Below are 115,343 nucleotides of genomic sequence, written 5' to 3'. Positions count from 1 at the left end.
CGCGGATCTGCTGAGGGGTGAGTCCGGGCGGCGGGTCGAGGATGGCCACCCGGTCGCCCATCAGCTCGCAGTGGGTGATCAGCCCCTGCTGGACGGCGATGACCGACTCCAGGTCGAGCAGCCCGCGTTCGTACGCGCTCATCAGGTCGGGCACGGCGATCATCGTGACCTCGTCGACCGCTTCCAGGCCGCCCAGCCCCGTACGGCGGTCGGCGTCCCCGACGTACACCTCGGGGGCCATCGCACCGGAGCTGCCGGCGGCGGGGGCGGCCGGGGCGAGGACCACCGTCTGCGGCGCGGGCGGTGCGGGGGCTGCGCCGCGCCCGGACTCCCGTACCTCGATCAGCTCGGACTTGGCGTTGACGCGGGTGGCGACGTTGTCCTTGCTGCGCTTGGTGGTGACGGCGGGGTACGTCTCCACGACCTGGCCGTCACGCTTCACCAGGAACCGGAAGACGTCGGCGGGCGGGTCGTCGCCCTCCACCGGGGCGACCTCCACGCTGATCTCCCCGCTCACGCCGGGCCGGGGCCGTACGGCGTAGGGCCCGACCGGGACCTCGGCGCCGACAGGCAGTTCGCCGGCCGCCCCGGTGTCGCGCTCTTCGGCCTCGACGTGAGCCGCTGTCGTGCCGTCGTCGACGCGCACGACGTAACAGACGCCGCCACCGTTGGCGAAGAAGCCGTAGACGGCGGACGCGAGGTAGGTGCCGTCGACGAAGTCGCCGAACGTGGCGACGAACTGGCTCCAGTTGGTGATCAGCGTCGCCTCGTCGAACGGCCCCTTCTGCGCGAAGCCGACGAAGGCGGCGACCGAGGTGCCCACCCCTTCGATCGGCCGGGATCCGGACTCGACCTCTTCGACGTAGACGCCGGGGGACAGGTACGACGGCATAAGGCCTCTCCTCGACACACTCCTGGACGCACTGCTCGACCGTGGGACGCGGGCCATTCTCGCCACTGCGGCGATCACCGGGAACGGACGGTCGGCCGCCCCGCCGCGCATCAAGGGCTGCCCGATGAGGCAACGCCACCGCGCCACCAGTGCCGCCCCGCCCTGCCCCGTACGCGGTCCGCGCGCGCTGCGTACGTCCCCGGATTCCCCGGCACGGTGGCGACCACCACGCATGCCCCCCATCCGGGCCGTCCGGGCCATCCGGGCGGCCTCCTGGCCGGCGGGGGCGGGAGGGGCGGGAGGGCGGATGAAGGCGGTTCCGGAGAAGCCTTCCGCGACGCCACCGCGTCAGGACGCCGTGCACACCCCGAACCTCGACGCCGTACACGCCCCGGACCACGACGCCGTACACGCCCCGGACCACTGGACGGCACACACTCCGGCCCTCGACTCCTCCTCCTCCTCATCCTCATCCTCGGTCCCCCCAGCCCTCGAACTCTCCCGCTCGGAAGCGCCGCGCACGGAGCGGGCGGCCACGGCCATGCCCCCCGACCGCCGCCCCGACCGCCGCTCGATCCAACGGCTCCAGCGGATGGCGGGGAACGGGGCGGTGTCGCGGCTGGTCGCCCAGCGGTACACGGCGCCGATGAAGCCGTCCCCGGCGCAGGCGGCGGGGTTCCGCAGGGTGAAGGCCGATGTGGCGGGGAAGAAGACCCGGCTCGCCGCACACGCCCCGGCGGCCAGTGAATCGAAGGCCTCGCAGGACGCGGCGGTGGCCCCGCCGGACGACAAGGAGGCCCAGGGCAAGGCGGCGAACGCCGAGAAGATGAACGCGGCGAAGCCCGGGGAGTTCGACAAGAAGGCGTTCATCGACGCGGTGAACAAGGCGATCGACTCCCAGGCCCCCAAGAACCTCGACGAGGCCGACAAGTTCGCCAAGTCCGGCAAGGCGGACCAGGTCAAGGCGGAGGTCGACGGCAAGGTCACCGACGGCAAGGATTCGTCCGCCAAGGACATCGACACGGCGACGAAGGCCCCGCCCGACACCTCGGCCGCCAAGGACAAGCAGGTCACCCCGCTCTCCCCCGACCAGGCTCCCGGCAACCCGGGCGCACCGTCCGCCACGGACGCGGTCCCCGAGAAGCAGCCGGCGGCCGTCACGGACTTCTCCGAGGGGCCGGCCGAGAACGACAAGGCGATGGCGGACGCCGAGGTCACCGAGGAACAGCTGGCCAAGGGCAACGAACCGGAGTTCAACGAGGCGCTGTCGGCGAAGAAAACCTCCGAGGCGGACGCGGCGAAGGCCCCCGCGAAGGGAAAGGCGGCGGAGGACCAGCAGCTCTCCACCGCGAAACAGAACGCGGCGGCCTCCGGAGCCCAGGCGATGGCGGGCCTCACCTCCACCCGGGCCACCGCCGGCAAACAGGTGGACGGCGGCAAGAACGACACGAAGTCGAAGGACGAGAAGAAGCGCGCCGAGGTCACGGCAAAACTCCAGAAGGTCTACGACGGCACGAAGAAGGACGTCGAGGACACCCTGTCCGGCCTGGACAAGAAGGTGGACACGGCGTTCACGTCGGGCGAGAAGTCAGCGCGGGACGCGTTCACGGCCGACCACAAGAGCCGGATGAAGAAGTACAAGGACAAGCGGTACTCGGGCATACGGGGCAAGGTCCGCTGGGTCAAGGACAAGTTCGCCGGCCTGCCGAAGGCAGCGAACGACCTCTACCAGGAGTCCCGCAAGCTCTACGTCTCCCGCATGCAGACGGTCATCTCCTCGGTAGCCGACATCATCGGCGCCGAACTCGGCAAGGCGAAGGCCCGCATAGCCAAGGGCCGCACGGAGCTGAAGGCCGAGGTCGACAGACTCCCGGCCGACCTGAAGCAGTTCGGCGAGGAGGCGGCGAAGGACTTCGCGGGCAAGTTCGACGACCTGGAAGCCACGGTCAACGAGAAGTCGGAACAGCTGGTCCAGGACCTGGCCCAGAAGTACACCGCCGCCCTCAACAAGATCGACGAGGAGATCAAAAAGCTCCAGGAGGCCAACAAGGGCCTCATCGACAAGGCGAAGGACGCCATCGTCGGCGCCATCAAAACGATCAACGAGCTGAAGAACCTGCTCCTGGGCATCCTCGCCAAGGCCGCCTCCGCGATCATGAAGATCATCAAGGACCCGATCGGGTTCCTGGGCAACCTGGTGAAAGCGGTCGGCGCGGGCCTGAACCTCTTCATCACGAACATCGCCGACCACCTGAAGACCGGCGTCGTCTCCTGGCTGCTGGGCACCGCGGTAAAGGCGGGCCTGGACCTCCCGGCCAAGTTCGACCTCAAGGGAATCATCCAGCTCATCGGCTCGATGCTCGGCCTGACCTGGGACAACATCCGCACCCGCGTCACCCGCAAGGGCGTCCCCGACGAGGCGATGAGCGCGGTCGAAACCTCGGTCCCGGTGGCGAAGAATCTCGCCGCCGAAGGCCCGGCCGGCGCGGTCAAGGAGATCCAGGCAGAGGCGGGCGACCTCAAAGCCACCATCCTCGGCAAGCTGACGACCTACCTGATCCCCACGGTCCTCATCGCGGGCATCACCTGGATCATCTCCCTGCTCAACCCCGCCTCCGCGTTCGTCCGCGCGGTCAAGGGGATCATCGACATCGTCACGTTCATCGTGACGCAGGGCGCCCAGATCGCGGACTTCGTCAACGCGGTCCTGGACGCGGTCATCGCCATCGCCAACGGCGGCCAGGCAGGCGTCCCCAAACTCATCGAAGCCGCCCTCGCCTCCAGCGTCCCCCTCCTGATCGGCTTCCTGGCCGCCCTACTGGGCATCGGCGGCCTCGCCAACAAGGTCAAGTCGGTCTTCCAGTCGGTGTCACGACCGGTGACCCGGGCCATCGACAAGATCGTCGACTTCATCGCCAGGAAGGGGAAGGCGCTGGCGAAAAACCTTAAAGCCAAGGCGCGTGGCGGAGACGACACACCGCAGGGAAAACGCCAGCGCCTCGACAAAGCAATGTCCGTCGCAGTGAAGGTGGCGAATAGATTCAGCGGCCGCCTCGTGGGCAGGGAAACCCTCAGTAGGGCACTGTCAGCAATTCGCCGCCGCTACGGACTCGAATCGCTGACACCGAAGAAGGACGGCGAGTATTGGACGATTCACGGCCGAATAAACCCGGCCGCAAGCGAGCGCTCCATGGCCCAAGTGGTCGGAAAGATGAAGTGGTACAAGAACAAAAATTCGCAGAATAATTTTGACGCTTCCGAGACGGCAGAGTTGGACCAGCTCATACTGGATTCAGAGGCAGGGGAGTTCACGGAGGCGGCGGCATACGAAAAGTACAAGAACCTTGTCAGCAAATCGAAGGCGCGCAGAGAGAAATACGTCGAGGCCACCAGGGGGGCCGAAGAGCCGCACACAGTGAAAGATCACTCCGGAGAGTCGATGGATAAGATTGAAAAAGAACGCGAGAAGCTCCGCAAAGAACGTCAGGAGATCAACAAGGAAAGGAAGCGCCTAGCAAAAGCGCTAGGAATGAACGATCCCGATAAAATCAACGCGAAACATCTGGAGGAACAGCGACTCATGGGTCGCGGCAAAGAAGTTGGCGATTTCCTGGCCCAGGATGACAAGTATAAGGAACGAGGAAAAGCCCTCAACAAGGAATCAGAGAAGTTGGGCATGATTGCCGCTCGCGACTTTGGAGCATCCAGGGGGGCTGTACCCATGTACGAAGGCCCTCCAGGAGCCCCAGGCACTTTTGATCTAGCCATGCTCAAGCCTGGACCACCACCCAGCCTATTCATCATGGAAGCGAAGGGAGGGGGCAGCCAACTCGGAACCAGGTCGATCGAAGGAACCGCCTACCAACAGGGCCACTCCGCGTACTTGAATTGGACGCTGAAGAACGACAAGGAATTCCGCCAGGAAGCCGCCGCAAGAGGATTGATTGCGAGCATAGAGGACGGAACAATTAAAATTGAGTACCATTTAGTTATGGCCCCTGGGGGGCGCAAGGTCACCGTACAGGAGTTCATCGTTTAACGAGACACGCTCTCCACAAATCAGGAGTAATAAATGATTCGCCGACTCACCGGGGAACAGGTAGTGGATCTTGCGCTGCGACTCGAAGAGATTAGTTGGAATTGGACCTCCAGCGAGATCGCCGAGGTTCTTCGAACGGCTCAACTCACCCCTCTGGACTCACTCGATATCTCATCGATCCCCATCGAACACCCAGACCTGAGGGGCGTTCGCGGGTTCGTTGTGAATCTGAACGAAAGGTCAGTCGTTCTCGAAATCAACGTTACCTTGACTGAGGTTTCACCACGTAACGACATCCACGCACAGGACCAAATGGATGTAGCTTTTCAGGAATATTTGACTGCCCTGATCTCGACGTTCGGAGACCCCGACGACTACCCGGAAGAATCCGTCATCGCCTGGGATCGCGGAGAAGAGAGGCTGAATCTCCGGCGGCTCGGCATCGCAGTAGACCTATCATGGCAAGGCGATGAAGGAATTCACTTCTACGACAACGACTGAGGTGTAGCAGGTTTCACGAGGTACGGGCATGCGGGAAAGCCCGGCGACGCAAGGCCGACGTCACACTCCGACAACCAGGTCAGCAGCCCCCAAATTGAGCCAAAGGTGCCTCACATTCTACTAGTAGATCTATTAGAATGGGCTCATGAGCGACGAAGTCACCTACAGACCAGGTGAAGGCCCCACCGCCAACGTCTCCGTCAGCCTGCACTCCGGCAACATCGCCGCCGTCCGCGCCCGCGTCGGGAAGCGCGGGTTCTCCGCCTACGTGGACGCCGCCGTGCAGCGACAGATCGAGCGGGACAACCTCGCCGAGCTGACCGCCGCGCACGAAGCGGAGCACGGTGGGTTCAGCTCATCGGAGATCGATGCCGCCCGTGCCCTGCTGCGCGGGGACGCCGGCGGTGACGTGGGGAGCGCGGCTTGATGAACCGGCCGGGCACCCTCGTCCTGGACAGCGAAGGGCTGTCGAAGGTCGTCGCCGATGACCGCCAGGTCATGGCCCTGGTACGCGGGGCCGAGCAGGAGGACATGCGGGTCGTGACCAGCATCCTCACGCTCATCGAGGCGCACCACGCGCGGGTGAACTCAGCCCGCTTCAACTGGGCCGTGTCCCGGCTGAACGTGGAGCCGGTCACCGACGAGATCGGGCGCACGGCGATGGCCCTGCTCGTTGACGCGGGCCTTCATGGGCACAAGTACGCCATCGACTCCGTGGTCGCCGCCACCGCGCTCCACGCTCCCAAGCCGGCCGTGGTCCTGACCTCCGATCCCGAGGACCTGACCATGCTCTGCGGCGACCGCGTCCGCATCGTCAAAGTCTGATCCCCGCCCTCAAGGCCGCCCCACTTACTGGTCCCCGGCTCTCAGGTCACCAGCCCCAAATACGGCCCGAACTCCGAAGCCAGCGTCAGCCGCCCCAGCTTCTGGTACTCCCGCTGGATCGCGTGGATCACCGTCTCCATCGTCACCGCGCCCCCCGCCTCCGCCGCCAGGTACGCCGAAGTCACCGCGATCGAGCGGATGTTGCCGCCCGCCAGCTCGAAGTTCTCGGCGCAGAACGGCAGGTCCAGGTCCGTGCCGCGCGGGAGGGTCGGGCCCAGGCAGCGGTCCCAGAGGAGGAGGCGTTGTTCGGGGTCCGGGACCGGGAAGTCGATGACCAGGTCCAGGCGGCGGGTGAAGGCGTCGTCCAGGTTGGCGCGGAGGTTGGTGGCGAGGATGGCCAGGCCGTCGAAGGACTCCATGCGTTGCAGGAGATACGCGCTCTCCACGTTGGCGTAGCGGTCGTGCGCGTCCTTCACGTCCGAGCGCTTGCCGAAGATCGCGTCCGCCTCGTCGAAGAGGAGCACGCCGTTCACGCCCGCCGCCTCCGTGAAGATCCGCTCCAGGTTCTTCTCCGTCTCGCCCACGTACTTGTCGATCACCGTCGCCAGGTCGACCGTGTACAGGTCCAGCCCCAGGTCCGCGGCGATCACCTCCGCCGACATCGTCTTGCCCGTGCCGGAGTCGCCGGCGAACAGCGCCGACACCCCCCGGCCCCGGCCCCCGCCCGGCCGCATCCCCCACTCACCCAGCACCCGGTCACGGTGCCGGGCGCGGGCCGTGAGTTCGCGGAGCTGGGTGTGGGTGTCGGGCGGGAGGACCAGGTCGTCCCAGGTCACCGTGGGTTCGATGCGGCGGGCCAGCCGGTCCAAGCCTGCCGCGTTCTGGGCGCGGGCCCCCCGCCGTACGTGGTCCGCGGTGAGATCGCCGCCCGCCAGCCGGGCCGCCTGGGCGGCTGAGCGGGCGGCCCCGGTGATCTGTTCCGGGGTGAGGAGGAACGGGGCCAGCAGCAGGTCCGGGGCGATGGAGGCCGGAAGCGGCGCGTCCTCCCGGAGCCGGTACGCGTCCCGCCACAGCGCCCCCCTCGCCGACGGCTCCACCCGGGGCGCGTGCAGCAGCAGGGGCGGGGCGACCGACCAGGACGCGTCCCAGGGCGCCCGGCCCACCAGGACGGTGGGGACCGGGGTGGCCGTGAGGAGCCTCAGCAGCCCCGGGCGCTCCCTGGACACCGCGTCCAGCGGCGCGCAGACCAGGCCCGCCCCCGTCAGGCGCGCCTCCCGGGCCAGGGCGTTCACCGCCTCGGCGGGCGACGGGTCCTCCGCCAGCCGGGCCAGGTCCAGGCCCAGGACCCCCCGGCCCGCCCGTGTCAGCGCCGACGCGGCGAGCGCCGTGCCCGCGCCGCCCTGGTCCTCGCTCAGGTAGGCAAGCCGGACGCCGTCGGCGAGGACTCCGGCGAGCGGGGCCGGGTCGCCCACCCCGGGCACGGCCCGCCACGGGGCCAGCAGGTCCGCCAGTCGCGGGTCCGGGGTGTCGTCGCCCAGCAGGTGCGCGGCCACCCGGTCCGGCACCCGCAGCGCCCGGCTCAGGAACGGGCGGTGCAGGTCCTCCGCCAGGAGCAGACCGCCGGCCCGGAGCGGTGCCCCCGCCGCCAGCCGGGCCCGGGCCGCGGGATCGGAGAGGGCCGCGCCGCACAGGCCCAGGGCCAGCCCGATGGACGGGCGGCGCCGGGAAACGTCGTCGTTCAGATAGCCGTAGAACGCCTCGAAGCGGTCGTCCAGATCCGGTACGAGCGCGATGAGCAGGATCTCCGTGTCCAGAAGGGTGAGGCCGAACTCCCGCGCGAGCGCCGCCAGTCGGGAATCCTCTTCCGTCCCGGCGGCCCCTTCCCCGGCCGGCGAACCCTCGGCCGGGGAACCGTTCAGCGCTGGAAACCCCCTCGCACCCTCCTCGTCCAGCAGCCGCACGATGCTGTCATCCGTGAGATACAGGCCCCGGAAGTCGTCGTCCGGGTCCGGATCGGTGCTCCGCCGCAGCTCCACCGCGTGCCGGATGCGCCGCTCCACGGCCGCCGCCCGGGCGAGCAGATGGCGGAGGTCCGGGTCGACGGCGTCCCGCGCCGTCATACGTCCCCTTCCTCGGATGGCGTACCCCGTCTCCCGGGTTGCGTGCCCCCGGGTGGCGTGCCCCGCCCCTCAGGTGGCGTCCCCCGCCGCTCCGTGATCCGCAGTGACACCGCCCGTCCGTGCGCCCCGCCCGAGGGCCCGGAGGAAGGCTCCCGGACCGGCCGCCCGGGACGCGACCCGTACACCGGCAGCCCCGGCCGGCCCGGTTGCGCCTCCGTCGTACCCGCCCCCGCACGCTCCCCGGGAACCGGCGCGGGTACATCCCCGAACTGCGCCCGCAGCCCCTCGTCGCCCACCGGCGGACCCGCCTCGTAGACCGGCGAGGCCGTCACCGGAACGCTGATCACCAGGTCCAGCGAGGGCTTCAGCTCGCCGCCGAGCGCGCTCCACACATCGGCGAACGACCGGTCCTCCGGCGGCGGCAGCGCGATCGACATCGGGACGGCGGCCCCGACCTCGGCCAACGAGCCCGCCAGCCGCTCCGGGGGCAGCGCCTCGTACCGCAGCAGACAGGCCAGCAGCGAGGAGAGCAGCCGGTGTTCGTCCTCGGGGCGCTTCGTCCACGCCGTGATCAGGTACGACAGCTTGAAGAAGCGCGGCGGGCGGCGCCGGGCGACGATCGCCCCGCGCTCGTCGTACTCGTTGTGCAGGCCGCGCTCCCGCCGCCGCATGTCCTCGCGGATGTCGTAGAGGTAGAGGTTGACCATCGGGGCGTTGACCTTGGCCGCCCACTCCCGGGTCGGGGCGTCGAAGACCACCGCGATCTGGCGGCCCTCCAGCACCTCGGCCCGGATCAGGGCCCGCAGGACGTCGTCCACCTCATGGATCATCCGGTGACCGCCTCCGACGCGAAGAGTGAACTCATGAGCGACCCGCGAAGTCCGGTGGTTGCAGGTTGTGTTGCACGACCAGCACCGGTTTCCGCAGGCGCGGCAGATCGCGGGCCTCCGCCCGCAGGACCCGCGGGCCCAGCGTGTCCTTGCGCAGGACCAGCACCTGCACCTCGAAGGTGCCGTCCCGAGCGACCCGTACGCCGGACCGGTCCGCGGTGATGCCGATGTTCCACGTGAAACGTACGGTCTCGCCCGGCGGGTAGTCCTTGCCCCGGGCCAGTACCGGCTGCCCCGGTTTCGCCACCTGCGGGGTGACCGTCAGCGAGGGCTTGAGGACCCTCAGCCGGTCCACGTCCCGGTTGTTCGCCGCCCGTCCGTCGGGCAGGGTGCCGCGCACGGTGGCCCGTACATCACCGGTGACCGCCGCCCGGTAGGTCGCCGTCTGCGTCACCACGACCCGCTCCCCGGCGGCGATCGTGCAGGGCCGCGCCGCCGTGCACCGGCTCAGGCCGGGCAGGCTCCGGTCCTTCGACTCGTCCGTCCTCGGCCACGTCGCTCCGAGGACGACACCGGTCGCCGTATCCGGGCCCGCGTTGGTGATCGTGAACCGGGCGGTGGCGGGCCGCCCCACGTACGTACGGTCCGGGCTGACATCGGCCCGTACCGCGAGGTCGGAGGCCGGAGGCGGGGGCGGCGGCGGGGGCGGCGGAGGAGCGGGCGGGTCCGGCGGGTCCGGCGGCACCACGGGTTCCAGCACCTCGAACCGGGCCGTGTCCGCCCCCGTGTTGCCCGCCGCGTCCGTCGCGGAACAGGTGACCGTCGTCGTTCCGACCGGGAAGAGCGATCCGGACGGCGGGGCGCAGGTCACCGGCAGTGCCCCGTCCTGCGGGTCCGTCGCCGTGGCCGTGTAGTCGATGCGGACGCCGTCGTCGTCGGGCGCCCTGGCCGTACGGTCGTCCACGGTGACGACCGGGTCGTTGATGTCGTTCACGGCGATGCTGATCTTCTGCTGGAAGTCGGGGTCGGGTACGGCGGCGGGGCCGAGCGCGTCCGTCCCCGGCACCTGTGTGCCGAGCAGGAACTGCACGGTGCAGGTCAGCGTCGTGCCCTGGGGGGCATCGGCCGACACGTCGACCGTCTCCGTGAACTGCGCGGTTCCGCCGCTGGTCAGCCGTCTCGTCGGCGGGTCCAGGGCGACGCTGAGATGCGGGTCGCAGTCGACGAGTTCATGGCCGACGGAGGTGGGCAGGTTGTCGAAGCCGTTCATGATCGCTTCGGCCGTCTCGGCCGGCTGGATACCTTCGAGCAGTTGGCCACCGGTCGCTTCGATGATCCGGGTGGCCTGACCGGTTTCGGTCGGCGGAATCTCGATCTGACCCGGGAAGTCCGGGTTGTTGGCGTTCCCGTTGCCGTTCAGGCCGTCCCCGCGGTCACTCTCCACTTCGATGCCGATCACCCGGACTCCGTTGTCCTGAAGGCCGGCGATCGTGTCGTCGATGGTGTGACCGTTGCTCGGCGCGTGGCTGGAGGCGTCGCTGACCAGGACGACGACCGGGCTGGCGCCCTCACGGAACACCGTCTTGCCGTCCGCGCCGTCGGCGATCTCCCACAGCCCGTTGATCCAGTCCTCCGACGGGCCCATGCTGAACCCGCCGAGGTCCGTGCGCAGCCCGTTGACACCCGTCTGGACCAGGCTGATGTCGTCCGTCAGCTCTTGGAGGACCCAGAACCCCGCGTTCGGCCTGTCGACCTGCTGGTCGCCGAAAGTGGCGACCGCGAACCGCGAATCAGGCTCCTCGGCCCGGATCTTGCCGACGATGTCGGGCAGATTCTCCTGAACGCTCGTGATCGGAACCTCCATGCTCCCCGTACCGTCCACCAGCAGGACCACATCCGGCCGAGGCGGGATCGCCGGGGTCCGCACCCGCTTGTCCACGCCCGTCGAACCGCCCGGGTCGAGCGCCTCCTCCAGCGTCGCCGGGGTGACCCACGGCTCCGGCGGCACGGGCACGGCGGACGCCACACCGCTCACACCCGATGCGGGCGCGAGGCCGGCGGCCAGCAGCAGGAGAACGAGCCCGGCCGCTCGCCTCCGCGGTCCCGTTCCTGGCTGAAACCACCGCACAGCGTTCCCCTCCCCGCGCCACGCCCGATACCCGGAGGCCACCGTCGCGCACCGGCCGGCCGCGTGCGGAGAGAGACGAGCCACTTCCGCGGGAAGGCCGAACTGCCCGATGGTGCAGAGGTGTTCGTGATGGAGGCCTGAGCCGCCAGGTCGTCAGATAAGCCCCTGACGCATCGCGTACGCCACCGCGTGGGAGCGATTACGCAGTTGCAGACGGGTCATCACCGAGTGCAGCACGTTCTTGATCGTGCGCTCGGAGTACGCCAGCTTCGTCGCGATGTCCGCGGTGTCGTACCCCTCGGCCACCAGCCGCAGCACGTCCACCTCACGCGCGGCCAGGCCGGTGAAGTGCAGACCGCGCGGACCGAGCACCTGACCCTGGAGCCTGCCCACCTCTTCGAGGAGGCGTCCGAGCAGGTCGGAGGGGAGATGCCCCTCGCCCCGCGCCACCGTGCCGATGACCTGCACCAGATGGTCCGGCGTCGAGTCGGACCGCCTGACGACCCCCGCGACCCCGCACTCCGCCGCGCTCACCAGCTTCTGTTCGTCGATGTCCTTGGTCACCAGCACCGTGCGGCAGGTGCTGGTGCGCTGGATGTTGCGCAGGACGCGCAGGACCTCGTCGTCCACGGTGTCCACCACCATGACCACGACCTGGGGCGCCGGCTCCCCGTCGTCCCGGTCGACGACAGCGACCTCGGGGCGGGCCCGCAACTGGCTGGCCACTCCGGCCTGGGAAATCGGGTCCTGCGCGCGTAAAACGACAGTGATGCGCTCCATGCGAATGCTCCCCCTGGGCACCAGCCGGAAGCATCACACTGCAGGCACAAGCTCCACAGCTGTACTCGTCCGCCCCAGCCGTTGTGAGGCGGTCTAGAGATTCCCGTTCTTACCCGTGAGGAAACTAAAAGGTTACCTCGGGCATCACATCTGCCCGAAAGTGTTCCTCCGTGACCGGTGCCCACCCTCCGGCCCGGTCCTACGGTCCGCGTATGAGTCTTACCGCAAGCCTCGACGCGTCGTCCGTCACCGTCGTACCGGGCGAGGAGACGACCCTCCCCCTACAGATCCTCAACTCCGGCCGGACCGTCGAGGAGTACCATTTCGAGGTGGTCGGGACGTGTGCCGCCTGGTCGGCGATCGAGCCCGCGGTCCTCTCCCTGTACCCCGGCGACTCCGGAACCGTCTCCCTGGTCATGCGGCCGCCGCGCGAAGCGACGGTCCTCGCGGGCGAGAACACGTTCGGGATCCGGGTGATGCCGACCGGCGACCGGAGCGACACCGTGGTGCCCGAGGCCCGGGTGACCGTCCTGCCGTTCACCGAGACGACCGCCGAGCTGGTCCCGCGCGGCTCGAACGGGTCGCGCGGCGGGCGGCACCAGTTCGCCGTCGACAACCGCGGAAACACCCCGGTGACCGTACGGCTCGGGGCCCAGCCCGGTACGGAACAGGCGCGGGTCGTGTTCGCCGCCTCCGAGCTGCGGATCGAGCCGGGGCACGCGGAGTTCGCGAAGCTGCGGGTCCGCCCGGCGAAGCGGATGTGGCGCGGTACGCCGGTGACGCACGCCTTCCAGGTGTTCGCCGCCCCGCAGCCGCCCGAGGGCGAGGAGGCGCCGGCCCCGGTGCTGGTGGACGGCTCCTACCAGCAGGACCCGATCCTGCCGCGCTGGCTGCCCCGGGCCCTGCTCACCGCCGCTCTGCTGCTCCTCGTCCTGGTGGGACTCTGGTACGCGCTGCTGCGCCCGGCGGTGAAGTCCGCGGCCCGGGAGGCGGTCACTCCCGAGGCGGTACGGTCGGCCGCCGCGGCCGACAAGAGCAAGGCCCCGGAAGAGGGCGAGCAGGGCGGCGCGGGCTCCGGCGGCGGCGACTCCGCCGGGGCGGGCACGGGCGGCGGTGCGGCAAGCCCCACCCCGTCACCGGGCTCGTCCGCCTCGGGCGGCAACGGCAGCGGCGGGGGCGGCGGTGACGCGGCGGCGGGCGCCCCGACCAGCGCGCAGGTCCGGGTGCGGGACGGGGTGGGCGGCGGCCCGAACACCGGCACGGCCCTGGAGGTGCCCGCCGGTCACACCTTCCAGCTCACCGACATCGTGGTGCAGAACCCGCAGGGCGACGCGGGCACGGTCACCGTCACGGCCGGCGAGGACACCCGCGTCCTGAGCCTCGGTCTGGAGAACTTCCGCGACTCCGACTACCACTTCGTGACCCCGATCCTGGTGCCCGCGGGCGGCAAGGTCACGATGACGATCGACTGCAGGCGGATCGGGAAGCCGGTGGGCGCCCCGGCCCCCTCGCGGTGCTCGTCCTCGATGTTCCTGGGCGGGACGATGCGCCCGGACACGCCGACGGGCTGAAGCCCGCAGCGGAACCGGCCGACCCACCGACCCACCGACCCACCAGCCGACTGAAGCGGGCTCCTCTCAGGCCGGGGGCTTCTCCTCCTCTTCCTCCTCCCCCGGCTTCTTCTCCTCCGCACGCTGCACGAACAACCCCTGTACGTCGGCGGGTTGCTCGTCCTCGTCCTCCGTGGCCACCCGCTGCACGGCGGAGGCGGAGGCGGAGGCGGAGGCGGAGGCGGAGGCGGAGGCGGAGGCGGCAGCGGGTGCGGGCGCAGGGGCGGACATGGGGGCGGCCGGGGCCGGTGCGGCCTCCGGCGCGGGGTCGGACAGCACTCGGTCCGCGTTCGCGACGGCTTCGCGCTCGAACCGGTCCGAAGGGTCGCTGACCCGGATGCCGCCCGGGGCCTCCGTTCCCTCCACCGGGCCGTTGCGCTGCTGGATCACATGGGTCAGCTCATGGGCCAGCGTGGTGCGGCCCTGCGGGGATCCGGGGTCGTAGGCGTCGCGCTGGAACACCACGTTGTTGCCCACGGTGTACGCGTGCGCCCCGACGCCCTTCGCCGACTCGTGCGCGGCGGAGTCGTGGTGGACGCGCACGTCGGAGAAGTCCGCGCCCATCCGGCTCTCCATGTCCGTACGGGTGTCGGTGTCCAAGGGCGAACCGCCGGAGGAGACCACGTCGTGCACCGGCGACCGCTGTCCCTCGGGCTGCCCCGTCTGCGCCGTCTGCGCCGTCTGCTCGGCCTGCTCGGCGGTGGATTCGGCGGCCCCGGACCGGGAACGCTGGACCATCGCCCCGATCGCCCCGTTGCCGGCCGTCCGCTGGAGCAGCCCCATCCCGGCCGCTCCGACCACATCGGCCCGACCCGTGGCAGCGGCCCGGAAGACGTGGTGGGCCTGCTCGCCGGATGCCTCCGCGGCGGTTTCGCCGCGCTGCTCATCGCGCTCGTGGGCCTGTTCCCGCCCACCGTGTCCCTGGTGTCCACCGTGCTCGTGGTGCTCGTGGTGCTCGTGGCGTTCCTGCTCGATGTCGTGCGCGTCCATGCTCATCTCTCCCCTGACCGCGCTGTCCTCGGCATTCCACGATTACGGTGCGGCCCCCGGCCCGTCCAGCCCGCGCCCCGGCCCGGCCGGGGCATCCGGAGCTGCCTCATCGGGCAGCGCGGCGACACGGACGGACGCGCACACCACGACCTCCACGCGCCTGCCTACTCCCTTCGGCCGACAGGGAGAGGCCATCGGCGCAGTACCGGTCGCCGTCGTCCGCCGTGCTCGCGATGATCGGCAGCATGACCACGAGCGACAGCGGCAAGGACATCACCCTGCGGATCGCCCAGAATCCGGAGGCCGACGAGCTTCTCGGCCGCAGCCCGCTGGCCGCTCTGGTCGGCATGCTGCTGGACCAACAGGTTCCGATGGAGTGGGCGTTCACGGGCCCGTACACCCTCGCGGAGCGCCTGGGCTCCGATGACCTGGACGCGGGGCGGATCGCCGCCTACGACCCGGACGCCTTCACCGAACTGTTCACCACGAAACCGGCTCTGCACCGCTACCCCGGCTCCATGGCTCAGCGGGTGCAGCAGTTGTGCCGCTACCTGGTGGCGGAGTACGACGGCGACGCGAGCGCCGTGTGGCGGGACGCGGCGACCGGCGACGAGCTGCTGAAACGCCTCAACGCACTGCCCGGCTTCGGCGAACAGAAGGCGCGGATCTTCCTGGCGCTGCTCGGCAAGCAGTTCGGCGTACGGCCGGCGGGGTGGCGGGAGGCGGCGGGCCCGTACGGGGAGGCCGGATCGCGCCGGTCGGTCGCCGACATCACGGGCCCGGAGTCGCTCGTCGAGGTGCGCGCGTACAAGCAGGAGGCCAAGGCGGCGGCCAAAGCGACGAAGAAGGCGACCGGAACGGCGAAGAAGACGAGCGGGCCCTCGCCCAGAAAGTCGGGCGGCTCACCGAACGAGAAGTCGGGCAGGTAGTCGGCCTGATCCGGCGCTCGACGGAGAGGTGACGTGGTCGAGCGAGTGACGTGGTCGAGCGCCGGATCAGGCCGACACCCCCCTCTCACCGATCGAATCCGGCCACATCTGTTCACAGGCGCCACCCCACTCGCTAGCTTTCGCAGCACATTTGTTCAGCCGTTCAGGTACTGAGCCGCTCGGAGCACCGGCGGTCGGTTCAGGTACTGAGCCGCCCAGAGCACCAGCCGTTCAGACCGGAAGGGCTCCTGTGCACGCAACACGTCGCAGAGCCATCGCTGTCGTGGCCGCCACCGCCCTGGCCACACCGCTCCTCCTGGCCGCGTCCCCGCACCCCGGACGCCCCGCGCCGCACGACCCCGGTAAGGAAGCGGCCAAGCTGTCGAAGGAGTTGGTCCGGAAGGCTTCCGCACGCGACGCCTACCGCCACCTCCAGCAGTTCCAGGCGATAGCCGACTCGACCGACGGCCACCGCGCCGCCGGCTCGCTGGGCCACGACGCCTCGGCGGCGTACGTCTACCGCCAGCTCCAGCGGGCCGGGTACAAGGTCTCGTACGAGAACTTCCGCTTCACCTACACGGAGACGCTGGCCGAGAAGCTCGCCGTGGTGACGCCGACGCCCCGCGACGTCACGATCAAGGCCATGACGTACACCCCGTCGACCGAGGTGGGCGGCCTGACGTCGGCGCTCGTCGCGGTGCCCGTCGACGGGACGACGGGCTGCGAGGCCACCGACTACGCGTCCACGACGTTCACCGGCAAGATCGCGCTGATCAAGCGCGGCGGCTGCTCCTTCGCCGAGAAGCAGGCGGCCGCCGCCGACGCGGGCGCGGCCGGGGCGGTCATCTACAACAACGTCGAGGGCGCCCTGTCCGGCACGCTCGGCGAAGTCGCGGCGGGCAGGATCCCGACCGGGGGCCTCACCCAGGCGGAGGGCGAGAAGCTGGCCGCCGACGTCGCGGGCGGCGAGGTCACGGTCTCCTTCGAGATCCGCGAGCTCCAGGAGGACCGTCCCACCCGCAACGTCATCGCCGAGACGCCGGGCGGCAGCACGGCCCGGACGGTGATGCTCGGCGCCCACCTCGACTCGGTGACCGAGGGCCCCGGCATCAACGACAACGGTTCCGGCTCCGCCGGCCTGCTCGAAGTCGCCCTGGACCTGGCGAAGTCGAAGAGCAAGCCCGCCAACAAGGTGCGGTTCGCCTGGTGGTCGGCCGAGGAGAACGGCCTGATCGGCTCGGAGAAGTACGTCGCGGCGCTCTCCGAGAAGCAGCGCGAGCGGATCGCGCTCTATCTGAACTTCGACATGATCGCCTCGCCGAACGGCGTCCAGTTCGTCTTCGACGGCGACAACTCCGACGATGTGGGCGAGGGCCCGGGCCCGGAGGGCTCGGCCCAACTGGAGCGTGACATCAACGAGTTCCTCGACGGGAAGGGCGAGCCGCACGAGGGCACGGACTTCACCGGCCGCTCGGACTACGGACCGTTCATCGAGGTCGGCATCCCGTCCGGCGGTACGGACACCGGGGCGGAGGGCATCAAGACGGCGGCCCAGGCCGAGGTGTTCGGCGGCGAGGCGGGGATCGCGTACGACCCCTGCTACCACGCGGCCTGTGACGACCTGGACAACATCGACATGGGTCACTTCGACACCAACATCGACGTGATCGCCAACGCGGTCGGAACGTACGCCCACGACCTGCGCTCCCTGACCCGCCCGGTCACCCCCGACACCGGCACGGGCACGCCCGGCAGCGGTGGCAGCGGCGGCGGCCTGCGCGAGGGTCACGGCCGGGTCGCGGAGTAGGAGCGGCAGCCCGAAACGGCCCCGTCCCACAAGCCGTCCCACAAGCCGTCTCGCAGGCAGTTCCGAAGGCAGTCCCGTAGGCGACGGAACGCGAGCGAGCCCGCACGACGGACCACCAGCGGGCCCGGTGCGGAATCCCCACGGATTCCGCACCGGGCCCACTACCGCGACCTTCCACACCCCGCCGACCTCCAGCGACCCCCACGTCACCTGCCCGGTTATCGAGCCCAATACGGCGCTATACACCCTTTGCGCCGTCATCGCGGTGAGCTTCCCTGGCTGCGCCCGGTGGCCCTTGCCCGGTAGGCTTTCCGTGTGATCTTCAAGCGCATCGGAAATGGGAAGCCATACCCCGACCACGGCCGGGAAAGCACCCGACAGTGGGCGGATGTCGCGCCGCGTCCGGTTCGCCTGGACCAGCTCGTGACCACCAAGGGCCAGCTGGACCTGGAGACCCTCCTCGCCGAGGACTCCACGTTCTACGGCGACCTGTTCGCCCACGTCGTGAAGTGGCAGGGCGACCTCTACCTGGAGGACGGCCTGCACCGGGCGGTCCGGGCCGCGCTCCAGCAGCGCCAGGTGCTGCACGCCCGCGTCCTCGACCTGGGCTGACGCCACCCCCGGCTACCGCTGACGCCACCCCCGGCTACCTGAGCGCACCTCCGCGAGCAACCTCGGCGAGCAACCTCCGCGAGGGCGCCCGCACACCCCACCCGGGTTCCGCACCCACTGATACCCAATCCGGGCCTTTCGGGTGGTTTCACGCTCATCCGGGTGTCATACGTTGATCATCTTGTACGCATGGACACAGGGTCGCATTACGCTGCCTCCATGAGCATGCTCACTCCCCCCGGCATGGGCGGAAAGTACCGCATCACGGGTGACGCCTATCCCCGTATGCGCCGCCCCCGGCACCGCCGCAGGCTGGTCCTCGCGGGCATCGGAGCCGTCGTCGCCCTCAGCCTGGCCGGCTGGGGCACGCTGCAGCTCATCGACGTCTTCACCGGCGGCGACAAGAGCGCCAGCGCGGCCGACCACAAGCGGGACTGCCCCACCCCGAAGCCGTCGGCGGCCTCCGCCAAGGCGCTTCCGAAGCCGGCCTCCATCAAGGTCAACGTCTACAACGCGACGACGCGCAGCGGGCTGGCCAAATCCGCCGCCGAGGAGCTCAAGAAACGCGGTTTCACCATCGGCGAGGTAGGAAACGCGACGAAGGCGTACGACAAGAAGGTGCCCGGCACGGGCGTGCTTGTCGGCGCACCGACCGCGACGAACGGCAGCTTCACGGTGCTCGGCACCCAGCTGGCGGGCACGGTGCAGAAGACCGACACCCGCAGGACGGGCGAGGTCGACCTGATCCTCGGGACGAAGTTCAAGGCGTTCAGCACCCCGCAGGAGGCCACCGCCGCGATGGCGGCCCTGACGAAGCCGGCCCCGGCCCCGTCCTCCTCCTGCTGAACCCCGCACACGCGCGCTCCTGTCTGAGCCCGCACACGATTTCGCGCCCCGTGCCGGCGTCGTACGGATCCGTACGGTGCCGGCACGGGGCGCGAATTCATGGACCGGGGGACGGGGAACGGGGAGCGGCCCTGTCCGAACCATTGCCGTCCGAGCTGTTCGGCGTCCGAACAGGCTCGGCGGCGTCCATACCCATGCGGCCGTGGCCTATTCGGCCGTGCCGTACATCCGGTCGCCCGCGTCCCCGAGGCCCGGCACGATGTAGCCGTTCTCGTTGAGCCGCTCGTCGATGGAGGCGGTGACGACGGTGACCGGGGTCCCGGCCAGCTCGCGCTCCATCACCTCGACGCCCTCGGGCGCCGCGAGGAGGACGACGGCGGTGACGTCGTCGGCCCCGCGCTTGATCAGCTCGCGGATGGCCGCGACGAGGGTGCCGCCGGTGGCCAGCATCGGGTCCAGGACGTAGACCTGGCGACCGGAGAGGTCCTCGGGCATCCGGGTCGCGTACGTCTCCGCCTGGAGCGTCTCCTCGTTGCGGATCATGCCGAGGAAGCCCACTTCGGCGGTCGGCAGCAGCCGCACCATGCCGTCCAGCATGCCCAGACCGGCCCGCAGGATCGGGACGACCAGGGGCCGGGGGTGCGAGAGCTTCACCCCGGTCGTGGGCGTCACCGGGGTCTCGATGTCGACCAGCTCGGTGCGCACATCCCTGGTGGCCTCGTAGGCGAGAAGGGTGACCAGCTCGTCGGCGAGCCGCCGGAAGGTCGGGGAGTCGGTGCGCTTGTCGCGCAGCGTGGTGAGTTTGTGCGCCACCAGCGGGTGGTCGACGACGTGGATCCGCATGTGTCAACAGTAACCGCGCCCGCCCGGCACTCTGCGCTGGCATCAACCACCTGTTCGGGGGGAAGGTGGGGGCATACGGACCCAGCACTGGGGTGGTGTGTCGATGGCTGACGGGGAACTGCGGCGCGACCCGGCCTCGCGCGGGCCGCGCGACGGGCGCGACGCGGAGGGCGCGGCGAGTGACGTCGAGGACGCGCAGGAGAGTGACGCCGCCCGCCGACGTCGACGCGCCCAGTTCCTCCGTGAGCTCCACGAGGCCAAGCAGCTGCGCGACCGCGTGCAGCCGCGCCGGGCCCGTGCGGCCCGTATGCGGCAACAGATGCGGATGCGCACGTTCCGTTGGTGATCCTCCTCGTACCACTCCCCGTTCCACCGGCGCACTCCCCCCGCCGATCGCCTCGTCAGGGAGACGGCCGACCAGGCACTCCTGGAACTGATGGCCGACGCAACGGCCGAAGAGGTCTCGTACAGCGCTTGTTTCTGCCACGATGCCGGTTGGGCGGGGCGCAGGACGGACGGATCACCGTTCGCCCTCCCGCCGGACCGATTCGCCTATGACCAGTGGGAGAGTCACGGTGTACTTCGCCGCACTGCTCGCGCGCACCGAAGACGGGTGGGAAGCGAGCGATACAGAGCTCGACGATGTGGAGACCCTGTCCGATCTGACAGATCTGGCCCGGGAGGTCTCGGTGGACGAGGACACGGTCCTGGTCTACATCGAGCAGGAGGACGCCTGGTTCGGCGTCGTCCGGGTGGACGGTGAGGAGGACCCCCGAATCTACGTCTCGGACGCGTCCGCCGCCGCCCGCTCCTCGTACGGGGAGATCCTGCTCACCGACGAAGTGCTCGGCCGCGAACCAGGGGCCGAGGACGAGATCGCCGCCCTGGAGGAGCTCGTCGACCTCGACGGCACCGAGGACGGCGAACCGGAACGGCCCGCCCCCGCGGCCGTCGACCCGGACGAGGACGGCCCCGACCCGGACGCCGTGCCGGCGGGACCGATCGGCGAGCTCGGGATCCTCGCCGACCTCGGGCTGTCCGAGAAGGAGCTGCTCACCCTGCAGACCGACGCACTCTCCGAGATCGCGGAGGCCGTGGGAGCGGCGGAGGTCCTGGAGTCGGTCCGCTAGCCCGGCCCGTACACCCGCCCCTCCCTCACCCCCTGTCCCGTGCCCCGTCCGTACCGTCCCGTCCGTTAGGGTCCGCGGGTGACCGCACGACCGCCGGACCCCTCACCCGAGCCCGCCCCGGATCCCGTACGCGTACCCGAGCCCGACCCCGTACGCGACCCCTGGCAGGCACCGATGCGCCGCGCCCTGGCCGAGGCCGGGCGGGCGGCGTCGGCCGGCGATGTGCCGGTCGGCGCCGTCGTCCTCGGCCCCGACGGCACCGAGCTGGCCGCCGCCCACAACGAACGCGAGGCCACGGGCGACCCGACCGCGCACGCCGAGATCCTGGCCCTGCGCCGGGCGGCCGAGGCCCACGGCGAGTGGCGCCTGACCGGCTGCACGCTGGTGGTCACCCTGGAGCCCTGCACGATGTGCGCGGGCGCCCTGGTCCAGTCCCGCGTCACCCGGGTCGTCTACGGAGCCCGCGACGAGAAGGCGGGCGCGGCCGGCTCCCTCTGGGACGTCGTCCGCGACCGCCGCCTCAACCACCGCCCGGAGGTGATCGGCGGCGTACTGGAGGCCACGTGCGCCGAACAGCTGACGGCCTTCTTCCGCACGCTCTGACCGGCACGCCCCGGCCCCCCTGACCAGGTACGCCCCGCTGCCCGACCAGGCAAGGCCCCGCTCCAGAGAACCGATTTCTGTCCACGCCCCGGGATGGTCTAAGCTCTCTCTCGGTAGCGTGTCCGAGCGGCCGAAGGAGCTCGCCTCGAAAGCGAGTGTGGCGTAACCCGTCACCGTGGGTTCAAATCCCACCGCTACCGCTTTTGACGCCCCCTTGGTTTGCGAACTGGCAGCCAAGGGGGCGTTCTGCGTTTGACGATCAAGGCACTCTGTGAGTACCCGTCCAACCAGCGAGGCCATCCGATCGGCGCGATGCAGCCATCGCAAACATGCCGACTGAGCTGAGGACGGCAGACGACGGAGGTCGCGGTCAGTCTGACGGGCCGCCGCCCCTTGCAAATGTGGTTCAGTAGTTCCCACGCGCTAAGGGAAGCACCTGGTCTCGCAACCCGAACCTCCTGATCTCATCCCTTGGTCCCCGCCCACGCGGGGGTGCGCCCTAGGGTGAGCAGCGTCGCGCATGGTCCCCGCGCATGCGGGGTTTTCCCGCTGTTACTCGGCATGCTCCACCAAGTCGGCCTGGAGTTCCACATGCACACCGAGCAGTAGTGAAAAAACTAGGGAGAGCAACGATCGAGCTCTTGTGTTGCTCGCTGGAACGCGCTTTCACCGGAACAAGGCATCGTTACCTCTATGGCCACCCGTCGTTACACCCATCACCAGCCGGTGGCCATCGCCCTCTACAGAGGACGCACCCCGCCCCGGTGCAGTCTCATCCGGACCAGAGGAGCTTGAAGTGACGACCAGGAATCCAGGCGATCAGCCCAGCAGGAACATGCGAACCGTTGTCTTCGCACTGCCTTCAGCTGGCCTGATCGTGCCGTCGACGCTCACCCCCTCCGCCTGGATCACTACGGTGATCGTCTTGGTCGTGGTGCTCGTCCTCGGAACGGCGGACGCCTGGTTGCGACGCCCGTGGGCCTGCCAGCACTAGCTCGCCTGTCCACTCCTGTCAGCTATGCAGCTTGCCGACAGATCTGCGCAACACACTTGCTCGACAAGCAGAGTGGCTCCGGCCCAGAGATCGTTGTGGGGCCACTCTGCCTGCTTATCGCCTCGCGCCGAGCGCTCTTCATTGATCAGCCCTGTACGCAGAAGTGGGACCCGCGCACTCGGGCTGAGCCCTCTGCGGCGGGGGCTCCGACTACCAGTTAGCTTTGGTGCTCGCGCGAGGCTGAGCCCCAGACCAGGCACCGCCTACCAGGCCAGATGACTTCAGGTGGTTCGCGGAGCCATACCTGCTGGCCCCGGTCGGTCACGGTCAGCCCGAACTGCCCGGCGTCGGGTCGCCCCACCGACTCGTACTCCCACCAGACCTGCTCGATCTCCTCCCACAGGAACCCGGGCCCGTACTGCCACACCTCCTCACCCGAGGCAGTCGTGGCAGCGCCTCCGTCCTCCCGGGTCACCCACACCCGGGCCCCGTCGGCGGTGCTCTGGTGGATGAGCCGCACACCTGGCAGCCGCGCCCCCGCAAACAACGCGAACCCGAGGTCGAGGAGCCGAGCCGGATCGAGCCCCGCCGCACGGGCCCGCCCCTTGCCCCGCACCTCGTGGAGGTCGGGCACACGATGGGACCGCATCGGCATGTACGTGGCCCCGCCGCAGAACGGGCCCGTCGCGGTGCCGTCGTCCTGAACGCGAAGCTGGACCAGCGCACCCGACCAGAACTCCCGGGCGAGCGGGGCCACCACGACCCCGCCAGGGCGAACCTGCCGGAGCAGCGCGTACGGGACGTACCGCAGGGCGCAGGTGGAGACCAGCCGGTCGACCAGTCCCAAACCGGGCCAGGGCTGTTCGCCGTCGCCGACGCGAAGGTGTGGCCGGTAACCGGCCTGCGCGAGGGCGTCGGCAGCCTGCCGGGCCACGACCGAGTCCAGCTCCACACTGTGGACCAGATCGTCGCCGAGCCGTTCGCAGAGCAGCGCGGCGACATACCCGGTGCCGGTGCCGATCTCCATCACCCGCTGCCCGTCGACGACTTCGAGGAGCGTGAGCATCCGGGCGACCATCGAGGGCATCGAGTTCGACGACGTCGCGACACCGGGCCCGCCCTCGCCCCCGTCGTCGAGCTGCGTGACGACCGGTTCGTCCGAGTTCACCAACGCCAGCCACGCATCCGCCCCCACCACCGCCTCACACCGGTCGGGCAACTGCCGCCACACATTCTCCGGAACGAACCGGCTACGCGGAACAGCCTCGAACACCCGCCGCCACCGACCGGTCAGCAGCCCACGATCGGCCAGCTCCTGCACCAGCTCAGGGTAGGTGGGTGCTTGGTGTGCGGTGCTCACCACTGAGGGAAGCACTGAGGGCGACTCCCGTCCGGAGACGGCTTCGGCTCCGAGGGCGGCGTCCACGGTTTGTCCGACGGCTGCCCGCCATGCTTGCCGGCATCCGCCCGTACGGGGTTAATCGTCATCATTCATCTCCTCTGTTCGGTGCAACAGTTCGATTGGCTACACGGTGCAGCCGGTAGACCCCGTACGGCGGAAAGACATCGACCCGGCGCGGCCAGCCCCCCTCGGCACACGCCCGGCACAGCAGATCGCGGCCGCCCTCGGTACGCCGTATGGCGGTGACCGGTGCGCGCCAACACGCTTCGCACGTGCGGACATCCGCTGCTGAGAAGTTGATGCTCATCCGGCTTCCCGAAGTACGGTGGCCGACGCGTGACACGGGCAGACACAGTCCGGCCGCAGGCAGAGGGCGTGCACGTCGGCCAGACCCGTTACCAAGGCGCTGCGGCAGACAACTCCGTACGGGCCGTCCGCCCCCGCCGACAACCCGTCCAGGCCCGCGCCCGTACCTCCGGTCGCATCGGCGGCGGTGATCGGGGCACCACGCCAGAGCAGCGTCACCTCATGCTCCGGACAGTAAGCGCCCGACTCGTTCTCGCTCGGGAAGTCATGCACGCCGCCTTCCGCGAAGCACCTCATCCGCGCGCCTCCCGCCAGGCACGGCCGAGCTTGGCAGCCGTCGGACAGGAGGCTCCGGTGCGGCAGGTCGGGCAGTGCTGAGTGTGCCCGAGCCAAGTCTTGTAGGCGATATCGCCCGAGGCGGCGGTCTTCACGCTGCGCCCTCGGCGCACGTGGGGCACTCACAGGCGGGGAAGTCGTGCGACGCCTCCGGCTTTTCGAACGGGGTCACCTCGGTCTCTTCCCGCAGGACACGGACGGTGCCTGTGCGGTTCACCTCATACACCTTCAGCGTCATCGGCACGGCCGTCTCCTTGACCACATCGCCGGGCTCTCAGCCATTCCGCTGCATGGCCCGCTGTCACACCCTGATGATGTGCGTGCACGCTATGTAGGAGATAGGTCGTTGGATGGCCACGCGTGGCCATCCGGCGGCCACGGTCGGGAGCGCGAACGATGACACTCCACACTGAACGCATGGGCCGTAATGACGCGCTACGAGCCGCCCGCCTGCACAGGGGGTGGCGGACCATCGACGTCGCTGCTGGGGCACTTACCCGACATGGTCAGCAGCTCTTGGACGACCGCCAGTTCACCGTCTCCGCAAGGACATGGCGTCGCTGGGAAGGTGAGCGCTCGGGGTGGCCGGCCGAAGAGACCGCGATCGTTCTTCACGACGCCCTTGGTCGATGGCCTGAAGATCTGGGCTTCACGACCCCGCCGGGCTGGATCCGGCCCGAACATCATCAGGAGGAACAGGTGAACCGCCGAGCCTTCACCTCCGTCACTGCCGCTGCGCTTGTCACCGGCCCGATGGCCCCCCAGCACGTCGACCCTGCTCTGGTCGACTACTTCCAGCAACAACTGGAGGGGCACTATCGAGCCGACATGTTCCTGGGACCTCACGATCTGATCGGCACGGTTTCCGCGCAGTATCAGCTCATCGACAAGCTGGTGCGGTCCGCGAAGGGCGAGACGCGGCGCGGGCTTCTGCGTGCGGGCGCGGCGTACGCGGCGCTCGTCGGCTGGCTGTATCAGGATGCCGGTGACATCGACGGGGCTGCGTTCTGGAGAGGCGTGACGCAGGAGATCGCGGTGCGGTCCCGTGATGTGCACCTCATCGGGTACTCGCTGGTGAACCAGGCGCAGGTGCGCACAGACCTGGGGGACGGGCACGCGGTTGTCGAGTTGTGCGAGGCCGTCCTTGAGAGCACCGACCGACTCGTACCGAAGGTGCGGATCATGGCGATGCAGCAGCAGGCGCACGGTGCCAGCCTTACCGGCGAACGCCGCGAAGTCGATCAGCTCCTGGACCAAGCCGATCGCCTTCTGCCGAGCGTCGATGACGACCTGCCGTGGGGCAACGCGTGTCGCCGGACGCCTGGATACCTGGAGGTGCAGCGAGCCACCTGCTACGGGCGGCTCGGCCTCGGTGTCGAAGCGGGCTCCCTGTGGACACAGGTATTGGCAGGGGTACCGGAGACGGCCCGCCGAGACCGTGGGGTGTACATGGCCCGGCAGGCGACCGCCGCCGCAGCAGCACGGGAGCCGGACCAAGCTGTGGAGCTCGCCCGGACCGTGGCCGCCATCGCCATCGAGACCCGTTCCGCCCGCATGCGCAGGGAACTTGACACTCTGGAACGGACGATGCGCCCGTGGCACGATGCCCCGGTCGGCCGGGAGCTTACGGAGATCCTGGCACCGGTGACCGAAGGGAACTGACGATGGGCAAGGATCCACTGCCGGACGAGGAGATCGCCCTGAGGCTGGCCGAGCTACCGGGTTGGGTGCGCGAAGGGGACCTGATCACCCGCACGTTCGGGATTCGCTACCACGGCGGTGTGGCTCTGATCGTGAACGTCGCGGACGCCGAACGGCTCGTCGGGCATCACGCTGACATCGACCTGCGATGGGACCATGTGCGATTCGCCATCACGACACACGACGCCGGGCACCGCCTCACCGCAGCCGACTTCGACCTGGCCGCACGGATCGACCGGATCGCGGCGGCGCACCAGGCGCAGCCTCACAACTCCTGACCAGGGCACGCAGATCCGCCTCGCCGAGGCATGAAAGGAGAGGATCATGAGTGACGACCTGTCCGCGGTGGGCCGCTTCCTGTCCGAGGTGGGCACGCTCCAGCAGACGCGGCGCACCGGGTGGTGGATGACCGGGAGGTTCGTGATCCCGAGAGCGTTGCCGAGCACTCGTGGCGTACGTCGCTGATCGCCACGACCGTCGCGAACCTGGAGGGCACGGACACCGCGCGTGCCGCCTATCTCACCGTCTGGCACGACACGCAGAAGACCCGGACCGGCGACGTGAGCCACCCCAGGAAGAAGTACGCGCCCGCTGGCGATCCTCAGAAAGTCACTGCCAACCAGACGGCCGGCATGCCCGGCATCCTCGCCTCGGCGGTCCGCGAACTGGTCACGGAGTACGAGGCGAAGGAGTCGCCGGAGACGGTCTGCGCCCGGGACGCGGACAGCTGGAGTGTATGCTCCAGGGGATCGAATACAAGGCCCAGGGCTACGGGAACCGCCCAGCGCTGGATCGACAACATCCGCATCCGACTCGTCACCGCGACCGCCAACCGCCTGGCCGACGAGCTGCTGGCGCAGCGGAGCCTTGGGCGAGGGCAAGAAGTAGCCCTCCTCGTAGCCTGGGTCCCGAGCCCTGAGCTTCGGGCTTCGGGACGGCCGGGTCACTCTTCCGGGGGTACGTGGATAAGGCCCCGGCCCGAAGCTCGGGTGCCAAGATTCGGGCGTCGGGTTGCGGGCCCCGGGCTTCAGGTCACGACTGTGGTCCCCGCGCGTGCGGGGATGGTCCGCATCGGCCCGGTGCCGGGACGCGGTGCCGGAGGTGGTCCCCGCGCGTGCGGGGGTGGTCCCCCAGGGGGGTGAACCCCGTAGATCCCGTACGGCGGGAAGAGGTCGACCCGGCGCGGCCAGCCCCCCTCGGCACACGCCCGGCACAGCAGATCCCGGCCACCCACAGTGCGCCGTACGGCGGTGACCGGAGCGCGCCAACACGCCTCGCGTGTGAAGATCCCTGGAGAAGTTCATGCTCATACCTCTTCCCGGAGAGCAGTGGCCACCGCATGGCACGGGCAGGCGCAGTCCGGACGCAGGCGGTAGGAATGCACGTCGGCCAGACCCGTCACCAAGGCGCTGCGGCAGACAACTCCGTACGGGCCGTCCGGCCCCGCCCGCAGCCCGCCCAGGTCGGCCACCGCGTCCTCGGCCACATCAGCGGAGGTTATCGGCTCACCACGCCACAACAGCGTCGCCTCATGCCCCGGACAGTACGCACCGGTGTCGTCCTCGACCGGCAACTCGTGCGCGTCCCCCTCTGCGTAGCACCTCATCCGCTTCGGACCTCCCGCCAGACACGACCAAGGTGGACAGCGGTCGGACAGGAGACTCCGACACGGCAGGTGGGGCAGCTCTGGGTGTGGCCGAGCCAGGTCCGGTACGCCCTTTCGCCGCTCCGTTGCCGTCGCTTCTCCTTCAGCCCTGTCACAACGCCCCCGCTGTGATGGGACTCGAAACGGCGAGCAGGCGCGATACGGTCGGCGCAATCCTCCTCGCGTCCCCGTTCGCCGATCCCGTAGAAGAGGCTTGTGACGTAGCGTCCTCCCTCGGCGACAATCTCCTCGGTGAGGAAGCCGTGCTGAGGGTGTGTGGCGTGCAGTCGAAGTTCGGCTTCCAGGGCGACAACCCTCAATCCGTGATTGCGTAGGTGCCCCACCAGTCTTTGCAGGTCAGTGGCGTTCATGGCTCGAGGGTCTCAACTGCGTCTAGCCCTGAGGATATGACAACCTATGACACGGAGTGGATCATGAGGTTGGTGACGATCACGGGGACTCGTGAGACGGCCCACAAGCCCCTCGCCGAATATGCCGACCTGTTCGAGCAGTACCTCGAACCCTTCGTTCCGGGCGCCCACTTCTACCTCGGCGGGGCCGTGGGCATCGACACGCTCGCCCTTCTCTGGCTCGCCGACCAGACCACGGCGGCCATCACGGTCGTCGCGCCGGGCACCCTGAGCCAGCAGCCGGCCGAGGCGCGTGAGGCCGTCGCTCGTACGAGGGGCCGCATCACAGAGATCGTGGAGCTCGCAGCGGCCAAACTCCGGTCCCCGGCCTACCACGCACGGAACCGGTGGATGGTCGACCGCACGTCGATGACCATCGGGTTCCCTCACGCCACGGCGCCGTCGACCGGCACGTGGCAGACGATCAACTACACAGCAGAGCAGAGAAAGCCGCGACTGATCGTGCCAGTCTGACAACACACCGTCTCGGGCTGCGTCACTATGGCCGTATGGGCAACCGGGTCGCGGGGGCGGCAACGCTGAAACGCTTACGGCACAGCCGCAGCCTCTCCCTGGCCGGTACCGCACGGGCGCTCTCCCAGACCACCATGGCCCTGCACCACCCGCGCCTGCCCGCCGTGGCGAGTGTCCAGCGAACCGTTGCCCGCTGGGAGTCGGCAGCGCCGACGCTGCCCGACGAGCGGTATCAGCTTCTCCTCGCTCACCTCTACGCCCGCACCCCCGCCGGACAGATGTCCGTAGGTCCCGAGTCCGACCTGGCTGAGCTGCTCGGGGCGCTACTCGATCTCGGCGAGATCGAGCGAATGCGAGAACCGGGCGGGCAACACCCGCACCGCTCTTCACCTCATCGGCCACGGGGAAGACGTGCTCGCAGCGGGCAACGAGCACCCCGTGCCCGAATGGTTCGACTGGTTCAGCGCTCCGCGTCTGGCCGCGTTCAAAGGCAACACGCAGTTACGGGCGGGGCACCTGCCGCAGGCCCGGGCCACGTCGTCCACTGCCCTCGACCAACTCCCCGAGGCGGAGGAGAAGCAGCGGTCGGTCGTACTGGGCGATCTGGCTGCCGTCGAGGCCGCAGCGGGCGACATCGATGCGGCGTGCCAGTACGCTGTGCGCGCGCTCGATCAGTTGAAGCGCACCTGGTACGCGACCGGCATGGACCGGGTGCGCGATGTTCGCCAAGCCCTGGTCGCCCACCAACACGAACAGTGCGTGCGAGATCTGGACGAGCGGCTCTACGACTGGTCGACGACCGTCAGTGCTCTCGCGCGTTGAACTGTGAAATTAGCGCAGGTAGTTCAGCGAGGCTCTCAACTCGGAAGGTGGGGAGCCTCCTGGCTTCATCCGACTCCCACTGAATCGTGCCCCACGGCCCGCGGTGCACAAGCGCGGTACGCATGCCCGCCGAAACGGCCGGCCGCAGGTCGTTGTCGACGCGGTCACCGACGTACAGGATCTCGTCGGGTTCGGCCGGGACGATTTCGGCGACGCGTACGAAGAACTCGGGGTCAGGTTTCGACGCACCCCAGTCGTCAGAGGTACCGATCAGGTCGATGTCCTGAGCGAACAGACCCCGCAGGATGCCACCCGCCCGGACCGTCTGGTTACCGGCGATACCGAGCCACAGGCCGTCGGCACGCAAGGCCGCGAGGGAGTCGCGTACGTCGGGGTACAGATCCGACTCGTCGAAGTGCTCAGGCTGCCCGGCTGCTGCCCGGGCCTCCCGCTCGGCGTAGAGGTCGAACCCGGGACGGAAGACCTGAAACGTCTCGCGGTAGTCGCTGCCCTGAGCAATCACGGCTCCGAACTGCGCGGCAAAGGTGTGACGAGGAACCCCGAGCCAGTCAGCCCAAGTGCCGTACTCACGGGTCTCGTCGACCAGACACTCACCGACATCGAACACGACTGCACGAATCATGCTGCGATCGTAGGCGGCAGCCGGATGATCGTGAGCTGGAAGGCCCTTGTACCCGCAGGCCGCCCCGCCCTTCCTCGAAGCTCAAATCCCGAGCCCTGAGCTTCGGGCCTCGGGCTTCGGCGGGGTCTGGTCACTCTTCCGGGGGTACGTGAATGAGGCCCCGGCCCGAAGCTCGGGTGCCGGGACTCGGGCGTCGGGATGCGGGACCCGGGATTCGAGCGCCTTCTTTTAACCGGTAGGCAGAAGAAGGGGGGTTGGGGAAACCTCCCTACCTCCCCACCCCGTAACGGTCAGCAAGTATGACTAATCGTGACAGCTTGCGGCGCAGCGTGACGACTGCTTACGGTGCGAGAACCAAACGACCCCGACACGGTGTTGTAAGCACCAGGCCGGGGTCTCACCGCACGATCGAGAGAAAGTCGATCCCGTGGCTACCCAGCACACTAGCCCTGCCCTGCCCGCCCCCGCACTCTCCGCCGCGTACCCGATGGCCAAGCCCGGCTACGGCAAACGCTCCGCACCGGATCAGCAGGCCCGCACGCGCGACGATTTCGCACTCCTGCCGACCCGCGAGCGTTACGTCGCAGGATTCGTCGACCACCTCCCCGAGGGCGCGGCGATGAGCGTGAAGACGCTGGCGAAGCAGCTCCCGCTCTACGGCCAGCAGGCCATCTCCACCGCGCTGACCGCCTTGTCCGTCGCCGGGCATCTGCGGCGCGTCCGGTGCGCGGCCGTCGGTGCGGGGGACGAGACGCGCTGGGTCTTCCGCACGTTCTGGTCGCGTACCGCGCGCGACAACGAGTGGTGGAACGCCTACCTCGCCACCGAGAAGGCCGCGCTGGCCGCCGCCCCCACGCCGTCGCCGTCGTCCGTGCCCGACACGGCACCACCCGCACCGTGGGCCCCGCCCGAGGAACCGCCGCCGCTGCCCGCCCCGGAGAGGCACGGTACGGAACCGGCCACCGAGCCCACCGCCGTACCGCACCAACGCACCCCGACCCAGACCCCGGACACCGATCCCGCGCTACCCCCACCGCCCGCCCCGGGCGCGGTGCCCGCGACGCCCCGAGCCCCCGGAGCCGGCCGGTCTCCCGCCTACCTCGCCCTGGCCCGCCTCGGCCGCGACGACCACCGCCTGGCCCTCTCCGCCGACGACTGCGCAATCTTGGAACCACAGGCAACGGAATGGCTCGCCAGAGGCGTGAGCATCGACTACCTAACCAGTGCACTGACCGCAGGGCTCCCCGCCCAGGTCGACAGCCCTCTCGGCTTCGTCCGCCGCCGCCTCACCGACAAGATCCCACCCCAACTCCCCACCGAAAACGCACGACCCGCTGCCCCCGCCGCAACCCGCCGCATCCTCATGGAATGCACCGACTGCGGACGCCCCGGCCAGCCAGAAGCCCTCCCCGACGGCCTCTGCCGCCCCTGCCGCACCGCCCACACTCCGACAGACCAGACCCCGCCCCACCCTGCCGAGATCGCCGACGTCAAGGCCCACATGAGCAACCTCCGCGACCTGCTCAAACCCGTCTGAACACGAGCGCCACAATCAACTCGCACCCCCGACCGACACAAGCCACAGGCACAGCGCACGACAGATCACCGAACCTCCCGCACGGCAGCCATCCACCTCCGCAAGATCCCGAACACGACGACGAACGCCCTCCCTCTTGCAGAGACGAGATACCGCACGCGACCGGCAAAGGGCAGAATCACCACTGTGCATGCCCAACTCCAGGGCAGGACGGTTTACCACATCGAGGAGATATGTCCGTCTCTCAAGAAGTGGGCAAAAACAGCCCCACGGGCACATAAACCCGCAGGTCACGAACTATGGTCCCCGCGCACGCGGGGGTGGTCCCGATGGCGCGTGACCGGTGGGACGAGCTCCGCGATGGTCCCCGCGCACGCGGGGGTGGTCCCTCGGCCGGGCTCGGGTTCCGCGTCGTCCAGATATGGTCCCCGCGCACGCGGGGGTGGTCCCGTCGGGCTCCGAAAGGTCCGGAGCCGGCGAGGATGGTCCCCGCGCACGCGGGGGTGGTCCCAGCACGCCGAGCTGGCGGTGGAGACCGCCTGTATGGTCCCCGCGCACGCGGGGGTGGTCCCGTGCCGGTGAGTTCGTACCGGGTCGACTGAGTCGTGGTCCCCGCGCACGCGGGGGTGGTCCCGTCGTGCCGCCGGAATGGCGGAAGCCGGGCAAGTGGTCCCCGCGCACGCGGGGGTGGTCCCGCCGGAATGTGCAGGATGGAGTTACGGCCAAGGTGGTCCCCGCGCACGCGGGGGTGGTCCCCATCAGGGCTGTCGAACGTACCGGTCTCTGTCGTGGTCCCCGCGCCCGCGGGGGTGGTCCCTTCCCCTCGGACATCTCGATGTTCTGGGACAGGTGGTCCCCGCGCACGCGGGGGTGGCCCCCCCGTCGTCGGGTACGGGCATTCCTACTGGGGGTGGTCCCCGCGCACGCGGGGGTGGTCCCGACATGACGGCCGCAGCAACCGCCGAGGAGCCGTGGTCCCCGCGCACGCGGGGGTGGTCCCGGGAGCTACCACGGGTGGCACGATGCCGTGGCGTGGTCCCCGCGCACGCGGGGGTGGTCCCGGGCGGGGCCGCCGGGCGTGGGGCGGGGCCGAGTGGTCCCTGCGCACGCGGGGGTGGTCCCAGGGCGTACCAGGCGTCACCGTCCGTGGAGTTGTGGTCCCCGCGCACGCGGGGGTGGTCCCGTACCGGCACTGGGCCTCCGGGGACGGCGGCAGTGGTCCCCGCGCCCGCGGGGTTGGTCCCTGCAGATCGACGTGTACGGCGAAGTGGTCGACGTGGTCCCCGCGCACGCGGGGTGGTCCCTGCTCACCGCGCAGGTCCGACGTGCTGAGGCTGTGGTCCCCGTGCATGCGGGGGTGGTCCCGTCGCCCTGGTCGAGGTCGTCCAGGGCGAACCGGTGGTCCCCGCACATGCGGGGATGGTCCCTGGATTACGGCCTTGCCGATGTCGAGGCTGCAGTGGTCCCCGCGCGTGCGGGGGTGGTTCCTCGTTCCGCTCGTCGCGGGTGCTTCCGCCGGCGTGGTCCCCGTGCATGCGGGGTGGCCTCTCCGAATCGTCGCTGGTTCCCGGCCTCCTCCAGTAGCCCCGCGCGCGAGGGTGGCCCCAGGTCGGCGTACGCGGAGGTCTGAAAGGCTTCGTGGTCCCCGCGCACGCGGGGGTGGTCCCTCAGTTGCCGTACCCGACAGGGCCTTGTCGAGGTGGTCCCCGCGCACGTGGGGGTGGTCCCGCCATATGGCCGGAGCCGTTCTGTTGGCGAGTGTGGTCCCCGCCCGTGCGGGGGTGTTCCCGCATCGGAAAGGTGCACCACCCGGGCGAAGGCCTGATTCCCCCGCGCACGCGACACGTGCGAATCAAGCCGTCCTGCCTCAGCGAAGGCTGCATCTCGCGCGCAATCGGACCGCTCCCCCACGGCTCCCGGCACGACCCACACTCCGCGAGTCGACCAACGGAGCCCGGCGACCGGGCTTACCGCCACCTCCAGCCACAGCCACCATCAAGCGCGGCCGGCGTCAGCAGATCACTCCCCCACCGCCACACTCGATCAGATAAGTGCACTTGCGTTCATTCTCGGTCATCGCAACCGTCGGCGACTTCGACGATGTCCAATACGCCCATGAGCCGCGATCATCCGGAAAGCCTCTCGGCTTTCGCCCGCCTGTCCCCAACCTCCCGCACCGCCTGGGGCAAGCACGACCGGCAGACCGAACAGTGGCTCCCCCTCTGGCGGCACATGGCGGACAGCGCCGCCGTGGCAGGCCGGCTCTGGGACGAGTGGGTGCCCGACAACGTCAAGGCGCTCATCGCTGACGCGTTCCCCCAAGGTGCCCGGGACGCCCGGCAAGTGGCCGTCTACCTCGCCTGCGTCCACGACATCGGCAAGGCCACCCCCGCCTTCGCCTGTCAGGTGGAGGGGCTCTCCGACCGGATGCGGGCGGCCGGGCTCTCCATGCCCTATCAGAAGCAGTTCGGGATGGACCGCAGGATGGCTCCGCACGGGCTGGCCGGGCAGTTGCTCCTTCAGGAGTGGCTGGCGGAGCGGTTCGGGTGGAGTGAGCGGGTCTCCGGGCAGTTCGCCGTGGTCGCGGGCGGGCATCACGGCACGCCCCCGGATCACCAGCAGATCCATGATCTCGGCCTTCGGCCACACCTGTTGCGTACGGGAGGGGCGGGAGGGGCAGGAGGAGCGGCAGGGGAGAGCGAGGTCGTCTGGCGGGATGTCCAGTACGAGCTGATGGATGCCTGCGCCGTGCGGGCGGGCGTACAGGGGCGGTTCGCCGATTGGCAGTCCGTTCGGTTGCCGCAGCCCGTCCAGGTCGTACTCACCGCGATCGTCATCGTCTCCGACTGGATCGCCAGCTCCTCCGAGCTGTTCCCGTACGATCCCGCCTCCTGGTCCCCCGTGGGGCCCGAAGGGGAAGGCCGTCGACTCGCGGCCGCCTGGGCCGGGCTGGACCTGCCCGGCCCCTGGCGAGCCGAGCAACCAAGCGGTAGCGCGGCCCAGTTGTTCCGAGATCGGTTCGATCTTCCGCCGGGCGCCGAGATCAGGCCCGTACAGGACGAGGCAGTGCGCGTGGCTCGGGAGCTGCCTGACCCCGGCCTCCTGATCATCGAAGCGCCCATGGGAGAGGGCAAGACCGAGGCCGCCTTCGCCGCGGCGGAGATCCTGGCCGCCCGGTCGGGTGCCGGTGGGTGCCTCGTGGCGCTGCCGACCCGCGCCACCGGGGACGCCATGTTCCCCCGCCTGCTGCGCTGGCTGGAGCGGCTGCCCTCGGACGGGCCCCGCTCCGTGGTTCTCGCCCACGCCAAGGCCGCCCTCAACGAGGTCTGGGCCGGGATGACGAAGGCCGACCGGCGGACGATCGTGGCCGTCGACCTGGACGGTCCGGCCGAGGACGTCTCCCCTGCCGGGGCCGCGAGCCGCGTCGATCCCGCCTCCCTCCACGCCCACCAGTGGCTCCGCGGCCGCAAGAAGGCGCTGCTCTCGTCCTTCGCCGTCGGCACCATCGACCAGGTGCTCTTCGCCGGGCTCAAGAGCCGGCACCTGGCGCTGCGGCACCTCGCCGTGGCGGGCAAGGTCGTCATCATCGACGAAGTGCACGCGTACGACGCGTACATGAACGCCTACCTCGACCGCGTACTGGAGTGGCTGGCCGCCTACCGGGTGCCCGTCGTGATGCTCTCCGCCACCCTGCCCGCCCGGCGCCGGCGCGAGCTGGCCGCCGCGTACGCCGGGGAGGAGACTCCCGAACTCGCCGAAGCCCTCGATCTGCCCGACGACGCCTACCCGTTGATCACCGCCGTCGCCCCCGGAGACGCCGCCCTGACGGCCCGGCCCGAGCCCGCATCCGGGCGGCGCACCGAAGTGCTCCTGGAGCGGCTGGGCGACGAACTGCCCCTGTTGGTGCGGCTGCTGGACGAGGAGCTGCGCGACGGCGGCTGCGCCCTTGTCGTACGCAACACCGTCGACCGGGTCCTCGAAGCCGCCGAGCACCTCCGCGCCCACTTCGGGACGGAGGCCGTCACCGTGGCGCATTCCCGGTTCATCGCAGCCGACCGGGCACGCAAGGACACCGAGCTGCGTGAGCGGTTCGGGCCCGGTGGCGACCGTCCCGCCGGGCCCCACATCGTGGTGGCCAGCCAGGTCGTCGAACAGTCGCTGGACATCGACTTCGACCTACTGGTCACCGATCTCGCCCCCGTCGACCTGGTGCTCCAGCGCATGGGGCGGCTGCACCGCCATCCGCGGACCCGGCCGCCCCGCCTCGCGCGGGCCCGCTGCCTGATCACCGGGGTGGAGGACTGGAACGCCGACCAGCCCGTGCCCGTACGCGGTTCCCTCGCCGTGTACCAGGGGCCGCACACCTTGCTGCGGGCGCTCGCCGTGCTGGGCCCGCATCTCGACGGCGTACCGCTGGTGCTGCCGGACCACATCAGTCCGTTGGTGCAGGCCGCTTACGACGAACGTCCGGTCGGGCCCGCGCACTGGGGCCCCGCGCTGGCCGAAGCCCGGCGACAGTACCTGACCCGTATGGCCGAGAAGCGGGAGCGGGCCGATGCGTTCCGGCTGGGGCCGGTACGGCGGGCGGGCCGGCCCCTGTTCGGCTGGCTCGACGGCAACGCAGGTGACGCGGACGACAGTCGCGACGGGCGCGCCCAGGTGCGGGACAGCGAGGAGAGCCTTGAGGTCCTGGTCGTCCAGCGCCGCGCGGACGGACGGCTGACCACCGTGGGCTGGCTCGACGGCGGTCGCGGCGGGCTGGATCTGCCGGAGCACGCGCCTCCGCCGTACCGGGCCGCCGAGATCGTCGCCGCGTGCGCGTTGACGCTGCCCCGGGCGCTCACTCATCCGGGTGTGATCGATCGGACCATCGCGGAGCTGGAGCGCTTCGTCGTACCGGCCTGGCAGGTGAAGGAATGCCCCTGGCTGGCGGGAGAGTTGCTGCTCGTTCTGGACGAGGACTGTCAGACCCACCTGTCAGGGTTGGAGGTCCACTACAGCGCCGACGACGGACTCCGGGTGGGTCCTGTCGGCGCGCGCAGCGCAAGCAGAGCAAAGGGGCTCGAAGCAGTGGCGTCCTCAGTACCTTCTTTCGACCTGGTCTCCCGGCCGTGGCTGCCCGTCCAGTACGAGGACGGCTCCACCGGCGAGCTCTCACTGAGGGACGTCTTCGCGCGGGCGGGCGAGGTGCGGCGGCTGGTGGGCGATCTCCCGACGCAGGAGCTGGCCCTGCTGCGGCTGCTGCTGGCGATTCTGTACGACGCGTTCGACGAGGCCGAAGGCCGGTCGGGCGGCGCACCGGCGCAGCTGGAGGACTGGGAAGCGCTGTGGCACACGCCGGACTCCTTCGAGATCGTCACCGGCTATCTCGACCGGCACCGGCACCGCTTCGACCTGCTCCATCCGGAACGCCCGTTCTTCCAGGTGGCGGGGTTGCATACGCAGAAGCACGAAGTCGCCTCGCTGAACCGGATCGTGGCCGACGTGCCCAACGGCGAAGCGTTCTTCTCCATGCGCCGGCCCGGTGTCGATCGGCTCGGTCTCGCCGAGGCTGCCCGCTGGCTCGTCCACACCCATGCGTACGACTCGTCCGGGATCAAGTCCGGTATGGAGGGCGACGCGCGGGTCAAGGGGGGAAAGGTCTACCCGCAGGGCGTCGGCTGGGTAGGTGGCCTCGGTGGTGTCTTCGCGGAGGGCGCATCGCTGCGCGAGACCCTCCTGCTGAATCTGATTCCGACGGGTGAGGACATCCTGGCGTCGGAGCCGAAGGCCGATCTCCCCGTATGGCGCCGCGAGACGCCCCCGGGGCCAGGCGTGGTGGAAGGCGACCCTTCCGTGCCTCGCCCGGCGGGCCCCCGCGATCTCTACACCTGGCAGTCCCGGCGGCTTCTCCTCCACACGGAGGGCTCCGACGTCATCGGGGTCGTCCTCGGTTACGGGGACCCGCTCGCCCCGGCCAACCGGCAGAAGGCGGAGCCGATGACGGGCTGGCGCCGCAGCCCCGCACAGGAGAAGAAGCTCGGCCGTCCGCTGATCTACCTGCCGCGTCAGCATGACCCCGACCGGGCGGCGTGGCGTGGCCTGGCGAGCCTGTTGTACGCCCAGCGGGAGGACGGGGACACGACCGGGCGGGGCGCGGACCGGAGCCGGCCGCCCGGGGTCGTGAGATGGCTGGCCCTGCTCAGTACCGAGGGAGTGCTGCCGAAAGGGTCGTTGATCCGTACGCGGCTGGTCGGCGCGGTCTACGGAACGCAGCAGTCCGTGGTGGACGAAGTGGTGGACGACTCCATCGCCCTGCCGGTCGTTCTGCTCCACCAGGATCGCCGCCTGCACGGGGCGGTCGCAGTCGACGCGGTCGCCGACGCCGAGCGGGCCGTGTCCGCTCTGGGGCACCTGGCCGGGAATCTGGCGCGTGCGTCCGGTTCGGAGGCCGGGCCGGCCACGACCACCGCCCGGGACCAGGGTTTCGGGGCGCTGGACGGGCCGTACCGGCGCTGGCTGGTGGATCTCGCGGAGGACACGAATCTGGAGCGGGCTCGTGCCGCATGGCGTGCCACTGTTCGGCTCATCGTGCTCGGCCTCGGCCGTGAGCTTCTCGACTCGGCGGGCCGGGGAGCGGCCGAGGGGCGGGTGATCGAGCTGCCGGGCGTGGGGAAGCGCTGGATCGACAGTTCTCGGGCGGACCTGTGGTTCCGGACGCGGATCAACAGGGTGCTGCCCAAGCCGCTGCCGGAAGCGCCTGTTCCGACCGCCGCCGGCCACGCCGACCGCGCCAGCCACCCTGACCACCACTCCGAGCGCGCCGACCGCCCCGACCGCGCCGACCGCCCCGACCGCCCCGACCGCGCCGACCGCGCCGACGAAGCTACTTCGGAGGAAACCGTATGACCATCGCCCCTACGACGACCGGCGCGGATACCTCGCCGCCACCCCGGGAGAGCGCACCGGCCGCCGAACGGCTGCCCGACCATCGGCTGGTCGCCCGGGCGACGGGGAAGTACATCGCACGGATCCAGCCTCAGTATCTGTCCAACACCTCGTCCGCCGTGGCGGAGCTCGCCCGGCTGCGGCGGGGCGCGGGAAAGCGGGTTCACCAGGTCCAGGACCTGTGGGGCATCGGGGGGACGGAGGAGCTGGCTCGGCTGCTCGATGGCCGGAAGGACTTCATCCGCCCCGCATTCGCCGAGGAGGCCGTCTTCCTCGCCTCCACCCTGTGGGCCCTGCACCAGCAGTCGGCCCGCGACACAGGCATGCACGACCAGAGGCAGAACCTGGGCGGGGCCGTCCGCACGCTGATCCGGCTGAAGGGGACCTCCGGCGAGGACGAGGAAGACTCCTCGCTGCGCAAGCGCCTGGTGCGGGTCGGAACGGCCGAATCCCTTGACTCGGTCGCTGTACGGCTGAGGGAGATCGTGATGCTCCTGCGGGGCGCGCGGGAACCCCTCGACTACGCGCGTCTGGCCGGGCAGCTCTACCGCTGGCAGCACCGCCCCGACCGGGCCGGGGTGCAGCGGGAATGGGGCCGCGAGTTCCATCTCGCCGCAGCCTCGACCGCGAGGAAGAGCAAGTCGGCCTCGGACGGTGACACCCGCGACACCGGCGACACCAGCAATGCGGGCGACGCGGTCGACCGGGCGTTGAGCCCGGATGAGGAGTACGGCGGCTATGCGGCAGGGGAGTAGAGCTCCGCGCTCAGCCCGCGGCCCTCGGTCTGTCCGCCCTCGTAGGACATCTCTCGCGCACGACGACGATCAAAGGAATTGAGCACGCGTGACCCTGAACCGGACGATTCTCGACATTCACATTCTCCAGACCGTTCCGCCGAGCAACCTGAATCGCGACGACACAGGGACGCCGAAATCGGCGACGTACGGAGGCGTGCGGCGCTCCCGCGTGTCCAGCCAGGCGTGGAAGCGGGCGACCCGTACGGCGTTCGCGGAGCTGCTCGACCCATCCGAACTCGGCATTCGCACCAAGAAGGTCGTGGAGGTCCTCGCCGACCGGATCCTGGATCTGGACCCGTCGCTGTCGCGTGCCGCCGCTCAGAGCCTGGCGGCGGAAACCATCACCACGACGACCGGCTCGAAAGTCGTCCCCGCCCGCAAGGGCAAGCAGGACGTGGAGGATCCCGCCGCGGAATCCGCCTACCTGATGTTCCTGAGCGGCCGGCAGTACGACGCCCTCGCCGCGATGACGGTCGAAGGCGGGAAGGGCGGCGACGTCAAGGCGCTCAAGGACTTCTTCAAGGACAAGGAGAACAAGTCGCGGGTCAAGCAGCTCGTTCTCACCGAACACTCCGTGGACATCGCCCTGTTCGGACGCATGGTCGCGGACTCGACCGATCTCAATGTGGACGCGGCGGCCCAGGTCGCCCATGCGCTGAGCGTGCACACGGTGGAGGTCGAATCGGACTACTACACAGCGGTCGACGACAAGAACACGAACGCTGAAACCGGCGCCGGAATGATCGGCACCGTCGACTTCAACTCCGCCACTCTTTACCGCTATGCCGCACTGGATGTGAACCGCCTCCAGGAGAATCTGGGCGCCGGGCACGACGATGCCCGGCCTGTGGAACCGACGCGGCGGGCTGTCACGGCGTTCCTCGAAGGTTTCATCACGTCCCTCCCCACCGGAAAGATCAACTCCTTCGGCAACCAGACCCTGCCCGCCGCGGTGATCGTGAAGCTCCGCTCCCGACGGCCGGTCAGTTACGTGGCCGCGTTCGAGGAGCCGGTGGCCATGGGCAGCGAAGGCGGCTTCCTCACGGGGAGCTGCGAGAAGCTGGCCGAGTTCGTGCCGGACCTGGAGACGAGCTTCGGCCTCTCCGACGGCCCGGAGGGCTGGGTCGTCCGAGTGGGCAAGGAGACGAAGGCCCTGGAGGCGCTGGGCCAGTCCGTGAGCCTGCCCGAGCTGCTGGCCGCCGTGGGGGACGCTGTGGTCGCCCGGGTAGCACCGGAGGGCACAGGGCGTGCCACCGGTGTCCCCGGCGCGAGGGGCGCCTCGGGCCTCGTGCCGGAGCCCGGGGCATGACCGTGCTGCTGTTGCGGCTCGCGGGCCCCCTCCAGTCCTGGGGATCGGCTGCCCGCTTCACCCGCCGCACCACGGAGAACGCGCCGACCAAGAGTGGCGTCATCGGCCTTCTCGCCGCAGCCCAGGGCCGCAGACGCGACGCCGATCTCACCGACCTCGCGGCGCTGGAGTTCGGTGTCCGCATCGACCAACCGGGAACCCGGCTGCGCGACTTCCAGACGGCACACCACAGCGACACGCTCAAGGCGATGCCCCTGTCGGAGCGCTTCTACCTCGCCGACGCCGTGTTCGTGGCCGGGGTGAGCGGTGAGGCCGGGCTCGTACAACGGCTGTACGAGGCGCTGCTGGAGCCGGTGTTCCTGCCCTACCTGGGCCGTCGTTCCTGCCCGCCATCGCAGCCGGTGACAATCGCGGAGCCGCTGGACGGAGAGCTGGAGCAGACCCTCAGGGAAGCGCCGTGGGAGGCGTCCGGCTGGTACCGGACCCACCGTGACACCTCATACCGTCGCCGAGGCCAGTCACCGCCCGCCGAGGTTCGCCTGGGCCTCCTGCTGGACAGCCCGCCCGGCCCCGGCCGGTTGCCGGACATCACCCTGCGGGATCTCCCGGTGAGCTTTGACCCGCGCCACCGCCGGTACGGGCTGCGGGGCGTACGGACGACCGAGACCAGCGTGCCCACGACGGCCGGGGCCCGGTCGGCACGGCCGCCGCATGAACCCACAGCCCTGCTCACGCCCGTCACGCCCGTCACGCCCGTCACGCCCGCCGCAACGAGGACCGACTGATGTACCTCACCCGATTCCGTGTGAACACCGGCCGGTCAGAGGGCCGCCGCCTGCTCGGCTCACCGCACCGCGTGCACGGTGCGGTGAACGCCTCCTTTCCCACTCCGCCCTCCCGCGACGGGTCCGGGCCCCGGGTGCTGTGGCGGGTGGACCGCAACGGGACCTCCGAGACACTGCTCTACGTCGTCAGCCCCAGCCGTCCCGACCTGACCCACCTGGTCGAGCAGGCGGGCTGGCCCGCCTCGGACGAACCCGGATGGACGACGTTCGCGTACGCCGACTTCCTCACCGCGCTCCACCCGAACGACACCTGGGGATTCAGGCTCACCGCGAACCCCGTGCACAACGTGCGCCACGCGTACGTGAAGGAGGGGGAGCGGACGAAGCGGGCCGCCCACCAGACCCCCCGACAGCAGATGGACTGGCTGCTGAAGCGGCAGGAGAAGGCCGGCTTCGAGGTCATTCGCAAGCCGGCGGAACAACGCCTGCTGCCCGAGGGCGACGAGTACGAACTGATCGTCCGCGACCGGATCCCGCTGCAATTCCGACGCACGGCGGAGCCGACGCGCGGGAACAGCGACGTACAGATCACCAAGGTCACCTTCGACGGGCGTCTGCGCGTCACGGATCCGGACCTTCTCCGCCGCACGCTCACCCACGGCCTGGGAAAGGCCAAGGCGTACGGCTGCGGCTTGATGACGCTGGCCCCGGTACGGGGGAGGGGAGAAGGGTGAGCACGGTCGGCCGTAGGAGGGCCTCCACGCCTCGCGAGCTCACCCGGGTCGGCGATCGGCTCTCGTTCGTCTACCTGGAACGGTGCACAGTGCACCGGGACTCCAACGCGATCACCGCCGAAGACGCGGACGGCGTCACGCACATCCCGTCCGCCACCATCGGCACGCTCCTGCTCGGTCCGGGCACCCGCGTCACCCACCAGGCGATGGCGCTCCTCGGCGACAGCGGTGCCGGCGTGGCGTGGGTCGGCGAGCACGGAGTCCGGTACTACGCGGGTGGCCGGGCGCTCACCCGTTCCTCGGGGCTGATCGAGGCACAGGCCACGGCCTGGGCGAACCGGCGCACCCGACTGGACGTGGCACGCGCCATGTACCGGCTGCGGTTTCCGGGCGAGGACACAACAGGCCTCACCCGTAAGGAACTCCTCGGCAAGGAGGGCACGCGGCTGCGGGAGTGCTACAGACGGGAGTCCCAACGTACGGGCGTCCCCTGGCGCAAGCGTGAGTACCACCGTGACGACTTCTCTGCGGGGGATGCCCCCAACCAGGCCGTAACGGCCGCCGCGCAGTGCATGTACGGCGTATCCCACTCCGTCGTCGCGGCCCTGGGCTGCTCGCCGGGGCTGGGGTTCGTCCACTCCGGCCACGAACGCTCGTTCGTCATGGACGTCGCGGACTTCTACAAGACGGACATCGCCATTCCCGCTGCCTTCGACGCCGCAGTCGAGGGGGTGGACGACATCGCGGCCCGGACCCGCCGCATGCTCCGGGACCGCATCAACCGCATGGGCCTGCTCGACCGCTGTGTCCGAGACATCAAGGACCTGCTCGGCTACGACGGCACCCGCGACACGGCCGAGGCGGACAGCACGTCATCGGACCGGGTCACTCTCCAGTCCGACGGAGACGTCATGGTCGAGGGTGGGCGCAACCACGGAGACGAGCTCATCTGGTGACCGTCATCGTCCTCACCAACTGCCCGGTCGGCCTCAGGGGCTTCCTCACCCGCTGGCTGCTGGAAATCTCCCCGGGCGTCTTCCTCGGCGCTCCGTCCACCCGCATCCGCGACCTCCTATGGGCCGAAGTCCGCGAGTACGCCGGCCAGGGCCGCGCCCTGCTCGCTTACCAGACGGACAACGAGCAGGGCTACGCCTTCGAAACCCACGACCACACCTGGCACCCGACCGACCACGAGGGCCTCACCCTGATCCACCGCCCGAGCAGCCATGCCCCGCGGGCGGGGAGCGCGGCGGCCGATGTTCCCCGCCAGGGCTGGAGCAAGGCGTCGAAGCGACGGCGGTTCGGGGGCGGGAGGTAGGTGCGGCGTGGAGGGCAGGGGCAGGTCGGCGTACACCACAGGGCAGGAAGATCCCTTATGCCCGAATCCAAGGAAGTGGGTAAGAACAGGCTCCTCGCCGCATAAAGCCCCAGGTCAGTGACTGTCGTCCCCGCGCGCGCGTGCGGGGTTGCCCTGCCGTCGAGCTGGCGGAGTGGTGCACTGCGTCGTCCCCGCGCGCGCGTGCGGGGTTGGTCCCTCCGAGCTGATCAGGTACCCGAGTGACGGGTTGTCGTCCCCGCGCGTGCGGGGTTGGTCCCGGGATCGCGCTTCAGCTCGCCTCGATCGAGGGGTCGTCCCCGCGCGTGCGGGGTTGGTCCCTCGTCGGCGCGCGAGTTGGCGAGCGCCTCGGCGTCGTCCCCGCGCGTGCGGGGTTGGTCCCCACGAGTCGGTACCGGCGAGCGTCCCCGCCATGTCGTCCCCGCGCGTGCGGGGTTGGTCCCCTCTGGCGCAAGCTCTGGACGGCCCACCAGGCGTCGTCCCCGCGCGTGCGGGGTTGGTCCCACCGGTACGAAGATCCCGTTCACGTACCAGGGGTCGTCCCCGCGCGTGCGGGGTTGGTCCCTGCCGCTCGTTGTACTTCTCCCCCTTGAAGGTGTCGTCCCCGCGCGTGCGGGGTCGGGTCCCGGGTGGGCTCATCGAATGACGGTGAGGGAGATGTCGTCCCCGCGCGTGCGGGGTAGGTCCCAGGCATCGGAGCCGATCAGGGTTCCGGCCATGTCGTCCCCGCGCGTGCGGGGTTGGTCCCGCGCTGGCCAGCACGTTTGTGGTTGGGGGATCGGTCGTCCCCGCGCGTGCGGGGTTGGTCCCATGTCGAGCGAGGTTACGAGCCTTTCGCCCCGGTCGTCCCCGCGCGTGCGGGGTTGGTCCCGTCGTCACCGGCGGAGACCCCGCCGAGCAGGCGTCGTCCCCGCGCACGCGGGGTTGTTCCCTGCTAGAAATGCATTCTCGAAGGATGCACTAGGTCGTCCCCGCGCGTGCGGGATTGTTCCCATGCTGGGGACTCGTGCCTGTGGTGCCCTTCCAGTGGTCCCCGCGCGTGCGGGGTTGTTCCCGGCGACACAGACCATCGGTCCCGATGGTGGGGTCCTCCCCGCGCGTGCGGGGGTGATCGTCAGCTCGCAGAGCCCTCGAACGGGTGACAGGCGTGATTCCTGCAAACCCGCTGGTTGCACGCCACCTCGGCGGGGTGCGTGACAACCCTGTCTTGGACCTTGACGGAAGCAGGATGTAATGACCAGTGCTCCGGACTACAGCCAAGGCATCGACGCCGAGCGCGCCCTTAAGTTCGCCGTGCAGCGCATTCGCGGGGACCGAGTCCAGATCATTGAGGGGATCATCGAACCGGTGTCACCGACGTGGGACCACGAGCGCGCTGCCAAGCACGTACGCCGCCAGATCGAGAGGCGAGTCGACGAGCTCGGGTGCGTGGAAGGGTCCGGGAATCTGGACCTGCCCGGGTCCTCGAACTGGTACGTCCCGGACATCGCTGTTGTGCCGGAGGATCTCGCCAAAGGCGGCAGCGCCCTCGTTCCCGACCAGACGTTGCTGATCGTAGAAGTGACATCCGAGTCGAACGCGGAGACGGACCGGGTCGTCAAGCGACGTAGGTACGCCGAGTACGGGGCGCCCTTGTACCTGCTCGTCGACCGCGTCGATCGCAGCATCACGCTCTTCTCGGAGCCGCAGAAGCTGGGGTACACCCACGTGGAGGGCCCCTACCCATTTGGGGCCGTCGTGCGGCTTCCCATGCCTTTTGACCTCGACATCGACACGAGCGGGCTCGTCTGACCGGCCGCTTGGACGTCGAGAAAGTCAGGTCGGGGGAAGCGGCATCGGGGGGACAAGCCGCTTCCCCCGGTGAGAACAGGGCCTGCTGGTCCTCCGCCGCGGTCAGGGGGGATCGCGCGGCGGTGACCCCACAGAGAGGCCCTGTTCCGGCCCTCCGGGTCCTGCCTGGTCCCGTTGGGCTCGGTATCCATCCTGCCGGGCGGCGGGAGCCGTGCGGTCGGGCGAAAGGCCTCGATGGTGGGGACGTAGGTCCTTAAAAGGCGCATCAGTGATCGAAAACAGCCACCGGATACGGCCATCCGTGCGGATACAATCGCCCGATCGCACATGGGGTCGACGGGGAGGCAGGATTGTGGCCAAGGCAAAGACGATCATCATCTACATAGTGGTGGTCTTCGTGCTGTACACGATCATCATGTCTCCGCAGCGGGCCGCCGAACTGGTCCAGGTAGGGTTCGAAGGCATTTCCACCGCCGCGCAGAGCGTCGGTGACTTCATGTCAGAGCTGGTGAAGTAGGAGTAGCGCGATGATCCGCCACCTGGTCCTTTTCAAGCTGAACGAGGGCGTCGAGCGGGACGACCCGCGGGTCGTCGCGGGGGACCGGGCCTTCCGGGAGCTGGAGGGACAGGTTCCGGAGCTGGAGTTCTGGGAGTGCGCCTGGAACATCACCGACCGGCCGATCGCGTACGACTACGCCATCAACTCCGCCGTCGCCGACGAGGACGCGCTCAAGCGGTACATCGAGCACCCGGCCCACCAGGCCGCCGCCGGACAGTGGCGGGAATTCGCCACTTGGGTGATCGCCGACTACCCCTTCTGACCCTCCCCCGGTGCCGGTTCGGTCCGGTTCCCGCAACCCCTCGCCCGTCGGGCGGGGGGTTTCTCTGTTCGGTTTAAACCTCTATGACCTCAACACGGCACTATGAGGTGCTTGCACACAGTGGACATGTCTTGTGATGCTATGACCGCTTTTGACGGATGAGTTGACCGTAGTTGACCGCGAAGGGGTGGCGTCACCGTGCCGGCCAGTACAGCGCCTCAAGTGCCTCCCCAGACGGTCCAGGCGGTCCAGACGGTCCAGACCGCCCAGACCGTCCGGGCCGAGGACATCCAGACCGAGACCCCGGACCCCTCCGTCAGGCCCGCCAGGACCCGCGGCGCCGACACCAGGGCGCTCACCCAGGTCCTCTTCGGCCAGCTCAAGAACCTGGAGCCGGGCACTCCGGAGCACGGACGGGTCCGGGCCGCCCTCATCGAGGCGAACCTCCCCCTCGTGCGGTACGCCGCGGCGCGGTTCCGCAGCCGCAACGAACCGATGGAGGACGTCGTCCAGGTCGGCACCATCGGCCTGATCAACGCCATCGACCGGTTCGACCCGGACCGCGGGGTCCAGTTCCCCACGTTCGCGATGCCCACCGTCGTCGGCGAGATCAAGCGGTACTTCCGCGACAACGTGCGCACCGTCCACGTCCCCCGCCGGCTGCACGAGCTGTGGGTCCAGGTCACCGGCGCCACCGAGGATCTGACGACCGCCCACGGCCGGTCCCCGACGACCGCCGAGATCGCCGAGCGGCTGAAGATCTCCGAGGATGAAGTGCTCGCCTGCATCGAGGCGGGGCGCTCGTACCACGCCACCTCCCTGGAGGCCGCCCAGGAGGGTGACGGGCTGCCCGGGCTCCTCGACCGTCTCGGTTACGAGGACCCCGCGCTCGCGGGTGTCGAGCACCGCGATCTCGTCCGGCACCTCCTCGTCCAGCTCCCCGAGCGCGAGCAGCGCATCCTCCTCCTGCGCTACTACAGCAACTTGACCCAGTCTCAGATCAGCGCGGAACTGGGCGTCTCCCAGATGCATGTGTCAAGGCTTCTCGCCAGAAGTTTCGCCCGACTGAGATCCGCAAACAGGATCGAGGCGTAACCGGAACGGGTAGACCGTCCAGAGAGCAGTTCTGACGGCATAAAAGGGCTACACCCCCTGTTTCCAGGGCGGATTCGGCGCTGACTTGTCGACATGTCACTACAGCGCGTTGCCGACATGTGACATTCTGCTCGAAGCGCGTTTGCCGCAGCCCCGCCTCCGGTATTCAGGTGGAGGCTGCGTTCCTCCGATGGTCGCGGTCACCGCGACCGTCCGCGACCTCAAGGGGGTGGCATGTCCGAAGAACAGGGCAGCTCGAAGGTGCTCACGCTCACGAAGAGCGTGCCGGCACCCGCCGTGCTCACCAGCTCGCCGGAAGCCATCGACACCCGTACGCTGTCCCGCTCCCTGTTCCTGCGGCTCGCCGCGCTCGGCCCCGCCTCGGGCCCCGAGGGAACGGACAGTCCGGAGCGGACCTACGTGCGGGACACACTGATCGAACTGAACCTCCCGCTGGTGCGGTACGCCGCGGCGCGGTTCCGCAGCCGCAACGAACCGATGGAGGACATCGTCCAGGTCGGCACGATCGGCCTGATCAAGGCGATCGACCGGTTCGACTGCGAACGGGGCGTCGAGTTCCCCACGTTCGCGATGCCCACCGTCGTCGGCGAGATCAAGCGCTTCTTCCGCGACACCTCCTGGTCCGTGCGGGTCCCCCGTCGCCTCCAGGAGCTGCGGCTCGCCCTGACCAAGACCAGCGACGAGCTCGCGCAGAAGCTCGACCGGTCGCCGACCGTGCCGGAGCTGGCCCGCGCGCTCGGGGTCTCCGAGGAGGACGTGGTCGACGGTCTCGCCGTCGGTAACGCCTACACCGCCTCCTCCCTGGACTCCCCCTCCCCCGAGGACGACGGCGGCGAGGGCTCCCTAGCCGACCGCCTCGGGTACGAGGACTCGGCGCTGGAAGGCGTCGAGTACCGCGAGTCGCTCAAGCCGCTGCTGGCCAAGCTCGCCCCGCGCGAACGCCAGATCATCATGCTGCGGTTCTTCGCGAACATGACGCAGTCGCAGATCGGCGAGGAGGTCGGCATCTCCCAGATGCACGTCTCCCGGCTGCTGACCCGCACGCTCGCGCAGCTCAGGGAAGGGCTCATCGCGGACTGACGCCCGTCGGCGGAGTTCGACCGGACTCCGCCGGTCCCTGCACCGGGGTTCAGATTTGACGGAGCGTCAGCCACACTGACGCGATGCGACGTCAGACATGCGGCACCACCCGCCGCCGAGGCACCGTCATCGTCGCCTCGGCGGCCGCTCTGTGTCTGGGCGGCGGCCTCCTGGCCGCCTGCGGGAGCGGACCGGGCGACGACGGATACGTGGCCGTGGGCGCCGCCGCCGAGGGCGGTGACCAGTCGGCGGGCGGCGACGGGAAGCCCTCGGGCAAGGTGACGCTGGTCCCGCTGGACGGGGACGGCGGCAGCCACCGCGGCAGCGGGGAGCGCGGGCCCGGCGGTCGCGGGGACGGCAGTCCCTCGTCCGCGCCCTCCTCCCCGGGTGCGAGCGGGCCCGGGCGCGCCCAGGACGGTCCCGGCGGGGCGCGTACGGAGACGCGGGGCGGCCAGGGGGGCGGTTCGGCCGGCGGGCCGGGCGCGAAGCCCTCGGGCCGCCCGAAACCCCCGAACCCCTCGAAGCCGGGCAGCGGGCCCGGCACCCCTTCGCCTCCGGGCGACGGCGAACCCGGCGCCGGTGCTCCGGGCACCCCCGGCGCCCCCGGCACCCCGGAACCTCCCGCTCCGCCCGCGACCCCGGCCGCGCTGACGGTGAGCGCACCGCAGCGCGAGGCGGCGGACCAACGGTGGTGCGAGAAGGTGACCGTGGAGTTCCGCAACACCGGCGGCTCCCCGGCGCGCTCGGGGACCGTCACCTTCGCCACCCACATCATCGGAGCCCTCGGCGTCGACTGGGCGACCATCACCTCGTCGCAGCCCCTGCCCGCCCCGATCGGCGCGAGCTCGGCCCGCTCGGAGACGTACACCGTCTGCGTGGAGTCCTGGCGGGTCCCGCTGGGGATGCGCGTCGAGACACAGGACGTGTCTGCCGTGTGGAAGTGACCTGACCGGACGGCGGGGAGCCCGCCACGCACGAAGGCCGTGCGGGTACGCACGAGAGCCGTCCAGGTACGCACGAGAGTCGACCGGGTACGCACGAAGGCCGCCCGGAGGTGGAGCGGCGGCCGGCAGTGTGCGGCTCCGCTTCCCGTCCCCCGTGCGGCCGGATCGTACGGTCGTACGCGTCGCGCTCTCGTACGCGTCGCGCTCTCGTACGGCGGTACGCGTCGCGCTCTCGTACGCGTAGCACCGTCGTGTCGCGCTGCTGCGGGCCTGCCCGCTCGTGCTGCCGTGGGCCTGCCCGCACTGTCGTAGGCCTGCCCCGCACCGTCCCGGGGCGGCCCGGTGCGAGCGCGGGTCAGCCCAGGGCGAGCCAGGCCACCGCGCCGAGGACGACGACGACCGCGATCACCGCCGCGATCACCCCGGCCTTCGGCCCGGAAGAGGTCGCCGCGGGCTGCTGCCGGCGCTGCGGCTCGCCCTCGTCGACGAAGGCGCGGAACATCTGCGTGCTGCCCGCCGGGTCAGGGGTGCCCTCGGGGCCCGGCTGAGGGGCGTGGGGGTTATGTGCCATGGGGCAGGACCCTAGCGAACTCGGGCCCACCGCCCAACCCCCGGGCCACCCGGCAGCCACCCCGCACCCCCCTCCGACCTGCGTCGCCGCAGCCGGGGGACGGGCTTGACCCGGACCCTACGGAGGCTTTTGCGTTCCTTTACTTCTGCAAGGCCGTTTTCGTTTGCCTGTAGCAACCAATGGCTTCTATCGTTGCCCTAAGCAACAACATGTCGTGAGTGTGCTGGGGGTTCCCGTGGCCGCACGGAGTAGTTACGAGGAACTGGCCCGGCAGCTCAGCGCCGTCGGGGCCGTCAAGAGGGGGCTCGCCCGCGCACTGCCCCACGAATGCCCCGCGGGATCCGCCGCCGTACTGACCCTCCTGGACCGGCACGGCGAGATGCGGATCAGCCGGCTCGCCGAGCTGCTGTCCGTGGACATGTCGGTGACCAGCCGCCACGTGGCCCATGTGGCCGACCGCGGCTGGATCGAACGGTCTCCGGACCCGGCGGACAAGCGGTCCCGCATCCTGCGGCTGACCCCCGGCGGGCACGAGCAGCTCGACGAACTGACCCGGCGGACCACCGAGGTGTTCGCCCACAACCTCCAGGACTGGTCCGACGACGACGTCGGCCGGCTCATCGCGCTGCTGTCCCGGCTCCGCGACAGCTTCGCCTGTCGCGGATCCGGCGGCTGCGCCCCCGGACGTCACACCGGCGAGTGCAGGACCGGTCTCGGCGACGAGGCTCACACCCGTACACCTGTGTAACAGAAGCAAATTCGCACGGATAAGGAACTCAATGGCTACGACCACACCCACCGGTGTGCGGGGCGGCCACGCCAAGCACGGAGGGCACGGCGGCGCCCCCGCATCCGGCGCCCCCGACGGCACGCCGATGACACACCGGCAGATCATGGAAGCGCTGACCGGGCTGCTGCTCGGCATGTTCGTCGCGATCCTGTCGTCGACGGTCGTCTCCAACGCCCTGCCCGAGATCATCTCCGACCTCGGCGGCGGCCAGAGCGCCTACACCTGGGTCGTGACGGCCTCGCTGCTGGCCATGACCGCCACCACCCCGCTCTGGGGCAAGCTCTCGGACCTCTTCAGCAAGAAGCTGCTGGTCCAGATAGCCCTGATCATCTACGTCCTGGGCTCGGTCGTCGCCGGTCTGTCGACCAGCAGCGGCATGCTCATCGCCTGCCGGGTCGTCCAGGGTATCGGCGTCGGCGGTCTCTCCGCCCTCGCGCAGATCGTCATGGCCGCGATGATCGCCCCGCGCGAGCGCGGCCGTTACAGCGGCTACCTGGGCGCGGTCTTCGCCGTCGCCACCGTCGGCGGTCCGCTGCTCGGCGGCGTCATCACCGACACCAGCTGGATGGGCTGGCGCTGGTGCTTCTACGTGGGCGTGCCGTTCGCGATCATCGCGCTGATCGTGCTCCAGAAGACCCTGAAGCTCCCGGTCGTCAAGCGCGAGGGCGTCAAGGTCGACTGGACCGGCGCGTTCTTCATCAGCGCCGCCGTCTCCCTGCTGCTGGTCTGGGTGACCTTCGCGGGCGACAAGTACGACTGGCTGTCGTGGCAGAGCGGCGTGATGGTCGCGGGCTCCGTCCTGCTCGGCCTGCTCTTCGTCCTCGTCGAGTCGCGCGCCGCCGAACCGATCATCCCGCTGCGTCTCTTCCGCAACCGCACCATCACTCTCGCCTCGATCGCCTCGCTGTTCGTCGGCATCGCGATGTTCGCGGGCACCGTCTTCTTCAGCCAGTACTTCCAGCTGGCGCGCGGCAAGTCGCCGACGATGTCCGGTGTGATGACCATCCCGATGATCACGGGCCTCTTCCTCTCCTCGACCATCTCCGGCCAGGTCATCACCAAGACCGGGCGCTGGAAGGCGTGGCTGGTCACCGGTGGTTTCCTGGTCACGGCCGGGCTCGGGATGCTCGGCACGATCCGGTACGACACCGCGTACTGGCACGTCGCGGTCTACATGTTCGTCATGGGTCTCGGCATCGGCATGATGATGCAGAACCTGGTTCTCGCCACCCAGAACCAGGTCGCCCCCGAGGACCTCGGTTCCGCGAGCTCCGTCGTCACCTTCTTCCGCTCCCTCGGCGGTGCGATCGGCGTCTCAGCGCTCGGCGCGGTCCTGGGCAACCGGGTCACCCACTACGTCAAGGACGGCATCGCCGACCTCGGCCCGGAGGGTGCGGCGTTCGGCCACGGCGGTACCGGCGGCGGTGGCATCCCCGACCTGGACAAGCTGCCCGAGCCCCTGCGCCTGGTCATGGAGGCCGCGTACGGGCACGGCGTCGGCGACGTCTTCCTGTACGCCGCTCCGGCCGCGCTCGTCGCCTTCATCGTGACGCTCTTCATCAAGGAGGTCGCGTTGAAGAGCAGCGTGGCGAACGACGCCTCCGCCGAGGATTCCGCGACCGGTGAGACGGCCGAGGTCCCCGTACCCGCCGCCGTCGGCGCGGCCACCGGTCCGGTCTCCGAGGGCGCGGCCGGGGTCACCTCGGTCGACACCGCCGGCGTCCCCGCCCCCGCCCCCGCCCTTGCCTCCACCGCGTACGACACCGTCGACAGCGGCAACGGCAGCGGCGTTCAGGGGTCCTCGGTTCAAGGCACCCCGGTTCACGGTGTGGTGCGTGGTGCGGAGGGCGCTCCGGTCGCCCGCGCCGCCGTCACCCTGATCTCGCTGGGCGGTCGGCAACTCGGCCGCTCCGTGGCCCGGCCCGACGGCGGCTACACCCTGGACGCCCCCGGTTCCGGCAGCTACGTGCTGATCGCCTCCGCCGACGGCTTCCAGCCGCAGGCGTCCACGGTGGTCGTCGGCGAGGAGCCGCTGGCCTTCGACATCCTGCTCTCCGGTACGAGCGGACTGGCCGGAAACGTCAAGGCCGTGGAGTCCGGCGCACCCGTCGACGGCGCGATGGTCGTCGTGACCGACGTCCGGGGCGACGTACTGGCCACCGGCGCGTCCGGCCCGTCCGGGGAGTTCGCCTTCGGCGAGCTGATCCCGGGCTCCGTGACCGTCGCGGTCAACGCCGCCGGCTTCCGCCCGCTGGCGCTGCCGGTGGAGATCGGCGGCCAGGGCGTCACCCGCGTCGAGGCCGCGCTGCGGTCCGGCGCGCTGGTCCGGGGCGTCGTACGGGCCGGGTCCGCCCGGAGCCCGCTGGCCGACGCGCGGGTCACGCTGATCGACGCGGCGGGCAACGTGGTCGCCACCGCGACGACCGGCGAGGACGGGGCGTACGCCTTCACCGACCTGGACGCGGGCGAGTACGCGGTCATCGCGACCGGTTACCCGCCGGTGGCCGGATCGCTGACCGTAAGCGGCCCGGGAGTCGACGGGCACGACATCGAGCTCGCCCACCCGGGTGAGTGACTGATCCCCGCGAAACGGGCGTGCGTGCACCTATAGCGATGCGCGCGAGCACGTGAAGGGATCGCGAAGACCCCTGGTCGGACGGCACTTCCAGCGGAGAGGCTGTCACGACCGGGTGGAAACGGGCCCCGGTGGCGGGTACGGCGAGCAGGGGACGGCCTGCCGTGACCGCCCCGGGGCCCGACCCATGTGGCCCCGGGTTCCTTCGGGCCGGCCGCGGGTCATCGAGCTAGGAGAGAGATACGGGATGGGACTTCGCGCACAGGTACGGACACGGGACGGCTGGGCGGTCCAGCACGCCGTCGTCACCGTCACCGACATGACCGGCGCCCAGGTGCTGCGCGCCGCGGCCGACGAGGACGGGGCCGTCCGGACGGACGGTTCCCTGGCTGCCGGCGCGTACACGGTGATCGTCACGGCGGTCGGGTACGCCCCCGCCGCCTCCACCGCCCTCGTCACCGCGAGCGGCCGGATCGAGGGCGGCCAGATCGTGCTGGCCCGCCAGGGCGGGGTGGAGCTGCCGCCGCCGGGCGTCTGGTCGCTGGACCCCGCGCACTCCTCGGTCGGCGCGGTCGCCCAGCACCTGGGGATCTCCAGCGTGCACGGCCGCTTCACCGACTTCGGCGGCCGGATCGAGATCGCCGAGGACGTCTCCCGCTCCCGGGTCGAGGCGGTGATCAGGGCGGCCGGCATCGACACCGGCAACGAGATGCGGGACAAGCACCTGCGCTCGCCCGACTTCCTGGACGTGGACCGGTACCCGGAGATCGCCTACCGCTCCACCGCGCTGGACCCGGCGGGGCCCGACCGCTGGACCGTGCACGGCGAACTGACCATGCACGGCGTCTCACGCCCCGTGGACCTGAACCTCAGCTACCTCGGCACCGGGCCCGACCCGTGGGGCGGGGTGCGCGCGGCCTTCCACGCCACCGCCGAACTGCGCCGCGCCGACTTCGCGATGAACTACAACCAGGTCGTCCAGGCGGGCATCTCCGCGATCGGCACGACCCTGCGCGTGGAACTGGACATCCAGGCGGTACAGGGCGAGGCGGTGCCCGGCTAGCGCTCGGCGAGGCGCTTCCTCCGGCCCTGGCCTGGCCCGGCCCGGTCGTAGGGTGGTGGGCATGGCACCGAACATCGCGACCAACACCGCCGTGGAGCTCGACGAGTTGCTGGCGTTCGTACGCCCCCGGCACCGGGCGGTCCTGCTCACCACCCGGGCCGACGGCCGCCCCCAGGGCTCCCCGCTGACCTGCGGCGTGGACGACGCGGGGCGGATCGTCATGTCGACGTACCCCGAGCGTGCCAAGACCCGCAACGCGCGGCGCGACGAACGGGTCAGCGTGATCGTGCTGTCGGACGAGTGGGACGGGCCGTGGGTGCAGGTCGACGGTTCGGCGGAGGTCATCGACGCGCCGGACTCGGTCGAGCCGCTCGTCGCGTACTTCCGGAACATCTCGGGTGAGCACCCGGACTGGGACGAGTACCGGGCGGCGATGGTGAAGCAGGGCAAGTCGATCATCCGGGTCACCCCGGAGCGCTGGGGCCCCGTCGCCACCGGCGGCTTCCCGGCCCACCTGGCCCCGGGGAGCTGACCGCGCGATGGCCGGAGAAGCCACAGAGGGCACGGAGGGCACGGAGAACGGGAACGCCGGGTCCGTTCCGCCGGCGCCCGTTCCGGGGCAGCCCCACTCGCTCCTCGCCTGCGGGATGCCCGTCCCGACCCCGCTGCCCTCGCCCGGCGCCCTCGCGAAGGCCCGGCTGCTGGTCGCGCCCTCGCTCGACGGCGGACTCGTACGGGAACTGGAGCGGCTCACCGAGCGGAACGCGGGGCCCCTGGAGGACGTCCCGCCGCCGTCCGACGCGCCCCTGCTGTGCGTGGGCGAGACGCTGCCCGACGCGCTGCGGACGAGCCGGCTGCTCTGGTTCCACAGCGTCAACGCCGGGACGGACCCGCTGTTCGCCGGGGGCCCCTGGCCCGGCTCGGCGCTCCTGACCCGGACCGTGGGCCGGATGGGCGAGCGGATCGCCCAGTACGTCCTGGCCTGGATGCTCGCCGAGTGCCAGTCCGTGCCGGAGTTCACCGCCCTGCACGCCCGCGAGCACTGGGAGCGCCTCCCCTCGGAGCTCGTCGCCGGGCAGACCGCCCTGATCTACGGGACCGGCCGCATCGGCGCGGCCGTCGGGCGGCTGCTGGGCGCCTGCGGGGTGCGCACCGTGGGCGTCGCCCGCACGACGCGGTTCGGGCCCGCGCCGGGCGCCGCCCGGGTGGTGCCCGGCTTCGACCGCGTGATCGGGGCCGCCGAGGACGACGAGGTGCTGGGCGAGGCCCGTTGGGTGATCTCCACACTGCCGTTGACCGGGGCCACGGAGGGCTTCTTCGGCGCCGCCCGGTTCGCGGCGGTGCGCGGAGCGACGTTCGTCAACGTGGGGCGGGGCGCGACCGTCGACATGGGGGCGCTGGAGAACGCGCTGCGGGACGGCCGGGTGCGGCGGGCGGTGCTGGACGTGCTGCCGGAGGAACCGGCCGGGCCCGGCGACCCGGTGTGGAAACTGCCCCGTACGGTCATCACCTCGCACTCCTCGGGGATCACCACCGACGAGGACGTCTCCGTCGATTTCACCGCCTGCTGGGAGGCCGTGACAGCGGGCCGCAGGCCCGAGCTGACGGTGGACACGGGGCGCGGGTACTGAAGGCGGCGCAGGGCCGGCGAACGCTCAGTAACGTGACACACGGGGCACGCGTTACGCGTTACGCGTCGTGTTACGCGTTACTGAGCGCTCCTCGGAGAAGCGGTTACTGGGCGGGCGAGCCCGTACGGTCACGCACCGCTTCGATGCCCGCGATCAGCAGGTCCAGCGCGAAGACGAAGTCCCGCTCGCGCATCTCCTCGACCGTCTTCCCGCCCCGGGCCGCCATCAGTTCGTCCGACGCCTCGGTGATCTGCCGCATGTGCGGCTGCGCCCTGATCGTGCTCATCGCCTGCTGGTGGTACTCGTCCTGGGTCAGTCCGGTCGCGTCGCACCGCGCCTTGAAGTGGCCCTCGACGGTGCCGAATCCGTACACGAACTGGAAGACCGCCGAGAGCGCGCCCGTCTGCCGTTCCAGGGGCAGCCCGGTGGCCCGGACGATGTCCTGGACGGCGTACGAGAACAGCATGGAGTTCGGGCCGATGTTGAGGAACGTCCCGGCCAGCGGGGAGATCCAGATGTGGCGGACGAGGAGCTCGCGGTAACTGCGGGCCAGCTCCCGCAGCCGGTCCCGCCAGTCGGCGTCCTCGCGGGGCGCGGCGATCTCGGCGTAGACCGAGTCGAGCGCCAGTTCCAGCAGGTCGTCCTTGGTGTCGACGTACCAGTAGAGAGACATCGCGGTGACGTCCAGCTCGGCGGCGAGCCGGCGCATCGAGAACTTGGCCAGGCCGTCGGCGTCCAGCAGCCGCACCGATGCCTCGGTGATCCGGTTGCGGTCCAGGCCCACCGGGGACTCGGTCCTGCGCGAGCGCGAGGGGGCCCGGCGGTCCAGCCATACGCTGGTCCGCGCGGCGCTGTTCGCCGGGTCGGTCTCGGCCCCCGCCCCGGGCCCGCCCCCGACACCGGCACCGGGCCCGCCCCCGACACCGGCACCGGGCCCCGGCTCAGGCTCGGGCGCGGGATTTCGGTGGGAATCGCGGTCGGACTCGGACACCATGGCGCACTCTCCTCGTCTTGCGCGGACACTTGGCCGAGCGTTCCTGCCGGAAGGTCGGGGCCGAGCCGTCCTGCCGGAAGAGCGGCGTACCGGACGCTGACGGTCCGGTACGCGCTTCCGGTCCGATGCTATGCCGCCGGTCCCGCCGAGTCTGCCCTGTTCCCGGCCTTCCCGGCCCCGGCCTTCCCCGTCTCCGACTTCCCAGCCTCGGCCTTCGCGGCCCCGGCCACCGGCGCCTTCGTGGCGTCGGCCACCGGCGCCTTCGTGGCGTCGGCCACCGGCGCCTCCGTAGCGTCGTCCCGCGGCGCCTTCGCGGCCCCGGCCGGCGACGTCTCCGCCCGCTCGGCCCGGCGCAGCAGCAGCGCGGCGAGCAGCCCGCCCGCCAGCACCGCGACCGCGCCGACCAGTTGGCTGACCTCCAGGCCCGAGGCGAAGGCATCCTTGATCTGCTCCCGGGCGGCGGGGCCGTCGGCGGCGGCCAGGGCCGCGGGCAGCGAGGCGGCGCCGACGGCGGCCGGCACGAGAGCGGCGAAGCGGGCGTTCAGCACCGCGCCGAGCACCGCGACCCCCAGCCCGTTGCCGAACTCCGCGAGCATGCCGTTGACCCCCGCGCCCACCCCGGCCTTCTCCGGCGGGATCGCGCTCATGATGGCGTTGGCCATCGCGGGCATCGCCAGGGCGACGCCCGCACCCATCACGACCAGGCCGAACAGCATGCCGCCGTACCCGCCGTCGCCCCCGCCGAGCACCGCGATCGCGGCGAGACCGGCCGCCAGGCAGCTCATCCCCGCCGCGATGACGGCGGGCGTGCCGAGCTTCTGGACCATGCGCGCGCCGAGGCCCATGAGGTTGAGGACGACCACGGTGAGCGCCATCGGAGCCGTCCGCAGGCCCGCCTCCAACGGCCCGTAGCCGAGGACGAACTGAAGATGCTGGGTGAGCAGGAAGAGCGATCCGGTCATCCCGAAGGCGACCAGGAGGGCCCCCGCCACCGCGCCGACGAACTTCTGGTTCCGGAAGAAGTGCATGTCGAGCATCGGGTGGGGAACGCGCAGCTCCCACAGCACGAATCCGGCCAGCACCGCGACTCCGAGAGACGCCGTCAGCAGCACCTGGCCGGACGCCCAGCCGTGTTCGGGCCCGGAGATGATCGCGAAGACGACGGCGGTCATGCCGATCGTGGAGAGCAGCGCGCCCAGCAGGTCCGGCCGCTGTCCCTGGCCGCTCTTCGACTCCGGTACGAGGCGGGCGACGGCGGCCAGCGCGATCAGGGCGACCGGGATGTTGATGAGGAAGATCGCGCCCCACCAGAAGTGGTCGAGGACGAACCCGCCGAACAGCGGACCCGCCGCGAAGCCGAGGGAGGAGACCGTGGACCAGATCCCGATCGCCTTGACCCGCTCGGCGTCGTCGAAGATCTGGACCACGACGGCGAGCGTCGTGGTGAGCAGCAGAGCGCCGCCGACCCCCATCCCGGCGCGGGCCGCGATGAGCTGGCCCGAGGACTGGGAGAGCCCGGCCGCCAGCGAGCCGACGCCGAACAGGGCGAGGCCCACGATCAACATCTTCTTGCGCCCGTAGCGGTCGGCGGAGCTGCCCGCGGTGAGCAGCAGCCCTGCCTGGACGAGTGAGTAGGCGTTGATCATCCACTGCACGTCGGCGGTGGAGGCGTCCAGCTCCGAGGTGAGGGAGGGGATCGCGACGTTGAGCACGGTGTTGTCGAGCAGCACCGTGAGCTGGGCCAGGCAGATGACGCCGAGGATGAGCCAGCGCTGCGGATGCCCCTGATGGGCGAGGTCTGGTCGTCGTGCGGCGGGTGCCGTCATGCGGACTCCTTGGGCTCCGGGGGTCCGGTGCGGTGACAGCCCGCTCCGGATCGGCCGTACGACACGCGAAGCTCGGCGCTGTGCGGCGGCGTACGACAGGTCGTCGATCGTTGATATACAGCGTATGGCGTGTCCTGTACAACGTACAAGTCAATTCCGCGCCAACGGACCGGCCGCGCCGGTGGGGCCCGCGCGGCAGGCGGGCGGTACGGTTCTCGACGCTGACCTGACAAAGTGCGCGATTTTCGGCCGGTTGGAGAGCCATGTCGCTGCGTCGCCGTACCTCTCGTATCCCTCAACTTCCGTTCGCCGCATCCCTCTTGGGCGCGCTCGTCGCGCCGCCCGCCGCCGCTGTCACCACGACCCACCCCTCTCCCCGCGGGGACGTGCCGCTGCGGGTCGCCACGTACAACATCCACGCCGGTACGGGCGTGGACGGCGCCTTCGACCTGGACCGCCAGACAGCCGACCTACGTTCACTGCACGCGGATGTGATTGGTCTTCAGGAGGTCGACCGGCACTGGGGCGACCGCAGTGAGTGGCGGGATCTCGCGGGAGAGCTGGCGCGGCGACTGCGCATGCACGTCTCCTTCGCCCCGATCTACAGCCTGGACCCGGCCCGACCGGGAGGTCCCCGGGCGGAGTACGGGGTGGCCGTGCTGTCGCGGCACCGGATCGTGAGCGCCGAGAACCACGAGATCACCCGTCTCTCGACCCAGGACCCGAACCCTGCCCCCGCTCCCGCCCCGGGGTTCGGCGAGGTCGTCGTACGGGTGCGAGGGCTGCCCGTGCACGTGTACGTGACCCATCTCGACTACCGCCCGGATCCTGCCGTCCGCGTGGCCCAGGTCGCCGACACCCGGCGGATCATGGCCGAGGATCGCGGCCCGAGGATCCTGCTCGGCGACTTCAACGCGGAGCCGGCCGCCCCCGAACTGGCCCCGCTGTGGCGGGAACTGACGGACGCCGACCCGGGCGCTCCGACCTTCCCGGCGGGGGACCCGGTCAAGCGGATCGACTTCGTGGCGGTGTCGAAGGGCGGGCCGGGAGCCGGGATCGCGGTGCGGAAGGCCTGGGTGCCGGAGAGCGCCGCCTCCGACCACCGGCCGGTGGTGGCGGACCTGCTGGTACGGGGAGGAAGGGGCCGGTGAGCCCACCGACGGGGGTCGGACGGAAGGCCCCGGACGGACGAGCCCGGACGACGGGTCCCACGGGCCGGAACGGGGCCGGATCGGGGCCGATGCCCCACAGGCTCGGTCGCCGTCGCCCGGAGGCGAAGGGGCGCCGGGCCCGGCAAGACCCGGCGCGCACCGGGCCGATGAGCCCCGGGCCCAGCCCACGGCACCCAGAACCGGCCCCATGCCCCACGGACTCGGCCCACACCACCCAGAACCGGCCCCATGACTCACGGACTCGGCCCACACCACCCAGAACCGGCCCCATGACTCACGAACTCGGCCCACACCGCCCGGAACCGGGCCGATGAGTCCCGAGCGGGCCGGGAGTCATCTTTTTCGGCCCGCATGCCTCCTTTTACGGCCGGCGCGCGTCCTCCTGTCCGAGGGCCGCGCCCGGTCCACCACCCGCGGTCGCGCGCCGCGGGGCGCCCCCCGGAGGGCAGGCCTCCGACAGCACACGCGGTACCGGACGAAGGACGACCCATGACCACCACCACGACCCTGCTCGAACTGCTGGACGCCCACATCGCCGAGAGGTCGATGCCGGGTGCGGTGGCCCTGGTCGCCCGGGACGGAAGGACCGAGGTGGCGGCGGCCGGTACGGCCGGTCTCGCCGGGTCCACGCCGATGCGGCGGGACTCGATCTTCCGCATCGCCTCGATCACCAAGCCGATCGTGGCGGCGGCCGCCATGACGCTCGTCGAGGACGGCCTGATCGCCCCCGCCGACCCTGTCGCGGCGTGGCTGCCCGAGCTGGCCGCGCCCCTGGTCGTACGGACGCCGCAGAGCCCGGTCGACGACGTGGTGTCGGCGGTCCGCCCGATCACCCTGCTGGACCTGCTGACCTTCCGGGCCGGCTACGGCTTCCCCTCCGACTTCTCGCTCCCGGCCGTCGCCCCGCTGTTCGCCGAGCTGAAACAGGGCCCGCCGCAGCCGCAGACCGTCCTCGCGCCGGACGCCTGGATGGCCGCGCTGTCCCGTATCCCCTTGCTGCACCAGCCGGGCGACGGCTGGCTCTACAACACGTGCTCCGACATCCTCGGCGTCCTCATCGCCCGGGTCGCCGACCGCCCGCTGCCCGTATATCTGGCGGAGCGGCTGTTCGAGCCCCTCGGCATGACGGACACCGGCTTCGCCGTGGAGCCCGCAGCCCTGGACCGGTTCACCGGCTACTACCGGGCCGCGGCGGGCAGCGGAAGCGATCCGGTGCTGGTCGACGCCCCGGACGGGCAGTGGAGCAGCCCGCCCGCCTTCCCGTCCGGCGCGGGCGGCCTGGTCTCGACCGTCGACGACTGGGCCGCGTTCGGCCGGATGCTGCTCGCCGGGGGGCTGAACGACGGCGGCCACCGGGTGCTGGCCGCCGAGTCGGTCCGCCAGATGATCACCGACCACCTCACCCCGGACCAGCGCGCCGAGAGCGGGCTGTTCACGGAGGGCCAGGGCTGGGGGTTCGGCGGTGCGGTGGACATCGAGATCGCGGCCCCCTGGAACGTCCTCGGCCGCTACGGCTGGATCGGTGGCACCGGCACCACGGCCCACGTGATCCCGTCCACGGGCACCGTCGCCGTCCTGCTCACCCAGCTGGAGATGGCCGGGCCCGCCGCTCCGCAGGTGATGCGGGACTTCTGGACGTACGCGGCCGGGTTCTGAGCCCGGCCGCGTACGCCCGGTCCTCAACCGGCGGGCCGTGTCAAGTCGTAGAACGTGGCGCTGCCGACGCTGACCTCGGTGAAGTTCTCCGTCACCCACGAGGAGATCTGCGACGAGGTACCGGAGTTGCCGCCCCTGCCGCCGCCGCCTTCCGTCCCGCCGCCCGGACCGCCTCCTATCTCTCCACCCATTCCGCCGCCGGTTCCGCCGCCCATTCCGCCGCCCATTTCTCCGCCCGAGACGAAGTAGTGGATCTTCCCTTCCGCGACGTGCCTCTTGAACTGGGCCAACGTCGGTGACGGATCGCTTCCGTTGAAGCCGCCGATCGCCATCACCGGCTCACCGGTGGCGAGTTGGTAGCTGGCCGCGTTCTGCGCGCCGACGGCGGCGGCGACCCAGGTGTAGTCGTCCGCGTCCTTCTCCAGCAGCGCCTTCGCCTCGGCGTCGACGGACGCGCCGTTGAGCAGCCCGCCCAGGCCGCTGCCACCGCCGCCACCGCCGCCGCCCCTCATGCCTTCACCGAAGCCGGGGTTCGTCCCCGCCCCCGTCCCCGTACCTGCCGTACCCGTACCGCCAGGTGCGGCCCCTCCAGGCAACGTAGGCATGCCGCCCTGCCCCTGCCCCTGGCCCTGGCCCTGGCCGGGACCCTGCTGCATGCCGCCGCGCTGCCCGCCATCACCGCCGCCGGGTCCGCCGGGTCCGCCCCGGCCGCCGCCACCGCCGCCGGGCCCGCCCATGCCGAAGCCGGCCGAAGGTCCGGCGGTCACGATCGACCCCTGGTGGCCGCTGTCCAGGGTGGAGACGGTGTACGCCGCCGGCCCCGCCAGCGACGCCGCGCAGCTCAGCCCCACCACGGCGGCCGTCAGGCCCCGGCCGCCGAAACGGCCCACGGCCGGCAGCCCGAGCGCACCGACGATCCCGGCCGCCAGGACCGCCCACCGCAGCCACGGCAGGAAGTCCGGCGTACGGCCCAGCAGGACGTACACCCAGACCACCGTCACCGCTGCCGTGCCCGCGAGCACCGCACGCGGCCACCACGCGCCCCGCTCCTCCCACAGCACCGTCACGCCCATGGCGACGAGCGCCGCGACGTACGGGGCGAGGGCCACCGTGTAGTACTGGTGGAAGATCCCGGCCATGAAACTGAACACGGCCGCGGTCATGACCAGCGCACCACCCCAGGCGACGAACGCGGCCCGCGCGGAGTCGGTCCTGGCCGCCCGTCGGGTCAGCCAGAGGCCGGCCACCAGCAGGATCAGCGCGGCGGGGAGCAGCCAGGCGATCTGGCCCCCGACCTCGGAGTCGAACATCCGGCCGATGCCGGTCTCACCCCAGCCACCACCGCCACCGCCCCCACGGCCACCACCGCCACCGCCACCGCCACCGCCGCCGACGCTCCCGGTCTCCTCGCCGTTGATCCGGCCGAGCCCGTTGTAGCCGAACGTCAGCTCCAGGAAGGAGTTGTTCTGCGAGCCACCGACGTACGGGCGCGAGGAAGCCGGCATCAGCTCCACGATCGCGACCCACCAGCCGCCGGCGACCACCGTCGTCAGCGCGGACAGGGCGAGTTGGCCGAGCCGCTTCGTCACGGGAACGGGGGCGCACACCGCGTACAGCACGGCCAGCGGCGGCAGGATCAGGAACGCCTGGAGGGTCTTCGTCAGGAACGCGAACCCGACCGCCGCCCCCGCCCACAGCAGCCACTTCGTCCGCCCCTGTTCCAGGGCCCGCAGCACGCACCAGACGGTGACGGTCATCAGCAGGGCGAGCAGCGCGTCCGGGTTGTTGAAACGGAACATCAGCGCCGCCACGGGCGTCAGCGCGAAGATGCCCACCGCGATCAGCCCGGCAATCGGACCGAAACGACGGCGTACGGCGGTGTTCAGCACGGCCGCCGTGGCGAGCGCCATCAGGACCTGGGGTGCCAGGATCGCCCAGGAGTTCAGCCCGAACAGCCGCACCGACAGGGCCATCGGCCAGAGTGCGGCCGGCGGCTTGTCGACGGTGATGGCGCCTCCCGAGTCCAGCGAGCCGAAGAAGAGGGCCTTCCAGCTCTGGCTGCCCGCCTGAACGGCGGCGGAGTAGAAGGAGTTGGCGTATCCGGAGGCGCTGAGGTTCCAGAAGTACGCGAGGCCGACGGCCAGCAGCAGCCCGTACAGCGCGGGGCGCGCCCAGCGGGGGCCTTCCCGCCCGGTCGGCGGCGCGGCGACGGGCATCGCGGGAGCGGCGGTCGTGGTCATCGGACATCCTTGGGTTCGTCGCGGACCGGGAGGACAGCCGCCGCGGGCGACGGCCGCCCCACGTCGTCCCGTTCGGTGGTGCGGCGCTCGGGGAAGACCCAGGCGCGCAGGAGCAGAAAGCGCAGCACGGTGGCCGCGAGGTTGGCGGTGACCAGCACGGCCAGCTCCGTGCCGTGCGAGGGCGAGCCGGTCGCCGCCCCCAGCGCGGCGAGCGAGCCGCTGGTCAGCGCGAGGCCGATGGCGAAGACCACGAGCCCCTGCGCCTGGTGGCGGACGGCCCCGCCCCGGCCCCGTACACCGAAGGTGAGGCGGCGGTTGGCGGCGGTGTTGGCGACGGCGGAGGCGAGCAGCGCGCCGCCGTTGGCGAGCTGCGGGCCGACGCCGAGCCGGAAGAGGGAGTACAGCGCGAGGTAGAACAGCGTCGACAGCGCGCCCACGCAGCAGAACCCGACGAGCTGGCGGGCCAGTCCGCGCTCCGCTCCGGTCAGCGCCCGGTCGCGCGGGTCGTCCCCGAAGGGCCGGGCCAGCCGGTCCAGCGGCAGCGCGCCGACGGCCAGCGCCCGCCCCACCCGCCACACCCCTTTCAGATCCTCGGTGGCCGTCCGCACGATGCGGACCGTCGATGCGGGGTCGTCGATCCAGTCGACGGGCACCTCGTGGATGCGCAGCCCGGCCCGCTCGGCGAGGACGAGCAGCTCGGTGTCGAAGAACCAGCCGCTGTCCTCCACCATCGGCAGCAGCCGCTCGGCGACCTCGCGCCGGATCGCCTTGAACCCGCACTGGGCGTCGCTGAACCCTGCGGCCAGCGAGGAGCGCAGGATCAGGTTGTAGGCGCGCGAGATGAACTCCCGCTTCGGCCCCCGCACCACCCGCGCACTCCGCGCCAGCCGGGAGCCGATGGCCAGGTCGGAGTGGCCGGAGATGAGCGGGGCGACCAGCGGGAGGAGGGCGTTGAGGTCGGTGGAGAGGTCGACGTCCATATAGGCGAGGACGGGCGCGTCGGACTCCTCCCAGACCGTACGCAGCGCCCGCCCCCGCCCCTTCTCCGCCAGCCGTACGTACCGCACCCCGGGCAGCTCCGCGGCGAGCGACGCGGCGACGGCGGGGGTGGAGTCGGTGCTGGCGTTGTCGGCGACGGTGATGCGGAAGGGGTACGGGAAGGTCCGCGCGAGATGGCCGTTCAGGCGCACGACGCAGGGGCGGAGGTCCTTCTCCTCGTTGTACACGGGGACGACGACGTCGAGCACGGGGACGTCGGCGGCGGTGGCCCGGCCACGGGCCGGGAGGTGCTCCCTGACCGGCAGACGGGCGCGGTGCACGCCGTCCCCGCTGCTGCGGCCGGTCGCGCCGGGGCCGCTCCGGAGGCTGTCGGTTGTCATGCTCCGACGTTCGCCAACCGCGCTGTCACACCGGTGTGCTGAGCCTGTCCCTGCCCTGTGAGTGCGCGCGGTCCTAGCCCTGTGAGTCCGCCCTGTCCCTGCCCCGTGAGTGCGCCCGGTCCTTGCCCTGTGAGTCCGCGCGGAGCGCTTCATCCGCTGCCGTCGGCAGCTCGATCACGAACACCGTGCGGCCCGGCTCCGACTCCACCCGTACGCGCCCGCCGTGCGCGGAGACGACGGCCTGCACGATGGCGAGGCCGAGCCCGGTGGACCCGGTCGCCCCGACCGCATTGGCCCCGCGCGAGCGGGAGGCGTCACCGCGGGCGAACCGTTCGAAGACGTGCGGCAGCAGCTCCGCCGGGATGCCGGGCCCGTCGTCGCCCACCTCCAGCGTGACCGGCCCCCCGGGGCGCGCGGACGGCCGTACGGCGACGGTGACGGTGGTCCCCGGCGGGGTGTGGGCGCGGGCGTTGGCCAGCAGGTTGACCAGCACCTGCCGGAACCGGTCGGGATCGGCGCGTACGGTCACGGGCTCGGCGGGCAGCTCAAGCCGCCAGCGGTGCAGGACGTCCCGGCGCGGGGCGCTCTGGCCCGCTGCCTGGGCGTCCCGGCCCGACGCCCCCCGGTCCACCGCCCGGGGGTCCCGGCCCGACGTCCCCTGGTCCACCGCCCGGGGGTCCCGGCCCGGCGCCCCCTGGTCCGCCGCGCGGGCGTCGCTGATCGCGTCCACGACCAGCGGCAGCAGATCGGTGCTCCCGTACGAGAGCGGACGCCCGGAGTCGAGGCGTGCCAGCAGCAGCAGATCCTCCACCAGGCCCGTCATCCGGTCCGCCTCCGACTCGATCCGGCCCAGCGCGTGCCGGGTGACCGGGTCGGGCCCCGGCGCTTCCCGGCCCCCGGCGGCGCGCCGGGTCAGCTCGGCGTAGCCCCGGATCGAGGCCAGCGGGGTGCGCAGCTCATGGCTGGCGTCGGCGACGAACTGCCGGACCCGCGTCTCGCTCTCCTGACGGGCGGCGAGTGCCGAACCGACGTGCCCGAGCATCCGGTTGAGCGCCGCGCCCACCTGCCCGACCTCCGTGTGCGGATCGGCCTCGGCGCCCGGGACCCGCTCCAGGAGGGCCACCTCGCCGCTGTGCAGGGGGAGTTCGGAGACCCGGGTGGCCGTGCCGGCGACCCGGCGCAACGGCCGCAGGGCGACCCCGACGAGCACGGTGCCCGCGATCGACGCGGCCAGCAGCCCGGCGGCGGTCACGCAGACCTCGACGACGATCAGGGTGGTCAGCGCACCGCTCACCTCGGCGCTGGGGATGCCCACGAGGACGGTGTACCCCTCGGTGGTGGTGGCGGCCTCCACCCGGTAGCCGCCGAGCCCCGGGAGATCGATGCTCCGGGCACCCCCACCGGTGGTCGGAGCGGCCGTCTCCAGGGCGCTCCGCTGCTCGCCGGTCAGCGGCTTCGCGCGCTCCTGGGCGCGCAGCCCGCTGTCCTCGACGACCTTCGACGCGGTGACGTCCCCGTCCTCGCCGAGAAGGGCCCCGAACGTGCCGAGCGGCTGCCCGCCCCCACCGACGAAGCCGAGCGGGCCCGCCTCGCGCAACGCCTGGGGCACCGGGCCCGGCGGGCGCTGGGCGCGCTCGGCGACGGAGTGAAGCTGGTCGTCGAGCTTGCCGTACATGTAGCTGTGGAAGGCGATCGCGGTGACGGACCCGATGACGGCGGCGACGACGGCGATCAGCGAGACGGCGGACACGACGAGCCGCGTCCGCAGCGTCCACGGCCGCCGCAACACCCTCACCCCGCCCCGGCCCCCACTCACCTACTCACCGGGCTTGATCAGATACCCCGCGCCGCGCCGGGTGTGGATCATCGGCGTGCGCCCGGCGTCGATCTTCTTGCGGAGGTAGGAGATGTAGAGCTCCACGACGTTGGCCTGACCGCCGAAGTCGTAGTTCCAGACCCGGTCGAGGATCTGGGCCTTGCTGAGTACCCGGCGCGGATTGCGCATCAGGAAGCGCAGCAGCTCGAACTCGGTGGCCGTCACATGGATCGCGTCCCCGCCCCGGCTCACCTCGTGGCTGTCCTCGTCGAGCACCAGGTCCCCGACGACGAGCGTGGACTCGGTGCGGCCGGCGGCGACGGCCGAGCCCGAGCGGCGGATGAGCCCGCGCAGCCGGGCCACGACCTCCTCCAGGCTGAACGGCTTGGTCACGTAGTCGTCGCCGCCCGCGGTGAGCCCGGCGATCCGGTCCTCCACGGCGTCCCGGGCGGTCAGGAAGAGGACCGGCACATCGTCGTACTCGCGCCGCAGCCGGCCCAGCACGGACAGCCCGTCCATGTCCGGGAGCATCACGTCCAGGACCACCGCGTCCGGGCGGAAGTCCCGCGCGGCCCGGACGGCCCCGGCCCCGTCCCCGGCGCTGCGCACCTCCCACCCCTCGTACCGCAGGGCCATCGAGAGCAGCTCGGCGAGCGGAGCCTCGTCGTCCACGACCAGGACCCGCACGGGGGTACGGTCCGGCCTGAGCAGTTCGGTACGCCCCTGGGGCGAGGTCGTCGTCGTCATGGGAACCACTCTGTGAGGCACCCGTGAGAGAAACCTGACCCGTTCCTGTGAATTCCCTGAGAAAGCGGCGCGGGTTCTAGGCTCCCTGAGCGGGGAACAACGCGGCGGCGTTCCCATGACAGACCGCCCGCAACCACTCCTCCCCCAGCCCGAGCCGCTCCAGCGCCTCCAGCTGATGCAGGTACGGGTAGGGGATGTTCGGGAAGTCGGTCCCCAGCAGGATGCGGTCCCCGAGGTCGGCGAGCCGCCTCCGCTCCGCCGGCGGGAAGGGGCTGAACCCCTCGCTGAAGTCGGTGAACGCCATCGTCGTGTCGAGCCGGACCTCCGGATACGCTGCCGCCAGCGCCAGGAACTCCGCGTACTCCGGCATCCCCATGTGCGCGACGACCAGCCGCAGCCGGGGGTGACGCGCCAGCAGCCGCCCGATCGGCTCCGGCCCGGTGTGGGCCCCCGGGGCGGGCCCCGACCCGCAGTGCGTCACCACCGGAATCCCGGCCTCCGCGAGCAGCCCCCACACGGGGTCCAGGAGCGGGTCGTTGGCGTCGTACGCGCCGACCTGGAGGTGCGACTTGAAGACCCGGGCCCCCGCCTCCACGGCCTCCTTCACGTACACCTCCACACCGTCCTCCGGGAAGAAGGTCGCGGTGTGCAGACAGTCGGGGGTCCGGGCCGCGAAGTCGGCGGCCCAGCCGTTCAGCCAGCGGGCCATGCCGGGCTTGTGCGGGTAGAGCATGGAGGTGAAGCGCAGCACCCCGAACGACCGCAGCACCGCCAGCCGCGCCTCCTCCTCGTACCGGTAGGTGATCGGCCACTCCAGGCCGGTGAGCGGCCCGGCGGCGTCGAAGTAGGCCCACACCTTGCGCAGGACCTGCTCCGGCATGAAGTGGGTGTGCACGTCGATGATCCCGGGCAGCCCGAGCCGCTCCCAGAACCGCACCACGTCAGCGCTCTCCGGCCCCACGGACGCTCTCCCTCGGTCGACGGTCAGAACAACCCACCCTGCACACCGCCGCCGCCGATGTCGATGAGGGGGACACGTACATCACCCGCCGCCACGGCGGAATCGGCCCCCGTGGACGTGCCCTCCCCGGACACGGCCCCCGCGGACGCGGCCTCTCCACATTCGATCCCCGTGGACGCGGCCTCCCCGGATACGGCCTCCGGGGGCAAGGCCGCGAGGTCCCACCCGGTGATCAGCCGCGTGTCCAGGACGACCACGCCCACGCCGTCCACCGCCAGATGCAGATCGGGCCCGGCCGCAGCGACGAGCCGCCCCGCGACGACGCCCCCGTCGACCAGCTCCCGCACCGACCGCACCGGAGCGGGCGCCCGGTCGATCCCGAAGGCCGACGCCTGATCGACGACTTCGAGCGGCAGCCGCTCCAACGACTCGGGCCAGCCGCGCCCTTCGAGCCGAGCGGACCGCCCGTACAGGTCCGCCACCTCGGCGGCCCGCTCCTCGCGCCCGGGAAGCCGCCCTCGCACGGCCCGCTTCCTGGCGTACGGGATCCGGTCCGGCACTCCGAGGGCCGCCCGCAGCACCTCCTCGGTCCGCCTGGCCGCCATGAGGGGCCCCCGCCCCAGCCAGCTGAAGGCCACGGCCCCCTGCTCCCGCAGCCGGGCCGCCCCCCGCTCCTCCCCGGTGATCCCGACCTTGACCATGCCGGGCCCGAACCAGGCGAGGTACACGCGGTACGTCCGGGGGTCGTCCGCCATCGTGTCGGCGGCCACCGAGTGCGCCCGGTCCAGCCGCGCGCACTCGGCGCACCGCCCGCCGGTGGAACGCCCCGGCACCACCGCGCCCAGCGGGCACGCATTCCCCCGGGCCCCCACGCAGTGCCGCTCCCCGAGGGCCCGGAAACCGAGGCCGGCCCCGTACGCGAGCACGCTCACCCGCCGGTCACCGCCCCTGCTCCACCCCAGTTGGGGCACCTGCCCCGGCCACCGCACCCCGGCGCACCACCACCCACCGGACACCCGCACCCCGCTCTCTCCTCCACCGGCACCAGATCACCGGTCGCACCGGCCCGGCGATGCTACGCGCAGCCTCCGACACCCTCGATCCGCCGCCGCATCGCGGCCATGCGCCGTTCGAACCGCCGGTTGAACCAGATGATCCAGCCCATGAACCCCACGCCGAAGCCGAGGCCCCACAGCCCGATCGGCACATTCCCCGCGGTGAACCAGAAGAGCGGCACGGTGAGGAAGAGCAGTCCGAGGGAGGGAAGGGCCCACCACCGGTTGCGCCGCAGCTTCTCCTCCCGCCGCCGGATCAACCGCACCATGGCCGCCTGTTCGGCCGGATCCTCGGGCAGTTCGCCGTTCTTCGCGATGCGCCGCTCCAGCTCCGGCACCCGGGAGGCATCGGTACCCACGGCACGCGCGTCCCGCCTCCGGCGCCGCATCAGGAGCCACGTCATCAGGCCCGCGTAGACGAACCCGCCGACCAGAATGCCCGGCCACCCCGACCATCCGTAGAAGGCCAGCTGGATACCGACCCACACCACCAGCACCAGCAGCCCCATCGCCCACCACCGGTCCTGCCAACGCTCTTCCCGCCCGTGCTCCTTCGACCGCATCGCCGACCTCCGAGAGGAACGCGTCCGTCACGTCCGTACCCCGTCGGCTACCCCACCCCCGGCCCTCCGAACGACCGCTGTGGAGGGCCGTTATGATCCGGCCCATGGCGCTGACCGGGAACCAGACGGACCTGTTCCAGGCTTCCATGCCCCGGCTGAAGGCCATCGCCTACCGCCTTCTCGGCTCCGCCGGCGATGCCGAGGACGCCGTCCAGGACACGTTCCTGCGCTGGCAGTCCGCCGACATCGACCGCATCGAGGTCCCCGAGGCCTGGCTGACGAAGGTCCTTACCAACCTCTGCCTCAACCAGCTCACCTCGGCGCGCGCCCGCCGCGAGACCTATGTGGGCCAGTGGCTGCCCGAACCGCTGCTCGCCGGGGACCCGATGCTCGGCCCCGCCGACACCGCCGAACAGCGCGAATCCGTCTCGTACGCGGTCCTCGTCCTCATGGAGCGCCTCTCCCCCAACGAGCGGGTGGTGTACGTACTGCGGGAGGCCTTCGGCTACCCGCACCGGAGGATCGCGGAGATCCTCGACATCACCGAGGCCTCCGGCCAGCAGATCTTCCACCGCGCCAAGAAGCACATCGCCGAGGGCAGGACCCGGACCGAGATCGACGAGGCCGCCGCCCGGCGGATCGTCGAGGAGTTCCTCACGGCCGCTGCCGGCGGCCGGACCGAACCGCTCGTCCAGCTGCTCACCGCGGACGCCGTCGCGATCGGCGACGGCGGCGGAAAGGTACCGGCCCGCGCGAAGCCGTTCGAGGGCGCGTCGGCCGTCGCGAAGTTCATGCGGAGCCTGTTCACCCCCAACCAGGCCGCTCGCAACCTCCTCGGCGGCACGGCGGAGGTCCACGTCTCGTACGCCAACGGGCTGCCCGCGCTCGTGATCACCGTTGCCGGCCGGGTGATCGGCGTCATGTGCCTGGAGATCACGGCGGACGGCATCGCCGCGTTCCGCAACCAGGCCAACCCTGACAAGCTCGAACGCGCGACGCGTCAGTGGGCGGCGACGGCCCACGGAGAACCGGCCCTCCGCATCACATAACCTCCCCGTGACGCACGTCACACTTCCCACCTGTCAGGAATCGCCGGGCTGCCCGGTTCAAGGGGCGAAACCGCGCGAGACAGGAGCGAAGGACATGCAGCAGAACATCCAGCAGCACCGCGTCATCGTCATCGGAGCCGGCTACACCGGAGCGAGTGCCGCCGGACGCCTCGCCAGGCGACTGCGCCGCGAGGACGTCTCCATCACCCTCGTCAACGCCGAACCCGACTTCGTCGAGCGCGTCCGGATGCACCAACTCGCGGTGGGCCAGGACCTCCGCCCCCGCCCCTTCCACAAGATGTTCGCCGGCACGGCCGTCCGGCTGCGCCTCGGCAAGGTCACGGGCATCGACGCCGACCGCCGAACGGTCTCCGTCGCCGCCCCGGACGGAACCGGCGAGCCGGAGCCCCTGCCGTACGACACCCTCGTGTACGCCCTGGGCAGCGCATGGAACACCCAGGCCGTCCCCGGTGCCGCCGAACACGCCCACGACATCGCTGGCCGCCCCGGAGCCCTGCGCCTGCGCGACCGCCTGGCCTCCCTCGCCGCCGGCACACCCGTGGTCGTCGTCGGCGGCGGCCTCACCGGCGTGGAGGCGGCGACGGAACTGGCCGAGACCCGCCCGGACCTGAACGTCTCCCTGGCCACCCGAGGAGCTCTGGGCGACTGGCTCTCCCCCAAGGGCGCCGGGCACCTGAGGAAGGTCTTCACCAACCTGCGCATCACCGCGCACGAACACACCACCGTCACCGCCGTGGAGGCCGACCGTGTCACCACCACCGAGGGCGACATCCCGGCCGCGGTCACGGTCTGGACGACGGGCTTCGCGGTCCACCCGATCGCCCGGGCCACAACACTGCGGACCGGCGACACCGGCCAGATCGTGGTCGACACCACCATGCGCTCGACCTCGCACCCGGACGTGTACGCCATCGGCGACGCGGCCCTGGTCGCGGGCCCGGGCGGCAAGCCCCTGCGCATGTCCTGCGCCTCGGGCGTCCCCACCGCCTGGCAGGCCGCCGACGCCATCGCGGCCCGCCTCACCGGCACCAAGCTCCCGACCACCGCACCCCGGTACTTCAACCAGTGCGTCTCCCTCGGCCGCAAGGAGGGCCTGATCCAGTACGTCACCGCCGACGACCGCTCCGTCAGCGCGGCCCTGACCGGCCGCGCGGCCGCCCTCTACAAGGAACTGGTCTGCAAGGCCGCGGCCTGGGGCGTAGCGAACCCGACGATGGGCCTGCCGACCCGCCGCCGCCGGGTCACGACGGCGGGTGCGGGGGCGGGAGCTGGAGCCGGGGTACCGGCCGAGGCCGCCTAGAAACCGCTCCCGGGCAACGCGAGAGGCCCCCGGGATTTCTCCTGGGGGCCTCTGGCCTGCTGTGCACTCGGCAGGATTCGAACCTGCAACCTTCTGATCCGTAGTCAGATGCTCTATCCGTTAAGCTACGAGTGCTTGGCGTTCCGGGCTTTTTTCTCCCCGGTCGGCGTTGCGAGAACAACATTACATGACCTGCGCCGTGACGCGAAATCCATTAGCCGCACCGCTGCCGACCTGCGGAAACGGCTTCCCGAGGGCTGTCTCGGCCACCCTCTCGAACCAGCCACGAACCGGCCCCGGCACCCCCTCCGCACCCTCGCGCGTCCCGGAACGGCCGAAGCCCCGTGCCAGGGGCACGGGGCTTCGGGGTGGGGCGGAGGCGGAGGGATTTGAACCCTCGATGGGCTTTAAGACCCAAACCGCATTAGCAGTGCGGCGCCATAGACCGGACTAGGCGACGCCTCCAGCACACCTCGCGCGGACGCGAGTGGTGCGTGCAGATGATGACACAGTCGAGCGTCGTGCCACCAATCGCCGCACACGTTACTAGGCCCCCGGGGGCCAGGGCAAAGCAGTTCGGCGTGGTGCCGCAACGTCCGGGCGCGGTGCGCGTTAGAGAGGGGTGGGGGCTCCGGTCTCCGTCAGTCGTCGTCGCCCGTCAGTCGTCCGTCAGCCGTGGCGCCCGGGCGGGCCGGTGATCACCCGTGACCGCCGCCCGTGGCCGACCCCGCTGCAGAGATCCTGGAGCTTCCGCATGCTGCGTCGTCTCGCTCTCACCGCCGTCGTCTCGCTCGCCGCGCTCGCCACCGCCGTGCCGGCATCCACCGCCACCGCCTCCGGCCCCATGGCCTCGGGTCCGACGCCCGCCTCCGTGCCCACCTCCGGGCCCTTCGCCGCCGCCCGGCCCTCCCTCGGGCCGCTGCCCATGCCCATCCCGCTGCCCGGGTTCCTGGAGGGCGGGGGCGGGAAGGGCGCGGGGAAGGCGGGCGAGGTCCTGACGCGGCTCACCGTGTCCGTCGAGAACACCGGGGTCGCCGGGGCCGACGGCACCTTCGAGCTGGAGTGCGGGCCCACCGGGGGCAGCCACCCGCAGGGGCAGGCGGCCTGTGACCGGCTGGCGGAGGCCGGCGCCACCCGGTCCGGGCGGCAGGAGCTGTTCCGGCCGACCCCGGAGGGCACGATGTGCACGATGATCCACGGCGGCGACGCCACCGCGCGCATCGTGGGCACCTGGGAGGGACGGGCCGTGGACACCACCGCGAGCCGCCGCGACGGATGCGAGATCGCGCGCTGGAACAGCCTCGTGCCGGTGCTTCCGGACGTCCGATAGCCCGTCGGCGACGGCGCAAAAGCGTTCGCCTCCGTGTATCTGCCGCAGATGGCTCCGGGGGCCCGCGCGCCCCGAAGGGGCCGGCCTCGTCGCGCGTCCGCGCACGTCACAGGGTGCGCGGACGCTCACGTCATGGGCCCGCGGCGTACACGCCGCGCACAGAACCTTGGTGAGAGCTCCCCCTCATCCGCCGCCCCCGGGGCCTCCCCTGCCCTTAGACTCCTCCAGTGACAGTCTGCGGCCCGAGGGGCAAGATGGGGCCCGCTGTCGGCAAGGTGCGGTAATCAGGGAGGAAGCGTCGTCGTGAGCAGCAGGCCATCCCGAGGCACTGCTCGCCTCGCAGCCATACTCGATGCCCTTCCTGACGGGCTTCTGCTCGTCAATTGCAACGGCACGGTCGTCAACGCCAACGCCATCGCCCTCGAAATGTTCGAGACCCCGGGCACCGCGCTCGTCGGTCGCGGACTGCTCGATCTGCTGCCGGAGTTCGACTCCAAGCTGATCCCGGGTTCGATGCGCCGGCCCGAGGCTGCGGACGAGCAGGGCAGGACCAAGCCGACGCGGATGACCGCGCGACGCACCGACGGCCGCGAGTACCCGGTCGAGGTCACCAGCGCGAGCCTCGACAGCGGGCAGGCCGCGTACAACGACATCCACTCCAGCTTCACCGGTGACGAGCTGCTCATGCTCGTCGTGCGGGACCTCTCCGGCACCGTCGACACCGAGGCGGAGCTGGCGCGTTCGCAGCGGCAGACCGAGATGATCCTGCGGGCCGCCTCCGAGGGCGTCGTCGGCACGGACACCGACGGGCGCGTCGTCCTCGTCAACCCCGCCGCCGCGCAGATCCTCGGCTTCCGGGCCAGCGACCTCGGCGGCCAGGAGCTGCATCCGCTGATCCTGCACTCACGGGCGGAGGGCGAGCCGTTCCCGTACGAGGACTCCCCGCTCGCCGACACCCTCAAGTCCGGGCGCAAGCACCGGGTGCGTGGGCAGGTGCTGTGGTCCAAGAGCGGCGCGCAGGTGCCGGTGGACCTCACGACCGCGCCGGTACGGGACGGGGACCAGCTCGTCGGCGCGGTGATGACGTTCACCGACCGCCGGCCGTACGAGGAGTTGTCGGCGCAACACACGAGCGTCGTCGCCGAGCTGACCACCAGCCACTCCGCCGAAGTCACCGCGCTCAAGGAGGCGCACGCCGCCGAGCTGGAGGCGCTGAGGGAGGCGCACACCGCTGAGCTCGCCGACCGTAGCGATCGGTACGCCGCCGAGATCGAGGGACAGGCCGAGCTGCTCGCCTCCCTGGGTGCCCAGCACTCCCAGCTCACCGCCGTCCTCGGCGGTTCGCTGCGCGGGCCCCTGGAGGAGCTGCGCGGCGAGCTGTCCACGCTCGCCTCCGACCCGGCCGGTCAGCTGTGGCCCGAGGCCAACCAGATCCTGCACCATCTCGCCGCCGGGTACGCCCGGATGACCACGCTCGTCGACAACGTGCTGGGGTACCAGCGCCTGGACGCGGGGGTGGAGGGGCTGCACAAGGCCCCGGCGATGGTGGACGGCATCGTCACCGGCGGTATCGACGGGGCGGTCGAGCTGATCGGGCCCGGGCGCGCCCAGTTCGCCGTGCACGCCCCGCCGATCGAGGCCGAGGTCGACGCGCCCCGGCTCGCCACCGCCATCGCCCACCTCGTCGCGGACGTCTGCGGCGTCGATTCGACCGGCAAGACCCGGGCCGTTCCCGGGGGCGGCTATGTCGACTCCACCGTGGTCGTGGCCGCGGCCCAGCGCGGTGACGTCGTACGGATCGAGGTGCGCGGCCCGTTCGCCGGGGGCGACCCGGTGCACGAGCCGATCGTGCGCGGCATCGTCCGGGCGCACGGCGGGGTCCTCCAGACGCACGAGACGCCGGGCATGAACGGCAGCGCGTACGTGCTCGACCTGCCCATCGGCACCGCGTCCGGCACGATCGCGCCGCCGGAGACGGACGGCACCGCCCTGCCGCCGGGGCCTCCCCCCGCCGCCTCCTCGTCGCCCGAAGGGCTGGGAGCCCCGGGCGTCACCAGTGGCGGTCGGCGCCGGGCGCGCAGGTCCTCCACCGACGCGTTCCTGGACAGCGGCCCCGGCGGTACGGAGAGCCTCGGCGACAACGCGGTCGAGGCCGTGGCTCCCGCTCCCGACGACCGCCCGGCCGCCGAGCCGACCGGGCGGCGGCGGGCCCGCCGTGGACCGGCCGCGCCCGAGGAGCAGCAGACTCCCGAGCTGATCCCGGCCCAGCAGGGCGAGGGTTCCGGGCGTCGGCGCGGCAGGCCCAGCCCGGCCGAGGCGGCACCGGGCGTGGTTCCGGCCGACGTGCGGGAGCAGCCCCAGCCACCGCAGCGGGGGGCGCTGGCCCTGACCTCCGCCCCGTCCGCGGCGCCCACCGCCCCTTCCGAGGGGTCGGTCGTCACCGCGGCCGAGAACGCCCAGGGCGGCGGTCGCCCGCAGCTCGGGCAGACCGTGCCGCCGCAGGGCGTCCCGGTGGACCCGCAGCAGCCCGTACCGCCCACCGGGCGGCGGGCCCGCCGTGAGGGCGAGCCGGCCCGCCCCGCCCTGCCCGCCCTCGCCTCCGGCAACAGCGGCAACAGCGGAGCTGAAAGCGACGGCGGTCACCCCGGGACGGAGCAGTCCCAGCAGCCCGGGGGGCGGCGTGCCCGGCGCGCGCTGGCCGCCGCCCAGGAACGCACCGCGGCCGAGGCCGGACCGCGCACCGCCTTCGCCCTGCCGCCCGCCGACGCGGACCGGGCGCCGCTCGCCCCCGACGCCCCGGTGGCGCCCGGCGGCGACGGGGCGAGCACGCACCACGCGCGTACCGCACCGGAGGCCGGTCACACGCCTCCGCAGGCGCACCCCGTCGCCCCGGCGCACCCCGGCCCGCAGACGGACGGAACCTCCGGGGAGGGCTTCCCGGCCGCGCCCGGAGCCGCCCACGCGCCCCGCCTCCCCGGGGCGGCACCCCATGCGCCCGGCCCGCACGACGGCGGCGGCGTACCGGAGGCTCCGAGCCCGGTGCCGGACCTCGCGCCGTGGGGCGACGCCGGGCAGAACGCCCACCCCGAAACCGGGCAGAACCACCCCGAAACCGGGCAGACCGGCACCGGGCGGACCGCCCACACCACCGGCGTCGCGGCCGTCGCCGATCCGGTGAGGCACCCGGCCGACGGTGACACGGGCGTCCCGGCCCCGGACGCGCGGCGGCAGCCGCTGCCCGCCGAGGAGCCGATGCCGGACGGCAGCAACCCCGACTCCACGCAGGGGAGGGCCTTCAGCGTGCGAACGCTGGGCCAGGGCGTGCCGTTCGCCCAGCACCTCGCGCATCAGCAGAACCAGCCGCATCAGAGCCTCGGCGGGGCCGGCCGGCGCCGCAAGCTCGCCGCCCCGCCGGAGGGCGACCGCTCCCCGGCCCGGGCCGCCGGCGACCGGCCGGGTCCGGCACAGCCGACGGGCCCCGCGCAGGCTCCCGGGCCGCAGCAGCATCAGCCCCGCGCCCAGGGCCAGGACCAGGGGCCGGACCAGGCGCAGGAGCCCGGGCGGCCGGGTCAGCCGGGTCAGCAGCCGGGCCAGCCGGCGCAGGGCGGGCCCGGCGCCGCCTACGGTGAGGGACAACTGCTCGCGCCGCCCGTCGCGGAGGGGCGCGCGTACGCCATAGGGGCGCCCGACGAGGGGGCGGAGGGTCCCGAGCCGCTGGACGGGCCCGGAGGCGCGGTCGAGGTCGCCAACCGGCCGCACCCGCACCCGGTCGACGACGAGCTGCCGCCCGAGCCGCTGGACAACCCGCGTCGGCTGCTGGTCTGGCCCGCGCCCGACGTGCCGACCCAGCAGGCGCTCAGCGACCGGGGCTACCGTCCGGTGATCGTGAACTCCCGCGAGGAGGTCGACGCCCAGATCGCCGCGTTCCCCGCCGCGCTCTTCGTCGACCCGCTGACCGGCCCCATCACCCGTACCGCGTTGCAGTCGCTGCGTCAGGCGGCCGTCGCGGCCGAGGTCCCGGTGCTGGTCACCGCCGGTCTGGGGCAGGCGACCCGGGAAGCGGCGTACGGCGCCGACCCGGCCGTCCTGCTCAAGGCACTGGCCCCCCGCGACAGCGAACAGCATCCCTCACGGGTGCTCCTGATCGAGGAGCACGAGGAGATCGCGGTGGCGCTGACGCAGACCCTGGAGCGTCGCGGGATGCAGGTGGCGCGTGCCGCGACGGACAGCGAGGCCGTCGACCTGGCGAGCCGGATGCGGCCGAACCTCGTGGTGATGGACCTGATGCAGGTACGCCGCCGACGCGCGGGGATCATCGACTGGCTGCGGGCCAACGGGCAGCTGAACCGCACCCCGCTGGTCGTCTACACCTCGGCCGGGATGGACCAGGCGGAGCTGCCGCGGCTCGCGTCGGGTGAAACCGTCCTCTTCCTGGCGGAACGGTCGACCAGCGACGAGGTCCAGTCGCGGATCGTGGACCTGCTGGCGAAGATCGGCACCAACTAGGGCCTCTCGACGGACGCGGGAAGCGGAACAGGGCGGGGCGGTACGGGTGTCCCGTACCGCCCCGCCCTGTTTCACGTGAAACAGAAGAGGAACCGAAGCCTCAGAGCTGGGTGACGTCCAGCTCGCCATCCGCGTACTGCTTGCGGATCACCTTCTTGTCGAACTTGCCGACGCTCGTCTTCGGCACGGCGGCGATCACCGACCAGCGCTCCGGCAGCTGCCACTTGGCGATGCCCGACTCGGCGAGGAACTCCTTCAGCGCCTCGTAGTCGGTCCCGGTGACGCCCTCCTTGAGGACCACCGTCGCGAGCGGCCGTTCGCCCCACTTCTCGTCCGGCACGGCGACGACGGCCGCTTCCGCGACGTCCGGGTGGGCCATCAGCGCGTTCTCCAGCTCGACGCTGGAGATCCACTCGCCGCCCGACTTGATGACGTCCTTGGCCCGGTCGGTGAGGGTGAGGTAGCCGTCGGCGCTGATCACACCGACGTCGCCGGTCTTCAGCCAGCCGTCCTCGCTGAACTTGTCCTCGGGGCGCAGGTGCTCGCCGTCGGCGCCGCCGTAGTAGGCGGCGGCGATCCAGTTGCCCCTGACCTCCAGCTCACCGGCCGACTCGCCGTCCCACGGAAGGTGTTCCCCGCCGGGGCCGACCAGCCGCGCCTCGACCCCGGCGGGGAAGCGGCCCTGGGTGACCCGGTACGGCCACTCCTCGTCGACGCTCAGGCCGGCGGGCGGGTGGGCCATGGTGCCGAGCGGCGAGGTCTCCGTCATGCCCCAGGCGTGGCAGAGCCGGACGCCGAGCTTGTCGTACGCCTCCATCAGCGAGGGCGGGCAGGCCGCGCCGCCGATGGTCACGTTGGCCATGGAGGTGAGATCGCGCGGGTTGGCGGTGACCTCGGCGAGCAGGCCCTGCCAGATGGTGGGAACGGCGGCGGCGTGCGTCGGGCGCTCGCTCTCGATCATGTCGGCGAGCGGGGCGGGCTGGAGGAAGCGGTCCGGCATGAGCATGTTGACGCCCGTCATGAACGCGGCGTGCGGCAGGCCCCAGGCGTTCACATGGAACTGGGGCACGACGACGAGCGTGGTGTCCTTGTCGGTCAGCCCCATCGACTCGGCCATGTTGATCTGCATCGAGTGCAGGTAGACCGAGCGGTGCGAGTAGACGACGCCCTTGGGGTGGCCCGTGGTGCCGGAGGTGTAGCACATGGCCGCGGCCTGGCGTTCGTCCAGCTCCGGCCAGTCGTACGTGGTGGGGCGGCCGGCGATCAGTTCCTCGTACTCGTGCACGCGCGGCGTGACGCCGTCGAGGCCGGAGCGGTCGCCGGGGCCGGACACGACGACGTGCTCGATGCTCGGCAGGTGCGGCAGCAGCGGCACGAGGAGCGGCAGCAGCGAGCCGTTGACGATCACCACCTTGTCGTCCGCGTGGTTGACGACCCAGGCGAGCTGCTCGGGCGGCAGCCGGAGGTTGAGGGTGTGGAGAACGGCGCCCATGGAGGGGATGGCGAGGTACGCCTCGATGTGGACCGCGTTGTTCCACAGGAGCGTCGCAACCCTCTGGTCGCCGTCGACGCCCAGCTCGTCGCGCAGCGCGTTGGCCAGCCGGGTGGCGCGTGCGCCGATCTCGGCGAAGGTGACGCGGTGCGGCTCGGGTTCGCCGGTCCAGGTCGTGACCTGCGACTTCCCATGGATCGTCATCCCGTGGTGCAGGATGCGGGTGACAGTCAGCGGTACGTCCTGCATGGTGCTCAGCACGGCGTCCTCCCGGTAGGCGCTACGCGGCAGTAAGGTTCCGCTGATTCTGCGCACATACCACGCGGTATGTCACTACTCGCGGGAAAATTCCTGCTGCGGAGCCTGCCCCGGGACCTCTGCCCCGAGGCCTCTGCGTCGGATCCGTGGCGGAGCAGGTGGCGGCACCCGTGGAGGGGCCTCCGGGCCGTCCGGATCAGCGGACCGGCGTCAGCTCCGGGTCCTCGCGGAGCTTGCCGAGGGCACGGGAGACCGCGCTCTTGACCGTACCGATCGACACGCCGAGCACCTGCGCCGTCTGGGCCTCGCTCAGGTCCTCGTAATAGCGCAGGACGACCATCGCGCGCTGGCGGTCCGGGAGCTTGAGCACCGCTCGCCACATCGCGTCGTGCAACGACTGCTGCTCGGCCGGGTCCGGCGCCGGAGAGGCCTCCCGCTCGGGCAGTTCCTCGCACGCGAACTCGTCGACCTTCCGCTTGCGCCACTGCGAGGTGCGGGTGTTGAGCAGCGCCCGCCGGACGTAGCCGTCCAGCGCCCGGTGGTCCTCGATCCGCTCCCACGCGACATACGTCTTGGCCAGCGCGGTCTGGAGCAGGTCCTCCGCGTCGCACGGGTTCGCGGTGAGCGAGCGCGCGGTACGCAGCAGGACCGGTCCACGGGCCCGTACGTACGAGGAGAACGACGCGTAGGGCGCGTGGGGGTGGCCGGCGGCGGTGGCGGAGGCCGCCCTGGAGGCGCCCGTGCAGACTGGCGTGGTCATGTACTCAACGCTAGGAGCAGCCACCGCCGAGGGGATCGCCCCCAGGTCCCGAAGGCTCGTCCGCCTCAGGTTGTAGGGGGTGTGCACCCTGCACCTCCTGAAGGTGGACAGGCCTCGGCCCGGCCGTAAGGGTCCGCCCCCGAGAGCCCACGGGGGCGGGGCGTCGCCGCTCAGCCGTCCGCGCCGATGACCAGGCCCGACGTCGGAACCCCCGTACCCGCCGTGACCAGCGACCTCGCCGCCCCCGCCACCTGGTTCACCGAGGTCCCCCGGATCTGCCGGACGGCCTCCGCGATGCCGTTCATCCCGTGGAGGTACGCCTCCCCCAGCTGACCCCCGTGGGTGTTCAGGGGCAGCGCGTCCGCGGCGACGAACGCCCCGGCCTCCCCGGGGCCGCAGAAACCGAACTCCTCCAGCTGCATCAGGACGAACGGGGTGAAGTGGTCGTAGAGGATGCCCACGTCGATGTCGGCCGGCGACAGTCCGGAGCTGCGCCAGAGCTGCCGGGCGACCACGGCGGTCTCCGGCAGGCCCGTCAGCCCGTCCCGGTAGAAACTCGTCATCTGTTCCTGCGACCGGCCGGCGCCCTGGGCCGCCGCGACGACGACGGCGGGCGGCCGGGGCAGGTCGCGGGCGCGCTCCAGGCTCGTGACGACGAGTGCCTGGCCGCCGTCCGTCTCCTGGCAGCAGTCCAGCAGCCGCAGCGGCTCCACGATCCAGCGGGACGCGGCGTGGTCGGCGAGCGTGATCGGCTTCCCGTGGAAGTACGCCGCCGGGTTCCGCGCCGCGTTCCGTCGGTCGACCACCGCCACGTGCCCGAAGACCTCCGGGTCGAGGCCGTACGCGTGGAGGTAGCGCTGGGCCGCCATCGCCACCCAGGAGGCCGGGGTGAGCAGCCCGTACGGCAGGTTCCAGCCGAGCGCCGCGCCCTCGGCGGTGGGCTCGCGCCGCTGGACGCCGGAGCCGAAGCGGCGGCCGGAGCGCTCGTTGAAGGCCCGGTAGCAGACGACGACGTCCGCGATCCCGCTCGCCACCGCGAGGGCGGCCTGCTGCACGGTGGCGCAGGCCGCGCCGCCGCCGTAGTGGATCCGGGAGAAGAACGACAGCTCGCCGATCCCGGCCGCCTGGGCGACGGTGATCTCGGGGCTGGTGTCCATGGTGAAGGTGACGAGCCCGTCCACGTCGGCGGGGGTGAGACCCGCGTCGTCGAGGGCGGCGCGGACGGCCTCGACGGCCAGCTTCAGCTCGCTGCGGCCGGAGTCCTTGGAGAACTCGGTGGCCCCGATGCCGACGATCGCGGCCTTCCCGCCGAGCGAGTCGGCCCTGCGGATGCTCATGCTCCGGCCCTTTCTTCTTCGCCATCTTCTTCGCCGCTCGGGGCCGGGAGGGTCACGACGACCGTGCCGGTGACGTGGCGGCCGACGCTGTTGTCGCCGGTGACGGTGACGGTGACGGTGACGGTGGTCGTCGCGCGTACGGACTCTTCGCCGACCGGCCCGGCCACCTCCGTGACACGACCGGCCAACCGCATCACGTCTCCCGGGTAGTTGGGGACGCCGAGGCGGATCGCGACCTTGCGGAGGACGGCGTTCGGGCCGAAGAGGTCGGTGATGTAGCGGCCGACGAGCCCGTTGGTGGTGAGGATGTTCATGAAGATGTCGGGGGAGCCCTTCTCCCGGGCCAGGTCCGCGTCGTGGTGCACGTCCTGGTAGTCGCGCGAGGCGATGGCCCCGGCGACGATCAGGGTCCGGGTCAGCGGGATCTCCAGGGGCGGCAGCTCATCACCGACGCCGTACGTCCGCGTCACGACGCGTCCTCCTGACCGTTGCTCACGAGCAACAGGCCCAGCTCCTCCAGGACCTCGCTCCCGCAGCCGAGATACGCGTCGAGCTGGCGGCCCCAGAGGAAGTGCCGGTGGACCGGATGGTCGAGGTCGGCGCCGGTGCCGCCGTGCAGATGCTGGCCCGCGTGGACGACCCGCTTGCCCGCCTCCGAGGCCCACCAGGCGGCGGTCAGCGCCGCTGCCCCGTACTCCCGCCCGTCGTCCCGTCGCCAGGCCGCCTCGTACGCCGTGACCCGGATCGCCTCGGTGTCCATGTGGGCTTCGGCGGCGCGGAGCAGGACGCCCTGGTTGGTGGAGAGCGGGCGCCCGAACTGCTCGCGGGTGACGGTGTGGTGGACCGCACGGGCGAGTGAGCCCGCGCACACCCCGGCCTGGAGCCCGGCGAACGCGGTACGGGCGGCGGCGAGGACGGCCTCGTACGCCTCCGGCCCGCGCCCCAGACGCTCCCCACGTACGCCGTCGAGAACCAGCCGCCCCGCCGCCCAGGGCGCGGTCGTCTCCACCGGCACCACGGCCACGCCCGGCGCGCCCGCCTCGACGATCCACAGGGCCCGGTCGGCGTCCGCCACCAGCACCTGGGTGGCGTCGCGCAGCCAGGGCACCCAGGGCACGGCCCCGTACAGCGCACCGTCCGACGTGTGTACGCCGCCCCGCACCGGGAAGGCGCCCGTCGCCACCGCCGTACCGTCGCGCAGACCGGGAAGCAGGCGCTCGCGCTGCTCCCGCGTCCCGTGCTCGGCGATCGCGAGCAGCCCGTACACGCAGGTGGCCGCGAACGGGACCTGCGCGGTGGTCCGGCCCTGTTCCTCCAGGAGCAGGACGAGGCCGAGCAGCCCGATGTCCTCGACCGCGCCGGGCAGTCCGGCCGCGCACAGCGCCTTCCACAGTTCCGCGTCGGTGCCCGTGCCGGCCGCCGCCAGCCGCTCGTGGGTGGACAGGTCACCGAAGACGCTCGCGGCCAGTCCCTGTGCGGCGGACTGCTCCTCGCTCGGGGTGAAGTCCATCTCAACCGCCTTCGCTCGCCCGGAAGACGGGCAGTTCCAGGTCGGGGTCCGTGACGAGGAACTCCAGGTGCACGGGCATGCCGACGCGGACCTTGTCGTACGGCACACCGATCACGTTGCTGACGATGCGGACGCCCTCGGCCAGCTCGATGAGCGCGACGGCGTACGGTCCGCCCTCGCCGGACGGCCCGAAGGCGGGGAACGGCGGGTGGTGCATCACGACATGGCTGAAGACCGTGCCCCGACCGCCCGCCTCGACCGTCTCCCACTCCGCGCCGCCGCAGACGTTGCAGCCGGGCAGCCAGGGGAGGCGCAGGGTCGCGCAGTCGGTGCAGCGCTGGATGAGGAGCCGGTGTTCGGCGACTCCGGCCCAGAAGCCGGCGTTGTCTCGGTTGATCACGGGCCGGGGGCGCAGAGGAGGATCAACGGGCTTCCCCCGTTGCGCGGGGCGGTACTTGAGGATGCGGAAGCGGTGCGTCCCGACGGGCTCGCCGTCGGCGCGGACGTCCGTACGGGTGGTGACGAAGTAGCCGGTGCCGAGCTTGGTCGTCTTGCGCCGGGAGACGGACTCGATGACCGTGTCGAAGCTGATCCGGTCGCCGGGGCGCAGCGGGCGCGCGTACTCCTGCTCGCAGTCGGTCGCGACGACGGAGGTGTAGCCGCCTCCGTCGAGCAGGGCGAACATCTCGTCGTACGCCGCGGAGCGCCCCGTTCCGTCCGTGTGCCCGGAGAGCCCGCCCATCGTCCACGCCTGGAGCATCGTGGGCGGGGCGACGGCGGCCGGGCCCCGGTAGGCGGCCGAGGTGTCGCCCATCGCCTCGCACCAGTGCCGGATCATGGGCTCGTTGACCGGGTCCTTGCCCCTGCCCCCGGTGGCGGCGGCGCGGCCCTCGTAGGCGGCGAGCCGCTCGTACAGCTGATCCCGGTCGTCATACGCCCGGCTGCCGTCAGGCTCCCTGCCGTCAGGCTGGTGGCTGCCGTCGGGCGCCCTGCTGCCGTCAGGCTGGTGGCTGCCGTCGGGCTCCTCGCTGCCCTCAGGCTGGTGGCTGCCGTCAGGCTCCTCGCCGTAGGCCTGGTTGCTGCCGTCGCCCTCCCGCTCGCTCATCGCTTGCTCCGGGTCATCCCGAGCCGGGCCGTGGCGACGATCTCGCGCTGGACCTCGCCGACACCGCCACCGAAGGTGTTGATCTGCGCCGCGCGGTTCATCCGCTCCAGCTCACCGCCGGGCCCGAAGCAGCCGGGAGAACCACCCCGGAGCAGGGCGGCGTCCCCGACGGCCTCCTGGCACATCCGGTAGACCTCGACCGCGCTCTCGGTGCCCGCGAACTTCACCCCGCTGGCTTCTCCGGGCGCGGGCGCTCCGGCGCCGACGGCGTCGACCAGCCGCCAGTTCAGCAGGCGCGTCGCCGCGAGCCGGGCGTACGCCTCCGCGAGCCGGGCGCGCACCCACGGCTCGTCGATCCGTCGGCGCCCGGTCACGGGATCGGGGGTACGGGCGTAGGCGAGCGCCTCCTCGTAGAAGTCCTCGGCCTGCATGCCGATCGCGGCCAGGGCGACGCGTTCGTGGTTGAGCTGGCTGGTGATGAGCTTCCAGCCGCCGTTCTCCTCGCCGACGAGGTTCGTGGCCGGGACGCGTACGCCGTCGTAGTAGGTGCTGGTGGTGGTGACCCCGCCCACCGTACGGATCGGCGTCCAGGAGAAGCCGGGGCAGTCCGTGGGCACCAGGATGATCGAGATGCCACGGTGCTTGGGAGCCTCGGGGTCCGTACGGCAGGCGAGCCAGATCCAGTCGGCCTGCTGGGCGTTGCTGGTGAAGATCTTCTGACCGTCGATGACCCAGTCGTCGCCGTCCCGCACGGCACGGGTCCGCAGCGCCGCCAGGTCCGTACCGGCCTCGGGCTCGCTGTAGCCGATCGCGAAGACGAGGTCGCCGCCGAGGATGCGGGGCAGGAAGTACGCCTTCTGCTCCTCGGTCCCGTACGCCATCAGGGTCGGGCCGACGGTGTTGAGCGTGACCATGGAGACCGGGGCTCCGGCCCGGTACGCCTCGTCGAAGAAGACGAACTGCTCGTCGGGTCCCCGGCCCCGGCCGCCGTACTCCTCGGGCCAGCCGAGGCCGAGCAGGCCGTCGGCGCCGATCCGGCGGAGCAGCCGCCGCTGTTCGCCCGCGTCCGGCCCGCCGCCCCCGCTCTCCCCCTCCTCCGTGCCTTCCCCCGTCCCTCCGTCCGCCGCATCGGGCATCAGCGCGCGGAAATACGAACGGAGTTCGGCGCGGAGCCGCTGCTGGCGTTCCGTCGGAGCGAGATGCACGGAGGGGCCTCCAGAGCCGCGGATACGGAAAGGCCGGAGCGCTGCCGTCCGGCTACCGGCGTGCCCGGCGACCGGCGTCCGCGTTCCGACGTTTCTGACTGTCCGTCAGATTCTGACCCCTGTCAAGACGGCGGCAGCCCGCGCGAGAACACCTGAGTGCCCTCGCGCGGGCTGCCGTTCGGTCTGCCGGAACCCACCCCCCGGGAGGTCCCGACGACCGCGTCATCCATCTCGTCCGTGTCGTCCGTGTCGTCCGTGTCGTCCGTGTCGTCCGTGTCGTCCGAGGAGGATCACCAGAAGATGGGCGTGAAGTTCACCGCGACACTGTGGTCGGACTGGTCGATCGGCACGAAGGCCGAGTCGTTCACCTGGGCGGACGTGTTCTGGTTCGACGCACCGGTCCCGACCGCCTGCTGCTGGGTGGTGGACGAGTTGCCGGTGTTGATGCCGCCGACACCGCTGCCGCCGACCGTCGCCACAGCCGCGTTCGATCCGTCGTTCGCGAAGGAGCCGTTGTCCGCCATGGCGACACCGCCACAGAGCGCGACGGTCAGGGGCAGAGCGGCGACAGCGGCGAGGGCGCGAGCGGTACGGATACTTGCCATGTCATTTCCTCCAGGAAACGGAATTGCGGCTTCATATTCGGCTGGTCCCGGGGGAGTTGGCCGACCACCCCGGTGCTGTTCACAACGTCGCGAGACCAGAGTTGCCCAGCACACCCTCGACGGACCCCTCCCCACCCCCCGATTCCCTCTCACGTATGACGAAGAGCGGATAAACCTCCCATGCCACACGAAAGTCCAGGTCAGCGAGGCGACCTCGGCGACCCGTTGGCACGCCCGGGAAGAAGCGTTCCGCCACCCGCCCTTCCCGAACACCTCCACCCCACTCCACACCACCCCCCCTTCCCTTATTCGAACGCGTGTACGAAACTGATTGCATGGCCACCATCGACCGGCAGACCCCCACCCTGGCCCTCGCCCACGCCCTCGCCGCCGCCGGGCGCGGCCTCCCCGTCTTCCCGCTCTCCGCCACCAAGCTCCCCGCGCTGCGCTCGCCACACCGGGGGAAGCAGCCGCCGACGCACTGCCGGGGAGAGTGCGGGCTGCCGGGACACGGGGTGCACGACGCCACGACCGACCCCGCGGCCGTCCGCGCCCTCTTCGCCGCCGCGCCCCGGGCCACCGGCTACGGCATCGCCTGTGGACGGGCCCCGCACCGCCTCGTCGGCATCGATCTGGACGTCGACCCCGCGTACGGCAGCGACGCGGCGGGCGCGCTGCGGCAGCTGGCCCTCCAGCACCTGTTCACCATCCCGCCGACGGTCACGGTGCTCACCCCGAGCGGCGGCCGCCACCTCTGGCTGACCGGCCCCGCCGACGCCACGGTCCCCAACTCCGCCGGCCGCCTCGCCCCGGGCATCGACATCCGCGGCAGCGGCGGCTACCTGGTCGGCCCCGGCTCGGTCACCGCCCACGGCCGCTACCGCCTGGCCCCCGGCACCGCCCACCTCACCCCGGCGCCCTGCCCCCGCGCCCTCCTCCGCCTCCTGACCCCGCCGCCCGGCCGCGCCCCGCACACGGGTACGAGCCCGGCCTCCGGCACCGCGTCCGGACCGGGCACCAACACCGGCACCGGCACCGGCACGGGAGCCGGCGCACCCGCGACCGCGAGCCGTCGCGGGGAGGGCCTGATCCAGTTCGTGCTGGCCGCCCACGAGGGACAGCGCAACACTCGCCTGTTCTGGGCGGCCTGCCGCGCCTACGAGCACGGCTTCGGCGACGCCCTGGCCGACGGGCTCACCGCCGCCGCCGTCCGCACCGGACTGCCGGAACACGAGGCCCGCGCCGCGATCGCCTCGGCGGCACGGCTGACCTCGGGGCGGGGCGAGGAGCGGGACGGCGCAGCCTGACGAGGTTCTCGCCGAGAGAGGGGCCGGCGACTCCCCGCCGCCGGGCCAGCGACTCCCGCCCACTGCCGAATCCCGGCAGGAAGCAGCCTCAGAACATGCGGACATCACTCATATCGCTTCCGCTCTCACCGGCACAGGATGCGGAGGTGACCCCGACACCCAACCATGAGGCAGCGCCCGCCCGCCGAGGGTCGACACCCGCCTACCTGGCAGCGGGCGCCCTGTTCTCCCTGGTGGCGGCCTGGCTGCTGCTCCTCACCACGCCGGACGCCCGGGACGACGAGCGCGCCTTCACCGCCGCGCCCGCGTGCACGGCCCCCGGTGGGGCGGATTCCGACTGCCTGCGGTCGGTCGCCGCGGTGCTCGACCGCACCGAGAAGGAGCCCGGGCACAAGACGCCGACGTACTGGCTGTACCTCACCGAGGCCGACGGAACGTCCACCCGCACCCGGATCGAGAGCAACCTGGAACGGCTTCCGGCCGCCCGTCCGGGAGCGAGCATCGACGTCACGTACTGGCAGGACCAGATCCGGTACGTCGACTTCGGGCCGGACCGCCACTACACGAACGCGGACCCACGCGAGTCCTTCCGACTTCCCCTCGCCATCGGTCTGCTCCTCGGCATGTTCGGGGCGATGCTCCTGACGGCCGCGGCCGCGACATCCTGGAGCAGCAGGCGCTCGCCCCGGGCGTTCCCCTGGCAGGTCGGCCTGACGGTCACCGGCGGCACGTTCCTGACTCTGTTCGGCGCGATGGCTGCCTGGAACAGCGACGACATCGGCGACGCTCTGCAACTGACCGGCGTGGCCTGCGGGGTGGTCCTGGGGCTCTGCGCCCTGATCGCCCCGTTCCTGCACCGGCGCCATCGCGGCGACGACACGATCGCGCTGGAGCCGTCCGCGCTGACCGAGGAGGCGCGCTTCCCCGGCCTGATCATGGGCGAGGTCCCGTACGCGGGCCAGGCAGGCTACTTGGTCGCGGGCCCCGGCGTCCTGGCCACGACTCCCGACCCCACGGGCGCCTTCCACCGCAAGGCCGCCCCGCGCACCCTGACCCCGCTCCGCGTCCGCCCGCCCTACCTGACGGACCCCGCGGGCCGTCCCGACTACGACGGCCGGGCGGTGGTCGTGGAGTGCGAGGACAACGGCGTACCGGTCCTCGTCGTCACACGGAAGAAGGACGCACCCGCCGTCCTGGGCGCGCTCGGACCCGTACCGGGGGAGTGAGACCGCTCGGACCCGTCCCCGGCGGAGTGACCACCGCTCGGACCGGTCCCGGTGGAGTGCCCCGGACCGCCGCCGCCCGGCCGCTCCGACCCTGCGCGTCACCGGGCTGCCCCGGCCTCACCTTCCGTACGGGCCAGTTCCGCGTCGTACTGCTCGGCGTCGAAGTGGAACTCCAGCGGAGCGTCCTCCTTGTACGGGACCTCCCAGTCGGACCACTGCACGATGCCCCCGAGACGCTGAACGACCACGGTCAGATACCCGCAGCACCCTCCCGAACACTCCGGCTCCCCCAACCCCACCCGCCGAGCCTCGCCGGTCGCCCACAGCAGACCGGGGCCGCCGGCCGGCAGCGCATCGTCGACGAGCGGCCCCCTGCCTCCTTCACCGACCGCGCCCGCCACCACGTCCTCGCCATTGACCAGAATCCGCAGAGTGGGCCGGAACCGGCGCCCTCGCGGCAGCACACCGATCTCCAGATAATCGAACATCCGGCCACGCTACGGCGCGGTACCCCGGGGGAGCACCCCCTTTGATGCCCCGACGGACGACGCACACGCGTAAGGCCCCCGACCGAATTCTCCTGGTCGGGGGCGCACCTGGCGGTGGGTACGGCCTTTGAACCCACGATCACATCGCTGCGACGACGGTTCTCAAGACCTCCTGATCGTTCAGGAGAACAAGGAGCCCACCAGTATCGCGCCGTAGTGCACGCATTGGTGCCACCGCTTGCAGTAGCGCTTCGCCCGCCAAAGCGAACGCCGCGTGAATTGCTTCTCGCACCAGACGCACTTGCGAGTCTTCCCGTCCCCCATGGCCAGGACCCTATGCGCCAACGTCAATGCCCCGAACAGGAACCAGCCGACCGCGCTCCCAGGTGAGGCGGTTCTTCTCCTGCGCTGCCCGGCGGTGGTGCTTCCGGACTCCAGCGGAGCAGTCATCATCAGCCACTGACGAGCTGCCCCGGCAGCTCAAGAGCCGTGCCCCAGCCATGCCCCCCGCGTGTCCCTTCCGTGCCCGGCGGGGAACGGGTATAGCAAAGGCCCCCGACCATACGTACTGGTCAGGGCGTCAGCGCATCGGCACCTGAGTTCCTGGCCGTGGCTGGTCTCGGGTCGCTGCCCGTTCAATCGCGGCTTGCGGTCTTTTTCCTGGACCAGGCGGTGGCATCGACTCCGTATCGAGTCAGGAGCCGTGCGAACTGGGTTCGCTCCTCCGGTGACCAAGCGACAGTGATCTCCAGGAACGCTTCTCGCTGTTCGACGGCGAAGCGGTTGCGTTCGGCCTCGCCGTGCTCGGTGAGTTCGAGCACGGTGCGGCGCCCGTCGGACTGGGATGCCGCCCGCCGCAGCAGCCCGTCCGCTATGCACGCGGCGACGGTTCGGCTGGCGACCGGCTGCGCGACACCCATCTCGGTGGCAAGCCCGCCGACGGTCGTCTCGCCCGGCGCGTCGGCGATGACGTTGAGCACGAGGTTGCGGGAGAGATCCTTGCCCGTTGCCGGTGCGCGTCGCCGCAGACGGGACAGCGCCGGGCCGATCTGATCCAGCGTCCGGTCGTCGGGGGGGTGCTCGGAGGAGGAGGTGCTGGTCATGTGCCGAGTTTAGGCCCGGCCGGCACATTTGCATACCATTCAATAAGTCCATAGCATTAGGTATGTAAATCTTGAACGAGCCAGGAAAAGAGGCGGACCGCCATGGCGCTCACCGCGATCACCAACGCGCAGATCTTCGACGGGGAGAAGGCGGTCGGCGTGCGGACCGTGGTCATCGACGGCGGGAGGATCGCCCGTGTCGGTGGCGACGCTCCCGAGGGCAGCGAGATCGTCGACGGGAGCGGCGCCACACTGCTGCCGGGACTCATCGACGCCCACGTCCACTCCGCCCCGGGCTCCCTGGCGCTCGCCCTGCGGTTCGGGGTGACGACCGAACTGGAGATGCAGGGAATGAACACCCGGGAGAACCGGGGGGCCATCACCGACGACGACACACAGGCTGACGTGCGCTCCTCCGGCTTCGCCATCACACCGCCCGGCGGTCACCCGAGCGAGCTGATGCCCGAAGGGTTTCGGCCCAAGTGGGACCTTCCCCCGGTCATGCCCCTGATGCCGTTCTCCACCACACCCGAGGAGGCCGCCGCCTTCGTGCCGCAGCTGCTCGCCCGGGGGTCCGACTTCATCAAGTTCATGATCGACGACGGCAGCGTAGAGGGGCACCCCGGGCTGCCCACGCTCGACCGGGCCACCTTGCACGCCGGTGTCGCCGAAGCCAAGAAGTACGGCGCCCTGACCGTGGCCCACGCGCTGACCGTGGAGGCCACCAGGACGGCCGCCGAAGCCGGCATCGACGGCGTGACCCACGTGTTCATGGACCAACCGCACACCGCCGAGATCATCAGCCTGATCAAGGACACGGGCATGTTCGTCATCCCCTGCATCACTCTCAACGCCTCGATGATGGGGATCACCGGCAGCGAACTCGCCGACGACCCCCGGGTCGCCGCACGCCTCGACGCCGACTGGGACCGGACCCTGCGCTCCAGCTATGACCGCTACCCGCAGGGCAAGCTCGACGACGTGTACGACACCGTGCGCGCACTGGACGCTGCCGGTGTCGACGTGCTCGCCGGAACCGACGTCTCCATGCCCGAGACGTTCTTCGGGGGCCTGGCCCACGGAGCGAGCCTGCACCACGAACTGCAGTACCTGGTGACAGCCGGCCTCACACCCGCACGAGCCCTGCGCGCGGCCACGGCAACCACGGCCCGCCGCTTCCGCCTGAGCGACCGGGGCCGCATCGCCGAGGGCCTCCGCGCCGACCTCCTACTGGTCGACGGCGACCCGACCAGCAACATCAGCGACACCCTCAACACCCGTGCCGTCTGGCGCCGCGGAACCCGAATGGCGGCATAACCACACGACAGAGCGGGAAACCAGGGGGACCAGTGGTGCCCGGCGGGCAACGGACATGGCAAAGGCCCCCGACCATACGTTCTGGTCAGGGGCCTCTCGCCTGCGGTGGGTGTGGGATTTGAACCCACGGTCACATCGCTGCGACGACGGTTTTCAAGACCGTTCCCTTAGGCCGCTCGGGCAACCCACCTCGCGTCGGCGGCCCGGTCGCTGTGCAAGCCGATGGGCCGTCAGGCCCGCGTGGGGCCGGTTCGACGCGTGGGACAGCCTAGCCGGTCAGCTGTCGCCCTCGCGCTGGCCCAGGGTGACTTCGGCCGTGGCCGTCTTGCCGTCGCGCTCGTACGTCAAGGTCACCTTCTCGCCCGGCTTGCGGGTCCAGATCTCGCCGATCAGGGTCGGGCCGCTGTCGATCACGGTGTCGTTGAACTTCGTGATCACGTCGCCCGCCTTGAGGCCCGCCTTGGCCGCCGGGCCGTTCGGGGTGACGGCGGGGGTGCCGCCCGCTCCCTCGCCGGAGATGGCCGCGCCGCCCGTCTTCTCCTCCATCGTGACCGTCGCGCCGATCACCGGGTAGACCGGCTTGCCGGTCTTGATCAGCTGCTCGGCGACGTTCTTGGCCTGGTTGATCGGGATCGCGAAGCCGAGGCCAATCGAGCCGGCCTGGGACTGGCCGAGGCCGCCGCCGGTCGACTGGATCGCGGAGTTGATGCCGATGACCGCGCCCGTCGCGTCCAGCAGCGGGCCGCCGGAGTTGCCCGGGTTGATCGACGCGTCGGTCTGCAGGGCGCTCATGTAGGAGTTCTTGTTGCTGGAGCCGTCCCCGGACGCCACCGGGCGGTTCTTCGCGCTGATGATGCCCGTCGTGACGGTGTTGGAGAGGCCGAAAGGCGCGCCGATCGCGATCGTCGAGTCGCCGACCGCGACACCCTCCGAGTTGCCCAGCGGCAGCGGGGCGAGGCCCGCGGGCGGGTTCTTGAGCTTCAGTACGGCCACGTCGTAGCCCTGGGCCCGGCCGACCACCTCGGCGGCGTACTTCTTGCCGTCGGAGAAGGTCGCCGACAGTTCGCCCGACTCCGCGGCGGACGCCACCACGTGGTTGTTGGTGAGGATGTGGCCTTCCTTGTCGTACACGAAGCCCGTGCCCGTGCCGCCCTCGCCCTCGCCGCCCTGCGCGTCGATGGTGACCACGCTGGGAAGCGCCTTCGCCGCGACCCCGGCCACCGTGCCCGCCGGGCGCTTCAGGTCCCTCGGGGTGTCCGACGCCGAGATGGTGGTCGAGCCGCCACCGTTGCCGTCGTTCCGGTCGGCCGCCCAGAAGCCGAGGGCTCCGCCGATGCCGCCCGCGACGAGGGCCGCGACGGCCACGGCCGCCACCAGACCGCTCCCGCGGCCCCGGCCGCTCTTTTTGCCCGGGGACTCCGAGCCGGGCGGGACCGGGGCGCCCCAGACCGGGCCGTGGCCGCTCCCGTTGCCGATACCGCCGGACGCGTGACCGGCGCCCCCGTCGGCGTACGACGGGACGGCGGGCGGAGGCGGCGGCCAGGACGCGGCGCCCGGGGGGAGCCCGGGCTCCGCTCCGTATCCGGGCGCCGCTCCGTACGGGGAGTGCTGCGGCGGCTGCGGCGGATGGGACGGCGTCGGGTGGGGGCCCTGGGCGTACGCGGGCGTGGCCGGAGCGCCCGGGGAGGCCGGGGCGCCCTGGTGCGTGGGGTCGTGGCGCGGCGCCTCGGCGTGCGCCGGTGCCCCCGGTGCCGGAGTGCCCGGTGCCGGTGCCCGCGCGCCGGGTGCGTAGGGGGCCGCCTCCGCTGCTCCGGTGTCGTGCACGGGAAGGCGCGCGGTGTCATGCGCGGGATCGTGCGCCGTCTTGTGCGCGACGTCCTGGGCCGGGTCCTCGGCCGGCGGCCGCGTGGCTCCGTCGGTCGCCGGTTCGGGAGTGGCGGCCGGCCCGGGAGGTGCGGACGGCACGGCCGGTACCGCGTTGCCCTCGTTGCCCTCGTTCTCGGTGCTCACAGCTCTTTACTCCTCGGTTCCACTCGGCATCCAGTCGGCGTTCGGCAAGAAATCCGCTGTGCACGTGTCTGCGGTCAGCTTTTCCCACGACACGTCGGGCCACTGTAAGCAGGACCTGTGCATCCGCACACCAATCTTTACATCCGACAAAACAGACCTCCAGGGTGACATGTGCTCAGCCTTCCCCGCGGCGGTGACACCATGGCGCGGGTGACCCACGCACGGCAGCACAGCGCGCACACCTCCATCCAGGTCATCGCCCACCGCGGGGCCTCCGACGACGCCCCCGAGCACACCCTCGCCGCCTACCGCAAGGCGATCGAGGACGGTGCCGACGCCTTGGAATGCGATGTCCGGCTCACTGCCGACGGCCACCTCGTCTGCGTCCACGACCGGCGGGTGAACCGTACGTCCAACGGGCGCGGCGCCGTGTCGGCGCTGGAGCTCGCCGACCTCGCCGCCCTCGACTTCGGCTCCTGGAAGGACCGCGAGGAGTCGCCCGACTGGGATCCGGCGCCGGGCGAGCTCACCTCCGTACTCACCCTGGAACGACTCCTGGAGCTCTTCACCGAGGTCCGGGCCACCGGGCGGCCGCTACAGCTGGCCATCGAGACGAAACACCCCACGCGCTGGGCGGGGCAGGTCGAGGAGCGGCTGCTGCATCTCCTGAAGCGCTTCGGGCTGGCCGCTCCGCCCGCGGACGGGCCCTCGCCCATCCGCGTCATGAGCTTCTCCGCCCGCTCCCTCCACCGCGTCCAGGCCGCCGCGCCCACGCTGCCGACGGTCTACCTGATGCAGTTCGTCTCGCCCCGGATGCGCGACGGGCGGCTACCCGCCGGGGCCCGGATCGCGGGGCCGGGCATGCGGATCGTGCGCAGCCACCCCGGATACATCGAGCGGCTGCACCGTGCGGGGCACCGGGTACATGTGTGGACCGTGAACGAACCGGCCGATGTCGACCTGTGCGCCGAACTCGGCGTCGAGGCGATCATCACCAATCGCCCCAAACAGGTTCTGTCCCAACTGGGCCGCCTTTAGTACGAATGAGGGCCCATCAGGGCCCCGACCTCGGCCGTTACGGGGTGTGCACCGGCGCACTCGGCGCGCGTTCGAACGTTACGAGTGCGTCACCGGCAGTGCATTGGCCGGTTTCCGGTGCAGCTCAGTGGGGCATCCAACCCGTGGCGTGGGGCAAAGGAGGTCTCGGGGGTGGCGTTGGTGGTGGCACAAGAAGTGCCCGCGTCGTCGAGCATGGCCATTCCTCATGGCCCTGCCGGCGTGGGACAGGCACGACACCGGATGCGTGAACAGTTGCGCGGCAACGGAGTGTCGGACGCGGTCGTCGACGACGCTGTTCTGATCCTTTCCGAACTCCTCAGCAACGCCTGCCGGCACGGCAGGCCCCTGGGGCGGCACACCGACGTCGGCGACGGGGACATCCGCGCCGCCTGGCAGGTGGACACCGCCGGCGCGCTCACCGTGGAGGTCACGGACGGCGGCGGCCCGACCCGCCCAATTCCGGCCACCCCTTCGGTGACGGCACGCGGCGGCCGAGGTCTCAACATCATCAGCGCCCTGGCCCAGGAATGGGGCGTACGGGACGGATCGTCCGGCGAAGTCACCGTCTGGGCCCTGGTCTCATCGAAGAAACCGCCCGGAATCGGCGGCAACGGCTCCGCCCCGAACGGAACCGGCGCCAACGGCTCTAGAGCCCATGGCATCGACGCCGACGGCATCGGTGGGCTCACCGGGTTCGAGGGGCTGGACCTCTCCGAGGCCTTCGACGACGTGGGCTGAGCGCACGAACCACAGAGACCCGGCGCACCAACGGCAGGGGCCCGGCGCGCCGACGACGGGGAGCCGAGCCCGTACGGCGGACGAGCGGGGCTCCCCGGGCGGCTAGGCTCGCGCCGAGTCCGCACTGTCGCAATCGGGAGAATGCCCACCATGGCCAAGAAGCGCCCTCAGTCCAAGGCCGGGAAGCAGCAGCTCAAGGACGGTGAGATCCCGGTCGTCGGGGCCCGTGAGCCCTGCCCGTGCGGATCGGGCCGCCGTTACAAGGCGTGTCACGGACGCGCCGCCGCCCAGGCCGTGACCGAGCTCGTGCACCGCCCCTTCGAGGGACTCGCGGGCGAGTGCGACTGGGTCGCGCTGCGCGAGCTGGTGCCCGCCGCCACGGTCGAACTGACCCTTGAGGACGGGCTGCCCGAGGGAGTTCCGTCGGTGACGCTCGCGACGGTCCTGCCGATGGCGTGGCCGGCCCTGCGCCGGGACGACGGTTCCGTCCTGCTCGCCCTGCAGAACGACACCTCGTCCGGCGACCTCAGCCGCGACCTCGCGGACACCCTCCAGCGCGCCCTGGAGGCCGAGCCCGGCTCCCCCGTCACCGCACGCCGCGTGCCGGCCGACGGCCCGCGCCTCCAGGACCTCCTCGCCCCGGACGCCGTGTTCGAGCCGAACGTGCACTCCGGGTTCGAGTTCTGGGTTCCGGACGCGGAAAACGCCACGCCGGAGGTGTCCGCCTCGCTGGAGCGCGCGAACGCCGCCGCGATCCCGACGACGCTGCTGACCGGCGTCGACGCCGCGTACTGGTGCGAGACCCCGGAGAAGAACCACCTGCGCTGGGTCATGCCGCACCCCGAGGAGAAGCTCCTCGACGCGCTCGCCCGGCTGCACGCCGCCGGCACCTCCTCGCTCGGCGACGACACCCGCCTGGTCGGGTCGTTCCGGGCGCACGGACTCGTGGTCCCCGTCTGGGACCTGCCCAGCTCGATGGGGGCCGAGGCGTGCGAGAAGCCCGCCGTCGAGTTCGCCGAGCGACTGGCGGCGGCGCTCGCGTCCGACGCCCCGCTCACCGCCGAGGAACGCCGCGCCCGGGGCGGTCTCACCAACCGCCAGGTGACCCTCAGCTGAGGGTGACGGCAGGGCGCCGCAGACGGTGACCCGCGTCACAACTCGCCGTACTCGTAAGTAAATCGACGTCCTTACAGGCGAGATCGAATTTGCGAACGGCAGATCTCTTGTTACGGTTCTAGAAGCCCGGTCGCTGGTGCATCCCCCGTCGCCAGCGATCGGGCGTCTTCGTTTCCGGCTGCGGACCGCCCTGTGACACCCCCGGGCGCGGAGGCCGCGCCATCGCTGAAGCCCGCCCGGCGCACTGGGCCCGGCACGTCGGAACCCTCACATCGGAGCCTGTTCCGCTCCCACGAACTCCGTCACCGCCGTCGTGGCTGGGACGCACCCGAGGAGGGGACGCGCGCGGCGGCTCGCAGATGCCCGCGATCAAACTCGGGCAAGGATCCTGCTTCCGTACTCATTCTCGATGGCGATTTCAGCAACTGCGGAGAAGGGACGAATGATTTCTCCGGATAGGCCATCAGACGTCCAGGCGCGCTCGCTTTCTGGCGAGGCACCAGGTGATTGCGCATCGGATGAGGCCGGAACACCCTGTACGACATCCGGAGCAACGGCGGGATCCGCAAAAGCGACCAGCTGAACCAGCCAGGCGCGAACACGGCGGCAGCCGCGAGACCGATCACGCGGAGATGCATGGTGGCCCCACTTGGCGACTGCGCGGAATTCCTGGCGCCGGGCGCCGCTATCGGCGCCATGCGCACCGCCGGGTCGCCCGCCACCCGTTTACCGGTGGTCCGGCCCGGCCCACACCCGTTCGAGTGAGCCGGGCACCGAGAGCCGGGCACCGTGAGCGAGACACCGTGAGCGAGACACCTCCTGGGCGCCGCGGTCTCCGCCCGCCCCGGTCAGTGGGCGAGCCGACTACCGCCGCCCGGGGCACCGGTGCTCGCCTCGACCAGGGCGTCCAGGACCGCTTCCACATCCGGGAGCCAGGGCGCCGCGACCGTGCGAGCCCCGCCCTTCGCCGACCCGTGGGACACCGGGGCGGCGGCGGAGGTCGCCGCCGGCGCGGGGGGCCGCTCCCAACGGACCTGACCCGTGCCGGTCCGGGACGGCGGCAGGACGAGATAGCCGCCCTCACCGTGGAATCGGAGCGAACTGGGCACCCAGTCCTTCGCGTACAGCAGTTCGCCGAGCCGTTCCAGGCCGTACGGGGCCACGAGCAGCGACCACCGGGTGGGCGTCGCCACGACGGGGCCGAGCCGCATGCCGAGGACGTCGAGGGCGCTGAGTGCTCTGGCGCCGGCCACGGCGGGCAGGCTCACCGCGCAGGGCGCGCGGCCGCCGGTCGCCAGCATCACGGGGGCGGTGGGGCGGTGGGCCCACCACCAGCGCACCATGCGCTCGTCCGTGGTGGCCGCCAGCAGGCCGGGATCGAAGGGGTGTGCGCCCGGTACGGCGCAGTCGGGTTCGGGGCAGGCGCAGCCGAGGCCGCCGCTCTCGCCGCGCGGGCCGGCCTGTGCCGTCCCCACTCCGGGGAGCACGGGCCACTGCCATACGGTGGCGCACGTCAGGGCCGCGTCGAGCCGGGCGGCCCCCTCCTTGCGCCGGAGCCGGAGCCTGCGTCGCCTTCCGAGGATCTCGCGCATGGGCGCTCGTTCCTTTCCGTTGAACGCCGAGTCCACATGACACACGCGTGTGTGACACCACGTGCGTATCTCTTCGCTGTGCGTACGTGCTCATCACTTCCGCGGTACGGGCGTGCCGCCGATACCGAGCGTGAGCCGAGCCGAGCCGAGTGGAACCGATCCGAATAGAACCGATCTGGGGTGGAACAGAGCCGAACCGAGCAGAGTCGAGCGGAGTCGAACCGAACGGGGCCGAACCGACCGAACAGGTCGGACTGGCCGAGCGGAGTCGTGCTGCTCTGGCAGAGTCGTGCGGGTCGAACCGAGCGGGTCGAGCCGGACCGGCGATCGCTGGGCGAGGGCGGCATGCGCCTCGCCTGCCGTCCCTGGTGCGAACCCCGCCGTCCGGGGCGGGTGCGTCACCTTCACGGGTAAGGACGCCTGAACCCGTTGCCGGGTTCCTGGGCGATCACAACCGCACCCGCGCATCACCGTTTACGTACCCAGCATGCCCGGAATGACGCTCCTCCGGCGACTTGACCCCGGAGGTGCCCCTGTTGAGCAGCCCCAGTCGATCGCAAATAGTGTTCATAGGGTGCATTTTTTGGCCAAGTTAACCGACACTGGGAGAGCATGAATCACCCGGTGCTCGACCGGACAATGCTGGACATCGGGTTACTTGTGCGTGTACATGTGGATGCATTGATAGTGGCGCAGAATCACATGGGGGTTTGCGATGCTATTCGACGAATCACACCGGTCGGAAAGCTGGCTGCCATGAGCGCCCCACACCTGCCGAAAGTGGCTGGAATCGATCCAGAGGTTTCGGTTTCAACGCACACTCCCGCTCCCCTGACGGAGGTCCCCGGACCTCCGGGAGCCTTCATCCAGGACCGGCTCGCGGGCTGGGTATCGGACCTCACGACCTTGCACGAACTCACCGAGCGGCTGGCCGGGACGAGCACCCTCGACGACGCCCTGAACGAGCTGCTGCACGCCGGAGCCGCCCTCGTCGGCGCCCGCCGCGGACTTCTCGTTCTGGAACCGGCGAACGGCGAAGGCCCCTCCGCCACCCTCGGCCTCGGGCTCAGCCACGCCGAGCTCGGCCACATCGAGACCGTGCCGCGCGCGGCCACCGCGCTCGGCCGGGTCCTCGACGGGCGGCCGGACACCGCCGACGGGGTCATCAGCCCCGACCTGCTCGGCGAGGAGGAGCTGGACCCCCGGCACCGCGAGGTCGCCACCCGGCTCGGCTACGCCGCCAGCTATGCCCTCCCGCTCGCCTCCGAGGCGTCCGGCCGGCTCGGCGCGGCCGTCTGGCTCTACGACGAACCGGCCGAACCCGCACAGAAGCAGCGCCACCTCGCCGGCCTCTACGCGCGCTACGCCACCGAGCACCTGGCCCGCCTGATCGAGCTGGAGCGCGCCCGCGCGGACGTCGCCGCCGTCGCCGAGGAGCTGCTCCCCAGCCGGCTGCCCCGGATCCCCGGCGTCCAGCTCGCCGCCCGGCGCCGCACCGGCCCCCGGGGCGGCGGCGACTGGTACGACGCGCTGCCGCTGCCCGACCGCGCGCTCGGGCTCGCCGTCGGCTCCGTCGGCGGGTCCGGACCGAGCGCCATGGCCGCAATGGGCCGGCTGCGCGCCAGTCTGCGGGCGTACGCCGTGATGGAGGGCGAGGACCCCGTCGCCGTCCTCTCCGACCTGGAACTGCTGCTGCGGCTCACCGAGCCCGCGCGGACCGCGACCGCCCTCTTCGCCTACTGCGAGCCCGCCGCCCGCAAGGTCGTGCTGGCCGGGGCCGGGCACACCCCGCCCCTGGTCCTCGGCGAGCGGCGCTGCGAGTTCGTCGAGACCACGCTCTCCGCCCCGCTGGGGATGCTCGCCTGCTGGGAGGCGCCGAGCGTGGAGTTCAGCCCGGCGCCCGGTGAAACGGTGCTGCTCTACACGGACGGGCTGCTGCGCCGCACCGGGGACGCCGTGGACCGCGCCTTCGCCCGGCTGCACTCCGCAGCCGCCTCCGTACCGCGATCGGACCGGCACGATCCGGCGGCCGTCGCCGATCACGTCCTGCGCACGATGCTCCCCGACGGCCTCGACCGGAGCGACTCCGCCGAGGACGTCGTGATCCTCGCCGCCCACTTCGACTGACCGCCCTTCGACTGACCGCCCAAACGTCGGCCGACGGCCCACGCCGCGTGGCCGTCCCCGCCGCCCGACCGCCCACGCCGGCCGACCGCCCACGCCGGCCGACCGCCCGCGCCGGCCGCCGACGGGCCCCTTCGAGCGATCCGGCGGCGGTCTCCGGTAACAGGTCCTTCGGCCCTGGGCCCCCTTCCGTACGCCCGTACGATGGGTGATGGTCCAGTGTCGTACTCAAGGAGAAACACATCGTGTCTGAGGAGCTCATCCCGGAGAACCCGGAGCAGGAGACCGAGGAGAACGAAGCAGAAGCGGTCAAGCAGCGGAAGAACGGCCTGTACCCGGGCGTCTCCGACGAGCTCGCCGAGAACATGAAGTCCGGCTGGGCCGACACGGAGCTGCACGGCCTCCAGCCGATCGCCCAGGCCGAGCACACCGCCGCCCGGCGCGCCGCGCTCTCCGCCCGCTTCCCCGGCGAGCGCCTGGTCATCCCCGCGGGCAACCTGAAGACCCGCTCCAACGACACCGAGTACGCCTTCCGCGCCTCCACCGAGTACGCGTACCTCACCGGAGACCAGACCCAGGACGGCGTGCTCGTCCTGGAGCCGACGGGCAGCGGCCACGAGGCGACCCTCTACCTGCTGCCGCGCTCCAACCGGGAGAACGGCGAGTTCTGGCTCGACGGCCAGGGCGAGCTGTGGGTCGGCCGGCGTAACTCCCTCTCCGAGGCCGAGCAGCTGCTGAACATCCCCGCGAAGGACGTCCGCGAGCTGACCGCCGTACTGACCGAGGCCACCGGCCCGGTCCGCAACGTGCGCGGCCACGACACGTCCGTCGAGGCCGCCCTCACCGACAAGGTCACCGCGGAGCGCGACGAGGAGCTGCGCGTCTACCTCTCCGAGGCCCGCCTGGTGAAGGACGCCTTCGAGATCGCCGAGCTGCAGAAGGCCTGCGACGCCACCGCGCGCGGCTTCGAGGACGTCGTGAAGAGCCTGGACAAGGCCGAGGCGACCAGCGAGCGCTTCATCGAGGGCACCTTCTTCCTGCGCGCCCGCATCGAGGGCAACGACATCGGCTACGCCTCGATCTGCGCCGCCGGTCCGCACGCCACCACCCTGCACTGGGTCCGCAACGACGGCGACGTCCGCACCGGCGAGCTGCTGCTCCTGGACGCCGGCGTGGAGACCAACGACCTCTACACAGCCGACGTGACGCGCACCCTGCCGATCAACGGCACGTTCTCGCCGCTCCAGCGCAAGATCTACGACGCGGTGTACGAGGCCCAGGAGGCGGGCATCGCCGCCGTGAAGCCCGGTGCCACCTTCCGCGACTTCCATGACGCCTCGCAGCGCGTCCTCGCCGAGAAGCTCGTCGCGTGGGGCCTGCTCGGCGACCTGGACGTGGACAAGGTCCTGGAGCTCGGCCTCCAGCGCCGCTGGACCCTGCACGGCACGGGCCACATGCTCGGCATGGACGTCCACGACTGCGCCGTCGCGCGCACCGAGGCGTACGTCGACGGCGTCCTGGAGCCGGGAGTCTGCCTGACTGTGGAGCCGGGTCTGTACTTCCAGGCTGACGACCTGACCGTGCCCGAGGAGTACCGGGGCATCGGCGTCCGGATCGAGGACGACATCCTCGTCACCGAGGACGGCAACCGGAACCTCTCCGACACGCTGCCCCGCCAGGCGGACGAGGTCGAGGCCTGGATGGCTCGGCTGAAGGGCTGACCCACCGCCGTACCTCTCGCGAGGGCGCGCCGCTCACTACACCGTGAGCAGCGCGCCCTCGCGCCATTTCAGGACCTTGTCGAAGCGCACCACCGCGCCGTGGCCCGGCCGGTTGCCGAACTGGACGTGGTCCGAGAGCTGCTGGATGAGGTCGAGGCCCCGGCCGCTCTCGGCTTCGGCGTCCCGCGGGGGGAGTGGCTGCTGCGGATGCTCTGTGTACTGCGGGTGCTCCGTGTACTGCGGGTGCTGTTCTGCGGGCGCGGCTGGGCGAAGCGCGCGGCGGGCGGGAAAGCCCGGCCCCGAGTCGCTGACCTCGATACGGCATTTCTCGCCGTCCAGATAGGCCGTGACCCGGTACTGCCCGGAGTCCGCGGCAGGGCGTCCGTAGCCGGAATCCCCCGGCTCCCCGAGCGCTGTCCGGTCGCCACCGTGTTCGACGGCGTTCGCACAGGCCTCGCTGAGCGCGACCGACAGGTCGAAGGAGATGTCCGGATCCACCCCTGCGGTTTCCATGGTGCCGAGCAGAAAACGACGGGCGAGCGGGACGCTCGCAGCTTCGCGCCGCAAATGGAGAGACCACCAGATGCTCATCTTTCAGCCTCCTGGCTGCGGCTCGACGTATCGATACGTATTGCCGCCCTCGGCACTTCGTAAGCACGGATCGGGTGGGAAAGCCCTCATTCGGCGGATGTGGATATTCGGCCGCCCGGTGTATGGACCCGCCCGGTACCAGGTCACCGGGCGTCCGTCCGGTGACCTGGGGTGCGCGCCCCCAGTCCGTACATCCCCCGCGAACGGATCCGACAAGCACGGTTGGGGACGGACTCTGACCTTCCGGACCTGCCGTACGGGACAGGGGGGTGCAGTGCGATGATGTCCCGGCCATGTCCACGCCTCTCGCACACGCAGGAGCCGGTCTGCGGCTCATGAGGGCCGCGGTGTTCACCGCGGCCTGCGTCGTGCTGTCCGCGGCCGGACACGCGCTCGCCGCCGGAGCGCCCGTCCCCGCGTGGACCCTGCTCGCCGGATTCCTCGGCGTCCTCGCCGTCGCCACGGTCCTCGCCGGAAGGGAACGTTCCCTTCCGGCGATCGTGGGCGCGCTGGCCGGCGGGCAGATCCTTCTGCACGTGCTCTTCGCGTACGGCAGCCACGCCGGCGCCCCCGCAGCCGCGGCGCCCGCGGGCGGCGACAACCCGGTCATCCGGTTCGCCGCCGGTCTCGTCTGCGGCGCCGGCCCGGAGCAGCTGACCGCGACCGACGCCCACCGCATCGTCTCCTCCGCCGGCATCGACCCGGCGACGCTCGCGGGGGCCCGCGGCCATCTCGCGGACGGTGGGGCCGGAGCGGTCGGGACTGCCGCGTCGGCGACCCCGGACGGCGTCTCCGGCATCGCGCAGGTCTGCGCCGCGGTCTCCGCGCTGCTGCCGAGCCTGTCGATGTTCCTGGCCCACGTCCTCGTCGCGCTCGCCACCGGCTGGCTGCTGCGGCGCGGCGAGATCGCCCTCTTCCAACTGGCCCGGCTCTCCGCCCACAGCGCCCAGGCACTGGCGGCCGGGGCCCGGCTGCGGTCCCTGCGGGCCGCGCTCACCCTCGTCCGCGCCCTGCGGGCCGGGGCGCGCGAGCAGCTCATCGCCGGGCCGCGCGTTCCGCGTCACTCCGACGACGTGCCGGTACCGGCCGCCGGGGATCCTCTGCAACACCTGGTGATCAGGCGCGGGCCTCCGGCCCCGTACGCCCTCGCAGCCTGACGCGACGCCTCCACCGACCCCGTGTGGCCCCGTGCGTGCACGTCCCTGTGCACGCACGCCCGCGGAACCGGATCACGAGGTGTCGTGATGCCGCCGCGCACCCCGCGCGCCGGACCACCGTGTTCCGTTTCCCCAGTGGAGATTCCTGCCATGAAGCTTTCCCGTATCGCCCTCGCCGCCGGCGTCGCCGCTTCCACCGTCCTGCTGATCGCCGGCCCGGCCGCCGCCCACGTCAGCGTCCAGCCGGTCGGCGAGGCCGCCAAGGGCGGATACGCCACGCTCAACTTCAAGGTCCCCAACGAGCGCGACCAGGCCTCGACGGTGAAGCTCGAAGTCAACTTCCCGGCCGACCACCCGCTGTCGTCCGTCACCCCGCAGGCCGTCCCGGGCTGGAAGATCGACATCTCCAAGAGCAAGCTCGACAAGCCTCTTGAGGTGCACGGCAAGAAGATCACCGAGGCCGTCTCCAAGGTGACCTGGACCGCGGACGAGGGCGAGATCGCCCCCGGCTACTTCCAGCAGTTCCCAGTCTCCGTCGGCGCGCTTCCCGAGGACGCCGACCAGCTCGTCTTCAAGGCGATCCAGACGTACGACAACAAGGAAGTCGTCCGCTGGATCGAGGAGCCCACGGCGGGCGGCGAGGAGCCCGACAGCCCGGCCCCCGTCCTGAAGCTGACCGCCGCCGCCGAGGACGGCCACGGCGGCGCGGCCAACGGCGCCGAGAAGACCGACGACTCCAAGGCCGCCGACACCGACGCGTCGGCCAAGGAGAGCAGCACCGCCGCGTCCTCCTCCTCCAGCGACACCACCGCCCGCACGCTGGGCATCATCGGCATCGTCATCGGCATCGGTGGCATCGCGTTCGGCGTGCTCGCCGGACGTCGCCGCTCGGCCTGACCGGCCGGTTCCCTCACCCGCACCACGTTCAGGACACCTCATCCCATGCGCAACAAAAAAGCAGTGACGGCCGTGGCGTTCGCCGCCGCGGCCGCACTGGCCCTCTCCGCCTGCGGCACCGCTGACGACAAGGCGGAGTCCTCCGCCATCGCCGACGTCAGCGCCGCGCCGAAGGACAAGGCCGCGACCGTACTCGACCAGCCGTTCACCAAGCCGAACCTCGTCCTCACCGACACCCACGGCAAGGAGTACGACCTCCGCGAGGCGACCAAGGGCAAGCCGACGCTCATCTACTTCGGCTACACCAACTGCCCCGACGTCTGCCCGCTGACCATGAGCAACATCTCCCTCGCCAAGCGGGAACTGCCCAAGGCCGACCAGGAGAAGCTCCAGGTCGTCTTCGTCACCACCGACCCCGAGCGCGACACCCCCGCCTCGCTCGGCAAGTGGCTCTCCGCCCAGGACCCCTCCTTCACCGGCCTCACCGGCGACTTCCCGACCATCCAGGCCGGGGCGCGGCAGATCGGCATCGGCATCGACGCCCCGAAGAAGGAGAAGGACGGGACCATCGTCTCGATGCACGGCGCCCAGGTCATCGCCTTCTCCCCGAAGACGGACCAGGGGTATGTGCTCTACGGCGAGGACACCACCGCCGAGGAGTACACGAAGGACCTCCCCAAGCTGCTCAAGGGGGAGGCTCCGTGAACCGCCGGGCGGCCCTCGCCGGCGTTCTGGCCCTCACCACGGGACTGACGCTGGCCGGCTGCTCGTCGGACGGCACGCCCGACCTGGAGGTCGTCGGCGCGTATCTGCCGCAGCCCGTCAGCGACATGGCCGCCGGGTTCCTCGTCGTCCAGAACAACGGCGATGCCGGGGACCGGCTCACCTCGGTGACCAGTCCGCTCTCCGACGACGTCACGATCCACGAGACGAAGAACCAGAAGATGCGCGAGGTCTCCTCGTTCGAGGTGCCCGCGGGCGGCGAGCTCGACCTCGAGCGCGGCGGCAACCACATCATGTTCATGAAGCTCAAGCAGAAGCCCAAGCAGGGCGAGAAGGTCTCCGTCGAGCTGCACTTCGAGAAGGCCGGCCTCATCACGGTCGACCTGCCGGTGAAGGAAACCACCCACAACCCGAAGAAGCAGTGAGGGACTGAATCGATGTCTGCCACCGCCCCGTACGCCGGACCGTCCCCGATACGACGGCCCGTCGCCGCCGCCGCGCTCCTGGCCGCGCTGCTCAGCCTGGTGTTCGGGCTGCTGCTGGCCGGCGCGGGCCCGGCGTCCGCGCACGCCGCCCTCACCGGGAGCGACCCGCAGGACGGGGCGGTGGTGGACACCGCGCCCAAGGAGGTCACCCTCAGCTTCTCCGAGGCCATCGCCGTGGGCGACGACTCCATCCGCGTCCTCGACCCCAGCGGCAAGCGCGCCGACACCGAGGCCGAACCGCGCGACCTCTCCGAGGGCTCCACCGTCCGCTACGGCGTCGCACTCCACTCCGGCCTGCCGGACGGCACCTACACGGTGGCCTGGCAGGCGATCTCCGCCGACAGCCACCCCATCTCCGGCGCGTTCACGTTCTCCATCGGCGCCCCGTCCGAGACCACGGTGGCCCTGTCCTCCCAGGACGTGGGCGGCGGCCCGGTCGGCGTCGTCTACGACATCGCGCGCTACGCCGCCTACGGCGGATTCGTGCTGCTCGTCGGCGGCAGCGCGTTCGTCCTGGTCTGCTGGCGGCGGGGCGCGTCCACCCCGCCGATGCAGCGACTCGTGGTCCGCGGCTGGCTCACGCTGACCGTGGCGACCCTGGTCATGCTGCTGCTGCGCAACCCGTACACGGGCAGCGGAAAGTTCGCCGACGCCTTCGACCTCGCCGGGCTCCAGTCCGTCCTGGACACCAAGCCCGGCGCCGCCCTCGTCTCCCGGCTGCTGCTGCTCGGGGCCGCCGCCCTGTTCATCGCCGTGCTCTTCGGCACGTACGCCCGGCGCGAGGACGAGCGGGAGAAGAAAGACCTCACCTTCGGCCTCGCCGTCGGGGGCGGGGTCGTCGCGGCGGGCATCGCCGCCACCTGGGCGATGTCCGAGCACGCCTCGACCGGCATCCAGGCGTCCATCGCCATGCCGGTGGATGTCCTGCACCTGCTGGCCGTCGCCGCGTGGCTCGGTGGGCTCGCCTCGCTCCTGGTGGCGCTGTACCGGACGCCGGACATCGGGAGCGCCGCGGTCCGGCGCTTCTCCGCGGTCGCGTTCGGCAGCGTCGTGGTCCTGGCGGCGACCGGGATCTACCAGTCCTGGCGACAGGTCGGCTCCTGGTCGGCGCTGACCGGGACGCGCTACGGGCAGCTCCTGATCCTCAAGGTGGCGCTGATCGCCGTCCTGCTCGCGGTCGCCTGGTTCTCCCGGCGCTGGACGGGGCGGCTGACGGACACCGCCGTCGCCTCCTCCTCCGGAGCCGAGGAAGAGGACGCCGCGACCGAGCCGGGGGACACCCCCCCGGCCCCGGCCACGTCGTCCGAGGTTTCCGACGCTTCCGACGCTTCCGACGCTTCCGACGCTTCCGACGCTTCCGACGCTTCCGACGCTTCCGACGCTTCCGACGAGGACATCGCCCCCGAGCGCGCCGCGCAACTGGCCCGTCAGCGGGCCGTTCTGACCGCGACGAAGAAGAAGCGGGTACGGGACGCCGACCCGGAGCGCTCCGGGCTGCGCCGCTCGGTGCTGGCCGAAGCCGCCGTCGCCGTCGTCCTGCTGGCCGTCACCACCATGCTGACGTCCACCGAACCCGGCCGTACGGAGGAGGAGGCCGCTGCCGGCGACACCGCGGCCACCGCCCCCGCCGCCGGCGGCCCGGTCAACCTGAGCATGCCGTTCGACACCGGCGGCCAGAACGGCAAGGGCACCGTCCGCATCGACATCGACCCCGGCCGCACCGGATCCAACGATCTGCATGTGTGGATCGACGGGAGCGACGGCGAGCCGATGGACGTTCCCGAGCTGAAGGTGGCCCTCACTCTGGAGTCGAAGGACATCGGCCCGCTGCCGGTCGTCCCGGACCGGCTGGCCGAGGGGCACTGGACGGCGAGCGGCGTACAGATCCCGATGGCCGGGGACTGGAAGGTCGACGTGACGGTAAGGACCTCCGACATCGACCAGGTCACCATCGACAAGAACGCGAAGATCGGCTGAGCACGGTGAGCAGGACCAAGAAGCAGACTCCGCACGAGACCGCCGCCACCGGTACCCCGGGCAGCCCCGCCACCGGTACCCCGGGTGCCGACAACGCCGGCGGTACCGGCGTATCGCGGCGGCGGCTGCTCGGCACGGCGGGTGCGGCGGGTGCCACAGGGCTGGTGCTGGGGGCCGGGGGCGGGGCCGCCGGGTACGCCGCCACCCGTCCCGAGGAGACGGCCGCGCTGACGAGCGTCGGGGCGGCCGAGGCGATGTTTCACGGGAAACATCAACCGGGGATCACCACTCCGCTTCAGGCCCGGGGGCATCTAGTCGCCTTCGACCTGGCGGCGGGCGCCCGGCGCAAGGAGGCGGCGGCCCTGCTGCGGCGCTGGTCCGCGGTGGCGAAGGAGCTGATGGCGGGCCGCCCCACAGCGGGCGGGCCGGACGGCCCCGGGCACGACACCGGGATCGCCCTGGACGCGGGGCCGTCGTCCCTGACCGTCACCTTCGGCTTCGGCCGTACGTTCTTCGCGCGCACCGGTCTGACCGCCCGCCTGCCCGCCGCGCTCGACCCGCTGCCCGCGTTCTCCGCCGACGCCCTCGACGCCGAGCGGTCGAACGGCGACCTGTGGGTGCAGATCGGCGCCGACGACGCGCTGGTCGCCTTCCACGCGCTGCGGGCCCTCCAGAAGGAAGCCGCGGGCACGGCACGGGTGCGGTGGCAGATGACCGGCTTCAACCGCACCCCCGGCGCGACCGCCCGCCCGATGACCGCCCGCAATCTGATGGGCCAGATCGACGGGACCGGCAACCCGAAGCCGACCGACGAGGACTTCGACCGGCGCGTGTTCGTCCCCGCCTCCCCCGGGAAACCGCAGGAGTGGATGGAGGGCGGCTCGTACGCCGTCGTCCGCCGGATCAGGATGCTCCTGGACGACTGGGAGAAGCTTCCGGTGGAACGCCAGGAGCGGGTCATCGGGCGGCGCAAGGCGGACGGGGCGCCCCTGAGCGGGGGGACCGAGACCACGGAGATGGACCTCGACAAGGCGGGCCCGGACGGCAGGCTCGTGATCCCCGACAACGCCCACGCCCGGATCTCCTCGCCCGAGAAGAACGGCGGGGCCGCCATGCTGCGCCGCCCGTTCTCGTACCACGACGGCATCGCGGAGGACGGCGCTCCGGACGCCGGACTCCTCTTCGTCTGCTGGCAGGCGGACCCGTTCCGCGGATTCGTACCGGTGCAGCGCAAGCTCGACCGGGGCGACGCGCTGTCGCCGTTCCTCCGGCACGAGGCGAGCGGGGTGTTCGCGGCCCCGGGCGGGGCGGCGGAGGGCGAGTACGTGGGACAGCGGCTGCTGGAGTCGTAGGAGCGCCCGCGCTGTCTTCGCCCCATCCTCGCTCCGGCCGGGAAGCGCGCGGCCTCCGGCGGCCGGGAAGCGCGCGGGCTCCGGCGGCCGGGAAGCGCGTGGGCTCCGGCCGGGAAGCGCGTGGGCTCCGGCCGGGAAGCGCGTGTGGCGTGGACTTCCCGCGCTCTTCCGACCGCATTCTGAGACTGCGCGGCGAGCCTCGCGGGGCGCATTAGGGTGACCGTATGTCAGCCACGCGCTACGCCTATCTCGGTCCCGAGGGCACCTTCACCGAGGTCGCCCTCCGTACGCTCCCGGAAGCCGCCACCCGGGAACTCGCCCCGATGGTGTCCGTGCCGGCCGCCCTGGACGCCGTGCGCAGCGGCGAGGCGGCGGCGGCGCTCGTGCCGATCGAGAACTCCGTCGAGGGCGGCATCACCGCGACGCTGGACGAGCTGGCCGGCGGGGAACCGCTGATGATCTACCGCGAGGTGCTGCTCTCCATCACCTTCGCGCTGCTGGTACGGCCCGGGACGAAGTTGTCGGACGTCAAGACGGTCACCGCCCACCCGGCCGCCCAGCCGCAGGTGCGCAACTGGATGGCGGCCCACCTCCCGGGGGCCCTGTGGGAGTCGGCGGCGTCCAACGCGGACGGGGCCCGGCTGGTCCAGGAGGGGCGGTACGACGCCGCGTTCGCCGGGGAGTTCGCCGCCGCGACCTACGGCCTGGAGCCGCTGGTGACGGAGATCCACGACGCGGTAAACGCCCAGACGCGCTTCGTCCTCGTGGGCCGGCCCGCCCGGCCCTCCGCACCGACCGGCGCGGACAAGACCTCCGTGGTGATCTGGCTGGGCGACGACCATCCCGGCGCCCTCCTTGAGCTGCTCCAGGAGTTCGCGGTGCGCGGCGTCAACCTGATGCTGATCCAGTCGCGCCCGACCGGCGAGGGCATCGGCAACTACTGCTTCGCCGTGGACGCCGAGGGCCACATCGCGGACCGGCGGGTCGGGGAGGCCCTGATGGGGCTGAAGCGGATCAGCCCGAAGGTGCGGTTCCTCGGCTCGTACCCGCGGGCGGGCGTCTCCCCGGACGAGGTGGGGCCGCTGCGGGCGGGCACATCGGACACGGCGTTCACGGAAGCATCCGACTGGCTGGCGCGCAGCCAGGACGGCCGGATCTGACGGGCGGGCAGGAGAAGCTCCGGCGCCAAGGCACCGAGGCACCAAGGCGCGAAGACTCGGAGGCTCCCGGGGCGGCCTCCTTGCGCACTCCGCAGCGGTGCGATCTACAGATAGTCACGCACTCCGGAGAGTTATCCACAGGAGAGCTCTCGGCCTGGGGACAAGTCGACACCGCAATGCGACATCATCGACAAATCAACCCAGTCGACTCGGGGCCGTCCACAGAGGCGCGAGGCGGCACGAGGTATCCACGTCACCCCTACCCCCCTTGATCAACTCTTCAGGGCGATGAATTCCCACCCGAACGAGCACACGGAACAGGTTTGGGCGGAGATTACGCACGGATTCATCCGAGTTCCGAAGCAAATGCCCTTCGGCGTCCACAGAACTCCCACACAGCCTGTGGATAACTATTCCTATGCAGACCCTCCTGTGGACAACGACGAACAGCGCGACGAACAGCACGCCCTCAACTCCCGCCCCACTCAAGGCAGGTACGTCAAGGCGGACCAGGCCTTCCCCCCTGTTCGGGGGAGTTGACCCGCGCCGCCGACGATTCCCCACAGAAATATCAATTCCGGCAATTCGGTCAAAGTGACGCGCTCGACAATATCGGTTCGAGTGCGAGAACCGCGCACCGGTAGCCTGGAGGGGTGATTGACCTTCGCCTGCTCCGTGAGGACCCCGACCGTGTTCGCGCCTCCCAGCGCGCCCGTGGAGAGGACGTCGACCTCGTCGACGCCCTGCTCTCCGCCGACGAGCTGCGCAGGTCGTCCGGCGTCCGCTTCGACGAACTCCGCGCTGAACAGAAGTCCCTCGGCAAGCTGATCCCCAAGGCCACCCCCGAGGAGCGCACCGAGCTCCTCAAGAAGGCCGAACAGCTCAAGGCCGGCGTCAAGGCGGCCGACGCCGCCCAGGACGAGGCCGACGCGGACGCCAAGCGGCTCCTGCTCCAGCTCGGCAACATCGTCCACGAGGACGTGCCGGTCGGCGGCGAGGAGGACTTCGTCGTCCTGGAGACCCACGGCACCATCCGGGACTTCGGCGCCGAGGGCTTCGAGCCCAAGGACCACCTGGAGATCGGCGAGGCGCTCGGCGCCATCGACATGGAGCGCGGGGCCAAGGTCTCCGGCTCGCGGTTCTACTACCTCACGGGCATCGGCGCGCTGCTGGAGCTCGCCCTCGTGAACGCGGCGATCGCGCAGGCCACCGAGGCCGGCTTCATCCCGATGCTGACCCCGGCGCTGGTCCGTCCCCGCGCCATGGAGGGCACCGGCTTCCTCGGCCAGGCCTCGGAGAACGTGTACCACCTGGAGAAGGACGACTACTACCTGGTCGGCACCTCCGAGGTCCCCCTCGCCGCGTACCACATGGACGAGATCATCGACGCCGACAAGCTGCCCCTGCGGTACGCGGGGTTCTCCCCGTGCTTCCGCCGCGAGGCCGGCACGTACGGCAAGGACACCCGCGGCATCTTCCGCGTCCACCAGTTCGACAAGGTCGAGATGTTCTCGTACGTCGACCCCGCGGACGCCGAGGCCGAACACCGCAGGCTCCTGGACTGGGAGAAGCAGTGGCTCACCGCCCTCGAACTGCCCTTCCAGGTGATCGACGTCGCCACCGGTGACCTCGGCTCCTCCGCGTCGCGGAAGTTCGACTGCGAGGCGTGGATCCCGACCCAGGGCAAGTACCGCGAGCTCACCTCCGCGTCGAACTGCGACGGCTTCCAGGCCCGCCGCCTGTCCGTCCGGATGCGCGAGGGCAAGAAGGTCCAGCCGCTGGCGACGCTGAACGGCACGCTCTGCGCCGTACCGCGCACGATCGTGGCGATCCTGGAGAACCACCAGCTTCCCGACGGTTCTGTCCGGGTGCCCGAGATGCTCCGTCCGTACCTGGGCGGGCGCGAGGTCCTGGAACCGGTCGCCAAGTGACCTTCCCCTACAAGCTCGTCGCGACCGACCTCGACGGCACACTCCTGCGCGGGGACGACACGGTCTCCGGACGCACCCGCGAGGCCCTGGCCGCCGCCACGGCGGCCGGCGCCGCGCACATCATCGTCACCGGACGTGCGGTCCCCTGGACCCGGCACATCCTGGACGACCTCGGTTACGAGGGGCTCGCGGTCTGCGGTCAGGGCGCGCAGGTCTACCACGCGGGCGAGCACAAGCTGCTGACCTCGCTGACCCTGGACCGGCAGCTCGCCGGTCTCGCGCTGTCCAAGATCGAGGCGGAGGTCGGCCCGCTGCGTCTGGCGGCCAGCCGCGACGGACTGGACGGCGAGGTGCTGGTGGGCCCCGGCTACCGGGTACAGGAGGGGCCGCTTCCGTATCTCTTCGTGGACGACGCCACCGAGATGTGGACCGCCCCGCTCAACAAGGTCTACATACAGCACCCGGAGCTGGACGACGACGCGCTGGCCTTCGCCGCGCGGGCGGCGGTCGGCAGCCTGGTCGACGTGGTCATGGCCGGGGCCGGCGTGGTCGAGATCCTGCCGCTGGGCCTGAGCAAGGCGACCGGCCTCTCGCTGGCCGCCCGCCGGCTCGGTGTGAAGGCGGCCGACACGATCGCCTTCGGCGACATGCCGAACGACATCCCGATGTTCGGCTGGGCCCACCACGGCGTGGCCATGGCCAACGCCCACGACGACCTGAAGGCCGTCGCCCACGAGATCACCGCGTCCAACGATGACGACGGCATCGCGGTGGTGCTGGAGGAACTGCTCCGCTCGGCGCCCGTGCAGTAGGTCGCCCCACCCGGCAGCGCGACAGCGGCCCGGCACCGTTTCCCACGGTGCCGGGCCGCTGGTGTATCGGCGCTACCCGCGCTGCCTGCTACGGCGGCGCAGATCCTTCAGCTGTCGGGCGAAGGAGTCCAGCCGCCCGTCCAGGCGGACGACGTCCTGCTGCACATCCGTCAGCCGCAGACTCATCGCCCCGATCACCTGGTGCGTCACCTCCACCTTGCGGTCCAGGCTGTCGAGCCGCTCCGACATCCGCACCAGCACCGGCCCCAGCTCCTGCAGCGCACTGCCGACGCCGGTGAGGCAGCTCTCGATGCGCGTGACGCGCTGGTCGAGGGAGGCGATCTGCGTGCGCAGCGCCTCCTCGGCGTCGAGGAGGTACGTACGCACGCAGCGGGCGATGTCGCTGTCGCGAAGAAGCATGGCGATGTTGAGGACGGTTCGGCGGGTGTAGAGCCGCAATTGCGTGGCCGCCTGTGGATAACTTTCCCTCCCGCCACCAGCCCATAGCGACATCATGTCGCTATGGAAGGACCGCAGGTCAGCGCCGCGTAGTACGCGCATGCCGTTCTCGGCGAATTCCTCCTGATGCCGGTCGGTCAGCCTCCTGACCGCCCCTGTGGATACTTCGAAGTAACGAGCCACGTCCTCTGTGCGAACGTGAATTCCGTCCGGGAGCATGACCAGGCTCTTCACCTTGTCGAGGACGTCGACGCGCCCCATCTGCTCCCCGCGCAACGCGCGCGATTCGAGCAGGGCGACTTCCGTGGGCATGGGTGTGCCTTTCGTACGAGGGAATGACGAGGACGGCCCACACCCCGGGCTTCAGGGGTGGAGGACGCTCACGGTTGCCACTCACTCGATGACCGGCCCGGTGGGCTGTGCCTCACCCGGTGCCGGCATTCCCCTATTTCACGATCGCTACGACGCCACGGATTCCAGTTGCCTCCACGCATCCTGCCCAACGACCCGATAAACGTACGGTTACGCGCACACCTGTCCGCTCATACGACGACCCCCGCCCATGTCCGGAAGGGCGGGGGTCGTCGGGGCGCGGCAGGGGGCTCAGCCCACAGGCCTCACTCCTCGCCCGCCAGCTTCAGCGCCCGCAGCTTCTGGCCCGCGTACCAGGTGGCGGCGACCGTGACCGCGACCAGCAGGACCGTGGCGAGCGGCAGGCCGACGTCCGAGGTCACCGCGCCGTCGCCCGCGACCTTCTGGGCGACCGCCAGGGACCACTGCTGGACGCTGAGCGTCCGCGCCCCGGCCACCAGGCTGCCGAACAGGGCCTCCCAGACCAGCGCGTAGACCAGGCCGAGGACGACCGCGTGCCGGCTGACCGTGCCTAGCAGCAGGAACAGGGCGCTGTACGCGATCGAGGCGACCAGCGCCGCGATCGTGTAGGCGACGGCGATCTGCTGGCCGTTGCCGTTGAGGATCAGGCCCGCGAGAAGCGTCGGCAGGGCGGAGAACACCATGGTCACGGCGATGGCCACGATCAGCTTGGTGAAGATGATCGTGGGCCGCTTCACGGGCTTGGCGAGCAGA

The 115,343-nt window shown here is 71.2% G+C and carries 97 protein-coding genes, 4 tRNA genes, 2 pseudogenes and 2 CRISPR repeat arrays (2 of these 105 running past the window's edge); of the genes and pseudogenes, 61 read left to right on the top strand and 42 right to left on the bottom strand.

Going from position 1 to position 115,343, the window contains the following annotated elements; genetic code table 11:
• Positions 1–892: the 5' portion of a phage tail sheath subtilisin-like domain-containing protein gene (locus AB0F29_RS17740; protein WP_361873033.1), read on the bottom strand. The gene continues 668 nt to the left of window position 1, outside the view; only the first 892 of its 1,560 coding nucleotides appear in the window; its start codon is at positions 890–892; the stop codon falls past the left edge of the window.
• A gap of 541 nt (positions 893–1,433) precedes the next feature.
• Here AB0F29_RS17740 and AB0F29_RS17735 point away from each other — a divergent pair.
• The 4 genes from AB0F29_RS17735 (at position 1,434) to AB0F29_RS17720 (ending at position 6,257) form a co-directional block, all read left to right on the top strand.
• Positions 1,434–4,931, top strand: coding sequence for a hypothetical protein (locus tag AB0F29_RS17735; RefSeq protein WP_361873030.1), 3,498 nt, complete (start codon positions 1,434–1,436; stop codon positions 4,929–4,931).
• Between the two features lie 33 nt (positions 4,932–4,964).
• Entirely contained in the window at positions 4,965–5,432 is a 468-nt protein-coding gene (locus tag AB0F29_RS17730) for a DUF6301 family protein (protein WP_361873027.1), read from the top strand.
• 145 nt (positions 5,433–5,577) lie between these two features.
• Positions 5,578–5,859 carry a hypothetical protein gene (locus tag AB0F29_RS17725; RefSeq protein WP_361873024.1) on the top strand — a complete coding sequence of 94 codons (282 nt, stop codon included), beginning with the start codon at positions 5,578–5,580 and terminating at the stop codon, positions 5,857–5,859.
• Positions 5,859–6,257: a DNA-binding protein gene (locus AB0F29_RS17720; RefSeq protein ID WP_361873021.1), complete on the top strand. Its 399-nt coding sequence runs from the start codon at positions 5,859–5,861 to the stop codon at positions 6,255–6,257. The genes AB0F29_RS17725 and AB0F29_RS17720 overlap by 1 nt, the downstream gene beginning before the upstream one ends.
• 41 nt (positions 6,258–6,298) lie before the next feature.
• Here the strand turns inward: AB0F29_RS17720 and AB0F29_RS17715 are convergent, their stop codons facing one another.
• The 4 genes from AB0F29_RS17715 to AB0F29_RS17700 form a co-directional block, all read right to left on the bottom strand.
• Positions 6,299–8,377, bottom strand: a complete 2,079-nt coding sequence (locus AB0F29_RS17715) for an ATP-binding protein (protein WP_361873018.1) — start codon at positions 8,375–8,377, stop codon at positions 6,299–6,301.
• The gene (locus AB0F29_RS17710; protein WP_361873015.1) at positions 8,374–9,207 is read right to left on the bottom strand and encodes a DUF4255 domain-containing protein; all 834 of its coding nucleotides are present in this window, start codon (positions 9,205–9,207) and stop codon (positions 8,374–8,376) included. Before AB0F29_RS17710 ends, AB0F29_RS17715 begins: the two co-directional genes overlap by 4 nt.
• Before the next feature lie 31 nt (positions 9,208–9,238).
• Positions 9,239–11,233, bottom strand: a complete 1,995-nt coding sequence (locus tag AB0F29_RS17705; RefSeq protein WP_361873012.1) for a VWA domain-containing protein — start codon at positions 11,231–11,233, stop codon at positions 9,239–9,241.
• A 255-nt stretch (positions 11,234–11,488) separates the two neighbouring features.
• Complete coding sequence (locus AB0F29_RS17700; protein ID WP_361873010.1) at positions 11,489–12,115, bottom strand: response regulator transcription factor; 627 nt, start codon at positions 12,113–12,115, stop codon at positions 11,489–11,491.
• Between the two features lie 212 nt (positions 12,116–12,327).
• Between AB0F29_RS17700 and AB0F29_RS17695 the strand changes: the two genes are divergently transcribed.
• Positions 12,328–13,686, top strand: coding sequence for a hypothetical protein (locus AB0F29_RS17695; protein WP_361873007.1), 1,359 nt, complete (start codon positions 12,328–12,330; stop codon positions 13,684–13,686).
• Positions 13,687–13,752: 66 nt separating this feature from the next.
• Here AB0F29_RS17695 and AB0F29_RS17690 read toward each other — a convergent pair whose 3' ends face one another.
• Entirely contained in the window at positions 13,753–14,715 is a 963-nt protein-coding gene (locus AB0F29_RS17690) for a DUF4157 domain-containing protein (protein WP_361873004.1), read from the bottom strand.
• Between the two features lie 245 nt (positions 14,716–14,960).
• Here AB0F29_RS17690 and AB0F29_RS17685 point away from each other — a divergent pair, with 245 nt between their 5' ends.
• From AB0F29_RS17685 to AB0F29_RS17670, 4 genes are all read left to right on the top strand, one after another.
• Positions 14,961–15,644, top strand: coding sequence for an HhH-GPD-type base excision DNA repair protein (locus AB0F29_RS17685; RefSeq protein ID WP_361873002.1), 684 nt, complete (start codon positions 14,961–14,963; stop codon positions 15,642–15,644).
• A 250-nt stretch (positions 15,645–15,894) separates the two neighbouring features.
• Positions 15,895–17,451, top strand: a complete 1,557-nt coding sequence (locus AB0F29_RS17680; protein ID WP_361872999.1) for a M28 family metallopeptidase — start codon at positions 15,895–15,897, stop codon at positions 17,449–17,451.
• Between the two features lie 315 nt (positions 17,452–17,766).
• A complete protein-coding gene (locus AB0F29_RS17675; RefSeq protein ID WP_003967677.1) occupies positions 17,767–18,063 on the top strand; it encodes a type II toxin-antitoxin system VapB family antitoxin in 297 nt (98 codons plus the stop codon).
• Between the two features lie 243 nt (positions 18,064–18,306).
• A complete protein-coding gene (locus AB0F29_RS17670) occupies positions 18,307–18,909 on the top strand; it encodes a LytR C-terminal domain-containing protein (RefSeq protein ID WP_361873271.1) in 603 nt (200 codons plus the stop codon).
• 207 nt (positions 18,910–19,116) lie between these two features.
• Here the strand turns inward: AB0F29_RS17670 and upp are convergent, their stop codons facing one another.
• Positions 19,117–19,752 (bottom strand): uracil phosphoribosyltransferase, encoded by a 636-nt coding sequence (upp, locus tag AB0F29_RS17665; RefSeq protein ID WP_361872996.1) that lies wholly within the window; start codon positions 19,750–19,752, stop codon positions 19,117–19,119.
• A gap of 103 nt (positions 19,753–19,855) precedes the next feature.
• Here upp and AB0F29_RS17660 point away from each other — a divergent pair, with 103 nt between their 5' ends.
• The 5 genes from AB0F29_RS17660 (at position 19,856) to AB0F29_RS17640 (ending at position 22,479) form a co-directional block, all read left to right on the top strand.
• On the top strand, positions 19,856–20,098 hold the full coding sequence (locus AB0F29_RS17660) for a hypothetical protein (protein WP_026291032.1): 243 nt from the start codon (positions 19,856–19,858) through the stop codon (positions 20,096–20,098).
• A gap of 229 nt (positions 20,099–20,327) precedes the next feature.
• The gene (locus AB0F29_RS17655) at positions 20,328–20,882 is read left to right on the top strand and encodes a hypothetical protein (RefSeq protein WP_018960780.1); all 555 of its coding nucleotides are present in this window, start codon (positions 20,328–20,330) and stop codon (positions 20,880–20,882) included.
• Between the two features lie 174 nt (positions 20,883–21,056).
• The gene (tadA, locus tag AB0F29_RS17650; RefSeq protein ID WP_361873269.1) at positions 21,057–21,485 is read left to right on the top strand and encodes a tRNA adenosine(34) deaminase TadA; all 429 of its coding nucleotides are present in this window, start codon (positions 21,057–21,059) and stop codon (positions 21,483–21,485) included.
• A 112-nt stretch (positions 21,486–21,597) separates the two neighbouring features.
• Positions 21,598–21,685, top strand: a tRNA-Ser gene (locus AB0F29_RS17645).
• Positions 21,686–22,320: 635 nt separating this feature from the next.
• Complete coding sequence (locus tag AB0F29_RS17640; RefSeq protein ID WP_361872993.1) at positions 22,321–22,479, top strand: hypothetical protein; 159 nt, start codon at positions 22,321–22,323, stop codon at positions 22,477–22,479.
• A 217-nt stretch (positions 22,480–22,696) separates the two neighbouring features.
• Here the strand turns inward: AB0F29_RS17640 and AB0F29_RS17635 are convergent, their stop codons facing one another.
• The 4 genes from AB0F29_RS17635 to AB0F29_RS17620 form a co-directional block, all read right to left on the bottom strand.
• Complete coding sequence (locus tag AB0F29_RS17635) at positions 22,697–23,839, bottom strand: methyltransferase (protein WP_361872990.1); 1,143 nt, start codon at positions 23,837–23,839, stop codon at positions 22,697–22,699.
• A gap of 127 nt (positions 23,840–23,966) precedes the next feature.
• Positions 23,967–24,188 carry a hypothetical protein gene (locus AB0F29_RS17630; protein ID WP_361872987.1) on the bottom strand — a complete coding sequence of 74 codons (222 nt, stop codon included), beginning with the start codon at positions 24,186–24,188 and terminating at the stop codon, positions 23,967–23,969.
• Positions 24,185–24,484 carry a hypothetical protein gene (locus AB0F29_RS17625; RefSeq protein ID WP_361872985.1) on the bottom strand — a complete coding sequence of 100 codons (300 nt, stop codon included), beginning with the start codon at positions 24,482–24,484 and terminating at the stop codon, positions 24,185–24,187. Before AB0F29_RS17625 ends, AB0F29_RS17630 begins: the two co-directional genes overlap by 4 nt.
• Positions 24,485–24,614: 130 nt before the next feature.
• Positions 24,615–24,767, bottom strand: a complete 153-nt coding sequence (locus AB0F29_RS17620; RefSeq protein ID WP_266408815.1) for a hypothetical protein — start codon at positions 24,765–24,767, stop codon at positions 24,615–24,617.
• A gap of 272 nt (positions 24,768–25,039) precedes the next feature.
• On the opposite strand from AB0F29_RS17620, the gene AB0F29_RS17615 reads away from it, so the two are divergent.
• From AB0F29_RS17615 to AB0F29_RS17605, 3 genes and pseudogenes are all read left to right on the top strand, one after another.
• On the top strand, positions 25,040–26,185 hold the full coding sequence (locus AB0F29_RS17615) for a Twin-arginine translocation pathway signal (protein ID WP_361872983.1): 1,146 nt from the start codon (positions 25,040–25,042) through the stop codon (positions 26,183–26,185).
• 2 nt (positions 26,186–26,187) lie between these two features.
• The gene (locus tag AB0F29_RS17610; protein ID WP_361872980.1) at positions 26,188–26,502 is read left to right on the top strand and encodes a 4a-hydroxytetrahydrobiopterin dehydratase; all 315 of its coding nucleotides are present in this window, start codon (positions 26,188–26,190) and stop codon (positions 26,500–26,502) included.
• A gap of 46 nt (positions 26,503–26,548) precedes the next feature.
• Positions 26,549–27,090 (top strand): annotated as a pseudogene (locus AB0F29_RS17605) (HD domain-containing protein); the annotation flags it as partial.
• A gap of 440 nt (positions 27,091–27,530) precedes the next feature.
• On the opposite strand, the gene AB0F29_RS17600 reads toward AB0F29_RS17605, so the two are convergent.
• Together AB0F29_RS17600 and AB0F29_RS17595 are read right to left on the bottom strand one after the other, a co-directional pair.
• Positions 27,531–27,830, bottom strand: a complete 300-nt coding sequence (locus tag AB0F29_RS17600; protein ID WP_361872977.1) for a hypothetical protein — start codon at positions 27,828–27,830, stop codon at positions 27,531–27,533.
• On the bottom strand, positions 27,827–28,240 hold the full coding sequence (locus AB0F29_RS17595; protein WP_361872975.1) for a hypothetical protein: 414 nt from the start codon (positions 28,238–28,240) through the stop codon (positions 27,827–27,829). The genes AB0F29_RS17600 and AB0F29_RS17595 overlap by 4 nt, the downstream gene beginning before the upstream one ends.
• 36 nt (positions 28,241–28,276) lie before the next feature.
• Here AB0F29_RS17595 and AB0F29_RS17590 point away from each other — a divergent pair, with 36 nt between their 5' ends.
• Together AB0F29_RS17590 and AB0F29_RS17585 are read left to right on the top strand one after the other, a co-directional pair.
• The gene (locus AB0F29_RS17590) at positions 28,277–28,753 is read left to right on the top strand and encodes a hypothetical protein (protein ID WP_361872972.1); all 477 of its coding nucleotides are present in this window, start codon (positions 28,277–28,279) and stop codon (positions 28,751–28,753) included.
• Positions 28,754–29,064: 311 nt separating this feature from the next.
• Positions 29,065–29,575: pseudogene (locus AB0F29_RS17585) on the top strand (transcriptional regulator); the annotation flags it as partial.
• Here AB0F29_RS17585 and AB0F29_RS17580 read toward each other — a convergent pair.
• Positions 29,556–30,218: an HAD family hydrolase gene (locus AB0F29_RS17580; protein ID WP_361872970.1), complete on the bottom strand. Its 663-nt coding sequence runs from the start codon at positions 30,216–30,218 to the stop codon at positions 29,556–29,558. The pseudogene AB0F29_RS17585 and the gene AB0F29_RS17580 overlap by 20 nt on opposite strands.
• Positions 30,219–30,645: 427 nt before the next feature.
• On the opposite strand from AB0F29_RS17580, the gene AB0F29_RS17575 reads away from it, so the two are divergent.
• From AB0F29_RS17575 to AB0F29_RS17510, 14 genes are all read left to right on the top strand, one after another.
• The gene (locus AB0F29_RS17575) at positions 30,646–31,755 is read left to right on the top strand and encodes a MarR family transcriptional regulator (RefSeq protein ID WP_361872968.1); all 1,110 of its coding nucleotides are present in this window, start codon (positions 30,646–30,648) and stop codon (positions 31,753–31,755) included.
• A gap of 299 nt (positions 31,756–32,054) precedes the next feature.
• Positions 32,055–33,296: a CRISPR direct-repeat array (repeat unit 28 nt; unit sequence TGGTCCCCGCGCACGCGGGGGTGGTCCC).
• A 574-nt stretch (positions 33,297–33,870) separates the two neighbouring features.
• Complete coding sequence (casA, locus tag AB0F29_RS17570; RefSeq protein ID WP_361872965.1) at positions 33,871–38,643, top strand: type I-E CRISPR-associated protein Cse1/CasA; 4,773 nt, start codon at positions 33,871–33,873, stop codon at positions 38,641–38,643.
• Positions 38,640–39,437 carry a type I-E CRISPR-associated protein Cse2/CasB gene (gene casB / locus AB0F29_RS17565; RefSeq protein WP_361872962.1) on the top strand — a complete coding sequence of 266 codons (798 nt, stop codon included), beginning with the start codon at positions 38,640–38,642 and terminating at the stop codon, positions 39,435–39,437. Before casA ends, casB begins: the two co-directional genes overlap by 4 nt.
• A gap of 94 nt (positions 39,438–39,531) precedes the next feature.
• Entirely contained in the window at positions 39,532–40,788 is a 1,257-nt protein-coding gene (gene cas7e / locus AB0F29_RS17560; RefSeq protein WP_361873267.1) for a type I-E CRISPR-associated protein Cas7/Cse4/CasC, read from the top strand.
• Positions 40,785–41,573 carry a type I-E CRISPR-associated protein Cas5/CasD gene (gene cas5e, locus AB0F29_RS17555; RefSeq protein ID WP_361872959.1) on the top strand — a complete coding sequence of 263 codons (789 nt, stop codon included), beginning with the start codon at positions 40,785–40,787 and terminating at the stop codon, positions 41,571–41,573. The genes cas7e and cas5e overlap by 4 nt, the downstream gene beginning before the upstream one ends.
• Positions 41,573–42,307 (top strand): type I-E CRISPR-associated protein Cas6/Cse3/CasE, encoded by a 735-nt coding sequence (cas6e, locus tag AB0F29_RS17550; protein ID WP_361872957.1) that lies wholly within the window; start codon positions 41,573–41,575, stop codon positions 42,305–42,307. The genes cas5e and cas6e overlap by 1 nt, the downstream gene beginning before the upstream one ends.
• Positions 42,304–43,263 (top strand): type I-E CRISPR-associated endonuclease Cas1e, encoded by a 960-nt coding sequence (cas1e, locus tag AB0F29_RS17545; protein ID WP_361872954.1) that lies wholly within the window; start codon positions 42,304–42,306, stop codon positions 43,261–43,263. The genes cas6e and cas1e overlap by 4 nt, the downstream gene beginning before the upstream one ends.
• The gene (gene cas2e, locus AB0F29_RS17540; protein WP_361872951.1) at positions 43,260–43,625 is read left to right on the top strand and encodes a type I-E CRISPR-associated endoribonuclease Cas2e; all 366 of its coding nucleotides are present in this window, start codon (positions 43,260–43,262) and stop codon (positions 43,623–43,625) included. The genes cas1e and cas2e overlap by 4 nt, the downstream gene beginning before the upstream one ends.
• A gap of 123 nt (positions 43,626–43,748) precedes the next feature.
• A CRISPR array of direct repeats spans positions 43,749–44,758; the repeat unit is 29 nt; unit sequence GTCGTCCCCGCGCGTGCGGGGTTGGTCCC.
• A gap of 118 nt (positions 44,759–44,876) precedes the next feature.
• Positions 44,877–45,434 (top strand): Uma2 family endonuclease, encoded by a 558-nt coding sequence (locus AB0F29_RS17535; protein ID WP_361872949.1) that lies wholly within the window; start codon positions 44,877–44,879, stop codon positions 45,432–45,434.
• 352 nt (positions 45,435–45,786) lie between these two features.
• Positions 45,787–45,951: a hypothetical protein gene (locus AB0F29_RS17530; RefSeq protein WP_003967683.1), complete on the top strand. Its 165-nt coding sequence runs from the start codon at positions 45,787–45,789 to the stop codon at positions 45,949–45,951.
• A gap of 10 nt (positions 45,952–45,961) precedes the next feature.
• The gene (locus AB0F29_RS17525) at positions 45,962–46,255 is read left to right on the top strand and encodes a Dabb family protein (protein WP_003967684.1); all 294 of its coding nucleotides are present in this window, start codon (positions 45,962–45,964) and stop codon (positions 46,253–46,255) included.
• A 198-nt stretch (positions 46,256–46,453) separates the two neighbouring features.
• A complete protein-coding gene (locus AB0F29_RS17520) occupies positions 46,454–47,350 on the top strand; it encodes an RNA polymerase sigma factor SigF (RefSeq protein WP_361872945.1) in 897 nt (298 codons plus the stop codon).
• A gap of 234 nt (positions 47,351–47,584) precedes the next feature.
• Positions 47,585–48,451 (top strand): RNA polymerase sigma factor SigF, encoded by an 867-nt coding sequence (locus AB0F29_RS17515; protein WP_018958648.1) that lies wholly within the window; start codon positions 47,585–47,587, stop codon positions 48,449–48,451.
• An 83-nt stretch (positions 48,452–48,534) separates the two neighbouring features.
• Positions 48,535–49,395, top strand: coding sequence for a hypothetical protein (locus AB0F29_RS17510; protein ID WP_361872942.1), 861 nt, complete (start codon positions 48,535–48,537; stop codon positions 49,393–49,395).
• Between the two features lie 355 nt (positions 49,396–49,750).
• Here the strand turns inward: AB0F29_RS17510 and AB0F29_RS17505 are convergent, their stop codons facing one another.
• On the bottom strand, positions 49,751–49,966 hold the full coding sequence (locus tag AB0F29_RS17505; RefSeq protein WP_018958646.1) for a hypothetical protein: 216 nt from the start codon (positions 49,964–49,966) through the stop codon (positions 49,751–49,753).
• Positions 49,967–50,201: 235 nt separating this feature from the next.
• Here AB0F29_RS17505 and AB0F29_RS17500 point away from each other — a divergent pair, with 235 nt between their 5' ends.
• From AB0F29_RS17500 to AB0F29_RS17480, 5 genes are all read left to right on the top strand, one after another.
• Positions 50,202–50,714 (top strand): MarR family transcriptional regulator, encoded by a 513-nt coding sequence (locus AB0F29_RS17500; RefSeq protein ID WP_361873266.1) that lies wholly within the window; start codon positions 50,202–50,204, stop codon positions 50,712–50,714.
• A 31-nt stretch (positions 50,715–50,745) separates the two neighbouring features.
• Positions 50,746–53,331, top strand: a complete 2,586-nt coding sequence (locus tag AB0F29_RS17495) for an MFS transporter (RefSeq protein WP_361872939.1) — start codon at positions 50,746–50,748, stop codon at positions 53,329–53,331.
• Between the two features lie 247 nt (positions 53,332–53,578).
• Positions 53,579–54,394 carry a YceI family protein gene (locus AB0F29_RS17490; RefSeq protein ID WP_361872937.1) on the top strand — a complete coding sequence of 272 codons (816 nt, stop codon included), beginning with the start codon at positions 53,579–53,581 and terminating at the stop codon, positions 54,392–54,394.
• A gap of 61 nt (positions 54,395–54,455) precedes the next feature.
• Entirely contained in the window at positions 54,456–54,926 is a 471-nt protein-coding gene (locus AB0F29_RS17485) for a PPOX class F420-dependent oxidoreductase (protein WP_361872935.1), read from the top strand.
• 115 nt (positions 54,927–55,041) lie between these two features.
• Complete coding sequence (locus AB0F29_RS17480; protein WP_361873264.1) at positions 55,042–56,025, top strand: NAD(P)-dependent oxidoreductase; 984 nt, start codon at positions 55,042–55,044, stop codon at positions 56,023–56,025.
• Between the two features lie 103 nt (positions 56,026–56,128).
• Here the strand turns inward: AB0F29_RS17480 and AB0F29_RS17475 are convergent, their stop codons facing one another.
• Both AB0F29_RS17475 and AB0F29_RS17470 read right to left on the bottom strand, forming a co-directional pair.
• A complete protein-coding gene (locus tag AB0F29_RS17475; protein ID WP_361872933.1) occupies positions 56,129–57,019 on the bottom strand; it encodes a TetR/AcrR family transcriptional regulator in 891 nt (296 codons plus the stop codon).
• 128 nt (positions 57,020–57,147) lie between these two features.
• Positions 57,148–58,845 (bottom strand): MFS transporter, encoded by a 1,698-nt coding sequence (locus AB0F29_RS17470; protein WP_361872930.1) that lies wholly within the window; start codon positions 58,843–58,845, stop codon positions 57,148–57,150.
• 263 nt (positions 58,846–59,108) lie between these two features.
• Between AB0F29_RS17470 and AB0F29_RS17465 the strand changes: the two genes are divergently transcribed.
• Both AB0F29_RS17465 and AB0F29_RS17460 read left to right on the top strand, forming a co-directional pair.
• A complete protein-coding gene (locus AB0F29_RS17465) occupies positions 59,109–59,996 on the top strand; it encodes an endonuclease/exonuclease/phosphatase family protein (RefSeq protein WP_361872927.1) in 888 nt (295 codons plus the stop codon).
• Positions 59,997–60,506: 510 nt separating this feature from the next.
• Positions 60,507–61,673 (top strand): serine hydrolase domain-containing protein, encoded by a 1,167-nt coding sequence (locus AB0F29_RS17460; RefSeq protein WP_361872925.1) that lies wholly within the window; start codon positions 60,507–60,509, stop codon positions 61,671–61,673.
• 23 nt (positions 61,674–61,696) lie between these two features.
• Here the strand turns inward: AB0F29_RS17460 and AB0F29_RS17455 are convergent, their stop codons facing one another.
• The 7 genes from AB0F29_RS17455 to AB0F29_RS17425 form a co-directional block, all read right to left on the bottom strand.
• Complete coding sequence (locus tag AB0F29_RS17455) at positions 61,697–63,913, bottom strand: glycosyltransferase family 39 protein (protein WP_361872922.1); 2,217 nt, start codon at positions 63,911–63,913, stop codon at positions 61,697–61,699.
• The gene (locus AB0F29_RS17450; protein ID WP_361872920.1) at positions 63,910–65,292 is read right to left on the bottom strand and encodes a bifunctional glycosyltransferase family 2/GtrA family protein; all 1,383 of its coding nucleotides are present in this window, start codon (positions 65,290–65,292) and stop codon (positions 63,910–63,912) included. The genes AB0F29_RS17455 and AB0F29_RS17450 overlap by 4 nt, the downstream gene beginning before the upstream one ends.
• Positions 65,293–65,365: 73 nt before the next feature.
• The gene (locus AB0F29_RS17445) at positions 65,366–67,081 is read right to left on the bottom strand and encodes a HAMP domain-containing sensor histidine kinase (RefSeq protein ID WP_361872917.1); all 1,716 of its coding nucleotides are present in this window, start codon (positions 67,079–67,081) and stop codon (positions 65,366–65,368) included.
• A gap of 27 nt (positions 67,082–67,108) precedes the next feature.
• Positions 67,109–67,855: a response regulator transcription factor gene (locus AB0F29_RS17440; RefSeq protein WP_026290637.1), complete on the bottom strand. Its 747-nt coding sequence runs from the start codon at positions 67,853–67,855 to the stop codon at positions 67,109–67,111.
• A gap of 76 nt (positions 67,856–67,931) precedes the next feature.
• Positions 67,932–68,816: an amidohydrolase family protein gene (locus tag AB0F29_RS17435; protein WP_361872915.1), complete on the bottom strand. Its 885-nt coding sequence runs from the start codon at positions 68,814–68,816 to the stop codon at positions 67,932–67,934.
• Between the two features lie 23 nt (positions 68,817–68,839).
• Positions 68,840–69,832, bottom strand: coding sequence for a DUF2797 domain-containing protein (locus AB0F29_RS17430; RefSeq protein WP_361873262.1), 993 nt, complete (start codon positions 69,830–69,832; stop codon positions 68,840–68,842).
• 59 nt (positions 69,833–69,891) lie between these two features.
• Positions 69,892–70,434, bottom strand: a complete 543-nt coding sequence (locus tag AB0F29_RS17425; protein WP_361872912.1) for a hypothetical protein — start codon at positions 70,432–70,434, stop codon at positions 69,892–69,894.
• A gap of 104 nt (positions 70,435–70,538) precedes the next feature.
• Here AB0F29_RS17425 and sigJ point away from each other — a divergent pair, with 104 nt between their 5' ends.
• Both sigJ and AB0F29_RS17415 read left to right on the top strand, forming a co-directional pair.
• The gene (gene sigJ / locus AB0F29_RS17420; protein WP_361872910.1) at positions 70,539–71,483 is read left to right on the top strand and encodes an RNA polymerase sigma factor SigJ; all 945 of its coding nucleotides are present in this window, start codon (positions 70,539–70,541) and stop codon (positions 71,481–71,483) included.
• A gap of 94 nt (positions 71,484–71,577) precedes the next feature.
• Positions 71,578–72,804, top strand: a complete 1,227-nt coding sequence (locus AB0F29_RS17415; RefSeq protein WP_361872907.1) for an FAD-dependent oxidoreductase — start codon at positions 71,578–71,580, stop codon at positions 72,802–72,804.
• A 62-nt stretch (positions 72,805–72,866) separates the two neighbouring features.
• Here the strand turns inward: AB0F29_RS17415 and AB0F29_RS17410 are convergent.
• Both AB0F29_RS17410 and AB0F29_RS17405 read right to left on the bottom strand, forming a co-directional pair.
• A tRNA-Arg gene (locus AB0F29_RS17410) sits at positions 72,867–72,939 on the bottom strand.
• A 239-nt stretch (positions 72,940–73,178) separates the two neighbouring features.
• Positions 73,179–73,269: transfer RNA gene (locus AB0F29_RS17405), tRNA-Ser, on the bottom strand.
• A gap of 289 nt (positions 73,270–73,558) precedes the next feature.
• Between AB0F29_RS17405 and AB0F29_RS17400 the strand changes: the two genes are divergently transcribed.
• On the top strand, positions 73,559–74,134 hold the full coding sequence (locus AB0F29_RS17400; RefSeq protein WP_361872905.1) for an SSI family serine proteinase inhibitor: 576 nt from the start codon (positions 73,559–73,561) through the stop codon (positions 74,132–74,134).
• A 303-nt stretch (positions 74,135–74,437) separates the two neighbouring features.
• On the top strand, positions 74,438–78,640 hold the full coding sequence (locus tag AB0F29_RS17395) for a PAS domain-containing protein (protein WP_361872902.1): 4,203 nt from the start codon (positions 74,438–74,440) through the stop codon (positions 78,638–78,640).
• A 100-nt stretch (positions 78,641–78,740) separates the two neighbouring features.
• On the opposite strand, the gene AB0F29_RS17390 is transcribed toward AB0F29_RS17395, so the two are convergent.
• The 8 genes from AB0F29_RS17390 to AB0F29_RS17355 all read right to left on the bottom strand — a co-directional run bounded on the left by AB0F29_RS17390 (position 78,741) and on the right by AB0F29_RS17355 (position 86,912).
• Positions 78,741–80,393, bottom strand: coding sequence for a long-chain fatty acid--CoA ligase (locus AB0F29_RS17390; protein WP_361872899.1), 1,653 nt, complete (start codon positions 80,391–80,393; stop codon positions 78,741–78,743).
• A gap of 193 nt (positions 80,394–80,586) precedes the next feature.
• Complete coding sequence (locus tag AB0F29_RS17385) at positions 80,587–81,150, bottom strand: SigE family RNA polymerase sigma factor (protein ID WP_361872896.1); 564 nt, start codon at positions 81,148–81,150, stop codon at positions 80,587–80,589.
• Between the two features lie 170 nt (positions 81,151–81,320).
• A complete protein-coding gene (locus AB0F29_RS17380; RefSeq protein ID WP_361872893.1) occupies positions 81,321–82,487 on the bottom strand; it encodes a lipid-transfer protein in 1,167 nt (388 codons plus the stop codon).
• Positions 82,484–82,957 carry an acyl dehydratase gene (locus tag AB0F29_RS17375; RefSeq protein ID WP_361872891.1) on the bottom strand — a complete coding sequence of 158 codons (474 nt, stop codon included), beginning with the start codon at positions 82,955–82,957 and terminating at the stop codon, positions 82,484–82,486. The genes AB0F29_RS17380 and AB0F29_RS17375 overlap by 4 nt, the downstream gene beginning before the upstream one ends.
• Positions 82,954–83,997: an acyl-CoA dehydrogenase family protein gene (locus AB0F29_RS17370; protein ID WP_361872888.1), complete on the bottom strand. Its 1,044-nt coding sequence runs from the start codon at positions 83,995–83,997 to the stop codon at positions 82,954–82,956. The genes AB0F29_RS17375 and AB0F29_RS17370 overlap by 4 nt, the downstream gene beginning before the upstream one ends.
• A 1-nt stretch (position 83,998) precedes the next feature.
• Complete coding sequence (locus AB0F29_RS17365; protein WP_361872885.1) at positions 83,999–85,102, bottom strand: OB-fold domain-containing protein; 1,104 nt, start codon at positions 85,100–85,102, stop codon at positions 83,999–84,001.
• Positions 85,099–86,307 (bottom strand): acyl-CoA dehydrogenase family protein, encoded by a 1,209-nt coding sequence (locus AB0F29_RS17360; protein WP_361872882.1) that lies wholly within the window; start codon positions 86,305–86,307, stop codon positions 85,099–85,101. The genes AB0F29_RS17365 and AB0F29_RS17360 overlap by 4 nt, the downstream gene beginning before the upstream one ends.
• A gap of 290 nt (positions 86,308–86,597) precedes the next feature.
• Positions 86,598–86,912: a hypothetical protein gene (locus AB0F29_RS17355; RefSeq protein WP_007453921.1), complete on the bottom strand. Its 315-nt coding sequence runs from the start codon at positions 86,910–86,912 to the stop codon at positions 86,598–86,600.
• A gap of 335 nt (positions 86,913–87,247) precedes the next feature.
• Here AB0F29_RS17355 and AB0F29_RS17350 point away from each other — a divergent pair, with 335 nt between their 5' ends.
• Both AB0F29_RS17350 and AB0F29_RS17345 read left to right on the top strand, forming a co-directional pair.
• Positions 87,248–88,219, top strand: coding sequence for a bifunctional DNA primase/polymerase (locus AB0F29_RS17350; RefSeq protein WP_361872879.1), 972 nt, complete (start codon positions 87,248–87,250; stop codon positions 88,217–88,219).
• A gap of 146 nt (positions 88,220–88,365) precedes the next feature.
• The gene (locus tag AB0F29_RS17345) at positions 88,366–89,445 is read left to right on the top strand and encodes a hypothetical protein (RefSeq protein WP_361872876.1); all 1,080 of its coding nucleotides are present in this window, start codon (positions 88,366–88,368) and stop codon (positions 89,443–89,445) included.
• A 98-nt stretch (positions 89,446–89,543) separates the two neighbouring features.
• Here the strand turns inward: AB0F29_RS17345 and AB0F29_RS17340 are convergent, their stop codons facing one another.
• Positions 89,544–89,933, bottom strand: a complete 390-nt coding sequence (locus AB0F29_RS17340) for a hypothetical protein (RefSeq protein ID WP_361872873.1) — start codon at positions 89,931–89,933, stop codon at positions 89,544–89,546.
• Positions 89,934–90,568: 635 nt separating this feature from the next.
• Complete coding sequence (locus tag AB0F29_RS17335; protein WP_361872870.1) at positions 90,569–91,036, bottom strand: MarR family winged helix-turn-helix transcriptional regulator; 468 nt, start codon at positions 91,034–91,036, stop codon at positions 90,569–90,571.
• A 102-nt stretch (positions 91,037–91,138) separates the two neighbouring features.
• Here AB0F29_RS17335 and AB0F29_RS17330 point away from each other — a divergent pair, with 102 nt between their 5' ends.
• Entirely contained in the window at positions 91,139–92,353 is a 1,215-nt protein-coding gene (locus AB0F29_RS17330; protein ID WP_361872868.1) for an amidohydrolase family protein, read from the top strand.
• Between the two features lie 103 nt (positions 92,354–92,456).
• Here the strand turns inward: AB0F29_RS17330 and AB0F29_RS17325 are convergent.
• Both AB0F29_RS17325 and AB0F29_RS17320 read right to left on the bottom strand, forming a co-directional pair.
• A tRNA-Ser gene (locus tag AB0F29_RS17325) sits at positions 92,457–92,543 on the bottom strand.
• Positions 92,544–92,629: 86 nt separating this feature from the next.
• On the bottom strand, positions 92,630–94,363 hold the full coding sequence (locus AB0F29_RS17320; protein ID WP_361872865.1) for a trypsin-like peptidase domain-containing protein: 1,734 nt from the start codon (positions 94,361–94,363) through the stop codon (positions 92,630–92,632).
• 201 nt (positions 94,364–94,564) lie between these two features.
• Between AB0F29_RS17320 and AB0F29_RS17315 the strand changes: the two genes are divergently transcribed.
• From AB0F29_RS17315 to AB0F29_RS17305, 3 genes are all read left to right on the top strand, one after another.
• Positions 94,565–95,401, top strand: coding sequence for a glycerophosphodiester phosphodiesterase (locus AB0F29_RS17315; RefSeq protein WP_361873260.1), 837 nt, complete (start codon positions 94,565–94,567; stop codon positions 95,399–95,401).
• 84 nt (positions 95,402–95,485) lie between these two features.
• Positions 95,486–96,160, top strand: a complete 675-nt coding sequence (locus AB0F29_RS17310) for an ATP-binding protein (protein ID WP_361872862.1) — start codon at positions 95,486–95,488, stop codon at positions 96,158–96,160.
• A gap of 150 nt (positions 96,161–96,310) precedes the next feature.
• On the top strand, positions 96,311–97,276 hold the full coding sequence (locus AB0F29_RS17305) for a DUF5926 family protein (RefSeq protein WP_361872860.1): 966 nt from the start codon (positions 96,311–96,313) through the stop codon (positions 97,274–97,276).
• Positions 97,277–98,124: 848 nt separating this feature from the next.
• Here AB0F29_RS17305 and AB0F29_RS17300 read toward each other — a convergent pair.
• Positions 98,125–98,868 carry a bifunctional DNA primase/polymerase gene (locus AB0F29_RS17300; RefSeq protein WP_361872858.1) on the bottom strand — a complete coding sequence of 248 codons (744 nt, stop codon included), beginning with the start codon at positions 98,866–98,868 and terminating at the stop codon, positions 98,125–98,127.
• Positions 98,869–99,507: 639 nt separating this feature from the next.
• Here AB0F29_RS17300 and AB0F29_RS17295 point away from each other — a divergent pair.
• Both AB0F29_RS17295 and AB0F29_RS17290 read left to right on the top strand, forming a co-directional pair.
• Positions 99,508–100,995 (top strand): PP2C family protein-serine/threonine phosphatase, encoded by a 1,488-nt coding sequence (locus AB0F29_RS17295; RefSeq protein ID WP_361873258.1) that lies wholly within the window; start codon positions 99,508–99,510, stop codon positions 100,993–100,995.
• Between the two features lie 242 nt (positions 100,996–101,237).
• The gene (locus AB0F29_RS17290) at positions 101,238–102,713 is read left to right on the top strand and encodes an aminopeptidase P family protein (protein ID WP_361872855.1); all 1,476 of its coding nucleotides are present in this window, start codon (positions 101,238–101,240) and stop codon (positions 102,711–102,713) included.
• A 36-nt stretch (positions 102,714–102,749) separates the two neighbouring features.
• Here the strand turns inward: AB0F29_RS17290 and AB0F29_RS17285 are convergent, their stop codons facing one another.
• Positions 102,750–103,304 carry an ATP-binding protein gene (locus tag AB0F29_RS17285; protein ID WP_361872852.1) on the bottom strand — a complete coding sequence of 185 codons (555 nt, stop codon included), beginning with the start codon at positions 103,302–103,304 and terminating at the stop codon, positions 102,750–102,752.
• Between the two features lie 293 nt (positions 103,305–103,597).
• On the opposite strand from AB0F29_RS17285, the gene AB0F29_RS17280 reads away from it, so the two are divergent.
• From AB0F29_RS17280 to AB0F29_RS17240, 9 genes are all read left to right on the top strand, one after another.
• Positions 103,598–104,461, top strand: a complete 864-nt coding sequence (locus AB0F29_RS17280) for a hypothetical protein (protein WP_361872849.1) — start codon at positions 103,598–103,600, stop codon at positions 104,459–104,461.
• 150 nt (positions 104,462–104,611) lie between these two features.
• Positions 104,612–105,358: a YcnI family protein gene (locus tag AB0F29_RS17275; protein WP_361872846.1), complete on the top strand. Its 747-nt coding sequence runs from the start codon at positions 104,612–104,614 to the stop codon at positions 105,356–105,358.
• Positions 105,359–105,403: 45 nt separating this feature from the next.
• Positions 105,404–106,063 (top strand): SCO family protein, encoded by a 660-nt coding sequence (locus tag AB0F29_RS17270; RefSeq protein ID WP_361872845.1) that lies wholly within the window; start codon positions 105,404–105,406, stop codon positions 106,061–106,063.
• Positions 106,060–106,506 carry a copper chaperone PCu(A)C gene (locus AB0F29_RS17265; RefSeq protein ID WP_361872843.1) on the top strand — a complete coding sequence of 149 codons (447 nt, stop codon included), beginning with the start codon at positions 106,060–106,062 and terminating at the stop codon, positions 106,504–106,506. The genes AB0F29_RS17270 and AB0F29_RS17265 overlap by 4 nt, the downstream gene beginning before the upstream one ends.
• A gap of 12 nt (positions 106,507–106,518) precedes the next feature.
• Positions 106,519–108,543 carry a copper resistance protein CopC gene (locus tag AB0F29_RS17260; protein ID WP_361872841.1) on the top strand — a complete coding sequence of 675 codons (2,025 nt, stop codon included), beginning with the start codon at positions 106,519–106,521 and terminating at the stop codon, positions 108,541–108,543.
• Positions 108,544–108,548: 5 nt separating this feature from the next.
• Positions 108,549–109,895: an iron uptake transporter deferrochelatase/peroxidase subunit gene (gene efeB / locus AB0F29_RS17255; RefSeq protein ID WP_361872839.1), complete on the top strand. Its 1,347-nt coding sequence runs from the start codon at positions 108,549–108,551 to the stop codon at positions 109,893–109,895.
• A gap of 224 nt (positions 109,896–110,119) precedes the next feature.
• Complete coding sequence (gene pheA / locus AB0F29_RS17250) at positions 110,120–111,055, top strand: prephenate dehydratase (protein WP_361872837.1); 936 nt, start codon at positions 110,120–110,122, stop codon at positions 111,053–111,055.
• Positions 111,056–111,708: 653 nt separating this feature from the next.
• Positions 111,709–112,986, top strand: coding sequence for a serine--tRNA ligase (gene serS / locus AB0F29_RS17245; protein ID WP_361872834.1), 1,278 nt, complete (start codon positions 111,709–111,711; stop codon positions 112,984–112,986).
• Positions 112,983–113,798, top strand: coding sequence for an HAD family hydrolase (locus AB0F29_RS17240; protein WP_361872832.1), 816 nt, complete (start codon positions 112,983–112,985; stop codon positions 113,796–113,798). The genes serS and AB0F29_RS17240 overlap by 4 nt, the downstream gene beginning before the upstream one ends.
• Before the next feature lie 72 nt (positions 113,799–113,870).
• Here the strand turns inward: AB0F29_RS17240 and AB0F29_RS17235 are convergent, their stop codons facing one another.
• Entirely contained in the window at positions 113,871–114,569 is a 699-nt protein-coding gene (locus AB0F29_RS17235) for a hypothetical protein (protein WP_361872829.1), read from the bottom strand.
• A gap of 305 nt (positions 114,570–114,874) precedes the next feature.
• Positions 114,875–115,343: the 3' portion of an ABC transporter permease gene (locus AB0F29_RS17230; protein ID WP_018957378.1), read on the bottom strand. 251 nt of this gene lie beyond the right edge of the window; the window shows 469 of its 720 coding nt (coding positions 252–720); the start codon falls outside the window, past its right edge — the gene reads right to left on this strand; it ends in the stop codon at positions 114,875–114,877.

Source organism: Streptomyces sp. NPDC026589 (assembly GCF_040638385.1).
In the GTDB taxonomy this organism is placed as follows: Bacteria; Actinomycetota; Actinomycetes; order Streptomycetales; family Streptomycetaceae; genus Streptomyces.
This window is presented reverse-complemented; position numbering and strand designations above follow the sequence as displayed.

Excerpts from the sequence above, each read along its gene's own strand:
- AB0F29_RS17735 (WP_361873030.1), top strand. The coding sequence starts at position 1,434 with ATGCCCCCCGACCGCCGCCCCGACCGCCGCTCGATCCAACGGCTCCAG.
- AB0F29_RS17730 (WP_361873027.1), top strand. The coding sequence starts at position 4,965 with ATGATTCGCCGACTCACCGGGGAACAGGTAGTGGATCTTGCGCTGCGA.
- AB0F29_RS17725 (WP_361873024.1), top strand. The coding sequence starts at position 5,578 with ATGAGCGACGAAGTCACCTACAGACCAGGTGAAGGCCCCACCGCCAAC.
- AB0F29_RS17720 (WP_361873021.1), top strand. The coding sequence starts at position 5,859 with ATGAACCGGCCGGGCACCCTCGTCCTGGACAGCGAAGGGCTGTCGAAG.
- AB0F29_RS17715 (WP_361873018.1), bottom strand. The coding sequence starts at position 8,377 with ATGACGGCGCGGGACGCCGTCGACCCGGACCTCCGCCATCTGCTCGCC.
- AB0F29_RS17710 (WP_361873015.1), bottom strand. The coding sequence starts at position 9,207 with ATGATCCATGAGGTGGACGACGTCCTGCGGGCCCTGATCCGGGCCGAG.
- AB0F29_RS17700 (WP_361873010.1), bottom strand. The coding sequence starts at position 12,115 with ATGGAGCGCATCACTGTCGTTTTACGCGCGCAGGACCCGATTTCCCAG.
- AB0F29_RS17695 (WP_361873007.1), top strand. The coding sequence starts at position 12,328 with ATGAGTCTTACCGCAAGCCTCGACGCGTCGTCCGTCACCGTCGTACCG.
- AB0F29_RS17690 (WP_361873004.1), bottom strand. The coding sequence starts at position 14,715 with ATGGACGCGCACGACATCGAGCAGGAACGCCACGAGCACCACGAGCAC.
- AB0F29_RS17685 (WP_361873002.1), top strand. The coding sequence starts at position 14,961 with ATGACCACGAGCGACAGCGGCAAGGACATCACCCTGCGGATCGCCCAG.
- AB0F29_RS17670 (WP_361873271.1), top strand. The coding sequence starts at position 18,307 with ATGGGCGGAAAGTACCGCATCACGGGTGACGCCTATCCCCGTATGCGC.
- upp (WP_361872996.1), bottom strand. The coding sequence starts at position 19,752 with ATGCGGATCCACGTCGTCGACCACCCGCTGGTGGCGCACAAACTCACC.
- AB0F29_RS17660 (WP_026291032.1), top strand. The coding sequence starts at position 19,856 with ATGGCTGACGGGGAACTGCGGCGCGACCCGGCCTCGCGCGGGCCGCGC.
- tadA (WP_361873269.1), top strand. The coding sequence starts at position 21,057 with ATGCGCCGCGCCCTGGCCGAGGCCGGGCGGGCGGCGTCGGCCGGCGAT.
- AB0F29_RS17640 (WP_361872993.1), top strand. The coding sequence starts at position 22,321 with ATGCGAACCGTTGTCTTCGCACTGCCTTCAGCTGGCCTGATCGTGCCG.
- AB0F29_RS17630 (WP_361872987.1), bottom strand. The coding sequence starts at position 24,188 with ATGAGCATCAACTTCTCAGCAGCGGATGTCCGCACGTGCGAAGCGTGT.
- AB0F29_RS17625 (WP_361872985.1), bottom strand. The coding sequence starts at position 24,484 with ATGAGGTGCTTCGCGGAAGGCGGCGTGCATGACTTCCCGAGCGAGAAC.
- AB0F29_RS17610 (WP_361872980.1), top strand. The coding sequence starts at position 26,188 with ATGGGCAAGGATCCACTGCCGGACGAGGAGATCGCCCTGAGGCTGGCC.
- AB0F29_RS17600 (WP_361872977.1), bottom strand. The coding sequence starts at position 27,830 with ATGAGGTGCTACGCAGAGGGGGACGCGCACGAGTTGCCGGTCGAGGAC.
- AB0F29_RS17595 (WP_361872975.1), bottom strand. The coding sequence starts at position 28,240 with ATGAACGCCACTGACCTGCAAAGACTGGTGGGGCACCTACGCAATCAC.
- AB0F29_RS17590 (WP_361872972.1), top strand. The coding sequence starts at position 28,277 with ATGACAACCTATGACACGGAGTGGATCATGAGGTTGGTGACGATCACG.
- AB0F29_RS17580 (WP_361872970.1), bottom strand. The coding sequence starts at position 30,218 with ATGATTCGTGCAGTCGTGTTCGATGTCGGTGAGTGTCTGGTCGACGAG.
- casA (WP_361872965.1), top strand. The coding sequence starts at position 33,871 with ATGAGCCGCGATCATCCGGAAAGCCTCTCGGCTTTCGCCCGCCTGTCC.
- casB (WP_361872962.1), top strand. The coding sequence starts at position 38,640 with ATGACCATCGCCCCTACGACGACCGGCGCGGATACCTCGCCGCCACCC.
- cas5e (WP_361872959.1), top strand. The coding sequence starts at position 40,785 with ATGACCGTGCTGCTGTTGCGGCTCGCGGGCCCCCTCCAGTCCTGGGGA.
- cas6e (WP_361872957.1), top strand. The coding sequence starts at position 41,573 with ATGTACCTCACCCGATTCCGTGTGAACACCGGCCGGTCAGAGGGCCGC.
- AB0F29_RS17535 (WP_361872949.1), top strand. The coding sequence starts at position 44,877 with ATGACCAGTGCTCCGGACTACAGCCAAGGCATCGACGCCGAGCGCGCC.
- AB0F29_RS17525 (WP_003967684.1), top strand. The coding sequence starts at position 45,962 with ATGATCCGCCACCTGGTCCTTTTCAAGCTGAACGAGGGCGTCGAGCGG.
- AB0F29_RS17515 (WP_018958648.1), top strand. The coding sequence starts at position 47,585 with ATGTCCGAAGAACAGGGCAGCTCGAAGGTGCTCACGCTCACGAAGAGC.
- AB0F29_RS17510 (WP_361872942.1), top strand. The coding sequence starts at position 48,535 with ATGCGACGTCAGACATGCGGCACCACCCGCCGCCGAGGCACCGTCATC.
- AB0F29_RS17505 (WP_018958646.1), bottom strand. The coding sequence starts at position 49,966 with ATGGCACATAACCCCCACGCCCCTCAGCCGGGCCCCGAGGGCACCCCT.
- AB0F29_RS17495 (WP_361872939.1), top strand. The coding sequence starts at position 50,746 with ATGGCTACGACCACACCCACCGGTGTGCGGGGCGGCCACGCCAAGCAC.
- AB0F29_RS17490 (WP_361872937.1), top strand. The coding sequence starts at position 53,579 with ATGGGACTTCGCGCACAGGTACGGACACGGGACGGCTGGGCGGTCCAG.
- AB0F29_RS17485 (WP_361872935.1), top strand. The coding sequence starts at position 54,456 with ATGGCACCGAACATCGCGACCAACACCGCCGTGGAGCTCGACGAGTTG.
- AB0F29_RS17480 (WP_361873264.1), top strand. The coding sequence starts at position 55,042 with ATGCCCGTCCCGACCCCGCTGCCCTCGCCCGGCGCCCTCGCGAAGGCC.
- AB0F29_RS17475 (WP_361872933.1), bottom strand. The coding sequence starts at position 57,019 with ATGGTGTCCGAGTCCGACCGCGATTCCCACCGAAATCCCGCGCCCGAG.
- AB0F29_RS17470 (WP_361872930.1), bottom strand. The coding sequence starts at position 58,845 with ATGACGGCACCCGCCGCACGACGACCAGACCTCGCCCATCAGGGGCAT.
- AB0F29_RS17465 (WP_361872927.1), top strand. The coding sequence starts at position 59,109 with ATGTCGCTGCGTCGCCGTACCTCTCGTATCCCTCAACTTCCGTTCGCC.
- AB0F29_RS17460 (WP_361872925.1), top strand. The coding sequence starts at position 60,507 with ATGACCACCACCACGACCCTGCTCGAACTGCTGGACGCCCACATCGCC.
- AB0F29_RS17455 (WP_361872922.1), bottom strand. The coding sequence starts at position 63,913 with ATGACCACGACCGCCGCTCCCGCGATGCCCGTCGCCGCGCCGCCGACC.
- AB0F29_RS17450 (WP_361872920.1), bottom strand. The coding sequence starts at position 65,292 with ATGACAACCGACAGCCTCCGGAGCGGCCCCGGCGCGACCGGCCGCAGC.
- AB0F29_RS17440 (WP_026290637.1), bottom strand. The coding sequence starts at position 67,855 with ATGACGACGACGACCTCGCCCCAGGGGCGTACCGAACTGCTCAGGCCG.
- AB0F29_RS17425 (WP_361872912.1), bottom strand. The coding sequence starts at position 70,434 with ATGCGGTCGAAGGAGCACGGGCGGGAAGAGCGTTGGCAGGACCGGTGG.
- sigJ (WP_361872910.1), top strand. The coding sequence starts at position 70,539 with ATGGCGCTGACCGGGAACCAGACGGACCTGTTCCAGGCTTCCATGCCC.
- AB0F29_RS17415 (WP_361872907.1), top strand. The coding sequence starts at position 71,578 with ATGCAGCAGAACATCCAGCAGCACCGCGTCATCGTCATCGGAGCCGGC.
- AB0F29_RS17400 (WP_361872905.1), top strand. The coding sequence starts at position 73,559 with ATGCTGCGTCGTCTCGCTCTCACCGCCGTCGTCTCGCTCGCCGCGCTC.
- AB0F29_RS17385 (WP_361872896.1), bottom strand. The coding sequence starts at position 81,150 with ATGACCACGCCAGTCTGCACGGGCGCCTCCAGGGCGGCCTCCGCCACC.
- AB0F29_RS17380 (WP_361872893.1), bottom strand. The coding sequence starts at position 82,487 with ATGAGCATCCGCAGGGCCGACTCGCTCGGCGGGAAGGCCGCGATCGTC.
- AB0F29_RS17370 (WP_361872888.1), bottom strand. The coding sequence starts at position 83,997 with ATGGACTTCACCCCGAGCGAGGAGCAGTCCGCCGCACAGGGACTGGCC.
- AB0F29_RS17365 (WP_361872885.1), bottom strand. The coding sequence starts at position 85,102 with ATGAGCGAGCGGGAGGGCGACGGCAGCAACCAGGCCTACGGCGAGGAG.
- AB0F29_RS17355 (WP_007453921.1), bottom strand. The coding sequence starts at position 86,912 with ATGGCAAGTATCCGTACCGCTCGCGCCCTCGCCGCTGTCGCCGCTCTG.
- AB0F29_RS17350 (WP_361872879.1), top strand. The coding sequence starts at position 87,248 with ATGGCCACCATCGACCGGCAGACCCCCACCCTGGCCCTCGCCCACGCC.
- AB0F29_RS17340 (WP_361872873.1), bottom strand. The coding sequence starts at position 89,933 with ATGTTCGATTATCTGGAGATCGGTGTGCTGCCGCGAGGGCGCCGGTTC.
- AB0F29_RS17335 (WP_361872870.1), bottom strand. The coding sequence starts at position 91,036 with ATGACCAGCACCTCCTCCTCCGAGCACCCCCCCGACGACCGGACGCTG.
- AB0F29_RS17330 (WP_361872868.1), top strand. The coding sequence starts at position 91,139 with ATGGCGCTCACCGCGATCACCAACGCGCAGATCTTCGACGGGGAGAAG.
- AB0F29_RS17315 (WP_361873260.1), top strand. The coding sequence starts at position 94,565 with ATGGCGCGGGTGACCCACGCACGGCAGCACAGCGCGCACACCTCCATC.
- AB0F29_RS17305 (WP_361872860.1), top strand. The coding sequence starts at position 96,311 with ATGGCCAAGAAGCGCCCTCAGTCCAAGGCCGGGAAGCAGCAGCTCAAG.
- AB0F29_RS17300 (WP_361872858.1), bottom strand. The coding sequence starts at position 98,868 with ATGCGCGAGATCCTCGGAAGGCGACGCAGGCTCCGGCTCCGGCGCAAG.
- AB0F29_RS17295 (WP_361873258.1), top strand. The coding sequence starts at position 99,508 with ATGCTGGACATCGGGTTACTTGTGCGTGTACATGTGGATGCATTGATA.
- AB0F29_RS17285 (WP_361872852.1), bottom strand. The coding sequence starts at position 103,304 with ATGAGCATCTGGTGGTCTCTCCATTTGCGGCGCGAAGCTGCGAGCGTC.
- AB0F29_RS17280 (WP_361872849.1), top strand. The coding sequence starts at position 103,598 with ATGTCCACGCCTCTCGCACACGCAGGAGCCGGTCTGCGGCTCATGAGG.
- AB0F29_RS17275 (WP_361872846.1), top strand. The coding sequence starts at position 104,612 with ATGAAGCTTTCCCGTATCGCCCTCGCCGCCGGCGTCGCCGCTTCCACC.
- AB0F29_RS17270 (WP_361872845.1), top strand. The coding sequence starts at position 105,404 with ATGCGCAACAAAAAAGCAGTGACGGCCGTGGCGTTCGCCGCCGCGGCC.
- AB0F29_RS17260 (WP_361872841.1), top strand. The coding sequence starts at position 106,519 with ATGTCTGCCACCGCCCCGTACGCCGGACCGTCCCCGATACGACGGCCC.
- pheA (WP_361872837.1), top strand. The coding sequence starts at position 110,120 with ATGTCAGCCACGCGCTACGCCTATCTCGGTCCCGAGGGCACCTTCACC.
- AB0F29_RS17235 (WP_361872829.1), bottom strand. The coding sequence starts at position 114,569 with ATGCCCACGGAAGTCGCCCTGCTCGAATCGCGCGCGTTGCGCGGGGAG.